Below are 112,821 nucleotides of genomic sequence, written 5' to 3' on the forward strand. Positions count from 1 at the left end.
CGGCATTTCCCGGATGGCTTCTGGCCCATCGACAACGGTGGTGAGAGCGCGGTGCTGTACTGCTTCATCTTCCTGCTGCTGGTCTTCGTCGGCCCCGGGTCGCTCGCGGTGTCCCGCCGCTAATTGACTGAAGCGCAATATCTCTGAGCGCTGGATGTAGCCACCACTTTCCGGTACACGCGTGCCAACATCTGACGCATGGCCACATCCACCATTGCCAACGTCGCACACTTCAAGGACCCGCTGACCTCCAGAGTGCCCACCGCGCTGGGCGTCTTCCGCATCCTGGTGGGCCTGATGTACGCCATGCACGGCACCGTCAAACTGTTCGGCGTTCCCAGCGGTTCGACGGTGGCGTTCGGCGCCTGGCCGGGCTGGTGGGCGGCGGTGCTGGAAGTGGTGTTCGGGCTGCTCATCGCGGCCGGTGTGCTGACCCGCGTGGCGGCGTTCATCTCCTCGGGCGTGATGGCGGTCGCCTATTTCTGGAAACACTTCCCGGACGGCTTCTGGCCCATCGACAACGGTGGAGAGACCGCGGCGCTGTACAGCTTCATCTTCGCGCTGCTGGTGTTCACCGGCCCGGGTGCGCTGGCGCTGCGCCGCTAGACCTCGATCGGCGGGTTCAACCTCTCCATCGTGTACTGCCGGTCGCGGCGCGCCGCCCACGAACTGGCGGCCAGCGCCGCGATGAGCAGCCCACCGAGTACCGCGATCGCCACCACCATCCGGGAGTCGAACCCGCCTGCGATGGTCTGCCGTAAACCGTTGACGGCGTAGGTCATCGGGTCGAACGGATGCAGTATCTGGAAGGGTTTGGCCGTGGTCTCCACCGGATAGATGCCGCCCGCCGATACCAGTTGCAGCATCAGGAACGCCAGCGTCACGACCCGTCCCACCGACACCCCGAACAACGCGTTGAACGCCTGGATGATGGCCAGGAACGTGGCACCGATCAGCAGCAGGAACGCCACCGTCGCCAGCGGGTACCTGGCCTGCAGGCCGACCCCGAAGTGCACCACCACATACATCACCGAGACCTGGCAGACGACGATCAACAGCGCGGGCCAGTAGGATGCCAGCACCACCCGCAGGGCACCGAGGCCGTGCACGATCGGTCGGGACTGCATGGGCTTCAACAACATCCAGATGATGAGCGCCCCGATGAACAATGCCAGCGGCAGGAAGAACGGGGCGAACCCGGTGCCGAAGGTGGCGGCCGGGTTGTCGGTCTGCAACTCCAGGCTGACGGGCGCGGCCAAGGTTCGGGCGACGTCGGTGCGCTGCTGCGGCGTCCAGTTCGGTACCTGCGCCGAGCCCTCCTTGAGCTTGCTGGCCAACTCGGCACTGCCGTCGGCCAGTTTCTGCGTGCCATCGGCCAGTTGCGTTGCCCCATCGGATAACTGACCGCCACCGTTGGCCAGTTGCACCAGGCCGCTGTTGAGCTGATGCGCACCGGTGTCGAGCCGGTCCACCCCGTCCTTCAGGGCGGCGACATCGCTGCGCAGGCCACCGTTGAGCGCCCGGGTGATGAACACCCGCAGCTTGCTGTTCGGGTCCCCGAGTTCCCCTTCCAGCCGGGACGCGCTGTCGCGCAGCCGGATCAGTCCGTCGTCGGTGGCCGGGTCGATACCGTTGGTCCGCAGCAGCCGCTGCGCCCCGGCCAGTACATCGCCGGCATGGCGCACCGTCGGGTCCGGGTTGGTCTGCAGCAAGCCGAGTGCCTGATCGACGATGGCCGCGGCCTGCACCTGATCGATGTTCAGCGCGGCGATCCGGTCGGTGGTGGATCGCACTGCGCCGCTGAGACGCTGCGCCAGCAGACCGACCTCGTCGGGATCGAGTTGCAGACCGCCCACCCGGTCCAGCATCTCCAACAACGGCCCGGTGGCCGAGTCCACCCGGGTGGCCAGTTGCCGGGTACCGGCCATCAGCTGAGCCGAGCCGTCGCGCGCCACAACGAGTCCGGCGGTCAACTGGTCTGCACCCGAAGCCAGCCGCTGCGCGCCGTCGTTGGCCTCGGCATTGCCGGACGCCAGTTGCTGCGCGCCGTCGGCGGCCTTCACCAGTCCGTCACCGGCGTCGGTCAGCCCGGTCAGCACCGTCTCCAGGGTGCGTTGCCCGATGCTCGCGTTGACCTGGTTGATCACCTCTCGGGCGGCGTTCTGCCCGATGATCGACCCCAGGTAGTTGTTGGCGTCGTTGAATTTGAAGTCGATGCGCGCCTGCTGCGGCGAGTCGCCGGACGGCGAGGCGACATCGGCGCTGAAGTCCTGCGGCAGCGTCACCGAGAAGTAGTACTTGCCGCTGCTCACCCCGTCGGCGGCCTCGGTGGCCGAGACCTGATGCAGTTGCAGCTGACCCGACTGCACCAGAGCGTCGGCCACCTGTGCACCGGCGTCCAGTTTCTTGCCGTCGACGACGGTGCCGGTGTCCTCGTTGACCAGCGCCACCGGCACCTTGTTCACCGCGTCGAACGGATTCCAGAACGCCCACAGATACATGGCGCCGTACAGCAGCGGCATCAGCACAACCGTGACCAGTGCGATGCGCGGCATCGCGCCACGGGAGAATCGTTTCAGGTCGGTACCCAGCGACATTCCGGCAAGCATGGCTAGTTCTCCACTCTGATGTCGGCGCGAGCTCCGGGAACGGGGTTGGCGGATGTGGTGATCACCGTCTGGTTCTCCCCCAAGGCGTTGAGCCGCTCCAGCACGACGGCGCGGTTGCCGTCATCGGTGATGCCGTCCAGGTCGCCGACCACCAGCAGCGGCGGTGTCCCGGTGTTGGCCAGCGCAATCCGCAACAACACCTGCGCGAGTTCGCCGAGCTGGTCGAAGTACGCACCCAGCTCCGGCAGCGCGACATCGCCGAAGGTGCTACCGCAGATATCGGCGAGATCGGTCTGGGAGGCCGGCCCGATGAACCGGTACCACGGTGCATCCCAACGCATCTGCTCGGTGATGAGGTCGCGGACGGTGACGGACTCGGCGATCTTGTCGAGCTGGTCGATATTGGCCAGCGCCGACACCGCGAAGATCTTGCGGGCGTCGGAACGGCCGAACACCGTCACCGTGCCCGATATCGGTCGCATCCGCCCCGCAAGGGTCAGCAGCAGTGCGGTGCGCCCGGTGCCGGCCGGATGGATCAGCGCGGTCACCCCGCCGGCGTCGACGTCCAGATCGATGGGGCCGTACACCGGGCCCCACGGCCCGCGCATGGTGATGGCGCGGGCGCTGACCGCCGGTTCGGGTTCGGGTTCAGAAACTGCGGCTGACACCGCCCAATCTCAGCACAGCTTTCAGCCGAAGTTCAGGTACCCGCCGAACTATCCCAACAGAGCGGCCGTGCGCATCCAGATGAGCGCCAGAAAGATCACGAGCACGGTGCCCGCGGTGGCCCACTGAACCAAATTTCGATGGGCGCGTGGCGCATAGACGAAGCCGGAGGCGACCAAAGCTCCTGTGATCAGACCGCCGAGGTGGCCCTGCCAGCTGATTGCGCCCGTACCCAACAACGGACCTACGAAGGTGAACGCAACGTTGAGCGCGATCAGGCCGATCATCCAGCGCACATCGAGGTTGAGCCGGCGCGACACCACGAAAATCGCACCGAACAATCCGAACACCGCCCCTGAAGCTCCGAGCGTGGGTGTGTCGATTGGGGTTAGCAGGTAGACCAGCACCGACCCGCCGAGCGCGCTGAGCCCGTACAGCGCACCGAACCGCACCCGCCCCAACAGCCGTTCCAGCGAGGGACCGATGACGTAGAGCGCATACATGTTGAACAGGATGTGCACGATGCCGCCATGTAGGAACGCCGACGTCACCAGACGGTAGTACTGGTCCCCTCCGGCTATGGCCCGCGGCCACAGAACGAATTCGTTGTAGACCCAGCCCGAGGCCATCTGCAGCACGAACATCACCACGTTGATCGCGATCAGCGTGTAGGTCACCAGCGGCTTGTCGGTGGCCGCCTTGCCACCGAAGCGGCCCTGCGTCGGCCGGACGGTGGCGGCGCCCGCCGCCACACACTCGGGGCACTGGTGGCCCACCGCGGCCGAAATCATGCAGTCCCCGCAGATGTAGCGCCCGCAGCGGGTGCACTGCACGTAGGTCTGGCGACCGGGATGGCGGTAACAGACCGGGGCGGCCTGCGGGGGCACCTGCGGCGGGTAGCTCATGCGTCCATTCTGGCCGATGCCTCAGACCAGTCCGGCCGCACGGCGTCGGGTCAGCACCCACAACACCGTGGCGGCGATGACGGCCTCGGCCAGTGAGACCGTGGTGGCCAGTCCCATCAGCGTGCTCATCGACTCGGCCGGCGGACCGGCGACGGCCGGTTGTCCGCCGTGCCGGTGACCGGGTAGCGACAGGTGCGCGGCGACCATGGCCAGGCTCATCACCCCGACCACACACCAGATCCGAAGTGAGCCGGCACGCCACAGTTCATACCCGCAGAACAGGCAGACCGATGCCATGGCCGCGATCAGCACGGCCAGCGCGGCGCTGCTCGCGTGGCCGAGCATCGTCAGGTGCAGCACGGCCGAGAGCACAGCGAGCACCGCACAGAGCCGCCGCCCGCACAGTGCCATGTATCAACTCTTCCAGCAGTGCGGCCTGCGCGCAGCGGGAACGACGGTTCACAGACCGAGGATCTGCACGCTCTCCTCACGCATCTGCACCTTGCGGATCTTGCCGGTGACGGTCATCGGGAACTCGTCGACCAGGTGCACGTACCGCGGGATCTTGTAGTGCGCGAGCCGGCCCTTCGCGAACTCGCGGACGGTCTCGACATCCAGCGGTTCGGCGCCGGGTTTCATCTTGATCCAGACGCAGATCTCTTCGCCGTACTTGGCGTCGGGCACCCCGATCACCTGGGCGTCCTCGATCCCGGGATGGCTGTACAGAAACTCCTCGACCTCACGGGGATAGACGTTCTCGCCGCCGCGGATCACCATGTCCTTGATGCGCCCGACGATGGTGCAGTAGCCGTCCTCGCGCATCACGGCGAGGTCCCCGGTGTGCATCCAGCCGTCCTCGTCGATCGCCTCGGCGGTCTTCTCGGGATCTTCCCAGTAGCCGAGCATCACCGAATAGCCCTTGGTGCAGAACTCGCCGGGCTGCCCGCGTTCCACGATCGCGCCGGTGTCGGGGTCGACGATCTTCACCTCGACGTGCGGGTGCGCGCGGCCGATGGTCGCGGTGCGCCGTTCCAGATCGTCGTCGTGCAGGGTCTGGCACGACACCGGCGAGGTCTCGGTCATGCCGTAGGCGATGGCCACCTCGGCCATGTGCATGTCGTTGATGCAGCGCTTCATCACCTCGATCGGGCAGACCGCGCCGGCCATGACGCCGGTCCGCAGACTCGACAGGTCACGCTCGGGAAAACTCGGGTGGTTCTGCATGGCGATGAACATGGTCGGCACCCCATAGACGCCGGTACAGCGTTCGGCCTCAATGGTTTCCAGCGTGACGCCGGGTTCGAAGCCGGGTGCCGGGATCACCATGGTCACACCGTGTGTGGTGCAGCCCAGGTTGCCCATCACCATGCCGAAGCAATGGTAGAACGGCACCGGGATGCACAGCCGATCGCCCGGTTTGAGGTTGATGCCCTCGGTGACGAAGAAGCCGTTGTTGAGGATGTTGCGGTGCGACAGCGTCGCGCCCTTCGGGAAACCCGTTGTGCCCGAGGTGTACTGGATATTGATCGGGTCGGTGTTGACCAGCGTGGCCTGCCGGTCCCGCAGCTCACTTTCCGGGACCGCGGCGGCCCGCAGCGCCGCCCAGTCCTCGGTACCCAGGAAGATCACCTCGGTCAGGGTGGGCGCCTCGGTGCGCACCTCGCCGACCATGGCGACATAGTCCGATGTCTTGAATTCGGTGGCCGAGATGAGCATCCGCACGCCCGACTGGTCGAGCACGTAGCCCAGTTCATGGGTGCGGTAGGCCGGGTTGATGTTGACCAGGATGGCGCCGATCTTGGCCGTCGCGTACTGCACGACGGTCCACTCGGCACGGTTGGGCGACCAGATACCCACCCGGTCACCCTTGGCGATGCCGCGGGCCAGCAATCCTCGTGCCACCACATCGATCTCGTCGTTGAGTTCGCGGTAGGTCCAGCGCAACCCCTGCGCGACATCGACGAGTGCCTCGGTGTCTGGGTGCTCGGCCGCGGTGCGCTCGAAGTTCGCACCGATGGTGTCCTCGATGATCGGGACCTCGGTGGGCCCGGCGTCATAACTCTTCATCGCTCAGTCCACCAGATCCTCGTAGCGGTGCTCGGTGTCGATCGGAGTACCCGACCGGTGCGCTTCATCCTCTCGCGTGCGCAGTTCGACGCGCCGGATCTTGCCGGAAATGGTTTTGGGCAGTTCGAAGAACTCGACACGGCGCACCTTCAGGTACGGGGCGAGGTGATCGCGGGCGTACTCCATGATGGCGCGGGCGGTCTCGGAGTCGGCGGCCCAGCCGTCAGCAAGTGCCACATAGGCTTTCGGGATCGCCAGCCGGGTGTCGTGGGGTTGCGGGACGATGGCGGCCTCCACCACCGCGGGGTGCTCGATCAGCACGCTCTCCAGCTCGAACGGCGAGACCTTGTAGTCACTCGACTTGAAGACATCGTCGGTGCGGCCGATGTAGGTGATGTACCCGTCGGCGTCCCGGCTGGCGACGTCTCCGGTGTGGTAATAGCCGCCGTGCATCACCGCGTCGTTGCGTTTCTGGTCGCCGAGGTAACCGGTCATCAGATTCACCGGGCGGGTGGCCAGGTCCAGGCAGATCTCGCCCTCGTCGGCGAGTTCCCCGGTGAGCGGGTCGACAAGCACCACCGGGACGCCGGGCATCGGGCGGCCCATCGAGCCGGCCTTGACGGGCTGGCCGGGGGTGTTGCCGACCTGCAAGGTGGTCTCGGTCTGGCCGAAGCCGTCGCGGATGGTCAGCCCCCACGCACGTTCGACGGCGGAGATGACCTCGGGGTTGAGCGGTTCACCGGCGCCCAGGATCTCCCGCAGCCCTTCGGGTTTGGCGCCCAGGTCGGACTGGATGAGCATCCGCCACACCGTCGGCGGCGCGCAGAAGGTGTTGACGCCGGCACGCCGGATCTGGTGCAGCAGTTTCTGGGCGTCGAAGCGGGCGTAGTTGTATACGAAGATCGTCGCCTCGGCGATCCACGGCGCGAAGAAGCAACTCCAGGCGTGCTTGGCCCAGCCGGGTGAGCTGATGGCCAGGTGCACATCGCCGGGAGTGACCCCGATCCAGGCCATCGTGGACATGTGGCCCACCGGGTAGGACACCTGGGAGTGCTCGACGAGTTTGGGCCGGCTGGTGGTGCCGGAGGTGAAGTACACCAGCAGCGGATCCGAGACATCGGTGACGGTCTCGAAGCGGTGCGGGGCGACGTCGTAGGCGTCGGCGTAGCGGCGCCACCCGGAATGGTCCCCCACCGCGATGCGGACGTAGTCGCCGGCCACCTCGTCGAACTTCGGGGCGTCGGCGGCGTTGGCGATGACGAACCTGGCGCCGCCGCGGTCGATGCGGTCCGCCAGATCGGCGGGCCCCAGCGCGCCGGTCGTCGGCATGACCACCGCGCCCAGTTTGGCCACCGCGAGCATGGCCTCCCACAGCTCGACCTGGTTGCCGAGCATGACCAGCACCCGGTCGCCCTTGCCGACGCCCAGACCCTGCAGCCAGGAGGCGACCCGGTCGGAACGCTGAGACATCTCGGCGAAGCTCACCGTGGTCTCGGTGCCGTCCTCCTCGACGATCCACAGCGCCGGACGGTCGTTGCCCGCGGCGATGACGTCGAACCAGTCGATGGCCCAGTTGAAGGTTCCGGTGATCTCGGGCCAGGCGAAGGTGCCGACCGCCTTGTCATAGTCGCTGATCACGGCCACAAGGTGGTCGCGGGCGGCGCGATACCGATCGGTGTTGGTGCTCATGGCGACTAGGATCTACGTCACACTCACCTGCCCGCTACCCCCGAAAGAGGGGAACCACCGTGCCAGCCCTGCTGAGGCCCCGCGATACCGACGCGGTGCGCGCCGAGTTGCGCCGGGTTGCGGTCGAGGGCGGGGTCCCGGTGCTGTTCGGCGGCGAAGTGCAGGGCGACGCGCTGCTGCTCAGCGAGTTCGTCGGGACCCGGACCGGGCTGCTGCGCGGTCTGGTGGTGCGCTCGAATTCCGGGCTCGGCGGGGCCAGCATGGTCGAGGGCCGGCCGCTGTCGGTGGCCGATTACCGCAATGCCTCGACCATCACCCACGACTACGACGCCCCGGTGCTGTCGGAGGGCATCCGTTCGGTGCTGGCGGTGCCGGTGATCGTGGACGGTGTGCCGCGGGCCATGCTGTACGGCGCCTACCGGTCCGGGGCGCCGTTCGGGGGCCGGGCCGCCGATCTGATGGTCGGCTCCAGTCGGCGGCTGGCCGACGAGCTGCGCATCCGCGACGAGGTGGACCGTCGACTGCGCCTGCGGGAGGCGCAGCAGACCGGGACGGCCAACCCGGAGACCATCCGCGAGGTGTACGCCGGGCTGCGCACGCTGGCTTCTCACGCCAATGCCGACACCGGCGCCGAACTGCACCGGCTGGCCGACCTGCTGTCCGCGCCGTCCGAGGACGTCCACCTGACGCCGCGGGAGCTCGACGTGCTGGCCCAGATCGCACTGGGCTGCACCAATGCCGAAGCCGCCGAGCGACTTTCACTCAAGACCGAGACGGTGAAGAGCTATCTGCGCAGTGCCGCAGCGAAACTGGGGACTCGGACCCGCCATGAATCGGTGTCCCGGGCCCGGCGGGCCCGGCTGATTCCGTGACCGAAACCCCTGAGTCGGAATGATGCCAGCGGCCACAGTAAGAGAGAGCATCAGCTATGTTGCCGACGCGGCCCGCGTGACACAATCGACGGCACATATGGCTGGCGACACATTGAAGCTCAGCCCCACCCAATAAGATCGCGTAATGGTATTGAGCGGTGGGCTCGCGGACAAGGTCGGGAACCGCTTTGAGGATCGCTGGACCGTACGCTGCGCATTCGATGTTCTCGAAGATCGCGCTGAAGCCATCTGCCTCGAACCATCAGGCCCAGAAAACGACAAGGTCGAGTTCTGGGTTCGATATCCCGACAAGGTCGAGTATCACCAATGCAAGCGCCAACGAACGCGCGAGGGCGTGTGGACATTGCCGCTGCTCAGCGCCGCAGGCGTGCTGTCAGCATTCCTCACTAAGCTCAAAGAACCAGAAGCACACTGCGTGTTCGCGTCTACTCACGCGACCGATGCCCTAGGTGAACTCTGCGATCGCGCACGAGGCGCACATTCACTCACCGAGTTTGTAGACGTCGCGCTGGGACCAAAAGAATGGCAGACGAAGTTCGCGAAGCTCCGCACATCTTGGGACGATCTTGATGTAGAGACTGCCTTCCAAGCGCTTCGCCGCGTGCGAGTCAACACGATCGGTGAAGATGAACTAAAGGCCATGAACCGATTATTTGCCGAGTTGACTATGGCCGGCGACATCGAGAAATCAGTGCCGACTCTGACTGACATCCTCCGTGACAAAGCAGGACAGTACCTCACCGCCAATGACCTGTGGCGCGCACTGCGTCGTGCTGGATACGAACCGAACCCGATGCGGAGCGGGCGAACGCTGGCGCCCAGAATTAATGATGCAAACAAGCGGTTCCGTCGCTCACGGGAAGATACGTTGATTAGCGGAAGTCTGATCGAACGAGCTGAAGCGCGACAGATTCGGGAGTTGATAACCGACAATTCAGTAATAGTTGTGAGCGGGGACGCCGGAACTGGGAAGAGCGACACACTCCTGCAGTTCGTTCGAGATCTCGATACCGACGGCATCGCCCACCTCGTTTTCCGACTCGATCGCCACACGCCTGCGGTCCTTCCGAACGAGCTCGGTGCCGAAATGGGTCTGCCCGCGTCCCCAGTCGCATCGCTTATGGCGCACTCGAAGCGCGAGATCGGTGTACTGGTAATCGATCAGCTCGACATCGTGAGCTCGACTTCTGGACGTAGCCCAATATTCTTCGAATGCGTCAAGGAGATGCTCGAGACTGCCTCTGCTATGCCGAACCTCAGGGTGGTGCTTTCATGTCGGACCTTCGATTCAACAAACGACCCTCGGTTGAGGCGACTCGTCTCGTCCGAGCACACGAAGTTAGTCACCATAGGGTCGCTGGCGAAAGCAGATGTCCATACCACCATCGAGGGATTCGGATTCGATGCGCAACAGCTCACCGCCGTGCAGAGTCAAATGTTCTCCGTACCTTTGCATCTCGCTCTACTAGCTGAAGTTGCGCCAGCATTGCGCGATGAGTCGGAAGTACTCAGCCTGGCTGAGCCAAAGGATCTGTTCCAAGCTTTCTGGACTCACAAACACAGAGAGATCCAACATCGTCTAGGCCGAGAACCGGCATGGACCCAAGTCTTCGATGCGCTAGTCGACTATATGAGCGACAATCAAGTCCTGCGGGCGCCAGCTGCAATCGCAGATCAATGGTCGTCAGACCTCAGCGAAATGACATCGAGCCACGTTGTTACCCGAGACGGCAACCACATCGCGTTCTTTCACGAGTCGTTCTTTGACTATGTCTTCGCACGGCGATTCACGAGCCGCCAGTACACCGTTGCCGACTTACTCACCGCCGACCAAGGCCTCTTTCGGCGCGCCCAGGTCCGCCAAATCCTCGCCTACAACCGAGGGCTCACACCGCAATATAGCGAGGACCTCAAGTACTTGCTCACTGCAGCGCCTGTGCGCTTCCACTTACGCGATGTCGTCCTAGCTTGGCTTGCGCGTGTGTCGCCAACAGCAGAGGAGTGGACTCTCGTGCGCCCGTTCCTTGAAGACGCTGGGTCGCCGCTGTTTGCGAGAGCATGGCGAACAGTAGCTACGCCAAACTGGTTCGCACATCTGGATGATTCTGGACTCCTCACGGACTGCCTACACAGCGACGACGAATCCCGAGTCAATCTTGCCCTTCGAGCGCTCGCATGTGGCGATGGCAAGTTCCTAGACCGGGCTGTCGAGTTGCTCGAACCCCTTGTCCACGAGTCGGACCTGTGGTCGACACGTCTAATCTGGCTTCTCCAGCAAGTAGACCTCACCTCCCACCGACCATCGTTCGATCTACTCCTTGAACTACTTGATTCCGGCAAGCTCGGCGCGACGGGATTTGCAGACCGCGAGTTCTGGCGCCTACACGACAAACTTCCTGTGGCTAAACCTGATTGGGCCAACCAGCTGCTCGGTCGCTATCTGGCGGAACGTATAGCTGCCGCTGGTGCGTATGGACCGCGTAGCCCTATTGACACGACTGCCGAACTAATACCCCGCCAGAACCAGCTTCGCGACTTCATCATTCTCGCTGCGACGAGGCGGCCGGATTCATTCATACGCAATGTGTGGCCTGAAATTGTGCGAATTGCAGAGTCAACCATGTTCGCTGAACGAGATGATGGTGGCCGTCTCCGCCCCGACCACATATGGCCATTCAACGGGTCGACCGACCATCGGGGCGACTTTCGACAGGAGTTGCTCGCGGGGGCTGAGATCGCTTTCGCGGAGCTAGGGCGTGAAAGCCCTGATCAGCTATTGGATCTAGCTAATTCTATGTCTGCGACGCCATCGGAGACAGTCGTCCATGTGCTCTTCGCTGGGTTTGCGGCAAACCCAGCGACGCTCGCTGACCAAGTTATTCGCTTGCTGGGCGCGCATCCGAACTGGCTGCAGGTGAGCTGGTCTACTGGACATGCTTGGGGTGCCAGAAGGCTAATCGCAGCGATCACACCCTTTGCATCGTCCGGTGCGCTCGAGCAGCTCACTGCTCAGTTGCTCGACTACTACCCTTTGCTCGAGCGTTCACCCAAAGCCTACCGTGAATTCGGATTGACACAGTTCACCCTGCTCGGCGGTATCCCGCCTGAATACCGGAGCCCTGGCGTTACGAAGCGGTTCGCCGAATGGCAGCGCAAGTTTGGCGTTCAAGACTTGCTCGAACCTACGGGAGTGCACGGCGGATTTGTTCAGTCTCCGCTCGCATCAACGGCTATTGATCGAATGTCAGACACTAATTGGCGCGGCGCAATAGCTCGCTACAACGGAGACGACACAACTTTCCAAAACAGCGAGGGAACCCTTGTCGGCGGAGCCCTCCAACTGGCCAACCAACTTGAGGCCGCCGCAAAAGCTTCGCCCCGACGATTTGCCAATCTCGCTCTCACGCTTCCCGATTCCACCGATGTCCGCTATTTTAACGCGATTCTTCGCGGCGTGGCGGGCTGCGAGACTCCGCTTCCTACGGGGCTCATTGAGGAACTCTTAACCCGATGCCACACCCTTCCCGACCGTCCCTGCGGCATGTACATCGCGACTCCACTGCTCCGATCCGAGGAACTGCAGATCTCGGAATCGATGTGCGATCTGATCATCGAGTACGCGATGAACGATCCCGATCCTGGTGATGATGGATTCAGAGTCGCGGCGGACAACATCGATGAAAACCTGCTCTACCGTGGGCTCAACTCGGTCCGCGGGGCGATCTCCGAAGTTATCGCCCGATTGATCTCTCAGGACGCTAGGAACATTGATCCTCTCATGCCAGCCGTGCTCAGCCTGGTCAGCGACAGAGACATGGGCGTGCGATCTCTCGCAGCACGTTGTGTGATATCGCTGGAGCACTGGGAATCTAGCAACGCTGTTCTGGCATTTGAGAAGCTGGTTGACGGTTGCACTGACCATCTTCTGGCGACGCGCTACGTGTACGAGATATTGCGTGCACGCATCGTCAGTAGACCTAGTTCGGCGCGAACAGTTATCGACCGAATGGCTCGATCCGAGGTCGGCGAAGTCCAGATGCACGGGGCAATGCTGAACACGTTGGCCGCCCTGTTGGATGGACGCGCAGCCGACCTCGCGACCGCGGGAGTAAGCGGTACTGAATACCAGCGCCTCGGCGCTGCAAAGGTTTACGCCGCAAATCGCATTGGGACACGGTTTGCCGAGCAGTGCGCAGAACCCCTTGTCCTGCTGCTTAATGACGGATCGCAACTGGTCCGTGATGCGGCAGCAGCAGTGATCACTGATTTCAGTGAAGTGGAGGTAGACGAGTACAGGTCAGTCGTCGAAGCCCTCATCAGTACCCGAGCTGCTGATGAACATTGGGACGATCTTATCCTCATGGTGGGTGAATCCATCGCATCTGCACCAGATCTCGCGCTCATGATCTGCGAGAAGATACTCCTCGACACGACTGACGACCTGAGATCTTTGCAGCACCCAGACCTCGTCAGCCTAATTCTGCTACGGGTGTCCATTGATTTCACTGGCGATACACGAACTCGCGCACTGGATTTGATCGATCTACTTCTGCAGTATGAGATTCGCTCAACGGAGCGTGCTCTCGTACTCCACGATCGCGGATTGGAATAGCCAGCCCCACGACTGATTTGATGGTCCGATCTGCAACACGGCTTCGACTTCGCGCGAGCTCGCCTTGGCATAGATCCTTCCATGCTGTCCGACCGGTCACGGATTGCGCCCCGGCAAACGTCAGTAACTGACTCGGTTAGGTCCGAGAGCAATTTCCGCATGATCGGCGAGATGCTGACGGAAAGTTCATCAATCACCTTATTCGCACTGGCATAGCACAAAACTCAGGACTTGATTAGCACTCGCCATTCCCTAGTACAACTCCGGGCGCCGGTCGGCGAACACATCATTGTTGGCGCCCAGGGTCTTGCTCGGGTCGATGCTCACCACCGCCGACGCGACACCATCCGAGTCGGGCGTCGCGACGATCCAGCCGTCGCGGTCGATGACCGCCGTGCCGCCGGTCCACTGCACACCACGCTCGGTGCCATGCCGGTCGGCGATCGCGGTCGGCAGGCGCGAAGCGCGCGCGGCGGCCATGGCCTGGATGGTCTCGGGCGCATGCTCGCCGGCCGGCCGCTCCGCCCGCGGCCAGTTCACCGGTAGCGCAAGCACTTCGGCGCCGGCCAGCGCCAACCGCCGTGGCACTTCCGGGAATTCGATGTCATAGCAGATCGCGACGCCGAGCCGGCCGATCGGCGTGTCCAGTACCAGCCCCGCCTCGTCACCGAGGCTGAAGAACCGGTACTCCTCGTCCCACAGATGCGCCTTGCGGTAGCAGCCCAGCGTGCCGGTGCGGTCGAACACCAACGCCGAGTTGAACAACTGCTCGCCCACCCGTTCGCAGAATCCGATCACCGCCACCGCGCCGTCGGGAACATCACCGGCCAGCGCCGTCAGCCGCGGATCGTCCACGGCCATCGACAGCGCACGGGCCTCGTCGATGTCGTGGAAGACGTACCCGCTGGTGGCCAACTCCGGCAGTACAATCAGCCCCGGCTCGGAGGCCCGTAGCGCGGCCCGCGTAGCGGCGAAATTGTGTTCCTCGTCGCCGAACTCGATCGGTAACGCGACAGATGACACCCGAAGAAGACTCACGCCAGCGACTCGACCCAGGCTCGGTGCAGCGCGGCGAACCGGCCGTCCCTGCTGATCAATTCGGCCGGCGGCCCGTCCTCGACCACCTCGCCGTGTTCGAGCACCAGCACCCGGTCGGCGATCTGCACGGTGGACAGGCGGTGCGCGATCACCACGGCGGTGCGGTCGGCAAGGACGGTGGCCAGCGCGCGCTGCACCATCCGCTCGCTCGGGACGTCCAGCGATGAGGTCGCCTCGTCGAGGATCAGCACCGCCGGGTCGGCAAGGAACGCCCGGGCGAACGCGATGAGCTGACGCTGCCCGGCCGAGAGCCGGCCGCCACGCTTGGCGACGCTGGTCAGATACCCCTCGGGCAGCGCGTCGATGAACCGGTCCGCGCCGACCGCGATCGCCGCCTCGCGGACTTCCGCGTCGGTCGCCGACGGCCTGCCGAACCGGATGTTGTCGGCGACGGTGCCCTCGAACATGAAGTTCTCCTGCGTCACCATCACCACATGCGAGCGCAGATCGGCTTGGGCCATATCGCGAAGATCGGTGCCGTCCAGCGTCACCGACCCGCTGACCGGGTCGTAGAACCGGGCCAGCAGTTTGACGATGGTGGTCTTGCCCGCGCCGGTGGTGCCGACCAGCGCCACGGTCTGCCCGGCCGGGATGTCCAGTGTGAGCGACGGCAGCACAGGACGATCCGGCACATACGAGAAGTGCACATCATCGAAGGTGATGTGGCCCTTCACGTCCTGCAGCCGCACCGGATGCGCCGGGTCCTCGATGTCGGGATCCTCGTCGAGCACACCGGCGATCTTCTCCAGCGCCGCCGACGCGGACTGGAAGGTGTTGAAGAACTGCGAGATCTCCTGCATGGGTTCGAAGAAGATGCGCAGATACAGCAGGAAAGCGGTCAGGGTGCCCAGCGTCATCTGGTCTTCGAGCACCAGGTAGCCGCCGTAGAGCAGCACCGCGCCGGTGGTGAGGTTGCCGGTCAGCCGCACCGCCGGCATGAAGACCGCCAGCAGTTTGAAGGCCCGCTCGTTGATCGACTTGTACTGGTCGGCAACGTCTTCGAAGATCTCCTGGTTGCGGGGTTCGCGGCGGTAGGCCTGCACCGCCTTGATGCCCGTCATGGTCTCGACGAACTGCACGATCACCAGCGCCGCGGCCTCACGCACCTTCAGGTAGGTGCGCGAGGACTCGCTGCGGAACCACAGCGTCAGACCCACCAGGATGGGGAACGCGCACAGGCACGCCAGCCCGAGCCGCCAGTCCAGCACGATCAGCAGCACGGCGGTGCCGAACATGGTCAGCACCGCGGTGATCAGACCGTCGAACCCGGTGGCCAGCATGTCCTGGATGGCGTCGACATCGTTGGTGGACCGGGCCACCACCCGGCCCGAGGTGTAGCGGTCGTGGAAGGCCACGTCGAGGCGCTGGAAGTGGCGGAACAGCCTGCGGCGCAGCTCGATCAGGATCTCCTGGCCGATCCGTCCGGACCGGCGCAGGAAGTACAGCCGGCTGGTGGCCTGCAGCAACACCACGCCGCACAGCACTGCCAGGATCAGGAACAGTTCCCGCGCGGTGCCGCCGGCGACGATCGGCGGGATGCCGTGGTCGATTCCGCGCTGCACCAGCAGCGGCACCGACAGCCGGGCCGCGTTCTCCAGCACGACGACCACGGCGAGCACCGCGACCACCGACTTGTAGGGCCGCAGCAGCGATCCCAGCAGGGTGCGGGCCTCCCGGCGTCGGGAGATCGACTCGTCGATGGGCAGGTTCTCGTCGTCGGCCGAGACGGCCTTGCCGCGCCAGTCCGTGGTGCTCACTGGCCTGCCTCCGCCAACTCTTCGTCGGCGGCCAGCAGATACCGGTATTCCGGCGCGTCGGCCAGCAGCTCGGCGTGCGTACCCACCCGGGTGACGGTTGCCCCAGAAGAACCAACCCTGTCGAGCAGGGCGACCCGGTCGGCGAGCAGCACCGTCGAGGCGCGGTGGGCCACCACGATGCCGGTGACATCACGCAGCACCCGGCCCAGCGCCTCGGTGACCTCGGCCTCGGTGTGCACGTCGAGCGCCGACAGGGTGTCGTCGAGCACCAGGATCCGCGGGTCGGCGATGATGGCGCGGGCCAGCGAAAGGCGTTGGCGCTGACCACCGGACAGGCTCATGCCCTGCTCGCCGATGCGGGTGTCCAGACCGAACGGCAGCTCGTAGACGAACTCGGCGGCGGCCACGCCGATGGCCTCGGCCAGTTGCTCCTCGGTCGCGTCCGGATTGCCCAGGCGCAGGTTCTCCGCGACCGACATGGAGAACAGCGTCGGGTCCTCGAAGGCGGTGGCCACGGTGTGGCGCAACGCGGGCAGCGACAGCTCACGGATGTCGGTGCCGTCGACCAGGATCGCGCCCTCGCTGACATCGTGCAGCCGGGACAGCAGCGCCGCCAGCACGGATTTGCCGGATCCGGTCGCACCGACCAGGGCGACGGTCTCCCCGGACTCCACGGCGAGGTTCACGTGCCGCAGCGCCCAGTCGTCGCTGTCCGGGAAGCGGAACCCGACGTCGACGAGTTCCAGCCGGCCGCCGCGGGGCGCCTGGCCCTCCGGTCCGTCGCTGATCGTGCGGGGCTCGTCGAAGATCTCGACGACGCGGTTGGCCGCCGTCATCGACTCCTGCGTCATCGACAGCAGGAACCCCAGTGACGCGATCGGCCACACCAGCGACAGCATCATGGTGATGAACGCGACCAGGGTGCCCATGGTGACCAGGCCGTGGCCGGCGGCATACGCACCGAATCCGAGCACGATGATCAGCGTGATGTTGGGGATGACCTCCAGCAGCGTCCAGAACTTGGCGGACACCCCGACCTTTCGGACCTCGGTGTCGAACAGGCCGGTGACCCGCTCGTCGAAGCCGCGGTAGGCATGGTCCTCGCGGCCGAAGGACTTGATGACCCGCAGCCCGAGCGCGGATTCCTCGACGTGGGTGGCGACGTTGCCCGCCTGGTCCTGGGACTGCCGGGACAGCAGGGTGAACTGCCGCTGGAAGTGCAGGATCGTCAGGGTGATCGGCACGATGGCCACCACCACGACGACGCCGAGTGGCCAGTACATCGCCAGCAGGATGGTCGTCACCACGATGATCTGCACGATGTTGAGCATCAGGAACAGCAGCCCGAAGGACAGGAACTGCCGGATGGCGCTGAGATCGTTCATCACCCGCGACAGCAGCTGCCCGGACTGCCAGTTGCCGTGGAAAGACATGGGCAGGATCTGCAGCCGCGCGTAGAGATCCTTGCGGATGTCGGCCTCGACGCCCATCGTCGCGCGCGCCACCAGCCAGCGCCGGATGAACCACAGCACCGCTTCCATGACGAGCAGCGCGGTGGCCGCCAGACCCAGCGTCCACAGGCCCGCGGAGTCCTTCTCGCGCACCGGTCCGTCGATGACGGCCTTGGTGAGCAGCGGCACCGACACGGTGGCGGCCAGGCTGACGAACGCCGCCACCACCATCGCGATCCAGCGGACCCGGTAGGGCTTCAGGTACGGCAGCAGCCGCAGGATGTCCGAGGACGACCTGATGCGCCGCGGTGGCGGCGCGATCGCCGGCACCGATCGCAGTCCAGACATGCGCAACCACCTCCCCTTGATTTCTAGCGCATCACACCGACATCCCCCGACATCAAATGTTCCCACGGGCGCCAACCGATTAACTGACCGTAGAACCTCAACAATGGATGAGGTCAAATGTTTCCCCTTCCGGCCGAGGGGCTACCTCGAAGGCGTGCAGGCCGAGGCGTTGGGAAACCTGGAAGTCTGGGAACGACGAGCCGAGTGGCCACTAGCTGCGGTGGCGCTGATCTTTCTCATCACTTACGCCGTCGACGTCCTCGCTCAGCCCAGCGGACCAGCGGCGGAGATCGTCATTTGGACGTCCTGGCTGGTGTTCGCCATCGACTACGCAGTCAGGCTGAGCCTGGCCCCCGACCGATGGCATTGGTTCCGCAGCCACCTGTTGGACCTGTCGATCGTCGCGCTGCCGCTGCTCAGGCCGCTACGGCTGGTGCGGTTGCTGATCCTGATCCAGGTGTTGCAGCGGGCTGCAGGCAGCGCGATCCGCGGCAAGGTGGTGCTCTACACGGTGTCAGGCGCCGTGTTGCTGGTGTTGGTGGCCTCGCTGGCCGTCCTGGACGCCGAACGCGCAGCGCCGGGGGCGCACGTCACCGACTTCGGCGAGGCGCTGTGGTGGTCGGTGACCACCATCACCACCGTCGGTTACGGCGATCTGACTCCGGTCACGACAACCGGCCGGGTGATAGCCGTGCTGTTGATGATCGGCGGCATCACGCTGGTCGGCTCGATCACCGCGACCCTGGCCTCCTGGATCGTCGAGCGCGTCTCCGATGACCGGGCCGCCGACCACGCAGTGACGACCGGACACATTCGTGAGGTCCTCGACGAGATCGAGAAGTTGCGGGCCGAAGTACGGCGGCTCAGTGCCGCGCCGCGCGACAACACCGACGCTTAACCCAGCATCCCCCAGCCTGCGACGGCTATCAGGCAGTATTGGCGTCATGGAAAGTGGTGCCTCGGTCTCGCCTCGGGTTCTCGTCGTCGACGACGATCCCGACGTACTCGCCTCGCTAGAACGTGGCTTGCGGCTGTCCGGGTTCGAGGTGTCCACCGCCGTCGACGGCGCCGAAGCGTTGCGCAGCGCCACCGAGACCCGCCCGGACGCGATCGTCCTGGACATCAACATGCCGGTGCTGGACGGTGTCAGCGTGGTCACCGCGCTGCGCGCCATGGACAACGACGTGCCGGTCTGCGTGCTGTCGGCACGCACCAGCGTCGACGACCGGGTCGCCGGCCTGGAGGCCGGCGCCGACGACTATCTGGTGAAGCCGTTCGTGCTGCAGGAGCTGGTGGCCCGGGTCAAGGCGCTGCTGCGGCGACGGGGTTCGACCGCGACGTTCTCCTCGGAGACCATTTCGGTGGGCCCGCTGGAGGTCGACATCCCCGGCCGTCGCGCCCGGGTCAACGGCACCGACGTCGACCTGACCAAGCGTGAGTTCGACCTGCTGGCCGTGCTGGCCGAGCACAAGACCGCGGTGCTGTCCCGGGCTCAGCTGCTCGAGCTGGTCTGGGGCTACGACTTCGCCGCCGACACCAACGTGGTCGACGTGTTCATCGGCTACCTGCGCCGCAAGCTCGAAGCCAACGGCGCACCCCGGCTGCTGCACACCGTGCGCGGTGTGGGCTTCGTGCTGCGGACCCAGTAGTCCAGACTGTCGCCGTGGACCTGAACGACCGGCTGTACCGCGCGCTCGGCCTACCCAAGCGCATCCTGTCGCTGCGCACCATCGTGGTGGCCGCGGCGCTCGGCGTGGTCGCCACCGTCATCATCATCGGCACCTGGGTGTGGATCGGCATCACCAACGAGCAGTACAGCCAGCTGGACCGCAGGCTCGATTCGATCAGCAGCCTCGGTGATGTCAGCTCGCTGCTCAGCAGCGCCATGAAAGTCGACGCCGACGCCCCGGAGGGCGATCCCGACCTGGTGCGGACCGCGCGCATCGGCGGCGCCACCGTGTCGATTCCGGCCGATGTGGTGCTGCCGGAGTTCCCGGACGGTTTCCAGACCACCACCATCAACGGCACCGAGTACCGGGTCCGGACGTTCACCGCAGGCCAGGCCTCCATTGCGCTCGGCGCGACACTCACCGACACCGAACGCCAGATCAACTCCCAGCACCGCCGGGTGCTGATCATCAGCGGCGGTGTCATCGGCGGCACCCTGGTGGTCGGCTGGGTCATCTCGGCGGTCATGATCACCCCGTTCCGCCGGCTCGCCCAGCAGGCCCGTGCCATCAACGCGCAGTCCAATCCGGACGAGGTCAATGTGCGCGGGGTGTGGGAGGCCAGCGAGATCGGCGAGGCCGTGGAAGGCATGCTGGCCCGCATCGGCGATGAGCAGCAGCGCACCAAGGCCGCGCTGGAGTCGGCACGCGATTTCGCCGCGGTCGCCTCCCATGAGCTGCGCACCCCGCTGACCGCGATGCGGACCAACCTCGAAGTGCTCGCCACCCTGGACATGCCCGACGAACAGCGCGTCGAGGTACTCGGCGATGTCATCCGCACCCAGTCCCGCATCGAGGCCACCCTCTCGGCCCTGGAACGGCTGGCCCAGGGCCAGCTGTCCACCTCCGATGACCACGCACCGGTCGATCTGACCGAACTGCTGGACCGGGCGGCCCACGACGCCATGCGGGTGTATCCGGAGCTGGACGTCTCCCTGGTGCCCGCACCGACGGTGCTGATCCTCGGCCTGGCCGCCGGCCTGCGGTTGGCGGTCGACAATGCGATCGCCAATGCGGTCAAACACGGCGATGCGAGCCGGGTTCAGCTGTCGGCGGTGAGTTCGCGCGAAGGTGTGGAGATCGCGGTCGACGACGACGGCTGCGGGATACCCGAAGAGGAACGCACCAAGGTGTTCGAGCGGTTCTCCCGCGGTTCCACGGCGTCGCATTCCGGTTCGGGCCTCGGCCTCGCCCTGGTGGCCCAGCAGGCCGAACTCCACGGTGGCACAGCCTCGTTGGAGGCCAGTCCGCTGGGCGGGACACGCCTGCTACTGAAGCTGCCGGGCCCGCATTAGGGCGTCCTGCGCAGGGTGAAGGCCAGCGTCACCACGACGCCGAGGAAGAACGACAGCGCCAGCAGGGTCAGGCTCACGACGTCTCCTCTTCAGCGGCCGGCTTGACCAGCAGCACGGTCGCTCCCCAGGCCACCGCCGATCCCAGCACGAACGCCAGCAGGTACCAGAACCACTGCATCACGAATTCCACGCAGTCCCCCTCAGCTGACCGTGATCTCGATACGCCGGTTCTGCTCCCGGCCCGACTCGCTGTCATTGCTCGCGACCGGCTCGGCCGCACCGACCCCCTCAGAAGTCACCAGTCGCGGGCGCACCCCCCGCGAAATGAGGGCGTCGGCAACAGCTTTCGCCCGGCTGGCACTGACCGAGAGATTGACGGAATCCGAGCCCGCGTCATCGGAGTGACCGGTGACCGACACCCTGGCATCCGGGCACGCCTGCAACTCGTCGGCCAGTTGGGCGAGCAGCGGTGCCGAACTGTCGGACACCCGCAATCCGTTGGCGTCGAACTGGATCGGGGTACGGAGCAGACCGGAGACGCTCTGTTGCAGATCCGCGCAGTCACCGGTCAGGCCCGGACTCGTCGGTGCCTGCGGCGGCGCGAGACCGGGCGTGATGACCGCGATGTCATCGACCACCGCCAGGTCCGGCCACGCGGACTGCACCGCGTCCTCCACACCGGTGGCGACCGCCTCCGACGGGGCGGTCCCGGTGAGGACGATATCGCCGCCCTCGATGCTGAACCCGAAGTCCGGCAGCGCCGCGGCGGCGGTCAGCACCGGATCCAGCCCCGCAAGGTCGGTGGCGGTGATACCGCCGATGACGGTCAGCAGATCGATGACATCGGTGCCCGGTAACAGCGTCCGGGTCCGGTCCAGAGCAAACGTCCGGGACAGCTCGTCGGGCACCTGACCGCTGAGCACGACGTCATCGCCGCTGCGCTGCAACGACAGCGGCGCCATCAGCACGGTGGCACGCGCACCGTCGCTGCGGGCCAGGGTGGTCTGTGTGCTGATCTCGGTGAGCGGCAGCGAATCGTCGGCCTGATTCCACCCGCCCGACCCGATCAGCGCGAGGCCCAGCGGCACCGCGATGAGCGCCGCGAGCCAACCCGCGCCCGGCGGGCGCCGGTGGAAGCGGCTCGCGCCGGGCGTGGGCATCGTCAGGGTCGCCTGGCTCAGCGAGCTGCCAGCAGGTCGATCACGAATATGAGCGTCTTACCGGACAACTGGTGTCCGCCACCGGCCGGGCCGTAGGCCAGCTCCGGCGGGATGGTGAGCTTGCGGCGGCCGCCGACACGCATACCGGGGATACCGTCCTGCCAGCCCTGGATGAGACCGCGCAGCGGGAACGAGATCGCCTCACCGCGGTTCCACGAGCTGTCGAATTCTTCACCGGTGTCGTACTCGACGCCCAGGTAATGCACCTGCACGGTGCCGCCCGGCACCGCCTCGGTGCCGTCGCCGATCGTCACGTCTTCGATGACCAGTTCGCTGGGTGCGGGGCCATCGGGAAATTCAATCTCGGGTTTCGTTGCCACGGTTTCATACCGTAGTCGGGCAAACTGGTTTTGTGGCCCCAGACCAAGACATCGTCATCGTCGGAGGTGGGCACAACGGTCTCGTCGCGGCGGCGTACCTGGCCCGAGCGGGCCGGCGGGTCACGCTGCTGGAGCGCCTGGACCATGTCGGCGGCGCCGCGGTGTCCGCGCATGCCTTCGACGGCGTGGACGCCCGGTTGTCCCGGTACTCCTACCTGGTGAGCCTGTTACCCCGCCGCATCATCGAGGATCTCGGCGCCCGGTTCCGGTTGGCCCGTCGCCGCTACTCGTCCTACACGCCGGATCCGGCCAACCGCGGCGCCACCGGTTTGTTGATCGGCCCGCGAAACACCTTCGCGGCCATCGGCGCGGCCGGTGACGAGGCACGGTTCAACGAGTTCTACCGGCGCGCCCGGGTGGTGACCGGCGCGGTGTGGCCGACGCTGATGGCGCCGCTGAGTACCCGCAACACCCTGCACAACCGGGTGCTGGCCGCCGGCGATCCGGCCGCGGCCGCCGCCTGGCAGGCGCTGATCGAGACACCCATCGGGCACACCGTGGCCGACGCGGTGCGCAGCGACCTGGTGCGCGGGGTGATGGCCACCGACGCGCTGATCGGGACCTTCGCCGCCACCGACGATCCGTCACTGGTGCAGAACATCTGCTTCCTGTATCACCTGCTGGGCGGGGGCACCGGCGACTGGGACGTGCCGGTCGGCGGGATGGGCGCGGTGACCGGTGCGTTGAGCGCGGCCGCCTGCGGTTTCGGCGCCGAGATCATCACCGGCGCCGAGGTATACGCCATCAGCCCGGACGGTGACGTCAGCTTCCGCACCCGCGACGGTGAGCACACCATCCACGGCAGGCACGTGCTGGCCGGCGTGACGCCCGCGGTGCTGGCCCGCCTGCTCGGTGAGCCGGAGCCGACGGTCGCGCCGGGCTCCCAGATCAAGGTCAACCTGATGCTGAAAAGGCTGCCCCGGCTGCGCGATCAGTGGGTCGGCGCGGAGCAGGCCTTTGCCGGGACCTTCCACATCAACGAGACGCTGCGCCAGCTGGACAGCGCCTATGCCGCCGCGGCATCGGGCGCGATTCCCGATCCGCTGCCGTGTGAGGTCTACTGCCACTCGCTGACCGATCCCAGCATCCTGTCCGAGCCGTTGCGCCGCAGTGGCGCCCATACGCTGACCGTGTTCGGGCTGCACACCCCGCATGGCCTGCTCGCGGATCTGGATCCGGACACCGCGCGCATCAAACTCGCTGCGGCGGCGCTGCATTCGCTGAACTCGGTACTGGCCGAGCCGATCCAGGATGTCGTGATGCACGATCCGGACGGCAGGCCGTGTGTGGAGGCCAAGACCACCACCGATCTGGAGAATGCCCTGGGCATGACCGCAGGCAACATCTTCCACGGTGCGCTGGGCTGGCCGTTCGCCGAAGAGGACGAAGAACTCGACACCCCGGCGCGACGCTGGGGTGTGGCCACCGACCACGACGCGATCATGTTGTGCGGTTCGGGAGCCCGCCGCGGCGGCGCGGTGTCCGGTATCGGCGGACACAATGCGGCGATGGCTGTGCTGGAGAGTTGACGGCGGGGCGGAGCGCAGCGACTCGGGGAATGTCTCAGTTCAACTTGCGCAGAAGTTCTTGCAGCGCAATCAGTTCAGCCTCGCTCAGGGCAGCGACGGCAGCCGGCGCGGGATCCTCGACCGCGTCGATTCGGGCGACGAGTTCGCGGCCCAGGTCGGTGATCGACACCGTCTTGGACCGCCGGTTGCTCGGGTCGATCTGGCGGACCACCAGACCGCGCTCCTCCAGATCGTTGACGGCGACGGTGGCGGCGGGGGCATCCATGGTGGCCGCGTCGGCCACGCCCTTGACCGTCATCGGCGCGGCCGCGAGCCGCTTCAGCACGCGGATGCGGCTGAACGGCAGACCGGACTGCTCGACAACCGCACGCTTCCAGCCGTCACGGTTGCCGTGCACCACCGAGGCCATCAGCCGCCACACCTGACCGGCGAGATCATCGGACATCGGCGGCCGCCTTCGGGCCTTCGATGAGCGGGGCGAGTCTGCGCGCGGACTCCACGGCCCGCGGTGATGTCGACACGAAGCCCAGCACCGCGATCACCACGCCGAGGACCACGCACACCAGCCACAGCGGGCGCGCCGAGGCAGCGAAGTCCCCGGTGCCGGCCAGCGCCGCGCCGGCGACCGAACCGCACAGGGCCACACCGATACTGACGCCGATCTGGCGGCTGGTGCTGGTCACCGCGGAGGCGGCGCCGGCCCGGTCCAGTGGCATCCCGCTGACCGCCGCGTTGGTGATGGGCGCATTGACCATCGAGAAGCCGATACCGAAGACGGCGAACACCGTCATCAGCGCCCACACCGGGGCGGACTCCGGCAGCAGCGCCAGCACCGTCGAGGCCACCGCGATCATCACCCCGGACACCAGCAGCGACGGCCGGGCCCCGTAGCGGCCCACGAGCCGACCCGACAGCGGCGAGAACACCAGCGCGCCGACCGCGATGGGCAGGTAGATCAGTCCGGTCTGGACGGCCGAATATCCGCGCGCACCCTGCAGATACAGCGACATCATGAACAGCAGCGCACCCCAGGAGGCGAATGCGCAGATGGCGATCACGGTCGCCGAGGCAAACGGCACGCTGCGGAAGAATCGCAGGTCGATGAACGGATCGGCGCGCCGCGACTCGTAGCGCAGGAAGGCTGCGAAGGTCAGCACCGCCACCGCGCCCGCGCCGATGACCCGCCCGTTGTCCCAGCCCAGCGCGGGGCCCTCGATGAGGGTGAAGACCGCACCGAACAGGAACACCACCGCCAGCATCTGGCCGACCGGGTCGATGTTGCGCATGGTCGCCGATCGGGTCTCCGGCACGAAGATCGCCGTCAGCACGATGGCCGCCAGGCAGATCGGGAGGTTGATCCAGAACACCGCCCGCCAGCTGATCAGGTGGATGAGCAGGCCGCCGACCGTGGGGCCGAGCGCCATGGAGATCCCGACGACCGCGCCCCAGATGCCGATGGCCCGGGCGCGTTCGACCGGTCCGGTGAACACCTGCGAGATGATGGACAGCGCCACCGGATTGAGCATCGAGCCGCCGATGGCCTGCAGGAACCGCGCCGCGATCAGGGCATCGATACCCGGGGCGAGGCTGCACAACAGCGAGCCGATCGCGAAGATCAGCAGCCCGGCCTGGAACACCCGGCGCCGGCCGAAGCGGTCGCCCATGGCGCCGGAGAGCATCAGCAGCGAGGCGAGCACCAGGGTGTAGACGTCGATGACCCATTGCAGCTGGGATGCCGTGGCACCCAGGTCGGTGCGGATCGACGGGATCGCGACGTTGACGATGGTGGCGTCCATCGAGACGATCAGCAAACTCAGACAACAGGACGCGAGGACAATCGCCTTACGCCGTGGAGTCAGCGTGCTGATGGTGTCATTCACACAACTATTGTGAAACTACAACTGTTTCACGGCAATGCCGAGGGCAGTGAGATATCTCTCTGCTCCTGCCCGCCGTACCCCAAGGAGTCAGCGGCCGCCGAGGTCGACGTAGTCGCGCTCGGTGTAGCCGGTGTAGATCTGGCGCGGACGGCCGATCTTGCCGGGCTCGGAATGCATCTCCCGCCAGTGCGCGATCCAACCGGGCAGCCGGCCGAGCGCGAACAGCACGGTGAACATGCGGGTCGGGAAGCCCATCGCCCGGTAGATGACGCCGGTGTAGTAGTCGACGTTCGGGTAGAGCTTGCGCTCCACGAAGAAGTCGTCGGTCAGCGCGATCTCTTCGAGCTGCTTGGCGATGTCGAGCAGTTCGTCCTCGACGCCCAGCTTGGCCAGGATCTTGTCGGCCTGCTCCTTGACGATGCGCGCCCGCGGGTCGTAGTTCTTGTAGACCCGGTGCCCGAAGCCCATCAGCTTCACGCCGTCCTCGCGGTTCTTGACCTTGCGGACGAACTCCTTGACGTCACCGTCGGAGTCGCGGATCTTGGCCAGCATCTCCAGCACGGCCTGGTTGGCGCCGCCGTGCAGCGGGCCCCACAGCGCGTTGATGCCACCGGAGATCGAGGTGAACAGGTTGGCCTGCGAGGACCCGACCAGCCGCACCGTCGAGGTCGAGCAGTTCTGCTCGTGATCGGCGTGCAGGATGAGCAGCATGTCCAGGGCGCGGACGATCTCGGGGTCGACCTCGTAGGGCTCGGCCGGGAAGCCGAACGTCATGCGCAGGAAGTTCTCCACCAGCGTCAGCGAGTTGTCCGGGTACAGGAAGGGCTGGCCCTCGGACTTCTTGTAGGCATACGCGGCGATGGTGGGCAGCTTGGCCAGCAGCCGGATCGTCGACAGCTCGACCTGCTTGTTGTCCAGCGGGTCCAGCGAGTCCTGGTAGTAGGCGCTCAGCGCGTTGACCGCCGAGGACAGCACCGGCATGGGGTGCGCGTTGCGCGGGAACCCGTCGAAGAAGCGCTTGAGATCCTCGTGCAGCAGGGTGTGCCGCTGGATCTGGTTGGTGAACGAGGCGAGCTCATCGGAGGTCGGCAGCTCACCGTAAATCAGCAGGTAGCTGACCTCGATGAAGGTCGACTTCTCCGCGAGCTGCTCGATCGGGATGCCGCGGTAGCGCAGGATGCCGGCGTCACCGTCGATGTAGGTGATCGCACTCTTGGTCGACGAGGTGTTGACGAAACCGCCGTCGAACGTCGTGTAACCGGTCTTGGCCAGCAGAGGGCCGAGTGCGATGCCGTCCGATCCCTCGGTGGCGTGCACGATCTCCAGATCCAGGGAGCCGCCCGGATAGGACAGGGTGGCTTTCTCGTCAGGGCTGGAGTTGTCGGCCACTGGAACCCCTTCTCTGGGCGTCGGCATGGGTGAGGCGACCGGAGGCCGTCTCTTGATACTGGACGGTAGTCGCTAACAATCCGGCGCGCTTGCGGGGGGTTCCCCGGCGGGCGGATCGGTCGCCTGCAGGGCCGAGGACCACGGCCGCCACGTCAGGGTCAACGTCTCATAGGCCGCCGAGATGCGCGCAGCAACGATCTCCGGCTCGATGGCCGGGTGGCCGGGTGTGCCCAGCCCCCGGGTGGCGGCGTTCATGAGGGAGGTCCAGACCTCCAGCACCATGTGCACCGCGTCGTGGTCGCGGGGCAGACCCATCCGCTTGGCCACCGCGATGACCGTGGGGAACTGTTCGGCCTGCTGGCGGTACGGGATGTTGGTCACCGCGAGGCTCGCCGAGGAGTTCACGATCCGGATCAGCGCGGCCATCTGGTGAAAGATCGGCGTCGGCCTGCCGTCCCGGCCGGGCTGCACGGCCTTGAGGTGGGCCCGCAGCATCGCCTCGTACTCGTTGATGTCGGTGGGCAGCCGTTCCAGCTCGTCGGCGACGAAGGCGGCGGTGCCCTCGATGATGGCGAAGATCACTGCTTCCTTGGTCGGGAAGTACCGGCTGAAGGTGCGCGGCGACACGTCCGCGGCGGCGGCGATCTGTTCGACGGTGGTGTTGTCGAACCCCTGCCGCTCGCACAGTTCGGCCGCGGTCTGGATCAGCGTGATGCGGGTCCGCAGCTTCTTGCGCTCCCGAAGGCCGCTCGGTGGGCGCTCAGACATTCGCCGGAATATCGTCGCCTGCTGTCTGTTGCCCGGGACTGGCGGCGAAGATCTGACCGGCGAAGCCGGCGACCTGTTCGCACGCTCCGTTGAGACGCTCGATCATCAACAGCGGACCCAGTGGCATCCCGTCGGAGTCCTCCACCAGATCACCGCACGCGGCGATGATGATGGCGGAGAAGACCGAAAGTCCGAGCAATAATTGACGGTCATCCTGTTCGACGCCCATCAACTCGGCCATAGCGGCCAGCACGGCGGGTGATTTGAAATCAAACGCGCTCTGCCGCAGGGCATTTGCGCCATTGATCACGCGCAGGGTGAGCACCACGCGATCACTGGTGAAGCCGCCGATCTGCCCGGCCGCGGACTTGGTGAGCACCGCGATATGGGCGGCCCGCAACGCCTCGATCGGGCCGATACCGCGCGGCAGACGAGCCACCTCGGCGGCGATCTCATGAGAGAGATCCTCCAGCAAGGTGAGGAAGACGGCCTCTTTGGTGGCGAAGTACCGGCTGTAGGTGCGCGGTGAGACTTCGGCCACCGCCGCGATCTGGTCGACGGTCGTCTGCTCGTACCCGTGACGCAGGCACAGTTCCAGCGCCGCGTCGATCAATATCGCCCGGGTGCGTAGCTTTTTTCGTTCGCGCAAACCGAGATCGGTTTCCCTGTTCGCTGCGCCCACCAAGGAATCCTAACCCGACCACCTGAGAGACCGCCGGAGGTTACGGTTGAAGACGTTCCACCGCACCGTCCGCGGGGGTGACCCGAATCCTGTTATGTACGCGGTTTTCCCGGCCCTGCCAGAATTCGACGACCTCGGGGGCGATCAGGTACCCACCCCAATTGGACGGCACCGGAACGGCTTCGACGTCGGCGAACCGGGCCGTGACGTCGGCGAGTTGGCCGAGTAGCGCGGCGCGGGACGCGATCGGCGCGGACTGCCGCGATGCCCACGCGCCAAGCTGTGACCCGCGCGGACGTTTGGACCAGTAGTCGGCGGTCGCCTCCGCCGGTACCCGGATCACCGGGCCGCGTATATGAATCTGACGGCCCAGTCCGTACCAGGGGAAGGTCGCAGAGGCATACGGCCGTATTGCCAACTGCTCCCCCTTGGCGGAGTCGTAGTTCGTATAGAAGGTGATCCCCTCCTCGCCGGCGCTCTTGCACAAGACCGTGCGCGTCACCGGCCTGCCCTGCGCGTCGACGGTGCCGACCACCATCGCGTTGGGCTCGGACAGCCCGGCCGCATGGGCCTCGCCCATCCATCGGTTGAACAACGCCAGCCATCCGTCGGCCACCCAGTCGACGTCGAGATCCGCGCTGCCGTCCTTCTCGACCGACCCGTATTCGGCTCGCATCCGCGCGAGCTGTTCCGGTTCCATTGGCAGAACGGTACGCGCGCGGCGGCGGCTGCGGACGAGTGCGAGAATCGCCATATGACGGAGCTGTCATCGGTGCCGAAGGATTTCGTTCCCGGACTCGCAGGGGTGGTGGCGTTCACCACCGAGATCGCCGAGCCGGACAAGGACGGCGGCGCGCTGCGCTACCGCGGCGTCGACATCGAGGACCTGGTGGACCGCAGAGTCACGTTCGGCGAGGTCTGGGGATTGCTGGTCGACGGCGACTTCGACCACGGGCTGCCACCGGCCGAACCGTTCCCGCTGCCGATCCACTCCGGGGATGTCCGGGTGGACGTCCAGGCCGGGCTGGCCATGCTGGCTCCCATCTGGGGGTACGCGCCGATCCTCGACATCGACGACGCGACCGCCCGCGATCAGCTCGCCCGCGCGTCGGCGATGGCGCTGTCCTATGTGGCCCAATCCGCCCGCGGGATCTATCGGCCCGCCGTCCCGCAGCGCTCCATCGATGAATGCGCCACCGTGACGGCACGTTTCATGACCCGGTGGCAGGGCGACCCGGATCCCCGGCATGTCGAGGCCATCGACGCCTACTGGGTGACCGCCGCCGAGCACGGGATGAACGCCTCGACCTTCACCGCCCGCGTCATCGCCTCCACCGGCGCCGATGTGGCGGCGGCACTGTCCGGCGCGGTCGGCGCGATGAGTGGGCCACTGCACGGTGGCGCGCCGGCCCGGGTGCTGCCGATGCTCGACGAAGCCGAACGCAGCGGTGACGCCCGGGCCGTGGTGAAGGGCATCCTCGATCGCAACGACAAGCTGATGGGCTTCGGCCACCGCGTGTACCGGTCCGAGGACCCCCGGGCCCGGGTGTTGCGCGCGACGGCGCAGCGCCTCGGGGTGCCCCGGTATGAGGTGGCGGCAGCCTTCGAGCAGGCCGCGCTCGCCGAACTGCGCGAGCGACGGCCCGACCGCGCCATCGAGACCAATGTGGAGTTCTGGGCCGCAGTCATCCTGGATTTCGCCCAGGTGCCGCCCAAGATGATGCCCGCCATGTTCACCTGCGGACGGACCGCGGGCTGGTGTGCACACATCCTGGAGCAGAAACGACTGGGCAAGCTGGTGCGCCCGTCGGCCGTGTACGTCGGGCCGGAACCGCGCTCCCCGGAGTCGGTGACCGGTTGGGACCGCATCGCGACATCATGACCGCCTCGGTATTCGCTTCGGCCGCTGCGGCTTTCGCGCGTCTGGTGCGGGCGATACCCGAAACGGCCTGGGACGGTCCGGGCTTGGGCGATTGGGATATGCGCGCGCTCGTCGGGCACACCTCACGCTCACTCATCACCGTCAGCGAGTATCTTCGCACACCGGCCGACCACGAGGACGTAGACGACGCCGTGGCCTATTACGTGTGGGTTCGTGAGTTCACCACATCCGCCGGGGCCGAGGCCATCAACGAACGCGGCCGCCAGGCCGGGCGTGATCTCGGCGACGATCCGGTTGCCACCGTGGACCGCCTCGTCGCCCGGGCACTCGCCGACGTCGAGAATGCCGGCGACCCGGTGATCAGCGTGATCGGCGGGCTGGGCATCCGGCTGTCGCACTACCTGCAGACCCGGGTCTTCGAGCTGACGGTGCACGGCCTGGACATCGCGCGGGCGGCCGGCCTCGAATTCGACCTGCCCACCGATGCCGTGGAGCAGGCCGCGGTGCTGGCCACCCGGGTCGCCGTCCAGCTGGGTCAGGGCGAAGCGGTGCTGACGGCGCTGACCGGCCGATCCGCCCTGCCGCCCGGATACTCGGTGGTCTGAGCGCGCCGCCAGGTGACCGATGCCCAGATCGGTCCGCCCGCCACCATGGTGAACGGTGTGGCCACCGGGAATTCGGGTTCTTCGGAACGTATCTCGGCTCGGCGCACGATGGTGGCCAGCGCCAGTGTGGCCTCCAGCATCGCGAAGTGGTCACCGATGCAGGACCGCGGCCCGGCACCGAAAGGCAGATACTGCCAACGGTTCAGGCGTTTGGCTGCCTCGGGCCGGAACCGGTCCGGGTCGAAGTCCAGGGGCCGGTCCCACAACTGCGGATCCCGGTGCAGCGCATAGATTCCGCACAGCAGCAGCGTGCCCGCCTTGACCCGGTGGCCGTCGACGACCATGTCGCGCATCGCGCGTCGCGCCGTTCCGGGCGCCGGTGGGCACAGCCGCAGTGACTCCTTCAACACCTGGACGGTGTAGCCCAGATCGGCGACATCGTCGGGCGTCAACTCACGGTCCTCCAGTTCGGCCACCTCGGCGCGCACCGTCTCCTGGATCTGCGGGTTGCGACCCAGCTGCCACAGGGCATACGTCAGCGTGGTGGCGGTGGTGTCATGACCGGCGGCGATGAAGACGATGAGTTCATCGCGAATCTCAGCCTCGGTCAACCCTTTTCCGGTCTCCGGGTCCTTCGCCGCCAGCAGTGCACGCACCAGCGGAGCATCCAGTCCGGGGTCGGCCCGGCAGGCGTCCAGCACGTCGGCGGCGAGCTTGCGCAGGGCCGCACTGGCGGCGCGGGCACGCGCGCGGGCCGGTGTCGGCAACCAGTGCGGGCTGCGGATCGGCGACGTCGCGCGATCGGCGACGTAGGTGAGTGCCACCCGCAGCGGTTCGTCGATGAGATCCGCCCGGTGGTCCAGGTCGATGCCCAGCACCGAACGGCCCAGCGCCCGCATCGTCAGGTGCCGGCATTCCACGTCGAGGTCGATGCGTTCGCCCTCTCGCCATGAGTCCACCACCGCATGCGCGGCCTGCGCCATGTGCCCGCCGAAGGTCTGCACATGTTTCTTGGTGAACACCGGCTGCAGGGCGCGACGGCGCGGCAGCCACTCGTCGTGCATGAGATCGAACAGGTTGCCGCCGAGGACATGCCGCATCTCGCTGTGCATCATCGTCTTGTCCACGCAGCTGTCCGGCTGACCGAGCACATCGTGTGCGCCCTGCGGTGAGGTGGCCACCACGATGTCGGGCATCAGCCAGCGCGGAGCGAGTCGCAGCCGGGTCAACGGACCGCCGGTGTCCCGGAAGACCTCGAAGCCGGTGTTGAAGGACCGCAGCGTCTTGACCTGATCGCGGTAGGACATCGGGTTGAGCGGCACCAAGGGGAGCATGTAAGTAGCGTCGCCGCCCGGCCGGACCGGCCATAGCGTAGCCGGCTACCTGCATTCGCCGGTGACGCGATGAGAACCGGAGACTCTTCCGGTCTATAGATCGTCAGTTGCCCGAGATCAGGAGAAACATCATGGCCATCGAAGTCACCCCCGCCGTCATCCCGCACCTCGTCGTCGACGACGGCGCCGGAGCCATCGATTTCTACGTCAAGGCTTTCGGCGCCACCGAACTGGGCCGGATGCCCGGGCCGGACGGCCGCCTGGTGCACGGCGCCGTGCAGATCAACGGATCCACCGTGATGCTGGCCGACGACTTCCCGGAGTACTGCGACGGGCAGTCGGAGAGCCCGAAGTCGCTCGGCGGGACGCCGGTCACCATTCACCTCGTCGTCACCGACGTCGACGCATCGTTCGCCCGAGCCGTCGAGGCCGGCGCCGAGGTGGTGATGGAGGTCGGGGACATGTTCTGGGGTGACCGCTACGGCGTCGTGCGTGACCCGTTCGGCCACAAGTGGTCACTGGGGCAGCCGGTTCGTGAGGTCAGCGACGAGGATCTGCAGAAGGCTATGCAGGAATTCCCGTGACGGCCCCCGGCACATAGAGCTCCAACAAGTCCGTCGGCAGCGCGTTCGCGCCGGTGATCTGGCTGATCGCCGAGATGCTGGCGGGCTTGGGGGTGCGCTCCAGCTCGGGGGTGCTGGGGTCGGAGCCGTACAGGCCGAACTGCAGGTGGTATCCCTCCGACCATTCCAGGTTGTCGACGAAGGACCAGTAGGTGTAGCCGCGGATGTCGGTGCCGTGCGCCAGCAGGTCCTGGACGACCGCGACGTGGTTGACGATGTAGGACGGCCGCTTGGTGTCGTCGTCGTCGGCGACGCCGTTCTCGGTGATCCACAGCGGTTTGCCGTAGGACGCAGCGACTTCCAGCACCTCGCGGAAGCCGCCCGGGTCGATGGGCTGGTTGAAATCGCTGCACGTCTGCGAGGACGGCTCGCACCGGAACGGGATCCCCTGCAGGAAATTGAAGCCCGGCAGCGGCGCGAAACCGAAGCCGCCCATGGGCTGCGTGCCGTAGTACTGCACGCCCAGGAAGTCGACCTTGTCGGCGAAGCCGGGACGGATCTCGTCGGCGGTCTTCTTGCCGTCGAAGTTCGCGTCGATCCAGCCGTCGATGACCGCGTTGGGGAACCACTGGTTGAACACCTTGTTCCAGGCGTCCGCGGCAGCCACGTCCTGCGGGTTCAGCGGATTGGCCGGCCGCGCGGGAACCATGTTGTTGGCGAACCCGACAAAGGCGTCGTCGTCCCATGTGTGGATCGCGTCGTAGGCAGCGACGTGCCCCTTGGCCTCGTTGGTGACGAAGCGGGCGGCCAGATCGGGGCGCAGCACGCCCGGCGGCCAGCTCGGCACCAGCCCGGGAATCGCCAGGAACTCCGTCATCACCGGCGGGAAGGGCTCGTTGAGCGTCACCCAGTTGTCCACCTGGTCGCCGTAGGTCCAGGCCAGGAACGCGGCGTACTTCTCGAACTCGACGGGGGTCTGCTCCGACAGCCAGCCCGCGGCGGGAGCGGGCAGCCCCAGCTGGATGAGCGGGCGTGCGGTGATCGGATCGTGCACCCACAGCGGCAGGGTGAAGTGGTTGACGGTGACCAACGGCTCCAGCCCGTGGGCGCGCAGCGCGTCGAAGACGGCACGGTAGTGCGCCACCTCGACCGGGTTCGCCAATGCCTGCAGGGCCTGCAGATCGGCCAGGCTCACCCCGCCACCCTCGTCCGTGATGTCGATGCCCGCAGTCGAATTCGGGAAGATCCGGCTCCACTCGATGGACATCCGGAAGGTGTTCATGCCGAGTTCTTCCTTGGCCAGCGCGGCGTCGGAGTCGTAGGACACGTAGGTGCCGGGTCCGTTCTCCGGGACGCCGTTGGTCAAGCCGAGCAGCTGGTTGAGCGGGTGGTGCACCCACTTGTACCAATCGGAGTTCGGGTCGATCGGCGATCCGGGACCGCCTTCGGCCTGGAATCCGGCATGCGCGACACCCCAATGGAAATCGTCGGGGAAGGACAGGTCCACACCTTCCACCGGGTCGACGTTCACGGTGATGGTGCGGGCCACCCCGTGCCCGCCGCCGGGGCGGATCAGGTCGCCCAGGATGGGAACGTGCTGCAGGAAACCGAGCGGGCCGTGCCAGTGCACGCCGGCCCGTTGGTCGTCGACCACCACGGTGAAGCTGTCGGTGCCGCCCGTCGCGGCCATGGCGTTCGTCGGCCGGTAGATGAAATCGCCTGTGCTCTGGTCGATCTGAACCACGCCGCCGTTGAGTGGGCGGCCGATCACGGTGTACTTCAGCGGGTCGCCGTCGGGATCGAAGGCGCCGACATTGCCGAGCGCCTGACCGGTGGTGGTCTGCGTCGTCTCACCGGAGTACTCGATCTTCGGTGAGCCGTTGAACAATTCGCGGCGCACCCAGGCCAGCACCGCCCACACCGAGGGCGGGCCGACGGGCCCGGCGGGCAGGCCCGCGGCGAACGGGCTCAGCACCGCGCCGACCAGACTCTTGACCACATTGGCCACGTACCGGACCGCGGTGACCGGGTTGGGCAGGGTCGATGTCCATTTCACCGGAGCGGCCGCCGTGGCCGCCACCGGGGCGACGGCCGCGGCCACCGGCGCCGCGGTCTGCACCTGAGCCCGGGCCGGGGCGCTCGGGATGTCGGACGTGCCGTTGTCCTCGGGTCCGGTGTCGTCGGCGACGTCGGCCTCTTCGTTCTCCGGTACGTCCGGTGTGACGCCGGTCAGGCGCGGCGAGGTCAGTCCGCCGCGCGCGGTGGTCTGCGCCTGCCGGACGGTGCGGGGCGCGACGCGGCGTTCGGGTTTCGTGACCTCGGGCTTCGGCTCGGTCTCCGCCTCGGGTGCGGAGGCCTGCCCCGCGCCTTGTTCAGTGCCCTGTTCGGCGCCCGGCGTCTCGGCCAACGCCAGACCCGGATATCCCAACCCGGTCGCCGACCAGATGCCGACCACCACTGCCACGCCCGCGACCCGACCACTACGCATTCATTTCGTATACACGCTGCGCTGCGGCGATATCCCGGAATTCACATCTCACGTTCCGCACCCGATCGTCGTCTACCGGGTATGACTGCAACCATCGAGACCGGGAATCTGTTGCGCGGGATGTACGCCGCCGAGCGCGACTATCTGGCCGCGGGCGGACCCGGAACGGGCAACTTCGGCATCCTGGCGCCGTTCTTCTCCCCGGACGTCGTCCTTCATCAGGCGCGGGCGCTCCCCTACGGCGGGGTGTGGCGCGGACACCGCGGTATGGAACGGTTCTTCATGGCGATGAGCCGCACCTGGTCCGATTTCGAGATGGTCGAGCAGAAGTTTCTCGCGACGACCGACACCGCCGTGGTCCTCACCCGGGTCGAGGCCCGCGCCCGATCGACCGGACGGAACGTGAGCTTCCCGATCCTGCAGACCCTGCGGATGGTTGACGGACGCATCGCCGAGGTGCGCCCGTTCTACTGGGACACCGCGGCGATCGTCGCCGTCCTGGATTAGCGGCGCAGGCCCGCCAGCAGCCGTTTGTGCGCGGGCGGTCGCGGCGCCGTCGCGGCAGCCGCGAGCATGTCCGCGATATCGACGAACTTGTCCCGCGGACGCTGTCCGCCACCGCGCGCGATCTCGGCGGCGTCGATAGCGCGCCAGCCCGCGGCGTCAACGACCGCGGGCTGGCGGCTTCGGACCAGCTTGTCCAGCGCCGCCGGCTTGTGGGCCGGGTCGCCGAGCTGTCCTCGGTTGTAGTCCTCCACCAGATTGCGCACCGTCTCGGCCGCGCACGACTTGTTGGTGCCGATGAAACCGGTCGGGCCGCGTTTGATCCAGCCCGCCACATACGCACCGGCGGCGTCGAGCACCCGGCCACCGTCATTGGGCACCACCGCCGCCACCTCGTCGAACGGCAGATCGGCAATTGCCTTGCCGCGGTAGCCGATCGAAGTGAGCACCATGCCGGCGTCCAGCGTCCCGGCGTCCGCGAACTCGATACCGGTGATCCGCTCGTCGCCGAGCAGACGCTGTGGGGTGAGCTGGTAGGCCAACCGGATGCGCGGCCGGGTGATCGGCGCGGAGGCGTCGCCCAGCTTGGTCAGGATCTCCAGCTTGTTGCGGGTGAGCCGATCCTCGACGGTGGCGAGATCGGCGACGACCCGCTGATGATCCGCGGCGTCGAGCACCACATCGCAGGTGGAGGTCAGTCCGATCAGCTCGGGCAGCGTGAACGCCGAGAACTCTGGGCCGCGCCGCGCCGCGATCACCACTTCCTGCACCTTCGAGTCCCTCAGCGCGGCAAGCGCGTGATCGGCGATATCCGTGCGCGCCAAGGTATCCGGATCCGAGGTGAGGATGCGCGCCACGTCGAAAGCGACGTTGCCGTTGCCGATGATGACGACCCGCTCGTGGCCGAGGTCCACCGGCAGATCCACGAAATCGGGGTGCCCGTTGAACCAGGCCACCACCTCGGTCGCAGTGGCGCTGCCCGGCAGACCCATGCCCGCGATGTCGAGTCGACGGTCATTGGGCGCGCCGACTGCGTAGAGCACCGCGTGGTGATGTTCCAGCAGATCGGCATGGCTCAGGTGCTTGCCCACTTCGACGTTGAGGAAGGCCGTGAACCCGTCATGCTCGGACACCCGGTCGAAGAGACGCGTGACCCGCTTGGTGCTCTGATGATCGGGCGCCACCCCGGCACGGACCAAACCGTAAGGCGTGGGCAGCTTCTCGAAGACGCTCACCCGGACCCCTCGCTGGGTGAGCAGTTCGTCGGCGGCGTACATCGCCGCGGGCCCCGAGCCGACGATCGCGACCCGCAACGGTCCACCGGGGCGCGGTGACACCATCGGGGCGGGCAGCACGGGGGCCAGTTTGGAGGTCGGCGGCAGCTTGCCTTCCCGCTTCGGATAGAACGCCGCATTGAGTTCGACGAACGGCAGCTGTTTTTCGGTCAGCTTGGTATCCGCGGAGATCGCGCCCACCGGACAGGCGCTGACGCAGGCACCGCAGTCGACGCAGGCATCGGGATCGATGAACAGCATCTCGGCGGTGGCGAAGCCCGGCTCATCCGGTGAGGGATGAATGCAGTTGACCGGACACGCATAGACACAGGACCCGTCGCTGCAACACGACTGGGTGATGACGTGTGGCATGGCCTTACGACGCGACCGACACCAGGTGCTCGCGCTGCGGCTCGCTGCGGTAGCGGGCCGGCGGGCCGTCGATCTTGCAGATCTTCCACACCAGCTTGGCGATCGGGTTCATCAGGCCGGTGTCGTAGCTCAGCATGCGCACATCGGAGAACATGTTGCGCAGGAACATCTGTGACTCGGGAGCCTTGAAGAAGATCTCCTTGCGCACCGAACGCGGGATGTCGAATTCCTTCCAGAACTCGCGCGGGGGCACCACGATCGCCGAACACAGGATGCGCATGGTCAACGGCACGAAGATCGAGAGCATCCAGCGCTGGCGACGGCGCAGGGTCGGCACCCGCTTGTGCAGGTACTGGTGCGCGAACGAGATGTGCCGCGCTTCCTCGGCGACGTGAATCGCCATGACCCGCTCCATGATCGGGTGCAGGGCCTTGCCCTCGCGGAGCACGTTCTTCTGGGTGTGGTCGATGGGCTCCTCGCCGGCGAGTACGCCGAAGAAGAACGGGATCGGGAACGGTCCGGCGGCCAGCGGGATGATCGGCTGCACCCACTTGAGCATCTTGGGCATGCCGGGGACGTCCACGCCCATCCGGTTGACCATCTCCTGGAACATCAGGGTGTGGTTGCACTCTTCGACCGACTCGTGCAGGCAGTACCGGTATTCCGGTGAGCCGTTCGGTACCCAGAACGAGTACTCCATGAGGCCGCGGATCAGGATGTTCTCGAAGTGCAGGCCCACCTTGGCGACGTTGGCCTGGCGCCACATGCCGATTTCGATCTGACGCTCGACCGGCTGCGCCTGGTACCAGGCGTGGCCACCGATCGGGTCGGTGTCCGGAAGGATCCAGCGCTCATCGTTGGGGGTCACGGCGAACTCCGGGGAATCCCACTCGATGTCCTGGTACGGGTTGAAACTGCGCCGCACGGACCCCTCCGACAGCGTTGTCAGCATGTCTGTGTACTGAGCGTCGTCGCGAACTTCCATATTGCGACGCCAACGTCGGATCACACGTGTCTTGGCTTCTTTGACAGCCATTCGGGGGGCCTCCATGCCTACCGTGAGATTTACATTCGGTTGCTCGATGTCTAAGGACAGTACCCGCGGTACCAGATTCTAACCAGGGCCTTTTCCGAGGTGTGGCCCAGCGGCGTTATCCAGGTCACATGTGACTCAGGTCACGCAAGAATGTGGCTCAGTCGGCAAAAGTGACATCTATCTGGCTAAAATCTGGCCGTCACTGTCAGCGACGTCATCGCTGACAGCTCGGAGGCGGGGAGCCATGAACATAAAGAAGCGGTTCGACGCAGGCGCCACCGTCAACAAGACCGGCGGCGGCAAGCGGAAGTTCGTGGTGATCGGACTCGGGATCATCGCCGCCGTGGTCGGTGGCGTGATCCTCTCCAGCTGTGCCACTCAGATAGGCCCGGGTCAGACAGCGATCAAGGTCGACGACTACTTCCTGATCCCCGCCGATCCCAAGGTCGACGGCTGCATCGAGCCGGAGACGTCGGCCTTCAATCCGCCGGGCGGCTTCAAGGCCTACCGCTACCCGTCACGCCAGATCAGCTGGGACGCGACCGGCAGCCCCGATTCCGAAGCAGAACCCACCATCGTGGTCTCCAACGCCTCGGCACCCGCCGAGCTACGGGTGCCCCTCGTCATCACCTTCGACCTGACCAGTGACTGCGACATGCTGATGGACTTCCATCGCGACTTCGGCACCAAGTACCAGGGCTGGCTGGACAACGACGGCCTGGTCACCACCGGCTGGGTGAACCTGCTGCGCTACGTGATCGGCCAGCCCGCCGAGCAGGTGCTGATCAGCGTGGCGCAGAAGTACACCTGGCGCGAGATCTGGAATGACGAGAAGGTCCGCATCGAATTCCAGAACGCCCTGCGCGATGCGCTGCCCGGTGCGTCGCGGGCCCGCACCGACGGCCGGGAGTTCTTCACCAATTTCCAGGTGACGGTCATGAAGCCGGATCCGGTGGACGAGGGCCTCAAGGACGCCATCATCGCCGAGCAGAAGGCCATCGCCGATGCACGCGCAGCCGAGGCCAAGGGCGTGGCCGATGCGAACGCGGCGCGCGCCAAGGCCGAGGCCGACAAGGTCACCGCGCAGGCCCAGACCGAACTGGCCCGCCAGGTCGCGCTGCAGAAACAGGCCGAGATCGCGGGCTATCCCAATGTGGAGGCGTATCTGCGGGCGCTGGCGATCGAGAGCGGGCAGAACCCGTACCAGCCGACCTACGTGGTGCCCCAGGCCGGATGACATCAGCTCGGCCGATAATCTGAACGCCATGGCCGAACTGACGATCCCCGCCGATATCAAGCCCAAAGACGGACGTTTCGGCTGCGGGCCGTCCAAGGTGCGTCCCGAGCAGCTTGCCGCCCTGGCCGCCGCGGGTGACCTGTTCGGCACCTCGCACCGGCAGGCGCCGGTGAAGAACCTGGTCGGCCGGGTGCGCGACGGGCTGCGCCAGCTGTTCGCACTGCCCGATGGCTACGAGGTGATCCTGGGCAACGGTGGATCGACCGCGTTCTGGGATGCCGCGGCGTTCGGGCTGGTGGACAAGAAGTCGCTGCACCTGACCTACGGCGAGTTCAGCTCCAAGTTCGCGTCCTGCGTGGCGAAGAACCCGTTCGTCGGCGATCCGATCATCGTGAAGGCCGACGCCGGCAGTGCCCCCGAACCGGTGTCGGATCCGTCGGTCGACGTGGTCGCGTGGGCCCACAACGAGACGTCCACCGGTGTGGCCGTGCCGGTGCAGCGCCCCGAGGGCGACGCCCTCGTGCTCATCGATGCCACCTCGGCGGCCGGCGGCCTGCCGGTCGACATCCGCGACACCGATGCCTACTACTTCGCGCCGCAGAAGAACTTCGCCAGCGACGGCGGCCTGTGGTTCGCCGCGGTGTCCCCGGCTGCGCTGGCCCGGATCGAGGCCATCGCGGCCACCGATCGCTGGGTGCCCGACTTCCTGTCGCTGCCCATCGCGGTGGAGAACAGCCTGAAGAACCAGACCTACAACACCCCGGCGATCGGCACGCTCATCCTGATGGCCGAGCAGATCGACTGGCTGCTGGCCAACGGCGGGCTGGACTGGGCCGTGAAGCGCACTGCCGATTCCTCGGCGCGGCTGTACTCGTGGGCCGAAACCTCTTCTTTCGCAACGCCGTTCGTGACCGACCCGAAGCTGCGGTCCCAGGTGGTCGGCACCATCGATTTCGCCGAATCGGTGGACGCCGCGGCGGTCGCCAAGGCGCTGCGGGCCAACGGCATCGTCGACACCGAGCCGTACCGGAAGCTGGGCCGCAACCAGCTTCGGGTCGCAATGTTCCCGGCGGTCGATCCCGAGGATGTCAGCGCGTTGACGGCGTGCGTGGATTGGGTTGTCGAACGCCTCTGAGTCCTGCGTGTCTGCACGGTAACGGGCGGATAACAAAGTAGGGTGCGCGGTGGAGGTGCACTATGCGGGAACTCAAGGTCGTCGGGCTCGACGTGGACGGCAAGCGGCTCATCTGCGAGGCCCCCGACTCCGGTGACAATTTCGCCATTCGTGTCGACAACCGTCTGCGGGCCGCCGTGCGCGGCGACAAGGCCACCTCCAATCAAACCGAGATCGAGGTCGAGGTGAGCTCAGGCTTGCGTCCCAAGGAGATCCAGTCCCGCATTCGTGCGGGCGCTTCGGTGGAGCAGGTCGCCGCACTGGCCGGTGAGGACATCGACCGGATCCGGCGGTTCGCCAGCCCGGTGCTGCTGGAGCGTTCCCGCGCGGCCGAGCTGGCCACCGCGGCGCATCCGGTGCTTGCCGACGGCCCGTCGGTACTGACGCTGCTGGAGACGATCACCACCGCCCTGATCTCCCGCGGCCTGGACCCGAGCGCGACCAACTGGGATGCCTGGCGCAATGAGGATGGCCGCTGGACGGTCCAGCTGGCCTGGAAGGCCGGCAAGTCCGATCTGCAGGCCCACTTCCGGTTCACGCCCGGCTCGCATGGCGGCACGGTCGTCGCGTTCGATGACAGTGCGTCCGAGCTGATCGACCCGAGCTTCGCCCGGCCGCTGCGCCCGGTGGCCGCGGTCGCTCAACTCGACTTCGAAGTGGCGCCGGTCGCCGTTCATGCCCCCGTTTACCCGTCCCAGGTCCCGGTCCACCCGTCCCAGGTGGTGCTGCCGCCGCAGGCCCCTGCGCCGGTGGCCGCCGCACCGGTAACCGCCCCGGTCGCTCCCCCGGCCCCGCCATCTCCCGCGCCCGCACCTCAGGCCACTCCCGCTCCGGCTACCGCCGGCGCCGAAGCCGAGGCGGACGAGGAGCCGGCACCGAAGCCGCGCCGCGCCCGTAAGGCCAAGCCGTCTGTCCCCGCGTGGGAAGACGTCCTGCTGGGCGTGCGTTCCGGCACCCAGCGCTGAGCCGCTCTTAGCGCCGCCCTTCAAAAGGGCGGGTCGCTGTTGTTCTCAATGAGTTCTGCTGCGTTGCGCTGCCGCTCGGCTTTGATCCTTTGTGCACGATCCTGCGCGCGGGTGCGTTTTCTGACCGGCATCCTGCTATCGCGGTTGGTGTCGTTGATGAGGGTGATGGCGCGTTTTCGTGGGATGGGGGTCTCGATGTTCCAGTGCGGGAACATGATTGCTGCGCCGGGGGCCTTGGTGTAGGTGTGCCCGGTGGGTGCTGACCATTGGATGCGGCCATCGGGTTTCGCTGCCGGTTCCCAACCACAGAACGTCTTGATCAGATGGTGCAGACGGCACAGTGGTGCCAGGTTGCCCGGGTGGGTGGCCCCGGCGGGCCACGGAGTCAGATGGTCGAGGTCACAGCGGTGCGCGGCCCGGTTGCAGCCCGGGAAGCTGCACGTCATGGCGCGCATCCGGACGAACGCGGTCAGTGCGGTCGAGGGCCGGTATTGGCGTTCGGCCGGCAGATCCGCGCACTCGGAGAGCGGCTTCACTTTGGCGCCGGTCGCGACGAGTTCGGCCAGCATGGCGGCGGGGATGATGGCGCCGTCGAGCATCACCCCGGGGCTGGGATTGCAGGCCGCGGGTGGGGTGTTGGCCGCGGGTTCGGCGCGGGCCGCAGGTTCGGCGGGCTCGTCGGGTTCGGATTCGGCTGCCGGAGTCTGCTGCTCTTTCTCCGGCGCAGTCTCGGTCTCGGCGGGCGCCGTTTCCGGGGTGGCCGCGGTGCCCGGGCTGGTGTGCCGCGGAGACTCTTGACCGGCGGAGGGCACCTGGTCGGTCAGCACATAGATGGTCACTGCGCCCGAGCGCGGATCTTTCCCGCCGCCCTCACAACCAGCACCCCCACACGCGCACGCCAGCCGCTCCAGTTGCGGACCCACCGCACCCAACGCGGCCAACGCCGCAGCACGCAGCTCGCCCCGCGCACGGGGATCATTCGGGCAGACGGTGTCGGCCAGGTCGTTGAGGCGCTGTTCGAGGATCTTCTTGTCGGTGACACGCAGCCGACCCCAGAACGAGGACACCCCATTGGGGTCGTCCTTGTCGTCGAACTCCACGTGAAGATCTTTCGCGTTGCGCTTGGAGCGCACGACGGCTTCGGGGTCGAATTTCTCCACCCACAGATCGATCGCGCCGATCAACTGTTTCTCCGAATGCGCCCCGTACTCGCCCGCTTCGCCGGCGATGGCGGTATCGATCAGCACGAGCGCGTCGTCGTCGACGACCTGGTGGGTGCGCCAGGTGATCGCATCGATCACCGCCATCGAGATCGCACCCTTCCCAAATAGTGCGGCGGTGCGGGGCAGCCGGTCGCGTAGGGCCTGGGCGATGCGCATCTGCTTGGACGCCGCGTGGGTGTTCAGATTGCAAGCCGCCGCCACCGCGGCCTGAGCCCACGCCCAACCATCGATGACCTGATGGGCGATCACGTCGTCCTCGTCATCGCACTGGCGGGCCACCACCTCACCGATGAACGCCAACCGCGCCGCGGCAGCCATCGCCTCCAGCAGTCACCGCCGAGATGAGCGCCTCATCGCTCAACCCGGCGAGTGCGGCCCGATCCAAGACTTCGAACATACGTGCGAGTGTAATGAAGGGGTACGACAAGTCCCCCGAACCGACATCCGGGCACGAAAAAGGGAAGGCCTTCGCCTTCCCACTCTCAATTTATAGCGCACCCCGGGGCTTGCGGCAAGACCCGGGTCATGCCGCAAAATCGCTCGCCTGAAAGAAAATTCACCACACCAGGGGGCCACACAATGCGAGTTCTGCTGTACACGTTCGGGTCGCGCGGGGACGTCGAGCCACTGCTGGCGCTGGCGCTCGAACTGCACAAGCACGGCGCCGACGCCCTTATCTGCGCGCCGCCGGACTTCACCGATCTGCTCGAGGCGGCGGGGGTGCCGATGGTGCCGACCGGACCCTCGGTGCGCGAGCTGGTGCACGTCCAGAAGGCCACCCATAAGGACGCGCCTGCACTCGCCGCAGCATTGGTGGCCGGCCAGTTCGAGTTGCTCGATACCGCCACGGAATGCGACGCCATCGTCGCGACCGGTTTGATGCCTGCCGGGATGCGCTCCATCGCCGAACTGCTCCACGTGCCCTACCGATGCGTCATGTTCACCCCGCAGGTGCTGCCGTCTCCGGACTACCGCCCGCTGCCGCGGCCGGGGAAACCGTTTCCCGATGGTGAGACCGACAACCGGGTGCTGTGGGATCTGGACGCCGAGAAGATCCAGGTGCTCTACGGCCCCGCGCTGAACGACAATCGGACAGCGAGAGGCCTGGAACCGGTGGACAACGTCCGAGACCACACGTTCACCGAATCCCCCTGGCTCGCGTCCGACCCGGTGCTGAGCCCGCTACACGCCCACCCCGGCTTCGACGTCGTGCAGACCGGCGCCTGGATCGTGCCCGATGAGCGCCCGCTACCACCCGATCTGCAGGCGTTCCTCGACGCCGGCCCGCCGCCGGTGTTCGTCGGCTTCGGCAGCGTGACCGCACCCGAGGAGGCCGCCCAGGTGGCCATCGAGGCGATCCGGGCCCATGGCCACCGGGTGCTGATCGGCAGCGGATGGGCGGGCCTGAGCACGGCCGATCCCGACAGTTTCGTCATTGGCGAGGTCAACCAGCAGGCACTTTTCCCGCGGGTGGCGGCGGTGATACACCACGGCGGCGCGGGCACCACGACAACCGCGGCGCGGGCCGGAGCACCGCAGGTGGTGGTTCCGCAGATCGTCGATCAGCCCTACTGGGCGGGCCGGGTCGCCGACCTGGGCATCGGGGTGGCGCACTACGACCCGACGCCGACCGTCCATTCACTCGCGGAGGCGCTTAGGCTGGTACTGACCCCCGAGACCCACACCAGAGCGATCGCCGTGGCCGGCACCATTCGCACCGACGGGGCGGCAAGGGCCGCAAAGATGCTGCTGAACGCGTGAACCAGAACTTACGAAACAACAAGGGGCACATGACAACCCAGGACTACCAGGCAGAACTAGAGGCCGAGCGCGGGTACGTGGCCGCGCTGTATGACCGGCTGGATGGCGAACGGGCGCGCGCCAAGGACCGCTATTCCGCGGCGCTCAAGGGCGATATCGACAAACAGGACGGGTCCACCCTGGTCAACCGCGACGCCGACGTGCGTGCGCTGGGCAAAGAGGTCAGCAGGCTCGACGTGGCCGACAGTGGACTGTGCTTCGGCCAACTCGAGAGCATCGAAGGTGAGCGGTCCTACATCGGGCGGCTCGGGTTGTTCGACAACGAGAACGACTACGAGCCGCTGCTACTGGACTGGCGGGCACCGGCGGCCCGGGCGTTCTATGTGGCCACCGCCGCCAGCCCGGAGAACATGCGGCGCAGGCGCCAGTTCCACACCCGCGGGCGCAAGGTCCTCGACTTCACTGATGAGGTGCTGGGCCGTCCCGACGCCGGTGAGCGCGGCGACGCCGCCCTGCTGGCGGCCGTCAACGCACCGCGCACCGAGGGCATGAGCGATATCGTCGCGACGATCCAGGCCGAGCAGGACGAGATCATCCGGCTCGATCAATCCGGGGTGCTCGTCATCGAGGGCGGCCCGGGCACCGGCAAGACAGTGGTGGCGCTGCACCGGGTGGCCTACCTGCTGTACACCCAGCGCGAGCGGATGGAGCGGCACGGCGTGCTGGTCATCGGCCCCAGCCCGGCGTTTCTCAACCACGTCGGCCGGGTGCTGCCCTCACTCGGTGAGACCAATGTCGTGTTCATGACCACCGGCGACCTCGTGCCGGGGCTGCACACCACCGCCGAGGATGCCCCGGATGCCGCGCGGGCCAAGGGTTCCCTGAAGATGCTCGACGTCCTCAAGGCCGCCGTCGCCGACCGTCAGCGCACCCCGGAGGATCCGCTGCCGATCAAGCTGGCCGACGTCACCGTGGAGATCAACGCCGAGGCCGCCGCCTGGGCGATCCAGGAGGCACGCGAGGCGGGGCTGCCGCACAACGACGCCCGGGCGGTGTTCACCGATGTCATCACCTGGGTGCTCACCGAACGCGCGATCGCGCGAATCGGCAAGGGCTGGTTGACCCGTGACGACAAGCAGGCCTGGGAGCATCTGCGCGCCGAACTGCTCGATGAGCTCGAAGATCACGATGCCTTCAAGGCTGCGCTGGACGAACTGTGGCCGGAACTGACACCGGAATCGCTGCTGGGTGCCCTCTACGAATCCCCCGAACGACTCAAGGCCGCCGGTGCCGACGAGTCGTTGTGGCGACAGGACGGGCGGGCCTGGACGGTGTCGGACGTCCCGCTGCTCGACGAGCTGGTGGATCTGCTCGGCGGGATCAAACCCGATGCGAACGCCGAGAAGGAACGCCAGGAGGAAGCCGCGTACGCCGCGGGCGTGCTGGATCTGATGGTGGCCCGCGAGGACCTGATGGACGATGAGGACCATCTGATCGCCGCGGATCTCATCGACGCCGAGGAGCTGGCCGACAGGTTCATCGAGCAGGACAACCGCGAACTGGCCGAACGCGCAGCCGCGGACCGGGATTGGACCTACCGCCACGTGGTGGTCGACGAGGCCCAGGAACTCTCGGAGATGGATTGGCGGGTGTTGATGCGGCGCTGCCCTGCGCGATCCTTCACCATCGTCGGCGACCTGGCGCAACGTCGTTCCGAAGCGGGTGCACGGTCCTGGGACACCATGCTGGCGCCGTATGTGAAGAAGCGCTGGGTGTATCGGCCGCTGACGGTGAACTACCGCACCCCGGCGGAGATCATGGCCGTCGCCGCCGCGGTGCTCGCCGAGTTCGCGCCAGGTATCCAGCCACCGGAATCGGTACGCTCGTGCGGCGTGCAGCCGTGGTCGAGGAAGGTGAGCGAAGACGAACTCGACACGGCGATCAAGGAATTCGTCGAGGACGAGGCGACCCGCGAGGGCACCAGCGTGGTGATCGGCCCGCCCGGGGTGCCCGGCACGGTGCCGGCCGCACTGACCAAGGGACTGGAGTTCGACGCCGTGCTGGTGGTTGCCCCGGAGCGGATCATCGCCGACGGCCCACGCGGGGCGGCCGAACTCTATGTCGCCCTGACCCGCGCCACCCAGCGTCTGGGCGTGTTGCACCACGGTGATCTGCCGCCGTCACTGAAAGGGCTTGACCTGAATGAAGGTTGAGGTTCTACCGTCCGACCCATGAGTGCGATCGGGCTGGCCAGCAGCAATCCGTACACCGATGACGCGGCCGTCGTCGCCGAGGAGGCGCGGCAGGCGCAGGACCTCGGGTACGCCACCTTGTGGCGGTCCGGCGACCTGCCGATGATCGCGGCGGCGGTGCGCGCCACCAGCACCATTCCGGTTGCCACCGGGATCATCTCGGTATCGCGGGTGCCGGCCGCCGACGTCATCGCCCTGCACGGCGACCTGGAACCGGGCCGGTTCGTGGTGGGAATCGGTGGTGCGCACGGTCCGCGGCCACTGGAGACCATCGGCGGTTATCTGGACGAACTGGATGCGGCCGGCATCCGCGCCGGAGTACTGGCCGCGCTCGGGCCGAACATGCTGGCGCTGGCACGTGAGCGTGCCGGCGGCGCGTACCCCTACTTGGTGACGCCCGAGTATGTGGCGCAGGCCCGAGAACAACTCGGGGCAGACCGCACCCTGGCGGTGCTGCAGATGGTGATCCCGCTGACCGATCGCGACGATGTGCGCCGGGCGGCATCCGGGCCACTGGAGTTCCTGGCCTGGAAACCGGGCGGGTACCGCCGAAACCTGTTGCGCCAGGGCTTCACCGAGGCCGATATCGATCAGGTGAGTGACCGGCTGCTCGACGGCATCACCGCCTGGGGTGAACCGCAGCGCATCGCCGAACGTGTCGCCGAATACCACGCGGCCGGTGCCGATCAGGTCGTGCTGCGCATCGTCGGTGCGGACGATATCGCCTTGTGGCGGACGAAAATCGCTGCGATGCTGCTGAATTAAGAAAAAGCGAGGGCCAGCGCGACCACCCAGCCGACCGCCACACCGACCCCGGATCCCCACACGAACCACCGCCAGACCGGTAACTTGCGCCAGCCCCACACTGTGGGCGCCAGCCCTCCGACGGCGACCAGGTTCAGGCCCACCGCCAGCAGCGGGTGGATACTGATCAACCCGCGGCTGAGCACCACGATCGCCACGCCCACCACCGCGGCCACGAAGGCCGCGACCGTCAGGCCGGTGCCCCAGGGTGTGTCGGCTTCGGTCACGGGTCCAACCTAGCGCGCTCATAGAACGCGAGTGCGGCGGCGGTCGCGACGTTCAGCGAATCGGTGCCCCGCGACATCGGGATGCGCACCCGCACATCGGCGGACCGCATGGTGTGCTCCTTCAGGCCCGGCCCCTCGGCACCGACCATCATCGCCACCTTGTCCCCCGCCAGGTCGGCCATCGCCGACGCCAGCGTCGGCGCCTCCGGATTGGGCGTCATCGCCAACACCCGGAAGCCCTTGCCGCGCAACACCACAAGATCCTCGGGCCAGGATGTCGCCCACGCGTAGGGCACCAGCAGGGCGTGCCCCATCGAGACCCGCACCGCGCGCCGGTACAGCGGGTCCGCGCAACCGACACCGAACAGCACGCCGTCCACGCCCAGCCCGGCGGCATTGCGGAAGATCGACCCGAGGTTCTCGTGGTCGTTGACGCCCTCGAGCACCGCGACGGTGCGCGCATCCGCAATCACCTCGTCGACGGTCAACTCGCCCGGTCGCGGCGCGGCCGCCAGCACGCCGCGGTTGAGGTGAAATCCCACCGCGGCGGCCATCACCTCCGCAGTGGCCCGGTAGAACGAGACGTCGACGCCGGCCAGGTCCTCGGTCAGCTCCGCCAGCCTGCGGTCGGTGCCCAGCAGTGCGCGCGGACGGAACCGGGAGGCCAGCATGCGCTGCACCACCAGCACCCCCTCGGCGATCACCAGGCCCTTGCCGCTCGGCAGATCGGGACGTCGGTCGACGCTGTTGAGATCGCGGAAATCGTCGAGGCGCGGGTCGGCGGGATCCTCGATATCGACTATGTGGGCCAGTTCAGGCGCCTTCGTCCACGATGGCCAGCATCAGGTCCGCGGCGGCAACCAGGGTGGCTCGCTCCTCGGCGGTCAGCTGGGCCAGCCGCTGGGACAGCCACTCCCGGCTGGCCCGGCGCTCGGCCTCGATCAGATCGACGCCGGCAGCAGACACCGACACCAGCACCTGCCGGCCGTCATCGGGATGCGCGGTGCGGTCGACGAACCCGAGATCCACCAGCGAGGCGATCACCCTGGTCATCGACGGCGGACGCACCCGCTCGCGCGCGGCCAGCGCGCCGGGGGTCATCGGACCCTCCTTGAACACCGTGGCCAGCGCCGACAGCTGGGTCAGCGAGACGGGCGAATCGGGGCGACGGAACCGCAGCTGACGGGCCAGCCGCACCACGGCCAACGACAGATCGCTCGGTAACCGGGCATCCACGTCGTCAGTCACAGGTCCGAACAATACCCAGCGGCCATCGGCTAGGTTGACATGCGATGACCGCGAACCCGTCGCCCGAGCCGCCTGCGCTGCCCGCGCGGCTGCTCGAACCGGCACCGGTGATCGTCGTGATCGCCATCGGCTGGCTGATCGCCGTGGTGCTGGCGTTCACCGTTCCCGGCCTGCACGACTGGCGGCCGATCACGCTGGCCGGACTGGGCGTCGGGCTGCTCGGCACCTCCATTTTCCTGCTGCAGCGCCGCTCCGCCCGTCGCGGTGATCGCGGTGCCCAGCAGGGTCTGACCTGAAGACCTGAGGAGAACCATGGGAGCCCCGCTACTGCAGGCGAAGATCGATATCGCCGCCCCGCCCGCCGAAGTCTGGGCGCTGATCTCGGATCTGACGAAGATGCCGCAGTGGAGCCCGCAGTGCCGGTCCATGAAGGTGCTCGGCCCGATGCGGGTGGGCGCCAAGACACTGAACTTCAACCGGCGCGGCCGGATGTTCTGGCCGACGACGTCCACCGTCACCGAGATCGATCCGGAGCGCGCGCTCACCTTCCGGGTGGCGGCCAACGGCACCGAATGGAGCTTCGAACTGGAGCCGATCGAGGGTGGCACCCGGGTGGTGGAGAGCCGCCGCGCCCCCAACGGGGTCAAGAAGATGTCCAGCGCGGTGGTGAACGTGGCGTTCGGCGGGGTGCCCAGCTTCGAGGACGAACTCGTCGACGGCATGAACGAGACGCTCAGCCGTATCAAGGCCGCCGCTGAGCGCGGCTAGGTGTTCAGGTCGAGCACGCCGTCGTCATACGGCACGTAGAGCGGCGAACCGGTGCCCGCGGGCACCGGGGTGTCCGAATGGGCGCCACAACCGTAATCGCATTCCACGACGTGCCCGTCGGCGGACAATTCGTTGCAGCAGACCCCGAACAGGGTGCCCAGCGATCCGGACAGCGGAACGTAGAAACCGCAATCGCGGCACGTCCGGCGGGTGGCACGGGCCATGGCCGAGGCCGGACCGAACTCACTCTCGTGCCAGCGTTCGGCGGCGTCGAGGCGGCCTTCCAGACTGAGCACCCGGCGGCGGCCCAGCCCGACCTCACCGGCCAGCTCGTCGAGTTCGGGATCGCCGCTGGACATGTGACCCGGCACCAGGCGCGGGTCATCCGGCGGGGTGGCCAGCAGGTCACCGGGGCCGAGGTCACCCGGCTGGACACGCTCATCCCAGGGCACCCACTGCGGCGCCAGCAGCGCCGTCGGGCCCGGGACCAGCACTGCTTCGCTGACGGTCACATGGTCGGTACCTGGATAGCCGGCCACCACGACCGCCCACTGCCAGCCTTGATAACCGGGCAGCACGGCCAGGAAGCGGTGGGTGGCCGCGGTCTGATCGTCGAACACCGCACCGAGGTACTCGCCGACGCTGTCGGGGCCGCTGAGTTCCTCGACAGCGCTGCGGGCGGTATCGACGGCGCCCATCAACAGGGCCTCCAGTGCCGGCGGCCGCTCTTGCGGCAGCTCGATATCCGGGGCCTGCTCGGTCACTTCCGTCATGCTGTCCATCGGTGTCCATATTGCCTGACCATGCGCGCCAGAGCCACACCGGAGGCCTGCACACCGTGGCCGCCGGTTTGAGGGACAATCGACAACGTGTCTTCCCGGGATCCCCGCTACTACCCGCCGCGGCCTCCGTCCGGCGATGAGCACCCCGGCATGGCCAACTATCCGAGCGACGGTGAGATGCCCCGACGGGGGCCGCACCGGGAGCAGACCCCGAGCGCGAACCGCTGGTTGCCGCCCCTGGACGACAACGACGCGAACCGGCGCCGCACCGATCCCCCACCCCGGGCCGGCGCGGCCGCGGGTGAGCGTGTCACCGTCACCCGCGCGGCTGCCCAGCGCAGCCGGGAGATGGGTTCCAAGATGTACGGGCTGGTGCACCGGGCGGCCACGGCCGACGGTGCCGACAAGTCCGGGCTCACCGCGCTGACGTGGCCGGTGGTCGCGAACTTCGCGGTCGACGCCGCCATGGCGGTCGCACTGGCCAACACCTTGTTCTTCGCGGCGGCCTCCGGGGAGAGCAAGAGCAAGGTCGCGCTGTATCTGCTCATCACCATCGCCCCGTTCGCGGTGATCGCGCCGCTGATCGGTCCCGCGCTGGACCGGCTGCAGCACGGTCGGCGCATCGCGCTGGCGATGTCCTTCGTGGCGCGCACGGTGCTGGCGGTGGTGCTGATCGCCAACTACGACGGCGCGAACGGTAGCTTCCCGTCCTGGGTGCTCTACCCGTGTGCGCTCGGAATGATGGTGCTGTCCAAGTCATTCAGCGTGCTGCGCAGTGCGGTGACGCCGCGGGTGCTGCCACCGACCATCGATCTGGTGCGGGTGAATTCGCGGTTGACGACGTTCGGCCTGCTGTTCGGGACGGTGGTCGGCGGCGGCCTCGCGGCGGGCGCGGAGTACCTGTTCAACATGTTCGAGCTGCCCGGGGCGCTCTATGTGCTGGTGGCCGCGACCGTCGGTGGCGCCGTGCTGGCGATGCGCATCCCGAAGTGGGTCGAGGTGACCACCGGCGAGGTGCCGACCACCCTGAGCTATCACGGCGGCACCGACCAACTGCGCCGTCATCCGGAGCGTTCGGCGGCGCGGCAGCCGATGGGCCGCAACATCATCACCTCGCTCTGGGGTAACTGCACCATCAAGGTGATGGTCGGATTCCTGTTCCTCTATCCGGCGTTCGTCGCGAAGGCCCATGGCGACGGCGGCTGGGAACAGCTGCGCATCCTGGGGCTGATCGGTGCTGCCGCGGCGATCGGCAACTTCACCGGCAACTTCACCGCGGCGCGGCTGAAACTGGGCCGCCCGGCGCTGCTGGTGGTCCGCGCGGCGATCGCGGTGGCGCTGGCGGCGCTGGCCGCCGCGCTCACCGGCAACCTGATCGTCGTCGCGGTGGCCACGCTCATCACCTCCGGCGCCAGTGCCATCGCGAAGGCATCCCTGGATGCCTCACTGCAGGATGACCTTCCCGAGGAGTCGCGGGCCTCGGCGTTCGGCCGTTCCGAGTCGGTGTTGCAGCTGGCCTGGGTGATCGGCGGGGCGACCGGAGTGCTGATCTACACCGAGCTGTGGTCGGGATTCACCGTCATCACGGCGATCCTCATCCTGGGGCTGGCGCAGACACTGGTCAGCTACAACGGCGCATCACTCATCCCGGGATTCGGCGGTAACCGCCCGGTCCTGGCCGAAACCGAAGGCGGACCCCTGAACTCCTCCGAAAGCACCGCGGCGGGCCGACGATGAAGCGGGCGGTGGCACTGCTCGCGGTGGTCGTCCTGCTCTCCACTGCGGGAACCGGCGTGCTGGTGTGGCAGCTGAGCAAGGACCACGGCCCGCGTTATCCGGAGATCAGCGCCTTCTCGCACGGCAAGACGGTGCGGGTGGGGCCGTACTTCTACTGCGATGTGGTGAACCTCGACGCCTGTGAAAACCCGGAAACCACCGGCGAACTCAGGATCACGTCGCGGGGCCCGGTGCAGCTGGCGGTGGATCCGCCGATCGCCGACGCCCCCTGGCTGCTGTTGCGCACCTATGAGGACGCCGATGCTCCCGTCGCACAGGAATTCCGGCCCGGCGCCGCGCAGGCCATCACCGTGCCCAGCGTCGACGCGCTGTACGGCAAGCTGACCGGCATCGTGGTGCAGCTGCCGACGCTGGTGCGCGATGAGGCCGGCAACGAGTTTCCGCTGCCGCACGCCGAGTGGTCGGTGCGCACGGTCTGGGAACCGTCCGAGGAGTACTCGGAGTCGGTTTCGGATTACCCCGCGGAGTGACCCGCCGGGACCTCCTCGCCGGCTTTCGTCGGACCGGGCGGGGTGCCGTCACCGAATGGTCTGCCGCCCAACGCTTCCCGGCCGTGCGGGGTCAGCCAGTTGGACAGGTCGGGACCCTTCGGTACGACCTGGGTGGGATTGATGTCGGCGTGCACGATGTAGTAGTGCTGCTTGATCTGCACGAAGTCGGTGGTGTCCCCGAAACCCGGAGTCTGGAACAGGTCGCGGGCGTAGGCCCACAGCACGGGTAGCTCGGCAAGCTTGGACCGGTTGCATTTGAAGTGCCCGTGGTAGACCGGATCGAACCGGGCCAGCGTGGTGAACAACCGGACATCGGCCTCGGTGATGGTGTCACCCACGAGATACCGCTGGGTGGACAGTCTTTCGGTCAGCCAGTCCAGCGCGGTGAACAGCCGGTCGTAGGCCTTGTCGTAGGCGTCCTGCGAGCCGGCGAACCCGCACCGGTACACGCCGTTGTTCACCTCGGTGTAGATGCGCTTGGCGACCTCGTCGATCTCGTCGCGCAGATTCTCCGGATAGAGCTGAGGTGCGCCCTCGCGGTGGTACTGGGTCCACTCGGCGGAGAAGTCCAGGGTGATCTGTGCGAAATCATTGGTGACGACCTTGCCGGTGAGCACGTCCACGATCGCGGGCACGGTGATGCCCTTCGGGTAGTCCGGGTCACGCTTGAAGTAGGCATCCTGGATGCGTGGGATCTTCAGCACCGGGTCGACGCCACCGGGGTCGAGGTCGAAGGTCCAGCTGCGCTCGTCATGGGTGGGTCCGCAAAAACCGATGGACAGCACGTCTTCCAGGCCGAGCAGACGCCGGACGATGATGGTCCGGTTGGCCCACGGGCAGGCTCGCGCGACGACGAGCCGGTAGCGACCGGACTCGACCGGATAGCCGTCGCGACCGTCGGCGGTGATGCGGGTGGTGATGTAGTTGGTGTCCCGATTGAACTCGCCCTGCTTGTTGACGTAGGTCATGGGGACCAGTGTTCCCGCCGAACGTCGAGTTGTCGTCGAGAAGTCAGCCGGACGCCGACGAAAAGTCGACGCTGGGCGAAACGTGGAACGCCCCGAGGCCGCGCGGAGTCCAACTACACATGGGCAATCCCAGGTGGCCGTTCCTCGGGACGGAGGCACGCGCCCAAGGACTCGTCACCGATCACCGTCTGCGCACCGCCTACGTTGCGGTGCACCGCAACGTCTACGTGCCGCGCGGAGTAGAACTCGACGCCACGGACAAGGCGGTGGCTGCGTGGTTGCGATCGGGACGTCGCGGGGTGTTGGCCGGGCTTTCGGCCGGCGCGCTCCACAACATGCGCTGGATCGACGCGAACCTGCCTGCGGAGCTGAACCGACAGTCCCGAGACAAGGTCAGCGGCATCGTGCTGCACAGCGATGTTCTCGCGGCAGACGAGATCTGTCAGCGGCGCGGCATGCCCACCACCACCGCCGCGCGCACCGCGTTCGACATCGGCCGCATCCGCGACGTGCAGACCGCCGTCATCCGCCTCGACGCCCTCCGTAACGCCACCCGCGTCAGCGTGGATCAGATCGACGGCATCGTTGCGCGCTACCCGGGTGCGCGAAGGATCCGCGTACTCCGAGAAGCCGTCGCCCTCTCCGACAGCGGCGCCGAGTCCCCGCAGGAAACACGAACGCGCCTGCTTCTCCTCAAGGACAAGCTCCCCACACCACGAACTCAGATCGAGGTCTACGACGACGACGCCTTCGTCGCCCGGCTCGATATGGGTTGGCCCGAATACAAGGTGGCGGTGGAATTCGACGGCGCCCAGCACTGGACCGACGCACGGCAACGCAGCCGCGATATCGACCGCATCGCCGAACTCGAACGGTTGGGCTGGATCGTCATCAGGGTCAGTGCCGAAATGCTGCGCGCACGGCCGCACGTCATCCTGCGACGGGTACGACAAGCACTCATCCAACGTGGACTTGTCGTCGAGAAATCAGCCTGACGCCGACGAAAAGTCGACGCTCGGCGAAGAGAGCCCTAGGCGTCGAGTTCGGCGGCGACGGCCTTGACGACCTCGGACACCCGGCGGGCGACCTTGCGGTCGGGGTACTTGCCCTTGCGCAGATCGGGCTGGATGGTGTTCTCCAGCAGGGTGATCAGATCGCCGACCATGCCGTGCAGCTCGTCGGGGGTGTGCTTGTGCTCGACGGTCACCGCTTCGCGGCGCGTCTTGGCCAGGCTGGGCGGCGGGTCGATCAGCTTGACCTGCAGCGCCTGCGGACCGCGCCGCCCGGCAGCCAGTCCGAACTCGACCTTCTGTCCGGCCTTGAGTCCTTCAACACCCGAGGGCAGCGCCGACGAACGCACGTAGACGTCCTCGCCTTCCTCCTGAGAGAGGAAGCCGAAGCCCTTCTCGGAGTCGTACCACTTCACCTTGCCGGTCGGCACTGCTGTCACCCGTTCGTCTCTTTGATAGAACACATAAGTAATGCGTCCCGCCTGCGCAGGACGCAATGGGAGGCATCTTACTAGCCTCTCGGTAGGCTGGGAGCGACAGCCTCGGAGGAGACCATGCGCCTGATCCTGAACATCATCTGGTTGATCTTCGGTGGCCTGTGGCTGGCGCTCGGATATTTCCTGGCCGGAATCATCTGCTTCATCCTCATCATCACGATCCCGTTCGGGTTCGCGGCGTTCCGGATCGGCGTCTACGCGCTCTGGCCGTTCGGCTACACCGTCGTCGACAAACCCGGCCCACGGCCCGGCGCCGCCGTCGGCAACGTCATCTGGCTCATCGTCGCCGGTATCTGGCTGGCCATCGGGCATGTGCTGACGGCCATCGCCATGGCCGTCACCATCATCGGTATCCCGCTGGCCATCGCGAACATCAAGCTCATCCCGGTGTCGTTGCTGCCGCTCGGCAAGGAGATCGTCCCCTCGGACCAGCCGTTTGCCGGGGTGTCGCGGTGACCTTGACCGATCTCGGGTTGCCGATGCCGGCCCGCCCGGTGGTCGCGGGCATGCCGGCCAGCGGCCCGCTGCTGGACACCTACGGCCGTGCCGCCACCGATCTGCGGGTGTCGCTGACCGACCGGTGCAATCTGCGCTGCACCTATTGCATGCCGGCCGAGGGCCTGGACTGGTTGCCCGACAGCCAGCTGCTCAGCGCCGACGAGCTGGCCCGGCTGCTGCGCATCGCGGTCACCCGGCTCGGCATCACCAGCGTGCGGTTCACCGGCGGTGAGCCACTGGTCTCCCCGCACCTGGAGCAGACCATCGCCGCGGCGGCCGCGCTGCGGCCCCGCCCGGAGATCGCGGTGACCACCAACGGGCTGGGCCTGGCCAAGCGTGCCGCGAGGCTCAAGGCGGCCGGGCTGAACCGGGTCAACGTCTCCCTGGACACCGTGAACGCCGAGCACTTCGCGCAGATCACCCGCCGCGACCGGTTGGCCGACGTGCTGGCCGGCCTCGCCGCAGCGGCCGATGCCGGGCTGGGCCCGATCAAGGTCAATGCCGTGCTGGACCCGCGCACCGGGCTCGACGATGCCGTGCCGCTGCTGCGGTTCTGCCTGGAGCACGGCTATCAGCTGCGCATCATCGAGCAGATGCCGCTGGACGCCGGGCACGAGTGGACCCGCGACAAGACGATCGACGCCGATATCGTGCTGACCACGCTGCGCAGGCATTTCGATCTGCGTCCCGATTCGGCTCCGCGCGGATCGGCCCCGGCGCAGTTGTGGCGGGTCGACGGCGGCGAGGGCACCGTCGGCGTCATCGCGTCGGTCTCCGAGTCGTTCTGCGGGGCGTGTGACCGCACCCGCCTGACCGCCGACGGTCAGATCCGCAGCTGCCTGTTCTCCTCGACCGAGACCGACCTGCGGGCGCTGCTGCGCGACGGTGCCGACGATGACGCGCTCGAGGCGGCCTGGCGGACGGCCATGTGGGCCAAACCGGCCGGGCACGGCATCAACGATCCGAGCTTCATCCAGCCGGACCGGCCGATGAGCGCCATCGGCGGCTGAGCATGTCCGAAGTACAGATCACCGTCCGATATTTCGCCGCCGCACGGGCTGCTGCCGGAATCGAGACCGAAACGTTGTCGGTCCCGGCGGGCACCACCGTCGACGGGCTGGTCACCGGTCTGGCGGGTCGTGGACCCGAGCTGAAGAAAGTGCTCGCACGCTGCTCGTACCTGCGCGACGGCGTCGCGGTGCGAGATAAAAACGTCGTGCTTCAAACGCGCGAAACCGTCGATGTGTTACCCCCGTTCGCCGGCGGATAGTCGTGATTTGTGTCACATAACGAAATGGTCACAATGCGGCCACCTGCGGTTTGAGTCGTGAAAACACCTGCGGAAACGCCCGGATTGCCTGCGCCTTTAATGTCCTCTCATAGTTCTTAAGCACGGGAAACGCCGGAGCCCGACCGAGATGACGCCCGGTGGGAGAACGGTTACCGTCTTGCCAAGCCGTTCGACCCACATTGATCGGCCCGCCTTCCCCGATTGCGCCGAGCTCCATCCATCGGGACAAGGACAACCACGAACCACTGGATGGAGGCGGGGGACCCAACCGGTCCGCCGACAAGCAGACCAGGAACGCCACCACCGGTTCCTTGGGGTGAAGCCAGAAATCGTCTCCGACGATCAAGGCCGGGCTACCTCTCCTGCCCGAACCCGACAGCTGACCTCGCGGGCGCTGACGAGAGGAATTTCCAGTTCTATGAGTGGTCGGCACCGTAAGCCCACAACTTCTTCAATAAGCGTCGCCAAGATCGCCTTCACCGGTGCGGTCATCGGCGGCGGCAGCCTCGCCCTCGCCGGTCAGGCCGGCGCCGCGACCGACGGCGAATGGGACACCGTCGCCAGCTGCGAGTCCGGCGGCAACTGGGCCATCAACACCGGCAACGGCTACCACGGCGGCCTGCAGTTCTCGCCGAGCACCTGGTCGGGTCACGGTGGCGGCGAATTCGCCCCGTCGGCATTCCTGGCCACCAAGGAAGAACAGATCGCTGTCGCCGAGCGCGTGCTCGCCAGCCAGGGCAAGGGCGCATGGCCCACCTGCGGACGCGGTCTGTCCGGCTCCACCCCGCGCAACGTCGTCGCCGAGCCTGCACCACAGCCGCTCGACAACCCCCTGATCAACGGCGAGCTGCCGCCGCCGCCCCCGCCGGCACCCGAGGTGCTGCCGCCCGCACCCATCGACGCGCTCGCCGCACCGGCCCCGCTGCCCGTCGACGCACCGCTGCCGCCGCCGGCACCCGAGGTCGCCCCCGTGGCCCTGGACGCCCCGCTGCCGCCCGCGCCGCCCGTTGATGCCCCGCTCCCCCCGGCACCCGAGTTCGTCGCCGTGGCGCTCGATGCCCCGCTGCCGCCCGCGCCGCCCGTTGACGTCCCGCCGCCGCCCGCTCCCGTCGAGACCGTCGCCTCGCTGACCCACGATCAGCTGGCCGCCCTGCCGGCCATCCAGGTTGCCGACTGGGATGTCGCCGCCCCGGCACCCGAAGGCCAGCCGCAGCTGTGGTCGCTGGACGCCCCGATGCCGCTGGAGCCGGTCCTGCCGGTGCCGCCCGCCCCGGCGCCTGTCCCGGCCCCCGCACCCGCAGCACTCGTGGCCGCCCCCGGCGCTCCCGCCGTGGTCGCCGCACCCGCAGTCGATCCGTTGGCGCCCGTCCCGGCCGAGGGTGTCCCGCACCTGATCAGCCCGGAGAGCCTGCCGCCGGGCACCACGCTGGACCCGAACACGCTGCCCAACGAGAGCCCCAACGTCAGCTACCTGCGCCAGATCTGGAATGCCGTGCAGGACCAGCAGATCACCGGCAAGGACGCACTCATCGCTGTCACCACCCAGCGCTCGCTGACCGGAGCCCCCGCGGGTGCCCAGCAGACCCCGCTGCCCCCGCCGAATGCACCGGTTCTGCCGGCTCCGGATGCACCGGTTCCGCCGCCGCCCGCGCCCGGCGCACCGGTACTGCCGCCCGCGCCGCTGCCGGCCCCGTAAGACCGCAGATAACCGAAGCCGCATTCCCGGTGGGAGTGCGGCTTCGGTGCTTGCTAGGCGGAGTTGACCCATTCGTCGGAGCCATCGCCGAAGTGCTGGTGCTTCCACACCGGCAGCCGGTCCTTGACGGTGTCGACGAGCAGCGCGCAGGTCTCGAAGGCCGCGCGCCGGTGATCGGCGGCCACCGCGACGACGAGGGCGGCGTCACCGATGTGCAGGTCGCCGATGCGGTGGCTGACGGCGACGGCACGCACGCCCTGACTGTTCCGGGCCACCTCGTGCACCACCTCGGTCAGTGTCTGCAGCGCCGACGGATGCGCGGAGTACTCCAGCCGCGTCACCGCACGGCCGCCGTCGTGGTCGCGGACGACCCCGGAGAAGCCGACGACCGCGCCGGCCGCCTCGTGGGCCACGAGGTCTTCGTGCTCGGTCAGTGAGATCGGTTCCGCGCAGAGGCCGACGCGGAGGACTTCAGCGCCGCTCATGATCGCCTCCGGCCAGTTGGTCCAGCGCGTGCTCCAGCACGTCGGCGAGCACGCCCAGTCCGTCTTTGACGCCGCCGGTGGACCCCGGCAGGTTGATGATCAGCACCCCGTCGCGCACCCCGCACACCCCGCGGGACAGCACCGAGGTGGGCACATGGGGCAGGCCGGAACGGCGGATCGCGTCGGCCAGGCCCGGAATCTGATAGTCGACGATGTCCGCGGTGGCGTCGGCGGTCCGGTCGGTGGGCGATATCCCGGTGCCCCCGGAGGTGATGACGACGTTCACGCGGGCGTCGACGGCGGCGAACAGTGCCCGGCTGACCTCGGCGCCGTCGGCCACCACCACGGGCGCTCCGACATCGAACCCGCGCCCGGTCAGCCACTCCACGATGACGGGGCCGGTGCGGTCCTCGTAGACGCCCGCGGCCGCGCGGGTGGAGGCGATGATGACGCGCGCCGAGCGCATCAGGCGGGCGTCCAGGTCCCGGTCTTGCCGCCCTCTTTGCGCACCACGTGCACGTCCTCGATGTGGGCGGCCGGATCGACGGCCTTGATCATGTCGTAGACCGTCAGCGCCGCCACGCTCACGGCGGTCAGCGCCTCCATCTCGACGCCGGTGCGGTCGGTGGTGCGCACCGTGGCGGTGATGGTGACTTCGGTTGTGCCGATGGCGAATTCGACGTCGACACCGGTGAGCGCCAACTGGTGGCACAGCGGGATCAGATCGCTGGTGCGCTTGGCCGCCATGATCCCGGCGACGCGGGCAGTGGGCAGTGCGTCACCCTTGGGCAGCCCGCCGCCGGCGATCAGTTCGATGACATCGGCGCGGGTGTGCACCGCACCTTGGGCGACCGCGGTCCGTTTGGTGGCGGTCTTGGCCGTGACGTCGACCATGTGGGCCGCGCCCGATTCGTCGAGGTGCGAGAGCCCGCTCACCGGTTACTTGTTGACGACGGTGACCGGGTGGATGTAGGGCAGTTCCTCTGCGGGCAACGGGAAGCTCACGTCACCGAACGGGGACAACGAGCCGGTGCGATCGCTGACGAGCTCGCTCACCGCGTGATCACCGTCGGCCACCTCGGGCCAGCCATTATCGACGTACTGCTTCTTGTCTGCCACACCCACATTGTGGCAGGTACCGCGAGCGGTGGCGAGGGCGGGACGCTGGCTTAGGCTGGTCGGCAATGACCAAAACAGGTGGGGCCGGCGTGCCGCTCGGCGTCTGGCTGGCCGACCTGCCCGACGAGAGCCTGGTCCGGCTGCTCGAATGCAGGCCCGACCTCACCCAACCGCCGCCCGGGACGATCGCCGCGCTGGCGGCCCGGGCGCAGGCCCGGCAGTCGGTCAAGGCCGCCACCGACGGCCTGAACTTCCTGCACCTGGCGGTGCTGGACGCCCTGCTCGTGCTGCACGCCGACACCGCGCCGGTACCCCGGGACATGCTGCTGGAGTACCTCGGCAGCCGCGCCGACAGCGCCCAGCTGAAGGCGGCGCTCGACGAGTTGGCCGAACGCGCCCTGGTCTGGGGCGAGGATGCGCTGCGGGTGGTGGCCGAGACGGCGGCGGGGCTGCCCTGGTACCCGGGACAGGCCGTGCCCGACGTGCCCGATCTGCCCGCCGACCAGATCCCGGCCCTGCTGGAGGATCTCGACGAGCCCTCGCGCGAACTGCTGACCCGGCTGGTCGAGGGCTCGCCGGTCGGCCGCACCCGCGACGCGCTGCCCGGCACGCCCGCCGACCGGCCGGTGCAGCGGCTGCTGGCCACCGGGCTGCTGCACCACATCGGCAGTGACACCGGGGACACCGTGATCCTGCCTCGCGTCGTCGCCCAGGTGATGCGCGGTGACCTGCCCGGACCGACCGGGCTGCGGACACCGGACCCGACGATGCACACCACGACCCAGGCCGATGTGGACTCGGTCGCCGCGGGCGCCGCCATCGATCTGCTGCGCGAGTTCGACGTGCTGATCCAGACGTTGTCGTCGACGCCGGTGCCCGAACTGCGCAGCGGCGGGCTCGGCGTCCGCGAGGTCAAGAAGCTGACCAAGCTGACCGGCATCGACGAGCAGCGGCTCGGCCTGATCCTGGAGGTGGCCGCGGCGGCGGGACTGATCGCGCCGGGCCAACCGGACCCCGAACCTGCCGACGGCACCGCCCCCTACTGGGCGCCGACGGTCGCCGCGGACCGGTTCATCGAGATCTCGACCGCCGCGCGCTGGCACCAGGTGGCCTGGACCTGGCTGAACCTGCCCGCACGGCCGAGCCTGGTGGGCAGCCGCGGTCCTGACGGCAAGCCGTTCGGCGTGCTGTCGGATGCGCTGTACTCGACGGCCGCCCCGCTGGACCGCCGCCTGCTGCTGACGGTGCTCGACGATCTGCCCGCCGGCGCGGGTGTGGAACCCGAATCGGCGGCGCAGGCGATGGTGTGGCAGCGGCCGCGCTGGGCGGCCCGGCTGCAGCTCGACCCGGTGACCAACCTGCTGCGCGAGGCGCATGCGGTCGGACTGGTCGGGCGTGGCGCGATCGCCGGCCCGGCCCGGCTGCTGCTTGCCCAGCGCAGCGAGGACGACGCCGAGGCCGTGATCAATGCGATGGCCAAGGTGCTGCCCGCGCCGCTGGACCATTTCCTGCTGCAGGCCGATCTCACCGTGGTGGTGCCCGGCCCGCTGCTGCGTGAGCTCGCCGAACAGCTGGACGCGGTGGCCACCGTGGAATCGGCCGGCGCCGCGATGGTCTACCGGATCAGCGAACCGTCGATCCGCCGGGCGCTCGACGCCGGGCACACCGCGGGCGGCCTGCACGCCTTCTTCGAGAAGCACTCGAAAACTCCTGTGCCGCAAGGCTTGACGTATCTGATCGACGATGTCGCACGCAGGCACGGGCAGCTGCGGGTCGGCATGGCGGCATCGTTCGTGCGCTGCGAGGACCCCGCATTGCTGGCCCAGGCGGTGTCCACACCGGCCGCCGAACCCCTGGAATTGCGCATCCTGGCACCCACCGTCGCGGTGTCGCAGGCCTCCATCGGCGATGTGCTGGCCGCGCTGCGTGCCGGCGGGTTCGTGCCCGCGGCCGAGGACTCCACCGGTGCCGTCGTCGATATCCGCGCCCGCGGCGCCCGGGTGCCGGCACCGGGTCGGCGCCGGGTGTTCCGGCCGCTGACCGCTCCCCCGGCCCAGACCCTGGGCGCGATCGTCGCGGTGATGCGCAGCGTGGCGGCCTCACCGCGCTCCGGTGAGCGTCTGGACCCGGCGGTGCTCATCGCGTTGCTGCAGCAGGCGGCCATGGAGCAGACCTCGGTGGTCATGGGTTACGTCGACCCGGCGGGGGTGGCCACCCAGCGCGTGGTGGCGCCGATCAACATCCGCGGCGGACAGTTGACGGCCTTCGACCCGGCCTCGGGGCGGGTCCGGGAGTTTGCCATCCACCGCGTGACGTCCGTGGTGTCGGCCGACTCTGGATAATGGACGGAATGACCGACGGCCCCCTGATCGTGCAGTCCGATAAAACCGTGCTGCTCGAAGTCGACCACGAACTCGCCGGTGCGGCGCGGGCGGCGATCGCCCCGTTCGCCGAGCTCGAGCGTGCCCCCGAACACATCCACACCTACCGCATCACGCCACTGGCCCTGTGGAACGCCCGCGCCGCCGGCCACGACGCCGAGCAGGTGGTGGACGCCCTGGTGAGCTTCTCCCGGTACGCGGTGCCGCAGCCGTTGCTGGTCGACATCGTGGACACCATGGCCCGCTACGGCCGGCTGCAACTGGTCAAGAGCCCGGTGCACGGGCTGGTGCTGGTGAGCCTGGATCGCGCGGTCCTCGAAGAGGTGCTGCGCAACAAGAAGATCGCCCCGATGCTGGGCGCCCGCATCGACGACGACACGGTGATCGTGCACGCCAGCGAGCGTGGGCGCATCAAGCAGATGTTGCTGAAGATCGGCTGGCCCGCCGAGGACCTGGCCGGTTACGTCAACGGTGAGGCGCACCCGATCACCCTCGCCCAGGACGGCTGGGTGCTGCGCGACTACCAGGAGATGGCCGCCGACTCGTTCTGGGCCGGTGGGTCCGGGGTCGTGGTGCTGCCCTGCGGTGCGGGCAAGACCCTGGTCGGTGCGGCCGCGATGGCCAAGGCCGGGGCGACCACGCTGATCCTGGTCACCAACACCGTCGCCGGCAGGCAGTGGAAGCGTGAGCTGATCGCCCGGACCTCGCTGACCGAGGAGGAGATCGGCGAGTACTCCGGTGAACGCAAGGAGATCCGCCCGGTCACCATCGCGACATATCAGGTGATCACCCGCCGCACCAAGGGCGAGTACAAGCATCTGGAGCTGTTCGACAGCCGCGACTGGGGCCTGATCATCTACGACGAGGTGCATCTGCTGCCCGCCCCGGTGTTCCGGATGACCGCGGATCTGCAGTCGCGGCGCCGGCTCGGGCTGACCGCGACGCTGATCCGCGAGGACGGCCGCGAAGGTGACGTGTTCTCCCTCATCGGCCCGAAGCGTTACGACGCGCCGTGGAAGGACATCGAGGCGCAGGGCTGGATCGCGCCGGCCGAGTGCATCGAGGTCCGGGTGACCATGACCGACAACGAGCGGATGCTCTACGCGGTCGCCGAACCCGAGGAGCGCTACAAGTTGTGCTCCACCGCGCATTCCAAGATCGCGGTGGTGAAGTCGATCCTGGAGCGCCACCCCAAGGAGCCGACGCTGGTGATCGGCGCCTACCTCGATCAGCTCGACGAGCTGGGCCAGGAGCTGGACGCCCCGGTGATCCAGGGGTCGACGAAGAACGCCGAACGCGAGCTGCTCTTCGATCAGTTCCGCCGCGGTGAGATCCGCACCCTGGTGGTGTCCAAGGTGGCGAACTTCTCCATTGACCTTCCAGAAGCTTCTGTGGCCGTTCAGGTTTCGGGTACTTTCGGGTCACGCCAGGAAGAAGCGCAGCGGCTGGGCCGGCTGTTGCGGCCCAAGGCCGACGGCGGCGGTGCGGTGTTCTATTCGGTGGTCTCCCGCGACAGCCTGGACGCCGAGTACGCCGCGCACCGGCAGCGTTTCCTGGCCGAACAGGGCTACGGATACATCATCAAGGATGCGGACGACCTGCTCGGTCCGGCGATATGACCGTCGAGCGGGTGGTGCCGATCCTCACCGTCACCGACATCGAAGCCACTCGCGACGCCTACGTCGCCACGCTCGGCCTGGCGGAGGTGATGAACCACGGGTGGATCGTCACCCTCGCCGACGCCGGGCACCGGCACCAGCTCAGCCTGATGACAAAGGACCAGAGCGCACCGGTCAATCCGACAGTCTCGATCGAGGTCGACGATGTCGACGCCGCGTACGCCGCCGCCGTCGCGGCCGGCTTGCAGATCGTGCACCCACTGTCCGACGAGGAATGGGGCGTGCGGCGGTTCTTCTTCGCCGATGGTTCGGGCAACGTCGTCAACGTGCTGTCGCACCGCTGATCCTTGACACCGCATCGTCACGCAAAGATGCGGTCAAGCCACTGCGGCCCTCGTCTTAGACTGAAAGGACCCTTACGCAAGGAGTTCGACGGTGACGAGTAACGACGGGGGCTACTACCCGCCACCAGGTGGGCAGCCATGGGGCGGACCGCAGGGACCGCCGCCCGGCTACCCCGTCCATCCCGGGTATCCGCAACAGCCGCCGCCCAAGGGAAAGAGCCGGTGGCCGTGGATCATCGGAATCGGGGCCGCCCTGGTAGTTGTCGCTGTCGTGGTCGCCGTGGGATTTGTCGTGATCGGTTCCGGCGGCGATGACGGTCGCTACGATTCCCACCGAACCGTGGTGACCTATTCGGTGACCGGTGCTGCAGAGTCGGTGGAACTCATCTATCAGAGTGCTGAAGGTGAGGTCCATGTGGAAACCGTCCCTCTCCCGTGGGGTGAGACCGTGACACTTGAGGGTGAGGACGCCTACTTCGAGGTCTCGGCGCAGACGATGGATGGGTCCGACCAAGAACTTGCGTGCCGGGTGATCACCTACGGGACAACGCTTGTCGAGGATCGAACCGTCGGCGGGTCCGTAAGCTGCGACGGCCGCGTGAACGGGCAGTGACCCGTACCGAAATCTCAGTGCGCATCCTCGCCGTACCTGGCGGCGAAGACCTCGGCCAGATTCTCAGCGGCCTGCTCCGGTGACGGCAACTGGATGGCGGTGCTCAGGATGGAACTCCATTCAGCGCGGTCATTCCCCATCCGGGCCAACCCCTCAAGCAGGAACCCATGCATCACGGACCGTGCCTTGAGCTGCGCCAGCTCAGCAATCACCCGGATCTCCTCCGCCAGTTCACGTTCGGTCATCTTCACCACACTCGGATCCAGGTCCACGCGCTGAACCGGTCCGGTGAGATACGCCGAAACCGACACGGTGCCCGCCGGATTCGTCACGGTGAAGACGGGAACCTCCGATTCGTCGTCTTGGCTCGGCCCCGCGGACGGGGTCTCTCGCGACTCGTCGTCCTCATGCGGGGAGAAACCCGAAAAATCCAGGGCCGCGAGTTCCCCACCTTGCTGCTCGGCGTCGTAGTCGTCCTCGGTGTCGTCGTCCCACCCAACGCCACTCACCGGCGGGCTACCTTCGGTTCAGCCACCGGGCTGCATCTGTCCATCGATGTTGCTCTTTTCCTGAGCGTCGATGGCGTCGTATCTCTCGGCCGCGTGCTCGAGCTTGACGGCGAGATCGTCGGACTGCGCTCGCACCATGTTGGTTGCTTGCTTGCGTACTTCCTCCGCCCGCTTGAGCGCCTTGGCAGTGTCATCGCAGACGGTTCCGTGCGTCTTCTCCACCCCCGTGTGGACGTCGACGGCCTTGAGTCGCGCGTCCCATATCGCCCGTGAAGCCTGGTTCTGTTGGTCGGCCAGCACGCGAATGTGGCCGGCGGTGATCTGCAGTGGGCTCAAAGGTGCGCTCATCGTCATCTCCCTGCCGGCGGGGGCATCCGCGGATCGTAGTCATTGGCGGAATCCGAGATGGTGACGCCGTCCGCGATATTCTGGTACTCGTCACCCACCTTGGCGACGGACCGAGCGATCGCATCCGCTTCGTCCTGCATGCTTTCGTACTCCGGAATGGCCTGGGCCAGGGTGGTAGCGACCATCGCAACCTCCATCGCGTACTGCGCCGCCTTGCCGTACGCCCCCATCCTTCCGACGTACTGGGTGAAATTGCCGAAGTCGGCGAGGTCGTTGTGGTGGATCTCCAGGGACCTGCGAACCGGCGGGAGCAGGTCCGCCTCGTTACTGATCAATCGGTGGATCTCGCGGTCCAGATCGGCAAGGGTCACCACGCGATTGTGTTGCTCTCTGTTCCGCTCCGAGTAGCGGTCGGCCGCGGTGCCACCGGACCATTGATCGCTGGGATACGCGCCGGCCAGCGGGAGCTCAGCGGCATCGAAAGCCTGGGCGGAATCCGTGAATTCGTTGGCATGGTCCGGGTCGCCCTCACCGCAGGACTTCAGCATCCGGTCGATCTGCTTCTGCCCCTCCTGAAGCACGACCGTCGGGGCGATGATGAGTTTACCGGCCTGATGCTCGATCGTCCTTGCCGTCTCGCCCAGGCTGGGCATGCCGAGTTTCTCCGCGGTTTCGGCGACCCATTCGGCGGCCTTCTTGGCCTTTTCTGCCACCTCGGACACACCATCGACCACGTCGTCGACAAAGCCCCAGAATCCCACGCTGCCATCACCTCCGCCGAAATCGAGGCTAACATCGCCCCAACAGGCTCAGGCGCACCAAATTCGCGCGGCTTCGGGGTTAGACGTCCAGTGCCCCGGCGGCCACCGCGGCCGCATTGATCCGGGTCAGTACCGAGTGCAGATTCTCCAGTTCGGCGAGGTCCACGCCGAGGCGGGCCACCACGGTGGGCGGGATGTCCAGCGCCTTGCGACGCAGCGCCGCACCCCCGGCGGTCAGGGAGATGTGGGTGGTGCGCTCGTCGGCCGCGCTGCGGGTGCGGGTGATGAAACCGAGCGTCTCCAGCCGCTTGAGCATGGGTGAGGTGGTGGCCGGGTCCAGCTGCAGCAGCGTGGCAATCTGCTTGACGGATAAGGGTTCTCCGTCGGCGTTGGCGTTGTCCCACAGCGCCAGCATCACCAGGTACTGCGGGTGGGTGAGCCCGAGCGGCTCCAGCAGCGGCCGGTACACCGCCAGCACGGCGCGGTTGGTCACCGCGAGCGCGAAACACACCTGCCGCTCCAGTGCGAGCGGATCGACTTCGTGGGACACCGTGGTCATGCTCACAATGGTAGCCCACTAATAGTTAGGGTACTATCTAAATCATGGCCGACACTCCCACCTTCGTTCAGCGGGTTCTCTACGCGTACGGGCGGCGTCTGCCCGATTCCATGCGGGACTGGGTCGCCGCAGACCTTTCCGGCCCGGGCGCGATCCGCCGGCACATGATCCGCTACGCGATCCCGCCGGCGCTGATCCTGGCCCCGTTGTGGCTGCTGCCGGCCTCGCTGTACGTGCACCTGGAGATGACGGTGCCGATCTACACCTGGGCGCTGGTGATGGGTTACGTGCTGAACAAGGTGTGGCGACGGCATCGCCTGGCCCAGCACGGCCTGGACCCCAACCTCGTCGACGCCATCAACCGTGAGAAGAACGCCCGCCTGCACGAGGACTATGCCCGGCGCTACGGCGACCGCCCGGAAGAGGCGCGCTGGCAGTCCAACTCAAGCCCCTTCTGAAGCGGAAGCCCGTCCTAGACGTGCGGGCCGACCTGTTTGGCCACGGTCAGTAGCACCACCGAATCCTCGATCGCGGCCAGCGCGTGCCGGGTGCGCGGCAGCACCAGGTGATCACCGGCGGAACCTTCCCAGCCGGCGTCGGCGGTGCTCACCCGGACCCGGCCGTGCAGCACCTGCACCGTCGCCTCCCCCGGACTCTCGTGATCGTCGAGACCGTTGCCCGCGGTCAGCGCCATCAGGGTCTGCCGCAGGCTGTGCTCATGGCCGCCGTACACCGTGTGCGCACTGCGACCGCTGGTGGCGGCGCGGGCGGTTTCCAGATGCTCACGCGCGAGGGCAGTGAGCGAGATCTTTTCCATGACCTCAACTATCGCACCTCTGACAAGGCCGCCTTCGCCCGTCGCGCCCAGTCGTCGGCCAGGATCTCGGTGGCCCCGCTGAGCACACCGTCGACGGCCAGCCGGGCCACCACGGCGGGATCCGTTTTCTGTTCCGCCGGAATGTAACTGACCATATCGGTGTCCATGTACCCGACGTGCAGTGCCGAAACCCCGATCCCGCGCGGGGCGAGTTCATCGCGCACCGCATCGGTGAGCGCCCAGGCGGCCGCCTTCGCCGAGGCGTAGGCGCCCGAGGTGGCCGGATGCATCCAGGACAGCACCGACAGCACATTCAGGATGGCTCCCCCGCCGTTGCGCTCGATGACGGGAGCGAACTCCCGGATGACGTTGAGGGTGCCGAAGTAATGCGTCTCCATCTCGGCGCGCACATCCTCGATCGGCCCGGTCAACAGCCCGGCGCGGGTCGAGATACCGGCGTTGTTCACCAGAACGGTGACGTCGGAGGCGATCTCGGCGGCCCGGCGCACCGACTCGGGATCGGTGATGTCCAGCTGTACCGGGATGACACCGGCGGTGTCGACGGTCTCGGGGCGCCGCGCGGCCGCATAGACCTTGGCGCCGCGCGCGACGAACTCTTCGGCGATCTTCTTGCCCAGCCCGCGGTTGCCACCGGTGACCAGTACGGTGATGTTCTCGTTCATGATCCGCTCCTTGTCGTGTCTTGCCTGTTCGGTCTCAACGGGTTTCGCTGCGGGCGCCATCCCCGGCACTGATAGGTTCCGGCTCGTAGCTGAGAGCGTCCGGGTCGTGGTGCGACCGACCGGGTGTTCGCATCCTGGAGCAATGCAGCACCACACGTATGGACCCGTCATCCGGACCACGGCGGCGCTGGCCGCCGCGATGGGGATCGGCCGTTTCGTCTACACCCCGATCCTGCCGTTGATGACGGCCCAGGCCGGACTGGGACCGCACGCCGCCGGACACATCGCGACCGCCAATTACGCCGGGTATCTGGCCGGCGCGGTGGCAGCCGCACTGTCCCCGCGGATCGCCCGCTCGCACAAAGTGTTTCAGGCATGCCTCGTCGCGGTCACACTCAGCCTGCTGTGCATGCCACTGACCGTCGCGGTGCCGGGCTGGCTGCTGCTGCGCGCGGTGGCCGGGGTGGGCAGCGCGCTGGCCTTCGTCATCGCGGTCAATGCCCTGCTGGACTCGTCCCCGCGGCACTCCGGATGGGGTTTCAGCGGTGTCGGCATCGGGATCGCGCTGTCCGCCGCGCTGGTGCTCGCGCTGCCCATCGGCACCGACTGGCGGGTGTCCTGGTGGGCGGCCGGCGGGCTGGCCGGTGCGCTCACGGTGCTGGCATGGCGGCTACCGTCGCCGTCCGCACCTGCACCGGCCGCGGCCCCGGCCGGGAAGGCGGGCCGCGGACAGTTCGGGCTGCTGTTCGCGGGTTACACACTGGAAGGTGTGGGCTACATCGTCGCCGGAACCTTCCTGGTGGCCGCGGTGGCGCAGCACTCCCCCGGACGCCTCGGCGGGGCGGCCTGGCTGGTGGTGGGCCTGGCGGTGATTCCCTCGGCCATGCTGTGGGACCGGCTCAGCGAACGCTTCAGCAGGCCCGCGCTGCTCACCGTGGCCCTGATGCTGCAGGCCGGCGGGATCGCGCTGGCCTGCGCGAGCGGCGCCGTCGCCGCGCTGGTGGGTGCGGTCCTGTTCGGCGGCACGTTCATCGGGGTGAGCACGCTGGCGCTCGCCGAGGGCCGGGTGCTGGGTGTGCCCGCTGCGGTCGCGTTGCTGACGGCGGGCTACTCGGCGGGCCAGATCGCCGGGCCGCTGCTGGTGACCCCGTTGCTGGACAACGGTTTTCACCACGCCCTGATGGCGGGCGCGATCGTGGTGTCAGTGGCTGGGCTGGTCTGCGCGGCGATATGGGTCATCGGCAGGCAGCCAGACACCGGGGGTGTCGACACCGAGGTCACCGATGTCGCGGGTGAAGGCGTCGACGACGGAGAGCACCGACGCACGGTCCTCATCCCGCCGCCACACCAGTGACCACGTCCACAACGGCACCGGGCCGGTCACCGGGCGGCGCACCAGATCGCTGGACTCGGTGTCGTTCTGCCCCTTCGGATTGTTGAGGACGGGCCGGCCGAGCCGGCGCACGTGCTCGAAGAATGTCGGGCCGGTGACCCCGCCGTCATCGGTGCGCATGACCCGCGCGCCGGTATCGGCGGCGAACTGCTCGGCGTAGCGGTTCCACGACGACCAGCTCGCGGTGTCGGTATCGACCAACACCACGGTGTCTTTCGCGGGCACCGGCGCGTCATCGGTGCCCGGACAGACGGCATAGAGCCGGTCCACCCCGACCAGACGCGCCTCGAGCTCCAGTTCGTGCAGGTCCTCGTTCTGCACCCAGCAGATCGCCAGATCGAGGCTGCCGTCGGCGACCCGGGCGGCCTGCGCGTGCGAGGGCATCACCCAGGTGTCCACCCGCAGGGTGGCGACGCCGGCGGCCCGCTCGGACCAGTCGACCGGGCACCAGTTCACACAGCCGATTCGCACCGGATCGTCGGTCGCCAGATTCATTGCCCGCCTGCGTAACTCGTCGGCGTGGCGGACCAGCGAGCGGGCATCGGGCAGCAGCGCGGTGCCGGCCGGGGTGAGCGCGACCGATCGGCGGTCCCGGTCGAACAGCTGGACCTTCAGGTCGCGTTCCAGCGCCTTGATCTGCTGGGACAGCGACGGTCCCGCGATGCGCAGCCGCTCGGCCGCCCTGCCGAAGTTCAGTTCCTCGGCGACCGTCACGAAATACCGCAGCTGCCGCAGTTCCACCCGGTGCAGCCTAATAGGCCCGCCCTATCACCAGCGAGTTTTCCGGTCCTATCGACCAGGCATGGGCCCCGCCTTGAATGCGGTTGAGGCGAACAGATCACCCCTAGAAAGGCTCAGCTCATGAACAACACCACCCGCGTCGCGATCATCACCGGCGCATCCCAGGGAATCGGCGCGGCACTGGTCGAGGGCTACCGCAAGCTCGGTTACGCCGTCGTCGCCAACTCACGCACCATCGCCGCGAGCGATGACCCGATGGTGCTCGCGGTACCCGGCGATATCGGCGAACCCGGTGTCGGCCAGCGCATCATCGATGCCGCACTGGAGCACTTCGGCCGCGTCGACACCGTCGTCAACAACGCAGGCATCTTCATCGCCAAACCGTTCACCGAGTACACCGACGCCGACTACGACGCCATCACCGGGGTGAACCTGCGCGGCTTCTTCGAGGTGTCCCGCGCCGCGGTCGCCGCGATGCAGGACCACGGCGGCCACCTGATCAACGTGTCGACCAGCCTGGTCGATCAGGCCACCACCGCGGCACCATCGGTGCTCGCCTCGCTGACCAAGGGCGGTCTGAACGCGGCCACCAAATCGCTGGCCGTCGAGTACGCCACCCGCGGTATTCGAGTCAACGCGGTGGCGCTCGGCATCATCCGCACCCCGATGCACTCCGACGAGGAGTACGCGGGCCTGGCCCAGCTGAACCCGCAGAAGCGCATCGGTGAGCAGTCCGATGTGGTGGACGCGGTGCTCTACCTGGAGAACGCCGGCTTCGTCACCGGTGAGATCCTGCACGTCGACGGCGGCCAGGCAGCGGGGTACTGAAAATGAGCGACGACGTGATTCGCGAGGTCCTGGACATCTGGCAGGCGGGCATCGACGCCCACGAACCCGACCGGGTGGCGCAGGTGTTCACCACCGACGCGATCTTCCAGGGGCTGCGGCCCTACAGCGTGGGCCGCGCGGGCGTCCGCGACTACTACGCGTCACAGCCGCTCGGGCTGACGGTGCGGTACCGGATCCTGCAGACCCGCACTCCCGCCGACGGTGTGGTGCTCGGCTACACGCAGGCCGATTTCACCTTCGCCGACGGGACCGGTGTCAGCCTGAACCTGAGCGTGCTCGTCACCCGCACACCGGACGGCTGGCAGATCGCGCACTACCAGGTGTCGCCGCTCCCTAACTGAGGGCGGGGATGACCTCACGCTCGAACAATTCGATACCGGAGCGGTCGTACGCGGCCTCGGGGAAGTACAGGATGGCGTACTCACACCCGAGGTCGCGTAGCCGTGTCAGCCGTTCGACGACCTGTTCCGGGGTGCCGGTGGCGGAGTCCGGTGAGGCGACATTGGACAGCATGGCGTCGACCGCGTCCTCGCCGGACTTGGGGACCTGCCGGTCCCGGATGGCCTTCAGCCGGTCCTTGACCTCGGACTCGGAGCCGGCGATGACGGAGTTGAAGTTCGCCGACCGGACGATCGCGTCGTAGTCGGTGCCGACCTCACCGCAGTGCCCGGCCAGGATCTGCGATTTACGCTCGAACTCCTCGGGCGCGCTGCTGAAGTTGGTGTACTGCGCGTACTTGGCGGCGATGCGCAGGGTGACCTTCTCGCCGCCGCCGGCGATCCACAGCGGCAGCCCACCCTCCTGTGGCGGTGTGGGGGCGACGATGGCGCCGTCCACCTGGTAGTACTTGCCGTCGAAGGTGACCCGGCCGTCGCGCCAGGCGTCCCGCATGATCTGCACGCCCTCGTCGAGGCGGCCCAGTCGCTCACCCGCGGAGGGGAAGCCGTACCCGTATGCGCGCCACTCGTGCTCGTACCAGCCGCCGCCGATACCCATCTGGGTGCGGCCGCCGGAGATGACGTCGACGGTTGCTGCGACTTTTGCCAGGTAAGCCGGATTCCGGTAACTCATGGCGGTACACATCTGGCCGAGTTTGACTCGCTCGGTGGTTGCTGCGAAGGCCGACATCAGGGTCCAGGCCTCGTGGGTTGCCTCGTCGGTGGGCACCGGGACGGTGTGGAAGTGGTCATAGACCCACACCGAGTCCCACGTGCTGTTATCGGCGTAGGTAGCCAGGTCACGCATCACTGACCAGTGCTTATCGGTGGGAATGTCGACGAGGTCGAGTCGCCAACCCTGCGGGATGAAGAGTCCGAAGCGCATAACCTCAAACTCTAGGCCCATACGTTCCGTTGTTGAATCGTCTACACTCTGTAACAATCGTTCGCTGGAACAGATATACCAGTCGTTCGCGCACCCGATCCCGAGGACTGATCATGACTGCCAAACCACGCCGTATCGCGGCCGCATCGCTGGCAGCCTTCATGCCGTTGGCCGCGGTAGCGATTGCCGCCGCAACTCCCAGCGCGGCCCAGAGCTGCTCACGCGGCCAAGTCTCGTACAACGGCAACTGCGTCGACACCTGCAACGATTCGCAGGTCCGCAACGCGCAAAGTGGCGAATGCCAGTCACTGCTGTCCGCTGCGCTTCAAAAGGCTCAGACCCCCGCGGTTGCCAAGCTCACGCCGGATCAGTTGGGCGGCGTGGTGGAGCTGGCGCGAAGCGTCAACGCCCTGCCGGAGATCAATGCGACGATCGGTACCACCTTCGGCATCGCCAATACCGTCATTGGCTGGCCTGCCGTAATTGCCGCAGCGAGCGCTGACACCGCCGCCACACTTGCTTTCCTAGGACTGCTACCCGGCGCCGCCGGTAGCCCGTTAGCAGCGACAGGCCAAACGTTCGCGGCGGCATCAAACGTCGCGAGTCTCATGCCAGCTGTGGGCCTGCCGCAGCTTCCCCCGCCGCCCCCGCTSGGCCTGCCGCAGCTTCCCCCGCCGCCCCCGCTCGGCCTGCCGCAGCTTCCCCCGCCGCCCACGATCGGCCTGCCGCAGCTTCCCCCGCCGCCCACGATCGGCCTGCCCAGGTTCGGCAACACGAACATCTGCGGACCGCAATTGCTGTTCTTCCGGCCCTGCCTCTGAGCCATGCCGCTCTCTCGGGAAGAACGCGAACAGTTTCTTGCTGAGCCCCACGTGGCCGCTCTGTCGGTGAGTGCCGGGAAAGATCGCGGCCCGTTGACCGTGCCGATCTGGTACCAGTACACGCCGGGCGGTCAGCCCTGGTTCATCACCGGCACCGGATCGCGCAAGCACCGCCTCATCGAGGCCGCCGGCTATCTGTCGCTGATGGTCGACCGGGTCGAACCCACCGTGCGTTATGTGGCGGTGGACGGTGCGGTCGACCGGATCGAAGAGGGCACCGACGAGCAGCTCGTCGAGATGACCAAGCGCTACCTGCCGCCTGAGGCGGTCGAACCGTATCTGGAGATGGCCCGCCGCGAGCACGGCCCCAGCGTGGCGGTGTATCTGAAACCGCAGCACTGGTTGTCGGCCGATATGGGCGGCTTCTAACTCAGCCCCAGCGCGGCCAGCGCCCCGGTGATACCGGCGGCCCGCAGTTCCTCGGCGGGCGCATCCGCAAACTGCATGCAGCAGTCCTGCAGTCCGCCCAGCGCGATGACGGCGCGCACCGCTTGCTCCAGGGTCTGATCCGGCCCGAAGATCACCCGGCCGAGTCGCTCACGCCAGGCCAGCATGCTGTCGATCAGCCCGAGATCGGCGATGGTGCTCAGTTCGGACACCACGGTCACCAGGTCGACCCGGTGGGCGTAGAAGTAGTCGAAGTAGCCCTCCAGCAGCCGGGTGGGCGTCAGGCCAGGGGTCTGCTCGCACTCCACCACGAACTGTTCGCCGCCGTCGATCAGCGGCGCGACGATGCTGCGCACCAGGTCTTCCCGCGACGAAAAGTGGTAGTACAGCGCCGGTTTGGTGATGCCCAGCCTGGCCGCGATGTCCTGCAGGCTGGTGCGCTGCACGCCCTTTTCCGCGAAGAGTTCGCGGGCCACATTCTGGATCCGTTGGCGGGTGTCCGACCGTGGCGCGCTCACGTACCCACCCTAACTGACCGATCGTTAAGTAAGGTGGGGTACAGTCACTTACCGACCGTTAAGTAAGGAGCGTGACATGCGGGTTCTCATTTCCGGAGCGAGCATTGCCGGACCGGTGCTGGCCTACTGGCTGAACCGTCGTGGTTTCGAGGTCACCGTGGTCGAGCGCGCACCGCACCTGCGCAAGACCGGCGGGCACGCGATCGACCTGTTCGGGCCGGCCATGGAGATCGCCGAGAAGATGGGTGTGCTCGACGCCGTGATGGCCCACGCCACCGGCACCGAGCGGATCTACTTCCACCGCCGCGGCGCCCGGCGTCCGGCGTATATCGACTACGGAAAGTTGTCGTCCGCGCTGTCGGACCGTCACGTCGAGATCATGCGTGACGATTTGAGCGAGATCTTCTACGACGCCGGCCGCGAAGCGGTCGAGTACCTGTTCGGCGATCACATCACCGGCATCGGCGAGGACGGCGAGGTGACGTTCGCCCACCATGCGCCGCGACGGTTCGATCTGGTGATCGGCGCCGACGGGCTGCACTCCGGGGTGCGGCAGCTGGTCTTCGGACCGGACTCGGGACACACCGAGTTCCTGGGCGCCTACCTCTCGGTGGTTTCGGTGCCGAAATCGCTTGCCCGCGATGGGGACATGACGGGATACATCGACGTGGACCGCACTGCGATGATCTACACCGCCGATCATCTCGATGACGGGCGGGCGGTCTTTCTCTTCCGGCCGGCGAACGACTTCCGCTACGACCACCGCGATACGGCGAGCCAGCAGCGCCAGCTGCACGACCGGTTCGCCGGGATGAGCACCGAGGTGGACCGCTGGCTCGACGAGCTCGGGCGCACACCGGCGTTCTATTTCAATGCCATCACCCAGCTGCAGCTGACCAGCTGGTCGCGAGGCCGGGTGACCCTGGTCGGCGACGCCGGCTACTGCCCGGGCCCCGCGGTCGGCGGCAGCACCAGCCTCGCGGTGATCGGTGCCTACGTGCTGGCCGGCGAGCTGCAACGGGCCGGGGGCGATCCGGCCGTCGGGTACGCCGCCTACGAGCGGGTGATGCGCGAGCCGGTGATCGGCGCCCGGGCGCTGGCCAAATCCATGGCCAAGAGCATTCTGCCGTCCTCACCGCTCGGGGTCCGGGCGCTGATCGGTGCGGGTCGGCTGATCTCGGTGTTGCCGGAGCCGCTGACCGCCGCGCTGGCGGGGTTGAACAGCAAGGGCATCCGGCTCTACGACTCGATCGAGGTGCCGCAGTACGCGTCAACCGGCGTCTGAGCCGCCGCGGCGCGCACTGTCGCGTCCCCGGTACAGCTCGGTGTCGGCCTGCGCGTACAGATCGGCGATGTCGACCGGTCCCGACGTCCGGGTGGCGGTGCCGATGCTGACCCGCGGTGTCCTCGACCGCACGTCAGCCAGGAACCCCTCCACGTTGTCCCCGGCGATACAGGCTGCGAACTCGTCACCGCCGAGCCGCGCGAGCACGGCGCCCTTCGGCGCCGCGCGTGCCCAGTGCCGGGCGTACTCGACGATCAGACGGTCCCCCGCGGGGTGGCCCTGGGTGTCGTTGAGCCCCTTCAGATCATCGATGTCGAGCGCGACGATGGTGAGCGCCGACGGTCCGCGGCCCGCGGCGAGCAGGTCGGTGGTCGCGATCTCCCACCCGGCCCGGTTCAGCAGCCCGGTGAGCGGATCGGTGCAGGCCGCGGTGAACATCGCCCGCATCAGCAACCCGAAGGATTCGGCCGCACCGGCGACCGCCACCACGATGATCAGGAAGGTGATGACTCCCACGTGCGGCGCCGGCGCGACGGCGACCGCCACCACACAGGCCAGGATCAGGAAGCCGATGAGCACCCACGCCTGCCGGGGCGGATGAAAGGCCCGGATGTACATCGCCAGAAACATCGGCGCGATCAGGCAGACGTACTCAGCGGTGATGCTGATGTGAAACGCCATCACGATGGGGGTGGCGATGACGGCCACCGCGGTGGCGAACATGGCCCGGTTCGGCCTGACGGCCAGCTGCGCGAGGCCCAGCACACCCAGCACGATGGCGATGATGCCGCCGACGGGGTTGCCGTAGGTCAGATCGGTGCGGACCGGGAAGAGGGTGAAGACCACACCGTAGGTGTAGAGAAATGTCGTCGCGCCAAGGTAGATGCGCAGCAGTATGACACGTTGCTCGACGACGAAATGACTTCTCGCCCCGGCGAGCGAGGTGATGCGGGACATGACCGACAGCCTGCTCTACGTCGCGGGCCGATACAAAGCGACCACACCGGGCGCGCTCACCTTGAGCGACGGGGTGCGCGGCAGCTCGTCGACGAAGGTGACCGACACCGGGACATGATGGGCCGGTAGCGCTTCGCGCACCGCCGCCAGCAGATCGTCTTCGGTCACGGTGGCGCCGGGAACGGTCTCGACGGCCGCGAAGGGCACCTCGCCGAGCCGGGCATCGGGCACCCCGACCACGCCGGCGTCGCGCACCTCGGGGTGCGAGATGAGCACGCCCCGAACGGTTTCCGGTATGATCTTGAAGCCGCCCCGGTTGATCGCGCCATCCGCGCGGCCGTGCAGGGTGATGAACCCGTCCTCGTCGACCGATGCGATATCGGTGGTGCGCACCCAGTCCGGGCCCAACAGGGGCACCTTCGCGGTGAGGATGCCCTGCTCACCGGTCGGCACCGCGGCACCGGTATCGCCGTCGATGATGCGGACCTCGACACCGGGCAGTGCGCGCCCGGAACTGGCGCGTTTGCGCGCGCCGAACTCGCGGTAGAGATCCGGTGTCCAGGTGCACACCGATCCGGCGAACTCCGTTGCACCGTAGGCGGTGAGCACCGGGATGCCGTAGCGCTGCTCGAAGGCGTCGCGGGTGGGTACATCGAGCGGACCCGACGCGCTCATCACGTACTGCAGCGAGGACAGGTCGGCGGCGGGCAGCTCGGCCTCCAGCAACATGCGCACCACCGCGGGTTGCACCCCGACGCGTTGCAGGCCATGGGTTTTGACCACGTCCACCCAGGCAGGCACGCTGAAGCGCTCCATCAGCACCATGCGCTTACCGACGTAAACCCCGGTGACCAGCTGACAGACCCCGCCGATCCCGCCGAGCGGCCAGTAGACCAGTTCCGGGGGTTCGTCGGGCGCGGCCTGTCCCCCGGTCACGCTGAACACGGTGTGCTCCAGCACCGCGGCGCGGACCACGAAACGCTTTGGCGGGCCGGTGGTTCCGCTGGTGAGGATGGCCAGGGCGCCATCCAGCCGCGGACGCTGCCGGGTGGTGCCGGCTGCGGTGAGGGCGGTCACTTCGGCACCCAGCGAGACGCCGGCCGCGCCGATGCGGTGGATCGCGGTCGTGACGGCGTCGGTCCAGTCCTGCGGGTCGGCCAGTACCGCGGCGACATCGAGGCGTTCGATGTCGGCGGCGATCGCCTCGGGTGACTGGAAGGAGTAGATCATCGCCACCGGTCGTCCGGTCGCCAGCGCCGCGATGGTCGCAGCGGCGTGCGGATAGCGGTTGCGCACCACCAGGCCGACGGGTGCGTCCGGGGCGAGGCCGGCGGCGTCGAGCAGCGCGGTGACGGCGGCGCCGTACGCGGCGACCTCGTCACCGGAATACCAGCGGCCCCCGAACTCGATGCAGGGCCGGTCACCGTAGCTCGTCAGCCCTGCCGCAAACCTTTCGGTAAAGCTTTCGGTCACCGGCCCATTGTGCACCCGGTGCTACCCGGTGAAGCAACTGCGGTAATCGCTGGGCGTGGTGTGCATCTGCTTGACGAAGTGGTGACGGAAGGTCACCGGGGACTCGAACCCGACCCGCGCCGAGATCTGTTCGACCGAGAGGTGGGAGGACTCCAGCAGCGCGAGGCTGGCCTGGATGCGCTGCTCGATGAGCCATTTGATCGGCGTGGTCCCGGTGGCCTTGGCGAACTGGCGCAGATAGCTGCGCCGCGACATCGCCGACTGGGCAGCCAGCTCGTCGAGGGCGATCGGCTTGTCGAGATGCTCGATGGCCCAAGCCATTCCGGCGGCGATCCGGCCATCGGCGGTGGGCTCGGGAACGGGCGTGTCGATGTACTGCGCCTGCCCGCCGGCACGGTGCGGTGAGATCACCAGGCGCCGCGCGACGTCATTGGCCGCCCGCATCCCGTGATCGGTGCGCACGATGTGCAGGCAGAGGTCCAGGCCCGCGGCACAGCCCGCGCTGGTGAGTACCCGCCCGTTGTCGACGTACAGCGGCGCCGGGTCGACGTCGATCTCGGGGTACCGCCGGGCCAGCAGGTCGGCATAGATCCAGTGGGTGGTGGCCGTGCGGCCGTCCAGCACACCGGCGGCGGCCAGTGCGAAGGCTCCGGAGCAGATCGAGACCAGCCGGGCGCCGCGGCCGTCGGCGGCCCGGATCGCCTCGACGAGTCCACCCGAGGGCGGTTGATCCACATCGCGCACGCTGGGAATCAGCACGGTATCCGCGGCGGCCAGGTCCTCGATGCCGTAGGACGTGCGCACCACCGCCCCGCCGAGCATCCGGATCTCGGGCTGTTCCGAGCACAATTTCACCGCGTATCCGGTGGGCGCGACGCCGGCGGAGAATCGGCCGGCCAGTTCGGCCATGCCGAAGATCTCCGCGGCCAGCCCGGACTCGAAGCCCGTCATGCCGTCGTAGGCCAGGATCGCGACCGTGTGCATGTCACTATCTTAACGAACAGAGGCCTCAGTGCCACTGTTCGACCCGGTGCCCTTCCGGCATCGTCGAGAACATGACGAAGCAACGCAAGCCTTTCCGCACTCTCGCGGCCTTCGCCGCCGGCCTGCACACCGCCCACGGCCTGGCTCACGGGGTGCGCCCCGCCAAGGCCTCGAACGCAAGAAACCCCCGGGCTCGCCGCTTCGAGGACGGTGAGGCCGGGGGTTCTTGGGTCTAGCTGGTTACGCCTCCAGCGAGGCGGGCGGGTTGAACCGGTCGCCGTAGCGGGCGGCCAGTTCCTTGGCCCGGGCCACGAACGCGGCCTTGCCGACACCGAGGGGTCCCTCGTAGCCGACGATGAACTGCGCGGAGCCACCGGTGTACGGCGGGAAGCCGATACCCATGATGGAGCCGATGTTCGCGTCGGCGGTCGTGGTGAGCACGCCCTCGTCGATGCACTTCTGGGTTTCCAGCGCCTCGGCGAAGAGCATGCGGTCGATCGCGTCCTGCAGCGGGATCTCGGTGGTACCCGAGTTGAAGGTCTCCTTCAGTCCCGGCCACAGCCCGGTGCGCTTGCCGTCGACGTACTCGTAGAAACCGGCGCCCTTGAGCCGCGAGGGGCGCCCGATCTCGATCATCTTCTCCACGACGGCCTCGGCCGGGTGCGGCACGTGGGTGCCACCGGCCTCTTCGACGCCCTGGCGGGTCGCGACGGCGATCTTGTGCATGAGCTCCAGGTTGAGCTCATCGGAGAGCTGCAGCGGTGCCGCCGGGTAACCGGCCTGCGCGCCCGCCTGCTCGATGCTGGCGGGCTCGACGCCCTCACCCAGCATCGCCAGTGCCTCGTTGACGAAGGTGCCGATGACCCGGCTGGTGAAGAAGCCGCGGCTGTCGTTGACCACGATCGGGGTCTTCTTGATCGCCAGGGTGTAGTCGAACACCCGGGCCAGCGCCTCGTCGGAGGTCTTCTCGCCCTTGATGATCTCCACCAGCGGCATCTTGTCGACCGGCGAGAAGAAGTGGATACCGATGAAGTCCTCCTGGCGCTTCACCCCACTGGCCAGGCCGGTGATGGGCAGCGTGGAGGTGTTGGAGCCGAGGAGGGCGTTGGGCTCGACGATGTCCTCGATCTCCTGGAACACCTTGTGCTTGAGTTCCTGGCTCTCGAAGACGGCCTCGATCACGAAGTCGACACCGGCGAAGTCCGCCGCGTCGGCCGTCGGGGTGATCTTCGAAAGCAACGCAGCAGATCGTTCTTCGGTGGTCTTGCCACGCTTGAGCGCCTTGGCCTCGATGGCCTCGGAGTAGGCCTTGCCCTTCTGGGCGGCTTCGATGGTGACGTCCTTGAGCACGACGTCATAGCCGGCCTTGGCCGAGACGTAGGCGATACCGGCGCCCATCATGCCCGCGCCCAGCACGCCGATCTTGCGGATCTCGACCGGCGCGATGCCCTCGGGCCGCGAGGCACCGCCGTTGATGGCCTGCAGATCCAGGAAGAACGCCTGGATCATGTTCTTGGCGACCTGGCCGGTGACCAGCTGGGTGAAGTAACGGCTCTCGATGCGGGTGGCGGTGTCGAAGTCGACCTGCGCGCCCTCGACGGCCGCGTTCAGGATCGCTCGCGGCGCCGGCATCGGTGCACCCTTGAGCTGCTTCTTCAGCAGCGCCGGGAAGGACGGCAGGATGCCGGCCAGGCCGGGGCTGGACGGGGTGCCACCGGGCATCTTGTAGCCCTTGACATCCCACGGCTGCACGCCACCCTCGGGGTTGTCCTTGATCCACTTCTTCGCGGCCGGAACCAGCTCGTCGACACTCTTGACGAGCTCGTCGACCAGCCCGATCTCCTTGGCCTTGGCCGGGCTGAACCGCGTGCCCTGGCTCAGGACCTCCATGAACGCCTTCTGGATGCCGAACAGCCGCACGGTGCGGGCCACGCCGCCACCGCCGGGCAGCAGGCCCAGGGTCACCTCGGGCAGGCCGATGACGACGCCCTTGACGTCGGCGGCGATGCGGTGGTGGGTGGCCAGCGCGATCTCCAGGCCACCACCGAGCGCGGCGCCGTTGATGGCGGTGACGACGGGCTTGCCGAGGGTCTCCAGCTTGCGCAGGTCGGCCTTGATGAACTCGACCTCGTCGAACGCCTGCTGGGCGTCATCGGGACCGATGTTGATCATGCCCTTGAGGTCGCCGCCGGCGAAGAAGGTCTTCTTCGCGCTGGCGATGACCACGCCGGTGATCGAATCCTTCTCGGCCACAAGGCGTTCCACCGCATTGTGCATGGATTCCTTGTAGTGCTCGTTCATCACGTTGGCCGAGCCGGTGGGGTCGTCCAGCGTCAGCGTGACGATGCCGTCGGCATCCTGGTCCCACTGAATGGTGTTCTCTGCCATGACTTTTCCTTAGACCCTCTCGATGATGGTGGCCACGCCCATGCCGCCGCCGACACACAGCGTGATCAGGGCGCGCTTGAGGCCGCGGCGCTCCAGCTCGTCGACCATGGTTCCGGTGATCATGGCGCCGGTAGCGCCGAGCGGGTGGCCGAAGGCGATGGCGCCACCATTGACGTTGAGCTTCTCGTCCGGGATGTTGAGGTCCTTCTGGAACTTCAGCACCACCGAGGCGAAGGCCTCGTTCAGCTCGAACAGATCGATGTCATCGACGGTCAGCCCGGCGCGGTCGAGCACCTTCTTGGTGGCCGGGGTCGGTCCGGTCAGCATGATGACCGGGTCGGCACCACTGGTGGCGGTGGCCACGATGCGGGCGCGCGGGGTCAGGCCCTGCGACTTGCCTGCGGCCTCGTTGCCGATGAGCAGCAGGGCGGCGCCGTCGACGATGCCCGAGCTGTTGCCGCCGGTGTGCACGTGGTTGATCTTCTCGACGTAGTGGTACTTCTGCAGCGCCACATCGTCGAAGCCGCCCATTGCGCCGATACCGTCGAACGCGGTCTTCAGTTTGCCCAGGCTCTCCACGGTCGACGACGGACGCATGTGCTCGTCGTGGTCCAGCACGACGAGGCCGTTCTGGTCCTTGACCGGGATGACCGACTTGGCGAAGTAGCCGCCCGACCATGCGGCCGCGGCGCGCTCCTGCGAGCGTGCGGCGTAGGCGTCGACGTCCTCGCGGGAGAAGCCCTCGATGGTGGCGATCAGGTCGGCGCCGATACCCTGCGGGACGAAGCCGATGCGGTAGTTGGTGTCGGGGTCAGATGCCCAGGCACCACCGTCGGCGCCCATCGGGACGCGGCTCATCGACTCGACGCCGCCGGCGAGCACCAGGTCGTCCCAACCGGAGGCGACCTTCTGGGCGCCCAGGTTGACGGCCTCCAGGCCGGAGGCGCAGAAGCGGTTCAGCTGGAAACCACCGGTGGTCTCCGGCAGGCCGGCCACCAGGCCGGCGGTGCGGGCGATATCGCCGCCCTGGTCACCGACCGGGGAGACGACACCCAGGATCAGGTCGCTGATCAGGTTCTCGTCCAGGTCGGGGTAGCGGGCGCGGATCTCGTCGATCAGGCCGACGACCAGGTTGACGGGCTTGATCTCGTTGAGGGCGCCGCCGCGCTGCTTGCCGCGCGGCGTGCGGATCGCCTCATAGATGAAGGCATCGGACATGTGTTGTTCCCTTTCGGGTGGGTGACAGGGGACGTCCATCGGACGGTGGTCCACTGATCGCGCAGCTTAACAAAACCGCAAACCAACCTGTTGGTTGGGCGTCCTTTCCGCTATACGCGAATGGCCACTTATCGCACGCCTCCGGGGAGAGAACGTGCCACAAGTGGCCATTGAGCGCCGGAAATCAGGCGGTGCGGGCTTCTTCCAGCTCGTCAAGCGTCAGGTAATCGATGTAACCCGCGGGGCCGGACGCGTAGAAGGTGCCGGCGTCCGGTTCGTTGAGCTCTGCCCCGAGCACCAGCCGGTCGATGAGGTCGGGGTTGGCCAGCCAGGTGCGCCCGACGGCGACGGCGCTGGCGGCGCCCCAGTCGGCCAGGCTTTCCAGCTGGCAGAAGTCGGTGCCGGTGTCGCGGCCGGTGTTGAGCACCAGGGTGTCGCTCCACAGCGCCCGCAGCGCCCCGAACGTCTGGGTCGACGGATCGATCAGCACGTGCAGGTAGGCGATGCCCAGACCCGTGATGCGGCCGAAGAGGGCCTCGTAGGTGCCGACGGTGTCGTTCTCGCGCATGTCCCCGGCAGTTCCCCCGGGTGAGATCCGCAGCCCGACCCGCTCGGCGCCGATCTCGTCGGCGACGGCCTCGACGACCTCGGCGGTGAACCGGGCCCGGTTCTCCGGGGAACCGCCGTAGGCGTCGGTGCGGACGTTGACGACATCGGAGAGGAATTCGTGCAGCAGGTAGCCATTGGCGGAGTGGATTTCCACCCCGTCCATCCCGGCGTCGACGGCACGGCGCGCGGCCGAACGGAACTGCCCGACGATGGACTCGATCTCGTCCACCCGCAGCGCCCGCGGGACCGTCAGCTGCTGCTTGCCCGACGGGGTGTGGGTCACGGCGTTCGCGGCGATGGCCGACGGGGCGACGACGTCGAAGCCGCTGATCTCGGGATGGGCCATCCGGCCGACGTGCCAGAGCTGGACGAACATCTTGCCGCCCTTGGCGTGCACCGCCGAAGCGATCTCGGCCCACACGGCCTGGTGGCGGTCGGTGTAGATGCCCGGGGTGTTCATGTAGGCACCGTTGGCCTGCTCGCACACCGCGGTGGCCTCACTGATGATGATGCCGGCGCCGGCCCGCTGCGAGTAGTACTCGGCGGCCAGATCCGATGGGGTGCCGTCGGATTGGGCACGCGAGCGGGTCAGCGGCGCCATGAAGATCCGGTTGGCGGCTTCGGTCGCGCCGACGCGCAGCGGCTTGAGCAGGGTGGCATCGGGGGCGAGCGTGAACGTCATGCTGGTCTCAGCGCCGCCACCGGGGCGTTCATTCCCGGCGTAGACAACGTCACATTTCTCAGATCAGGATGGTCAGCGGATTCTCCATCCTGCGGGTGAAGGCCGCCATCCACTGCGCGGCCACTGCGCCGTCGATGGCCCGGTGATCGGCCGACAGGGTCACGGACATGACCGTGCCGACGGCCAACTCACCGTCGATGACCACGGGCCGCTGGGAAGCGCCGCCGACGGCGAGGATGCCCGAGTGCGGCGGGTTGAGAATGGCCGAGAATGCGTCGACGCCGTACATACCGAGATTCGACACCGAGAAACTGCCGCCTTCGAGTTCCTGCTGCTTGATCCTGCCCGCACGGGCACGAGCGGCCAGGTCGGCCACCTGGGCCGCGACCGAGGAGATCGGTAGCCGGTCCACGCCACGCAGAACCGGGGTGAGCAGTCCACCGTCGACGGCGACGGCCACCGCGATGTCCGCGCCGTCGAACCGGCGGATCGAATCGCCGTGCCAGATCGAATTCGCCTCGGGCACTTCGACAAGGGCTGCCGCCACCGCCTTGAGGACGAAGTCATTCACCGACACCTTGGCGGGGGCGGCTGCATTGACGTTCCTGCGCAGTTCCAGCAGGGCGTCGACCCGGCAGTCGGCACTGACATAGAAGTGCGGCACCGTGGTCTTGCTCTCGGTGAGCCGCCGCGCGATCGCCTTGCGCATGCCGGTCAGCGGAATGTCGATGTAGCCGGTCTGCCCCTGATCAGCCGCCGTCACGGCCGGAGCCGGAACCGGGACGGGTTCGGGGGCGGGCAACCGGTCCAGATCACGGCGGACGATGCGGCCCGACGGCCCGGTGCCTGTCACCGTCGTCAGGTCGATCCCCTTCTCACGGGCGATCTTTCGAACCAGTGGAGTGGCAAAGAGGCGGTGGCCGTTTGCCTGTGGCGCCGACTCGGCGATTTCGGCGATCTTCTCGATCACCGGCGCCGCCGACTCCGGGTCCCGTGCGCTGGTGTCGACCGCGTCGGCCGTCTCGCCCGGCGCCGTCACCACGGCGATGGGTTCACCTACCGCGATGGTTGCGCCCTGCTCGGCCACCAGCTGGGCGATGATGCCCTCGACTTCGGCCGCGTACTCGACGACCGCCTTTTCCGTTTCGATTTCGGCGATCGGGTCGCCGATGGCGATCTCCTGACCGACCGATACCAGCCAGGTCTGAATGATGGCCTCGCCGGAGTTGGCGAGCACCTCGGGCATCCGTACCACGGTGGCCATCAGGACCGTCCCATCGCGACGCGCATCTTCTCCAGGCCGACCACGATCTCCTCGGTGCCGGCGATGGCCGCCCGCTCCAGTACCCGAGAGATGCTGGGCGAGGCTTCCTCCCCCGACACCCGTTCGATGGGCTGATCGAGCCAGTCGAAGAGCCGCCGTTGGATCTCGTCGGCGAGCCACCCGCCGTAGGAGCTGCCCCGTGCCCCCTGTTCGACGATCAGCACCGCATTCGTTTTCTTCACACTCGCTTCGATGGTGCGCCAGTCGATCGACGCCCGGTCCAGCCAGCGCAGGTCGATCAACTCGGCGTCGATGCCGGTCTGTTCGATGGCCTCGGCGCAGCGCGCCACCATCGACAGGTAGCTGATGACAGTGACTTCGTTGCCGGTGCGGCGAATGGCGGCGGTTCCTGGCGCGATGATGTAGTCGAGCTCGCCGTCGGGAATCCTGTCAGCGGTGCCGTACAGGTCGACGTGCTCGATGACCAGAACTGGATCTTGCAGCGCCAGAGCCGCATTCATCAGACCCACATAGTCGGCGGCCGTCGACGGCGCGACGATCCGCCACCCAGGGCTGGTGGCGAAGATCCCGGCGGGGTCCATCAGGTGCTGAGAGCCGTAGCCCGAGCCCATGGCCACCTTGGTCCGCAGCACCAGCGGCACCGCGTTGTCGCCGCCGAACATGTGGCGCGCCTTGCCGATCTGATTGAACACCTGATCAGCTGCCACCCACATGAAGTCCGGATACATGAACTCCACCACCGGCCGGAAGCGGCCGTCGAGTGCGAGGCCGCCGGCCAGGCCGGTGAAGGCGTTCTCGCTGATGGGCGTGCCCACCAGGCGTTGCCCGCCGTACTTGGCCAGGCCCTTGGTGGCGCCGTTGGTGCCGCCGTTGAGGCGGTGGACGTCCTCACCGAAGATCACGATGCGCTCGTCGGTGGCCATCCGCCGGTCCATCACGCCGGCGACGGCTTCGATGAACTTCACTTCGCGCCATGGCCCTTGGTGCGCCGTGGGTTCCAGCACCTCGAGTGCGGTCAGCTCGCCGGCGTCGCCACGAACGCCGACGTTGACGAAGCTCGGGTCGGGCCACAGTTCGGGCCGGATGCGCCGCTTGCCCGGCGACTCCGGATCGGTCTCCAGCAGCTCGGCCACTGCGGCGGTCATCGCCTGCTGGGCCTGCCTGCGCAGTTCGGTCACGCCGGCCTGATCGATAAGCCCCCGCCTGACCATCTGGGTGGCCATCTTGTCCAGCGGGTCACGCGCTCGCCACTGCGACTCTTCGTCCTTGTTGCGGTACCCGAACGCACTACCGGGGTACGAGCCGTTCTGGTGGAAGAAGCGGTACACCTCGACCTCGATGACAGCAGGTCCCTCGCCCCCGCGCATCCGTTCGGCCGCCTGCATCGTCGCCAGGTGGACCGCGAGTGGATCCATTCCGTCGACCCGCCAGCCCGGGATGCCGAACCCCTGACCCCGGACCGACAGCCGTGGATCCGCGGTGATCTCGTCGACCCGCGTCGAGACGGCGTACAGGTTGTTCTCGATGAAGAAGCAGAACGGGAGCTTCCAGGCTGCGGCCAGGTTCATCGACTCCAGTACCGAACCGATCTGGCTGGATCCGTCTCCGAAGTAGCTGATCGTCAGATCGGTGGTGCCGCTGTGCTTTTGCGCCCAGGCGTTCCCGGCGCCCATCGGTACGCCGCCGCCGACGATGGCATTGGTGCCCAGCGCTCCGGCCTCGAACCATTGCAGGTGCATGGATCCACCACGCCCTCGGCAGTAGCCCTGCGCCAGCCCGAGGATCTCGGCCAGGGTGCGTTGCAGCACCCGCTGAACCTTCGGGGTGACGGCGGCTGCGGGATCGATGACCCCACCGGACACATGGGTGAGCGCCTTGGCCAGGAACTGGTGATGACCGCGATGGGAACCGTTGACCGCGTCGGTGGACCGCAGCCCGACGATGGATCCGACCGCCCCGCCCTCCTGCCCGATGCTGGAGTGGGCGGGCCCGTGTACCAAGCCTTCCCCTGCCAATTCGAGGACGGTTTCCTCGAAGGCCCGGATGAGGTGCAGTTGGCCCAGCATGGTGCCGAGCAGTACCGGGTCGGCGGCGTCGTAGTCCGCGTCGGTGGTGCCGAGTTCGATCCACGGAGAGCCCGTCTCCAGGCGGGTTTCGGTTGGCATTGCCCTCAATCTCCATCGGCCGGACGTCCGGGTGGCGGTGTGTGATGCACATCCCACGGTAGCCCAATTGGATCCACTTTGGCCATATCTACTCCAAAATCGTGAACTTGGGCGCTACTATTGCCAACTATTGGATCCATTTGGGAAGGTTCATTGCATGCCGCTGCCCGGCCTGGTCGGTACTGACCACATCGGATTCACCGTGCCCGACCTGGACGAGGCGCACGACTTCTTCGTCCGCGTACTCGGGTGCGCACACGTCTACACGCTGGGCCCCTATGCCCATGGCGACGACTGGATGGCCGAGCACCTCAACGTCCATCCCCGTACGGTCATGCGCGAGTTGCGGTTCTACCGGTGCGGCACCGGCGCCAACTTCGAGGTGTTCCAGTACGAGGCCGCCGACGGCCAAGCGGCGCAACCCCGCAACAGCGATATCGGCGGGCACCACCTGGCCTTCTACGTCGACGATATCGACGCCGCTGTCGCGTACCTTCGTGCCGAGGGGATCCGCGTGCAGGGCGCCCCGACCGCCAGCAGAAACGCCAGCGAGGGGCAGCGCTGGGTGTACTTTTTGAGCCCGTGGGGCATGCAATTCGAACTGGTCAGTTTCCCGAGCGGCAAAGCCTACGAGGCCAATGCACCGGTGTTGCTGTGGAATCCGAATCACCCGGCGAGCTGACATGACTCAACCTCCGCCGGTGCGCGACGGGATCACCGGGGCCCGAGTCGCCGACGAACTGCGCGAAGCGATCCTGACCGGCGGCTACCCGCCGGGCACCCGGCTGCGACAGGAGGCGCTGGCCGAACGGTACGGCGCCAGCCGGGTGCCGGTTCGGGAAGCGCTGCGCATCCTGGAAGCCGACGGCCTGGTGACGACGGTGGCCAACGCCGGCGCGTGGATCGCCTCACTCAGCCTCGACGAATGCGTGGAGCTCTACCAGGTCCGCGAGCGCATCGAGCCGCTGCTGCTGCGGTACAGCCTGCCGCACCTCGATGACCCGAGCGTCGAGCGGTTGGCCGAACTCGCCGAGCAGATGCGCCGCACCAGCGACGTCGAGCAGTTCCTGGCACTGGACCGCGAGTTCCACCTGGGCAGCTATGCCGGTGCCGGAACCTCTTTCCTGGGGCCCACCGTGGAGCGGCTGTGGAACACCACTCAGCACTACCGTCGCGCGTTCACCCGGCTGCTCGACGATGACAGCCACCGCATCGTGCACGACGAACATCACATGCTGGTCGCGGCGATCCGCGATCAGGACTCCGAGGAGGCCGAACGTGTACTGCTCGGCCATATCCGGCGTACTCGGCGCCAACTCGCGCGCCACCCAGAAGTTTTCGACTGAGCCGTCCCCCGAGAGAAGGAATTCATGGCAATCGCAACGATCAATCCGGCGACCGGTGAGACGGTCGAGACCTTCGAGGCACATTCCGCGGACGAGGTGCAGCGACGAATCGCGCAAGCCTTCGACGCGAGTCAGAAGCTGCGCAGCACCAGCTATGCGCAGCGCGCCCGCTGGATGCACGCGACCGCGGACCTGCTGGAGGCCGACGTCGACAAGGCCGCGGAGATGATCACCGTCGAGATGGGCAAACCCATCGCCCAGTCGCGGGCCGAGGTGCTCAAGTGCGCCAAGAACATCCGCTACTACGCCGACAACGCCGAGTCCTTCCTGGCCGCAGAGGAACTGGCCGATCCGTCGTCGGTGGCGGCGTCGGCCGCGGGCACGGTGTGGCAGCCGCTGGGCGTGGTGCTGGCGGTGATGCCGTGGAATTACCCACTGTGGCAGGTGATCCGCTTCGCCGCCCCGGCACTGATGGCGGGCAACACCGGGCTGCTCAAACACGCATCGAACGTCCCGCGGTCTGCGCTCTATCTCGACGACCTCTTCGAGCGGGGTGGTTTTCCGGCCGGCTCGTTCCGCACCCTGCTGATCGGCGCGGGTGACGTCGCGGCCGTGATCGAGGACAGCCGGGTCACCGCCGTCACGCTCACCGGCTCCGAACCCGCTGGGCGTTCGGTGGCTGGTATCGCCGGGCAGCAGATCAAGAAGGCTGTCCTCGAACTCGGCGGCTCCGACCCGTTCGTCGTGATGCCCAGCGCCGACATCGAAGCAGCGGCCACCACCGCAGTGAAGGCCCGCATCTCCAACAACGGTCAATCCTGCATCGCGGGAAAGCGTTTCATCGTCCACGCGGACGTCTACGACGAGTTCGCCCGACTGTTCGTCGCCAAGATGAATGCGCTCAAGGTCGGTGACCCGCTCGACGAGTCCACCGATGTCGGCCCGCTGGCCACCGAGTCAGGCCGTGTCGACGTCGCCGAAATCGTGGACGATGCGGTTCTGAAAGGCGCCGAGGTGCTCGCCGGTGGCAGCGCACCCGAGCGGGCGGGTTGGTACTACAACCCGACCGTATTGGCCGGGCTGACCGACGATATGCGGATTGTGTTGGAGGAGACATTCGGACCGGTCGCGTCGGTGTACAAGGTGGCCGATCGCGAAGAGGCCGTCAGGATCGCCAACCAGACCACCTTTGGGCTGAGTTCGGCGGTGTGGAGCAACGACCCGGAGGAACAGGATTGGTTCGTCGCCAACCTCGATGCCGGTGCGGTGTTCCTCAACGGCATGACGGTGTCCTACCCCGAGCTGCCGTTCGGCGGCATCAAGGACTCCGGCTACGGCCGCGAACTCGCCGCGGCCGGCATCCGCGAGTTCTGCAACCTCAAGACGGTCTGGAAGGCGTAAAGATGGCACGTATCAGCTATGTCCGGCCGGAGAGCGTCACCGAGCCCGATCTGGTCGACATCCTGGCGCAGTCCCGCACCTTCGGCACGCCCCGGCTGGAAAGTCAGGCCATCCGCGCACATGTGCCCGCTGTGCTGCGCACCTTCACCGCGTCGTGGCAGCAGACGTTCCGCGACGGTGTGCTCGACCATTCGATCAAGGAACTCGCGCGCGTGTTCATCGCCAAGAGTCTGGACTGCGGCTACTGCGCGGGGCAGCGGTCACACCTGGGCGCCGAGGCGGGCCTGACCGAGCGGGAGTTCGACGAGGTGATCGAGTTCCGTGATTCGACCGTGCTCGGTGACCGGGAGAAATCGGCGCTGATGTGGGCCGAGGCCATCGCGTGGGATCCCAACCTGGCCGACGACGCGCTGTGGGCGGAACTGCACGCCCACTTCACCGAACCCGAACTGGTCGAACTCGGCTATTTCATTGCGCTGACCATGGGCCAGCAGAAGTTCCTCAAGACCCTGGACCTGCGCCACGGGGACCTCGGGGTCGAGAGCCTCGCCGGACTGTCCCCCGAGGTCGCCGAGCGGCTGCGGGGCTAGTACTCGTTGGCCACGAACAGCTCCTGGGCCGGGAACTTGGTGAGGATCACCGGACCGTCGTCGGTGACCACCACTTCCTCCTCGATCCGGGCCGCCGACGTCCCGTCCGAAGCCGGGCAGTACGTTTCCATCGCGAACACCATGCCGGCCTGCAACTCGACCGGATTCTCCAGCGAGTTCAGCCGCGAGATGATAGGCCGCTCGTGCAATCCCAACCCCAGACCGTGGGCGAACTGCAGACCGAAGGCCGCCATCTCGTTCTCGAATCCGAAGTCCTCGGCCTTGGGCAGCAGCCGGGCGATGTGATCCGACCCCACACCGGGGCGGATCGCTTCGATCGAGCGGTCCATCCACTCCCGCGCGGTCTTGTAGGCATCCCGTTGACTCTGGGTCGCCGAACCGACGCCGAAGGTACGGTAGTAACAGGTCCGATACCCGTTGTAGGAGTGGATGATATCGAAGAACGCCTGATCTCCCGGACGGATGATCCGATCGGTGAAGTTGTGCGGATGCGGATTACACCGCTCTCCGGAGATCGCGTTGACGGCCTCCACCTGGTCGGATCCGAGCTCGTAGAGCCGCTTGTTGGCCAGCGCGACGATCTCGTTCTCGCGCACACCGGGTTTGAGCACGTCGACGATGTCCTGGTACACACCGTCGACCATGGCCGCGGCCTGATTGAGCAGCATGATCTCGTCGGAGGACTTGATCACCCGGGCATCGAGCATGCTCTGCTGCGCGTCCACCACGGTCAGACCCTGGCGCTGCATCTCGAACAGGAAAGGTGGCTCGACGATGTCCATGCCCACCGGGGCGTCGGCGACCCCGGCTTCGACCAGGATGGACTTGATCTCGGTGACCGCGTCGCGCATCAGACCCGCGTCCGGGGCCACCGCTCCGCGGAAGCCGAGGAACCCGGCCCGCCAGTTCTCCTGCGGCAGCCACGGGCTGTAGAGCTTGTGGTGGCGCACCGCCGAACCGAAGTCCCACAGGATCGGATCCCGGTCGCGGGTCAACAAACAGTAGCGAATCATCTTGTCGCCCAACGCTCCGCCGATCCACGTCTGCGTGGTGTAACGGATGTTGTAGAAATCGAACAGCAGGAAGGCGCCACAGCCACTGGCTTCCAGCGCCGCCTTCGCCCTCGAGATCCGGTAGTCCCGGAGTCGGGCGAAGTCGACGCGCTCCTCGTAGTCGACGCCCATGTGGCCGGGCGCCCCGAGTTGCCGCGTGCTCACGTGTGCACCGGCGGGGTCAGGCCGTCGTCGACGGCGACGTTCTCGGCCGCAAGCTCGAGGCCCGCGCCGCGGGCCACCTCGAGCAGCAGTGTCGCGAAGTCCTCCTCGACACCCACACCGGCGCCGGCGGCCTGAGCCACGATCTGCCGGGTGGCCGACGCGATGGGCATGGGCGACTTGAGCTGGTAGGCGGCTTCGAGTCCGAGGTCGAAGTCCTTCTGCAGCAGCCCCATGGTGAACGTCGGCGTGAAGTCGAGGTTGACGAAGGCCGGCGATTTGTACTGTGTGAAAGTCGATCCCATCACCGAGTCGTTGAGGAATGCCAAGAAGTCGGCGCGGCTCACACCGCCCTTCTCGACCAGTACGGTGATTTCGGCCAGGCACTGGGTCACCACGCCGAGCATCAGGTTGTGGGCGATCTTGACCAACCGCGCCACCTCCCCTTCGCCCACGTAGGTGACGCTGCGGCCGAACACCTGCAGCACCGGTTCCACGGTCTCGAAGACCTCACGCGGGCCCGACACCGCGACGGTGAGTTTGCCCGCCGCAATGACTTTCGGGTTTCCACTGACCGGAGTGGCCAGGAAATCGCACCCACGGGAGTTGGCCGCTTCCCGGATCTTGGCGCTGGCCTCGGCGGAGACCGTCGACGAGTCGGCGATGACCCGCGGCGAGGCGCTACCGGTCAGCAGACCACCTTCCCCCAGCATCACCTGCTCGAGGTCGGCCGACGTGGACACCATCGCGAACACCAGGTCCCGGTCGGCCAGGTCCACCGGCTTGGTGACGACCTTGGCGCCCTTCTCGACCAGTGCGGCGGCCTTGGCGGCGGTGCGGTTGTACACGGTGACGTCATAGCCCGCGTCCAACAGTCGGGTGACGAGCTGGGCACCCATCCGGCCTGCGCCGATCCAGCCGATCTTCAGATTCGAGGTAGACATGTTCAGGTTCCTATTCTTTGTCAGGCTGTCGGTTGTGTTGCCGGGATGTCGGATGTGCTGGGTGCATGCACCGCACCACCGAAGTAGAGGTCGGCGATCTCAGGGTTTTCCAGGACCGATCGCGCGGGGCCGGTGAGGAGCACCCGGCCGCTTTCCATCACAATGCCGGTCGATGCCATCCGAAGTCCGAAACGGACGTTCTGTTCCACCATCAGGATGGCCTTGCCCTGCGACCGCATGATCGCGACGGCCTCGTCGATCACCGTAAGCGACTTGGGATCCAGTCCGAGCGACGGTTCGTCGAGCAGCACCAGTTTCGGGTCCAGCATCAGCGAACGCGCGAATTCGACCATCCGGCGCTGGCCACCGGAGAGGTTGCCGCAGCGGATCCCCGTCTTGTCTTTCACCAGCGGGAACATGCCGAGCACCTCGTCGTAGCGCTGCTTGACCAGGGCCCGTTGCCGGCGGATGACGTAGGCGCCCATCAGGATGTTCTCTTTGACGGTCAGCGTCGGAAACAACCCGTTGCTCTGCGGCACCTGCGTGACGCCGCACCCGAGCACCTCATCTGGGGCGAGACCGGTGATGTCTTTGCCGTCCAGCAGAATCCGGCCCGCACTGGGCTTAAGGATGCCACTGACGGCGCGCAGCACCGTGGATTTTCCTGCGCCGTTGGGACCGACGATGCAGCCGAGTTCGCCCGGGCCCACCTCGAGATCGACACCTTGCAGGACATTGCCGCCGCCGTAGCCGGCAACCACCCCTTCCAGTTTGATCATGCTGGGTTTCCTTCCCGGATTCTTTGAGCAACAGGTGCTTTCGAGCCCTTCGATGGCGCTTCGAGCAGGTAGTCGTCGCCGAGGTAGGCGTCGAGCACCAGCGGGTCCTTCTGGATCTGCTCCGGGCTGCCCTGCGCGATCACCGCTCCGCGGGCGAGCACCCGGATCGGATCGCACAGGCCGACCACGAACGGCATGTTGTGCTCGACCAGCAGGAAGGTCTTTCCGCCCGCGTTGAGTTCGCGGATCAGATCGCCCATCCGCTCGATCAGCGTTGGGTTGATGCCGCCTGCGGGTTCGTCGAGCAGGATCAACTTCGGATCGAGCATCAGGACCTGGGCGAGTTCGACGAGCTTCTGCTGGCCATAGGACAGTGCCCCGGCTTGCGCATCGCGGTAGGCGGCCATCCCGACGAACTCCAGGAGTTCCTCGGCCCGAGCAGCCTCGGTGCCGCTGACCGCGCCGAGCCCCAGCTGGGACACCGAGAAGTCCCGTAGCGGTGCGACGACGTTCTCCAGCACCGTCATCTCGCGGAACAGGCGGGTGATCTGGAACGTCCTGCCCAGTCCCCGGTGTGCCCGCGACCACGGTGAGAGCGCCTCCATGTGCTCTCCACCCAACAGGATCTCGCCCTTGTCCGGGGCCATGGTGCCCGAGATCAGATTGAACACCGTCGTCTTTCCCGACCCGTTGGGTCCGATCAGTGCGGTGATGGATCCTTCGGGAACGGTGAAGCTGCAATCGTTGACGGCGTGGTTGCCACCGAAACTCTTGAACAGCCCGCGCACCTCCAGGATCGTCTTGCCGGTCGGCTCGGGTCTGCGCAGCTCGGTGCGGACCAGTGGGCGGTCGAGAGGATTGAGACGTGCACCGGAAAGTCCCACTGTACCTTTGGTTCTGGCCTTCTCGATCAGTGCGGCCGCCGTCGGCAGGATCCCCTTCGGCAGCAGGATCACCAGCAGCACCAGCAGACCGCCGAAGAGCACCAGTCGCGCGTTGCCACCACCGAACGCCTGGTTGGCGTAGATGTTGACCGGCTGAATGATGAAGGCGCCCAGGACCGGACCCCACAACGTGCCACGGCCGCCCAGAATCACCGCCAGCACGATCAGCGCGCTGGTGATGATCGAGAACATGCCGATCGGGTCGACGAAGGACAGGTAGTACCCGTACACCGAGCCTGCCATCCCGACGAACAGCGCGGACAGACCGAAGGCCAGCAGCTTGTAGACGGGTGCGTTCACACCGATGGTGCCGGCCTTGCCCTCGTCCTCACGGATGGCGATCAGGCCCATACCGAACTTTGTGCGCCGGATCCACCACGTCATCGACACGGAGGCGGCCAGCAGCGCGACCAGGATCAGATGGAAGGGCCAGTTACCCCACGCCTCTGGCCAATCCGGCAGCGGCAGCGTCAGACCCGAACTGCCGTTGGTGACCGAAACCCATTCGATGGCGACGAACTGGATGAGGAACAGGAACGCCACGGTGATGATGACGAACGCCGGGCCGCGGGACCGGTAGGTGACGAGTCCGAGAAGCATCGCGATGAGCGCGGCGATCACGCCGGCCACCGGCACCCACACCAGGGGTTCGATATCGGGGAACCGGTTGGCCATGATGGCGCCGACATACGCGCCGATGCCGATGAACGCGCCCTGACTCAGGGACAGGTATCCGGTGAATCCGGTGATGATGTTCAGCCCGCTGGCCCCGATTGCCAACACCAACGACAGGATCACTATGTTCTGTGCGGACATGCTGGGCGACAAGGGAAACAGCAGGATCACGAGGGCCGCGACGGTGAGCACACCGCGGCTCACCCTCGTGTGCAGTCTGGGATCGAGCAGCCGTGAACCGGTATCGGAGGTACTCATGCGACCGCGTCCTCTCGGAGCCGGGTGCCCATCAGGCCCTGTGGCCGGGTGATCAGCACGACGATGATGACGAGGAAGGGCACCGCGACGGGCCAGGCCGCTCCGATGTAGGCGGTGGCCGCCATCTCACCGATGCCGATCACCAGCGCGCCGAGCACCGCGCCCGGCAGGCTGCCGAGGCCACCGAGGACGACGATCGCGAGCAGTCGGGCGATCCACTGGTAGTGGGTGCCGGGCAGGAATGGATAGATGGTGGACAGCATCGCGCCGCCGGCGCCGAGGGTGGCCACGCCGATGGCGAAGGTGAGTGCGGCGATGGTCGCGACGCTCACCCCCACCAGCAGCGCGCCACTCTCGTTGGAGGACGCCGCGCGAATCGCCCGGCCCGCCCAGGTATGATTGAGCAGGAGGTAGAGCCCGCCCATCACCGCGGCCGCGATGACCGCGGCGATGAGCATGGCCTGCGGAATATAGATCGACCCGAGCGTCAGCGACGCGTCGGTGTAGGACACCACCACCGTGGTCGAGGTGTTGCCCCAGATGAAGCCCATGATGCCCTCGAGCATCAGCGCGATTCCGAAGGTGGCCAGCACCGTCATCGTCACGTGGGCACCGCGGACGTGCCGGATGACCAGCACGTACACCAGCCAGCCGAACCCGAACATCACCACCATGACGATGGGGATGGACAGCAGCGGGTCAAGGCCGAGGCTGCGCCACAGCGTGAAGGTGAGGAACGCCGCGAGGACCGCAAACGCGCCGTGGGCCAGATTGATCACCCGCATGACCCCGAAGATCAGTGTCAGTCCGGATGCCATCAGCGCGTACAGCGCGCCGACGAGCACTCCGAGGATGAGCGTTTGCACAAGGGATGTCATGAGAGAGGCTCCTAGTCAGGTGTGCCGGAATCAGATATCCCCGCCGCGCCAGCGGAAGATCTGATCTGAGGTCGCCACCTCGGTGGGAAGGACGACTTGGGAGACACCGGCCTGCCACTGGCCGACCAGGAAGTCGCCCTTGGGGCTGCCGTCCTCGTTCCAGCTGAGGGTGCCCAACAGGGTGTCGACACTGTTGCTGCGCAACCAGTCTGCGAGGGCTGCCTGGTCGTCGATGGAGCCGACTGCGGTGACCGCTGCGGCGAGCACCTGCCCGGCGGCGAACCCGTCAGCGGCGTCCTCGGGCGGGCTCTGGCCGAACTTCTCCTCGAAGCGCTCGACGAACTCGGCGTTGTCGGTGGTGTCGGACAGCGGGCTGTAGCTCGAGGAGAAGAACACACCTTCGGCGTTGTCGGCACCGACGGCGTCGAGGTACTGCTGGCCGTAGGTGGGTGAGCTGCTCTGGTACAGAATTTCCGGCTGGTAGTTGGCACGGTTCATCGACCGGATCATGTTGACCCCGTCCTCGAATTGCGCGCCCTGCACCACGATTTCGGCGCCGGCATCACGCATGGCGTTGACCACCGAGTCGAAATTCTTGGTGGTGGCAGGGTATTTGTCCTTGTAGACGGTCCGGATGCCTGCTGCGGACAGGATCTTCTCGGCGCCGTCGACCACCGGGCCGGCGAAGGGGTCGTCCAGCGTCGGGTAGGCGGCGGTCGTCGGGCGCTGCTCCGGTGGCAGCGCGGCGACCCAGTTGGCGAATACCTTGGCTTGGTCGGTGGCGATGGCCTGCTGGGAGAAGAAGATGTAGGAGAAACCGCGGCTGAACATGTCCGGCGAACCGCAGGACGGGCAGACGAAGAGCTTCTTGTTCTTCTCCGCGATGGCCGAGGCCGGGATGTTCAGCAGCGACGACTGACTGCCCAGCAACAGGTCTACCCTGTCCTGCGAGATCAGGTTGTTGTAGTTGCTGACCGCTGTTTCCTGCTGGGTGGCATCGTCTTTGACGATGATCCCGACCTGCTTGCCGAGCAGTCCGCCCTTGTCGTTGGTCATCTCGACCCAGGTCTCATAGCCCCGCTGGGTGTCCAGGCCACCCTGGCTGAACTCGCCGGTCAGCGGCAGCGAGGCGCCGATCCGGAGGGTATCGCCGGCACCGCCCCCGTCCGCAGAACACGCCGACACAGTCAACGCGATCGCCGCAGTCGCGGCGATCGCGCCAAATACTTTGGTAAAGCGCATGTCCAACCTCTCTGTCAGACCGATTGCCCCGATGGCGGTGGCCGAGTGTTGCCCACATCACTTGCAATCGATTGCAGTGAATCGTCACACAGTGACGATGTGTAGTCAACAGCTTCCAGGGAGTCTGTTACCGCAACCGCATACTCCCAACGGCACATACGCCACGACAGCCCGGCGATCTGCCACAAGCGCTTCCCCGGAGGTGCGGCCAGGTCTATAGTCGACCGCAATCGATTGCAGCATCCCTGACTCGCGATGGAGCGTCCATGACCCAGGCCGACACCAGGACCACCCGGCCCGCGCCGCTGCGGCGCTCTGAATGGGGCGCCTTCATCGACGGCGGCTTCGTCCCGGTCGGCGACCTGCCGACATTCGAGGTGGTCGAGCCGTCGACTGCCACGGCCCTCGCCACCGTCGTCTGCGCGGATGACGCCCTGGTCGACCGCGCGGTGCGGTCGGCCCGCGCGGCGCTGCCCGCCTGGCGCGACCTGTCGGGCCGGCAGCGCGGCGCCTACCTCAAGCAGGTCGCCGAGCGCATCCGCGCGCACGCCGACGAACTGGGCGAGTTGGTGTCCCGGGAGAACGGCAAGCCGAAACGGGATGCGCTGGCCAACGACGTGGCCTTCAGCTCCAACTGTTTCGAGTTCTTCGCCGGCCTCGGCGACAGCCTGCCCGGTGAGATCATCGACCAGGGCCCGATCGAGACCCGGGTGGTCTACGAACCTTACGGTGTCGTCGCCTGCATCCTGCCGTTCAACTGGCCGCCCATCCATTTCGCCAAGAAGGGCGCACCCGCGCTGATCACGGGCAACACCGTGGTCATCAAGCCGGGCGAGCAAGCCCCGCTGACGGTGCTGCGGCTCGTCGAGATCGCCAACGAGGTCCTGCCCCCGGGTGTGCTGAACGCCGTGCCCGGATTGACCGCCGGGGCCGCGCTGGCCGGCCACCCCGGCGTCGAGCGCATCAGCTTTACCGGTGCCACCGCCACCGGCAGGCGCGTGCTGGAGACGGCCGCACAAAATCTGACCTATGCGACCATGGAACTCGGTGGCAAGAACGCCCTGATGGTCTTTCCCGACGCCGACCTCGAGCTGGCGGTCACGGTGTCGATCGAGGCGATGTTCTACAACCAGGGCGAGGCCTGCACATCGACGGCACGGATCCTCGTGCAAGACGCCGTGTATGACACCTTCCTGGAGAAGTTCACCGCCGCGGCAACAGCGCTCGTGGTGGGTGACGGTTTGGACGCGCACACCGATATCGGTCCGATGGTCGATGCCAGACACCGCGACCGGGTACTGGATTACCTTCAGACCGCCCTCGACGAGGGCGCCCGCATCGTCGGGCAGGGTGCGGTGCCCACCGAGGCGCCCTATGCCGACGGTTACTGGGTGCCCCCGACGGTGCTCGCCGACGTGGCCCCCGATTCGACTGCCGGACAGGAGGAGATCTTCGGCCCGATCGCGCTGCTGATGCGATATCACACCCTGGACGAGGCGGTCGAGATCGCCAACGGCACGGCCTACGGCCTCACCGCCGCCATGATCACCCGCGACGAGGCGGCGGCCTGGCACATTGCGCAACGCCTGGAGGCCGGCATGGTGTTCGTGAACAACTACATGCGCCGTTCCTTCCTCGGGTCGCCGTTCGGCGGCCAGAAGGGCAGCGGGTTCGGCCGGGAGAACGCTCCGGAGACGCTGCACGAGTTCGTCCGGTCGAAGGCCGTCCGGTTTCGGTCCGGTCGTGGAGAGGTGCCGGTGTGGCCGCCTAGATGATCCTGATCATCGGCGCCTTCGTCTCCCTGATCGACCGTTCGGTGATGCCGCCACTCGTCCCCGTCATCGCGGCGGACTTCGGTACCCCGATCGAGGCGATCGGCCACTCGCTGACGGTCTACGCGGTGGTCTACGCGGCGTCCCAACTGATCTGGAGCACGCTGGCCGCGCGCTACGGCCGGATCCGCATCCTGGTCATCTCGACCATGCTCGGCGGATTGGCCAATCTGGCAACGGCATTCACCCAGGACGCAGCGTCCTACAACATCGCCCGCGCCGTATCGGCGGCCGCGTTCGCGGCGACCATCACCACGGTGTTGATCTACTACGGTGAGACCCTGACGGTCAGACAGCGTGCGGTCGCCACCGCCAACCTCGCCGCCGCTATCGCGATCGGCCTGTCCGCGGGCACGGTGGGGGCCGGCGTCATCGCCCAATGGCTGGGCTGGCGCTGGGTTTACGTGGTGATCTCCGCGATGTCACTGGTTCTGGCGCTGGGCTTCACACGACTCAAGGGGTCGGCGAACGACGTGCCGGAGCGTCTGGTCCCCTCGCTGCGCCGACTGGCGGGCAATGGGTGGGCCCTGGCGATCTTGGCGTTCACGGTCGCCGAAGGTGCATTGTTGGTCGGGGTGTTCAATTACCTGGCGGTGGCGCTGCAGACGACAGGCGCCTCGGTGCTGGTGGCCGGGGTGGCGACCGCCATGTTCGGCGCCGCGGTCGTGATCGTCAGCCAGTCGATGAAGCTCATCCTGGACCGCTGGCCCAGCTGGGTGTTGATGCTGTTGGCCGGGTTGAGCACGGTGACCGCGTATGTGGCGGTGGCGCTTCAGATCTCGCTGGGCACCGTGTCTGCCGCCGCGATCCTGCTCGGAGTGGCCTGGGCCTGCGGGCACACCACGATGCAGACCTGGATGACCGACGCTGCGGCCGACAGTCGTGCCATCGGGATGTCGTTCTTCTCGATCGCATTGTTCGTTGGCGCATCCGCCGGCGCCGCGGCAGGCAACATCGCGACGGGCGCCGACCGCTTCGGGACACTGTTCGCACTCGCCGCGGTCGCGTCGGTGGTCTACGCAGGCGTCACCACTGCGGCCCGCGGGCGCTATGTCGTCCGAGAGTGACTCATTCAGCCCGCCAGCACGCCCGGACGTACCACCTCACCGAACCGCGCGGCGAGACCGTCGAGCTCCGGCATCGGCAGGAACTGCCTGCGCAACCCGACCAGGGTGCCCAGCGCAGCCACCTCGACCGCGCCATTGCCGATCAGTCCCCTCAGCGGATCCTTCAGCACACCAACATGTTCGGCGGCCAGCTCCGGACCGAGATCGAGCAACCTGGCGGCGGACTCACCGGCCGGACCGTCCAGCGCCCCGGAACGGATGGATCGTGCCGTCTCACCCAGTACCTCGACCAGCCGGTCGACCGCGCCCGCGCCGGCGCCGTCACGCAGCCGGGCCACGACGGTACCCAGGTAGGGACCCAACCGCGTCACCTCGGCGAGCAGCAGACAGCCGTGCGCGCGCGCCGTCAGCTCGTTACCGGCGTTGAGCACCGTCAGATCGCAGCCGCCGCCGTGTAAGGCGTTGGCCCGCTTGGGTGTGGAACCCAGCGCGAGGACCTCCAGGTTGTCCCGCGAGATCCCCAGCTCGGCGAGCAGCGCGTAGGCGACGAAGGCGAATCCCGAGTTCGCGACATCGACGCCCAGGCGTCCGCCGGCGACCTCACTGAGTCCTGTCACGCCCGGCCGCGCCGCCAGACACAGCCGCAGCCCGCGGTCGATGCCGGCGACGATCTCGACGTCGAGCAGCTCCCCCAGCGGGTTTCTCGGCAAGAACCGGTAGGCGAGAACGTTGTCGGGACTGGTGAATACGGCGTCGAACTCGCCCGCGCGCAGGGAGGCGAACTGGGCGGGCGAGGAGGGCACCGGCACATCGCGCACCTGGAGTCCGGCGTCGGAGAGCCGACCGGTTTTGCGGGCGACGTCGAGCAGCACCGACGGGCTGAACACTCCGAGCGTGATCTGATCCATGACTCTGCAATCGATTGTAGGAATGCTCCACCGGAGCTTAGCGCGACCCGGCCGCACACCGGTCAGTTCTTCGCCGGCCCCGTGGAACCCCGCGCCACCAGCGATACCGGCAGCGTCAGGGTCGCCGCCTCCTGCTCGCCCGCCTCGATTCCACGTAGCAACAGGCGGGCGGCCTCGGCGCCGATCTCGCGCAGCGGCATCCGCACCGTGGTCAGGGGCGGCCAGAAGTCGCCGGCGAACGGCATGTCGTTGAACCCGACCACCGAAACGTCCTCCGGGCAGTGCAGGCCCTCGGCACGCAGCCGGCGGATCAGGCCCAGCGCCACCAGATCATTGCCCGCGACCAGAGCCGTGGGATTGATCGTGTTGTGGGCCAGAAGTTGGTCAGCGGCAGCCACCCCGGCCTCGATGGTCAGTGCCGATGCGTAGATCGTCTGATGTTGCACACCGGCCCTGGTGGCCGCGGCCTCGAACGCCTCGGCCCGTGAACGCGTCGTGGAGAAATTCGTCGGCCCCGCGGCGTGGATGATCCGGCGGTGCCCCAGTTCGACCAGATGCTCCAGAGCCAACTCGATACCGCGGGCATTGTCACCGGTCACCAGGGGGAAGTCGCCGAGTCCGGCATCGCGGTTGACCAGCACCACCGGCACGGCCGCGGCCGCTGCCTCCTCGACCACAGATTGGTCATCGAGCCGGCCGGTGGCCAGCAGGAAACCGTCGACCCGGCGTTGCAGCAGCGACTCGAAGACCGAGATCTCGACGTCATCGTGGGAATCGGTGTTGGCGATGAGCACGGTGTAGCCCTGCGCCTGCAGCACATGCTCGATCCCCCGGATGATCGGCGGGAAGATCGGATTCATCAGATCCGGGATGATCACACCGATGGTCATCGACCTGCTGGTCCGCAGGCTGCGAGCCATGGCGTTGGGGACGTATCCCAGTTGTCGGGCAGCCCGTTTGACCCGCTTGAGTGTCTCGGCGTTGACCTGATCGCGCGTGCGGGCGTTGAGCGCCCTCGACACCGTGGCCTTGTGCACCTCCGCGAGGCGCGCCACATCGTCGATGGTCACTCGTCGCGGCATACCCGGCGTTCCCCCACCCCTGCTCACAGCCCCGGCTGTCGGGCTCAGAGGTCAGATTACCGCGCCACATCCACCGTTCCCGGCAGGCGGTGCAATCGATCGCATCCGGGGCTAAGCGCTGCGGGCGGCCGATTCATTCCCGGCCAGCAACCGGCCCGACACCAAACCCCACGAGACCGCCTGCGACACACAGGACGCCCGGTTTCCGGCACCGAGCTTGGCCATCGCGCTTTCCAGGTGGTGACCTGCGGTGCGGACACTGATGAACAGCCGCGCGGCGATCTGGTTGTTCGTCAGACCCTGGGTCGCCAGGGTCAGCGCGTCCAGTTCGCGCGGGGTGATCGCGAACGGCAACGGGTCGGCGGTGATCAGTATCACCGCGTCCAGGCTGTCCTGGTGGTAGCGCGGAGCGGTGGCGATGTGGCGGACGTGCAGCCAGCCGGTGCCATCGTTCCAGCGGGTGGTCTCGGGGCGGAAGCCCAGCCCGGGGGTGTGCGCCGCCAGCGCCATATCGGCCACCAGGTCGCGGTCGATCGGCCGGTCGAAGGTGTCACCGAGGCTCAGCAGATGGGCACGGCCGGCGGCATCCACCGCCCATGCCTGGGCCTGGGGTGCCAGCAGTTCGGCCACCATCCGGGGCCGCACCGAGAAGTCCAGATGCTCGGCCATCTGTGCGCGCAGCGAATTGATCTCGCCCACATCGTTATCGCTGGGGTAACGGGCGTCGTCACAGTTGACGTGGATGGTGCCGGCGTAGGTGCCGTCGGCGGTGATCAGTCGCGCGGACAGGCCCTCGTCGAAGCCGGCGGGCGCGAAAACACCCTGTACCGAATAGGTGTCGCGGTACTCGGGGAAGTCCCGCCAGCGCAGCGCGCCGAGACCACGGGCCCGCATGGTCTCGAAGAGCGGATCGTGATCGATGAACCAGGTGTTCAGGTGATCCATCACCGCGTCGGGATATCCGTGGTTGGCCACCGCGACATGGCAGCGCCGGATGGGATCCCACAGGCTGATCGCCGACGCCGAGGACGCCGCTTTGGCGCCGAGCGCGTCCAGCATCTCGTGCGCCCGGGTCTCGATACTGGACGTGCTGCCCAGCACCTCGCCGTATGCTCCCATCGGTCATCCTTCGCGTGGTTCTGCCCCTCGAAAGCATCATGTGCAGGCCATGTTTCGAGGATGTTTCCGGGCTGCGGCGGACACGAAACGGTGGCGGCACAAATGGGAGATTCCTCCCATAGCCCCCGGCCACCTGGCATTCCTACGCTGGGCGCCAACGATCCCTGACCTCGAAGGCGGCTCCTCATGAAACGACTGCGCGTCGGCGTGGCACTGCTCGCGGCGACCACCATGCTCACCGCCGGATGCGGCAGCCGGGCCGGTGACACCGACACCGCGGCCGCACAGGACTGCGTGGACACCTCGGGCCCCAGCGTGAAGGTCGGGGCGGTCAACTCGCTGTCCGGCGGTCTCGCGGTCAGCGAATCAGTGATCCACGACGCCATCGTGATGGCCGTCGAGCAGATCAACGCCGAGGGCGGGGTCATGGGCAAGCAACTCGACCTGCTCTCCGAGGATGGCGCCTCAGAGCCGACCACGTTCGCCGAGAAGGCGCAGAAGCTCGTCAACAGCGACTGTGTCGCAGCGGTTTTCGGTGGATACACCTCGGCCAGCCGCAAGGCGATGCTGCCAGTCTTCGAAGGTTCGGACGCGCTGCTGTACTACGGCCAGCAGTACGAGGGCCTGGAATCCTCGCCCAACATCTACTATTCGGGCGCCACCACCAACCAGCAGATCATTCCCTCCCTGGACTATCTCAAGGAGCAGGGCTTGAAGTCGCTGTACCTGGTGGGCAGCGACTACGTGTTCCCGCGCACCTCCAATGCCATCGTCAAGGCCTACGCCGCGGCCAACGGCATCGAGATCAAGGGCGAGGACTACGTGCCGCTGGACAGCACCAACTTCTCCACCATCGTCAACAAGATCCGCTCCGCCGATGCGGACGCCGTGTTCAACGTCGTCGTCGGCGGGTCCCTCACCTCCTTCTTCCGCGAATACAACAGCGCCGGGCTGACTCCCGAGATGATGCCGGTCATGTCCATGTGCGTCGGCGAGGAAGAGGTGAAGAGCATCGGCGCCACCTCCCTCGTGGGGCAGCTGTCCTCGTGGAACTACTACCAGACCCTGGACACCCCCGCGAACGCCGCGTTCGTCGCGGACTTCAAGCAACGCTTCGGTGCCGACCGGGTGACCTCCGATCCGATGGAATCCGCTTACACCGCAGTGAAACTGTGGCAGGCCAGCGTCGAGAAGGCGCAGTCGTTCGCGGTTCCCGACATCCAGGGCGCGGCCGGCGGCGTCAGCGTCGACGCACCGGAGGGCACCGTCACCATCGACGGCGAGAACCATCACGTCACCAAGACCGCACGCATCGGGAAGGTCGCGCCGGACGGCCTGATCCAGCAGGTGTGGGAATCCCCGCAGCCGATCACCCCGGACCCCTACCTCAAGGAATACCCCTGGGCCGAAGGCATCACGGGCTGACACCATGCATCTGACCCCCAAGGACGAAGACCGGCTACTGCTCTTCCTGGCCGCGGAACTGGCCCGCAAGCACCGCGCCGCCGGGCTGGCACTCAGCTACGCCGAGGCCCGTGCGCTGATCGCCGACGAGGTCGTGGAGGCCGCCCGCGCCGGTGCGAACGTCGCCGACGCGGCGGCGCACGGGGCGCGGGTGCTCACCGATGACGATGTGCTGCCCGGTGTGCGCACCCTGCTGGGTTCGGTTCAGGTGGAGGCGTTCTTCGCCGACGGCCAGAAACTGGTCACCGTGCACGACGCCATCGGACCCGGGAACCGCAGCGCCGAGGAACTGGCCGTCATCCCCGGGGAGGTGTTTCCGGCCGAGGGCGATCTGGAACTCAACGACGGGCGGCCGACCGCCACGGTCACGGTGGAGAACACCGGCGACCGCCCCATCCAGGTCGGGTCGCACTTCCATTTCTTCGAGACCAACCGGGCACTGCGGTTCGACCGGCGATCGGCCTTCGGCATGCGCCTGGACATTCCGTCCGGCACCGCGGTGCGCTTCGAACCGGGTGAAGCACAGGATGTTTCGCTGACCAGCTACGGCGGCGAACGGTTGGTGATCGGCCAGAACGATGTCACCAACGCACCCACCGACACGACCCCGAGCGAGGAGCTCATGACCGACATGCGCGCCCTAGGCTTCCTGGACACGGGCTCCTGAGATGGCCTATCGCATCAGCCGGGCCCGCTACGCCGAGCTGTACGGACCGACCACCGGCGACCGGGTGCGCCTGGCCGACACCGAACTGCTGGCCAAGGTCGAGGCCGACGCGACGGTCTACGGTGACGAGGCCGTCTTCGGCGGCGGCAAGACCATGCGCGAGGGTATGGCGGTGCACGGCGATCTCACCAATGCCGCAGGCGCACTCGACTTCGTGATCACCAACGCGCTGATCATCGACGCGGTGCTCGGCATCCGCAAGGCCGATATCGGGATCCGCGACGGGCGCATCGTCGGGGTCGGCAAGGCCGGCAATCCGCGCACCATGGACGGGGTGGATCCGGAACTGATCATCGGTGCGGGCACCGACATCCGCTCCGGTGAGGGCATGATCGCCACCGCCGGCGCCATCGATGTGCACGTGCATTTCGACAGCGCCGGACTGGTCGAGGAGGCCATCTCCAGCGGGATCACCACCATGATCGGTGGCGGCCTCGGGCCGGTCACCGTCGGCATCACCTCCTCGGGACCGAACAACCTGGCCCGCATGCTCGGTGCCGCCGAGGCCTTCCCGATGAACTTCGGTTTCATCGGGAACGGCAGCGCCTCCAGCACCGCACCGCTGATCGAACAGGGTTTGGCAGGCGCCATCGGGTACAAGATCCACGAGGACTGGGGCGCCACCCCGGCCGCGATCCGGGCCTCCCTGGACGCCGGTGACGAACTCGACCTGCAGGTGCAGATCCACACCGACACCCTCAACGAGTCCGGGTTCTACGAGGACACCATGGCCGCGATCGGCGGCCGGCCCATCCACACCTACCATGCCGAGGGCGCCGGCGGCGGTCATGCACCCGACATCATGCGGGTGGTGGGTGAGCCGTATTGCCTTCCGTCCTCCACTAATCCGACCAACCCGTACACGCTGAACACCTTCGACGAGCACCTGGACATGGTGATGGTGTGCCATCACCTCAACCCGCGAATTCCTGAGGATGTGGCGTTCGCCGAATCGCGGATCCGGCGCGAGACCATCGCCGCCGAAGACGTGCTGCATGATCTGGGCGCCATCTCGGCGATGGGCTCGGATTCCCAGGGCATGGGCCGCATCGGCGAAACCATCGCGCGCACCTGGCAACTGGCGTCCCACATGCGGGCCACCCGCGGGCCGCTGCCCGCCGATGAGGGCACCGGCGCCGACAATGCCCGGATCCTGCGCTATGTCGCCAAGCTGACCATCAACCCGGCCAAGCTCTTCGGCATCGATCACGCGGTCGGTTCGCTGGAACCGGGCAAGCTCGCCGATATCGTGTTGTGGGAGCCCAAGTTCTTCGGCATCCGCCCCGAAGTGGTGTTCAAGGGCGGGTTCCCGGCCTGGTCGGTGATGGGCGAGGCGAACGCCTCCCTGATGACCTGCGAGCCGCTGAAGTACCGGCCGCAGTGGGCCGCCTACGGCCGCACCCCGGCCGATGTGTCGGTCAACTTCGTCGCCGCGGCGGCCATCGAGGCGGGCCTCGGCAACCGGCTGGGACTGAACACTCCGCTGGTGGCGTGCCGGGGGGCCCGCGCGCTCACCAAGGCCGATCTGCTGCACAACGACTACCTGCCCGAGATCAGCATCGAACCGGACACCTACCGGGTCATGGTCGACGGTCAGGTGTGTACCAGCACACCGATGACGACGGTGCCGCTGGGCCGCCGCTACACACTGAAATAGCGAGGAGATCACCATGTCTGAGGTACTCCGGGTCGGCATCGGCGGACCCGTCGGGTCGGGAAAGACCCGGCTGGTGGAGATGCTGGTACCCCAGCTCATCGGCAAGGGCCTCGGCGTCGCCGTCATCACCAACGACCTGGTCACCGACGAGGATGCCCAGCGGGTCCGCCGCAGCGGCGTCATCGACCCGAACCGGGTACTCGCCGTCGAGACCGGGGCCTGCCCGCACACCGCCATCCGCGAGGACCCGTCCGCCAACCTGGCCGCGGCACGGCGGCTGTGCGCCGAGTTCGACGACCTCGACATCATCCTCATCGAGTCCGGCGGGGACAATCTCGCCGCCACCTTCACCTCCGACCTGGTGGACTACTGGATCTTCGTCATCGACACCGCGGGCGGTGACGACATCCCCCGCAAGAAGGGCATCGGCCTGTTGCAGGCGGATCTGTTGGTGGTCAACAAGATCGACCTGGCCGAGCTGGTGGGTGCCGATCTGGACGGCATGCGCCGCGACTGCGCCATTGCCCGCCCGGTGAAACCCACGGTGTTCACCGACCTGCGCACCGGTACCGGCCTGGACGCGCTGACCGACGAACTGTTGCGCGGTGTGATGCTCACGGCCAGAGCATGATCGCGCCCGGAGAATTGACCGTGCACACCCTGGCCGATGCCACCGGCACCACCCGGATCGCGCAGTTGCGGCAACGCTATCCGCAACGGGTGACCACCGCGCTGCACACCGACGCCGATTACCCGCGCGCGGCGGTGCTGTGCGTGCAGAGCCCCAGCGGTGGCACGTTCTCCGATGACGACCTGCAGACCACCGTCCATTGCGCGGGCGGCACCCATCTCTACCTGACCAGCCAGGCGGCCACCCAGGTGTTCGCCGGGACAGGACCGGGCGCCCGGCACCGATTGCGTTTCGCCGTCGACGCCGGTGCCGTGCTGGAGTACCTTCCCAAAACCATCATCCCGCAGTCGGATTCGACGTTCACCCAAAGCATCGAACTCGACGTCGACGAGGGCGGAACCTATATCGGCTGGGACGCGATCGCCGCCGGGCGGATCGCGCACGGTGAGCGTTTCCGGTACGCGGGCGTCGACAACTCCTTCACCGTGCGGGTGGGTGGCCGGGTGATCGCGCGGGACCGTCAACTGATCACCGCCGAGGCCGGTCTGGACAGCGACTATCTGGCCACCCTGCTCATCGTCACCCCCGGTCGCTCGCCCGCACCCGCACTGTCCACGGTCCGCGCCACCCTCGGTCGTTTTCCGGGCGTACTCGGCGGGGCAGGTGAACTTCCGCACCGGGCCGGTGTTTTCGCGAGGCTGACGGCCCGCCGCGCACCCGAACTGAACAAGGTGTGTCGCGCGCTGCACGCCGCGGCCCGCCACAGCGTGTTGTCCCCGCCGATCGCAAGGAGCGCCTGACGTGATAGCCGATGCCGTTCTCGGAACCGCCGATGACCCGGCCTTCGCCGGGCGCCGCCGCCACCATGTCGACATCGGCTGGGGCGATGCCGGCAAGCACCGCCAGCTCGTCACCACCGACATTGGACTCGAGGTGCGGATCATGTTGCCGCGCGGCACCTTCCTGCGCCACGGCATGGTGATCGCCGATGACGGCCACGATGCCGTGGTGGTGCGGCGCCCGCACGAACCGGCCATCCGGGTCCGCTTCGCCGACAACACCGCCCGCGCCATGCTGCTGCTGGGCCACACGCTGGGCAACCAGCACGCACCCATCGACGTCGACCATGACACGCTGACCGCGCCGCTGTTCACCAGCGCTGCCGCCGCCCGGGAGATGCTCGCCGGGCTCGGCGTGATCGGTGAGGTCACCGAGATGGTAATGGCCGCCGACGGGTGGTCTGCCACGTCAGCCGACCGCCATGCCGGCCATCACCACTGACCCGGCCACCGCGATCGCACTGTGGGTGCAGTTGCACGACAGCGCGTTTCCGGCCGGGCGGATGGTGCACAGCCACGGCCTGGAAGAGTGGCTGGCTCAGCGGCCGGACGCCGACGCGGAGGCGATCGAGACGGCGGTGTGTGGTTACCTCCTCCACGGGTACGCGACGCTGGATGCCACCGTCACCGCCGCAGCGTGGCGGGACTGGCAGTCGGCGCAAAGCCTGGGCGAGCTCGACGAGCTGATGGCGTCCTACAAGTTGTTCGACAATGCCCGCACGGCGTCGGTGTCGGCGGGCAGGCAGCTGAGTGCCACCGCCTGCGATATCGGCATCGCGGCGCAGCACCCGTACCTGCGAGCCGTGCTGGCCGGCAGCACCCCCGGTCATGCCGCCGTCGTCGACGGCGTGTTGCAGGCCTATCTGGGCGTCAGCGAACAGCTCGCGGTCCTCGGATCACTGCGGTCGCTGATGGCCTCGATGCTCAGTGCCGCGGTACGGCTGGGCCGGCTCGGCCCGCTGCAGAGCCAGCGTATCCAGTTGCGTACTGCCGCAACGATGACGCAGGCGGCGGCATCGGCGTGCGAGCGCCCGTTGTCGGAGCTGAGCAGCCTGTCCCCCACCCTCGAGATCAGCGGGATGTGTCACGAAGAGCACACGTCGCGGCTGTTCGCCACCTGAATCACCACGCGAGAGCGCGGGGCGGACCGGTCAGTGACTCCTTGGCGGCGACGGCGAGCTGGTCCAGGATCTCGATGTCCCCGGCTTCCAGGCCGTCGAGAGCCAGCCGGACCAGATCAGCGGGGTCGGTCACCACCTCACCGGGCAGGTCCACGCCGGTTTTCTCGGCGTAGTCGAGCAGGGTCTGGGTGCCCACCAGTCCGGGGACGAGTGCGGCGACCAGGGTGCCCTGCCCGGCGAGCTCGACACGCACTCCGTTGGTCAGGCCCCACTGCGCCGACTTGGCTGCGGCGTATGCGGTGTTGCCGTCCACGGTGTTCCACGCGACGACGGACAACACGTTGAGGATCGCACCTCCGCCATTGCGCGCAAGGATGGGCGCAAAGGCCCGGATCATCGCGAGGGTGCCGTAGTAGTTCGAATCCATCGTCGATCGGATGGCGGTCAGATCTCCGGTGACGAGATTGCCACCGGCCGTATCGGCGGCATTGTTGATCAGGACGTCGACATCCTGGGCCAGTGCGGCGGCCGCCTCCACGGACGACTGATCGGTGATGTCGAGGTGCAGCACGTCGGCACCCGGGATGTCGACCAGTTCGGGCCGCCGCGCGGTGGCGTAGACCTTGGCCCCCCGACGCAGAAGTTCGATGGCGAAATGCCGACCGATTCCCCGGTTCGTGCCCGTGACCAGGACCGTGGCGCCGCGTAACTGCATATGTCCTCCGAGAGTTTGACCGAAGCTCAAAGTGACCGATCGGTCACCTTCGTGCCGTCACCGTAACGCCAAGGTGACCGATCGGTCAACTTGATACGCTGAGGTGTGTCCACGCCAGATCGCACGCTCCGTGCGGATGCGGCTCGCAACCGCGAGTCGCTTTTGGCTGCCGCGGAAGCCGAGTTCGCCGATCGGGGACCGTCCGCCTCGATCGCCGACATCGCCCGTCGGGCGGGTGTCGCCAAGGGCACCGTTTTTCGGCACTTCGCCTCGAAGGAG

Annotated in this window: 112 protein-coding genes, 1 pseudogene and 1 riboswitch (2 of these 114 cut by a window edge); of the genes and pseudogenes, 53 read left to right on the top strand and 60 right to left on the bottom strand. The window is 67.2% G+C overall.

The window, feature by feature from the left end:
- Both ASE48_RS17920 and ASE48_RS17925 read left to right on the top strand, forming a co-directional pair.
- Window positions 1–123, top strand: partial view of a DoxX family protein gene (locus ASE48_RS17920; protein WP_057168437.1) — the final stretch only. The gene continues 288 nt to the left of window position 1, outside the view; only the last 123 of its 411 coding nucleotides appear in the window; the start codon falls outside the window, past its left edge; its stop codon occupies window positions 121–123.
- 75 nt (window positions 124–198) lie between these two features.
- Window positions 199–606 carry a DoxX family protein gene (locus ASE48_RS17925; RefSeq protein WP_057168438.1) on the top strand — a complete coding sequence of 136 codons (408 nt, stop codon included), beginning with the start codon at window positions 199–201 and terminating at the stop codon, window positions 604–606.
- Here ASE48_RS17925 and ASE48_RS17930 read toward each other — a convergent pair.
- Genes ASE48_RS17930 through ASE48_RS17955 form a run of 6 tightly spaced genes read right to left on the bottom strand, consistent with a single transcriptional unit; the run spans window position 603 to window position 7,936 of the window.
- Window positions 603–2,597 carry a YhgE/Pip domain-containing protein gene (locus ASE48_RS17930; protein ID WP_200962198.1) on the bottom strand — a complete coding sequence of 665 codons (1,995 nt, stop codon included), beginning with the start codon at window positions 2,595–2,597 and terminating at the stop codon, window positions 603–605. The two genes, ASE48_RS17925 and ASE48_RS17930, sit on opposite strands and share 4 nt — an antisense overlap.
- Window positions 2,598–2,611: 14 nt before the next feature.
- Entirely contained in the window at window positions 2,612–3,277 is a 666-nt protein-coding gene (locus tag ASE48_RS17935) for an ATP-binding cassette domain-containing protein (RefSeq protein ID WP_442928730.1), read from the bottom strand.
- A 48-nt stretch (window positions 3,278–3,325) separates the two neighbouring features.
- Window positions 3,326–4,180, bottom strand: coding sequence for a rhomboid family intramembrane serine protease (locus ASE48_RS17940; protein WP_057168440.1), 855 nt, complete (start codon window positions 4,178–4,180; stop codon window positions 3,326–3,328).
- A gap of 21 nt (window positions 4,181–4,201) precedes the next feature.
- Entirely contained in the window at window positions 4,202–4,591 is a 390-nt protein-coding gene (locus tag ASE48_RS17945) for a hypothetical protein (RefSeq protein WP_057168441.1), read from the bottom strand.
- A 48-nt stretch (window positions 4,592–4,639) separates the two neighbouring features.
- A complete protein-coding gene (locus ASE48_RS17950) occupies window positions 4,640–6,247 on the bottom strand; it encodes an AMP-binding protein (RefSeq protein WP_057168442.1) in 1,608 nt (535 codons plus the stop codon).
- Window positions 6,248–6,250: 3 nt separating this feature from the next.
- On the bottom strand, window positions 6,251–7,936 hold the full coding sequence (locus ASE48_RS17955) for an AMP-binding protein (RefSeq protein ID WP_057168443.1): 1,686 nt from the start codon (window positions 7,934–7,936) through the stop codon (window positions 6,251–6,253).
- Between the two features lie 59 nt (window positions 7,937–7,995).
- On the opposite strand from ASE48_RS17955, the gene ASE48_RS17960 reads away from it, so the two are divergent.
- Both ASE48_RS17960 and ASE48_RS17970 read left to right on the top strand, forming a co-directional pair.
- Window positions 7,996–8,808, top strand: a complete 813-nt coding sequence (locus ASE48_RS17960; protein ID WP_057168444.1) for a helix-turn-helix transcriptional regulator — start codon at window positions 7,996–7,998, stop codon at window positions 8,806–8,808.
- 145 nt (window positions 8,809–8,953) lie between these two features.
- Window positions 8,954–13,441 carry a hypothetical protein gene (locus ASE48_RS17970; RefSeq protein ID WP_156409256.1) on the top strand — a complete coding sequence of 1,496 codons (4,488 nt, stop codon included), beginning with the start codon at window positions 8,954–8,956 and terminating at the stop codon, window positions 13,439–13,441.
- A 252-nt stretch (window positions 13,442–13,693) separates the two neighbouring features.
- On the opposite strand, the gene ASE48_RS17975 is transcribed toward ASE48_RS17970, so the two are convergent.
- The 3 genes from ASE48_RS17975 to ASE48_RS17985 are packed head-to-tail and all read right to left on the bottom strand — an operon-like array spanning window position 13,694 to window position 18,095.
- A complete protein-coding gene (locus tag ASE48_RS17975; RefSeq protein WP_235571297.1) occupies window positions 13,694–14,464 on the bottom strand; it encodes a nitrilase-related carbon-nitrogen hydrolase in 771 nt (256 codons plus the stop codon).
- Window positions 14,465–14,475: 11 nt separating this feature from the next.
- Complete coding sequence (locus tag ASE48_RS17980; protein WP_057168448.1) at window positions 14,476–16,296, bottom strand: ABC transporter ATP-binding protein; 1,821 nt, start codon at window positions 16,294–16,296, stop codon at window positions 14,476–14,478.
- A complete protein-coding gene (locus ASE48_RS17985) occupies window positions 16,293–18,095 on the bottom strand; it encodes an ABC transporter ATP-binding protein (RefSeq protein WP_057168449.1) in 1,803 nt (600 codons plus the stop codon). The genes ASE48_RS17980 and ASE48_RS17985 overlap by 4 nt, the downstream gene beginning before the upstream one ends.
- A 103-nt stretch (window positions 18,096–18,198) precedes the next feature.
- On the opposite strand from ASE48_RS17985, the gene ASE48_RS17990 reads away from it, so the two are divergent.
- The 3 genes from ASE48_RS17990 to ASE48_RS18000 are packed head-to-tail and all read left to right on the top strand — an operon-like array spanning window position 18,199 to window position 21,117.
- On the top strand, window positions 18,199–18,993 hold the full coding sequence (locus tag ASE48_RS17990) for a potassium channel family protein (RefSeq protein ID WP_082614260.1): 795 nt from the start codon (window positions 18,199–18,201) through the stop codon (window positions 18,991–18,993).
- A gap of 46 nt (window positions 18,994–19,039) precedes the next feature.
- Entirely contained in the window at window positions 19,040–19,744 is a 705-nt protein-coding gene (locus ASE48_RS17995; protein WP_057168450.1) for a response regulator transcription factor, read from the top strand.
- A 14-nt stretch (window positions 19,745–19,758) separates the two neighbouring features.
- Window positions 19,759–21,117, top strand: a complete 1,359-nt coding sequence (locus ASE48_RS18000) for a sensor histidine kinase (RefSeq protein ID WP_057168451.1) — start codon at window positions 19,759–19,761, stop codon at window positions 21,115–21,117.
- Window positions 21,118–21,190: 73 nt separating this feature from the next.
- On the opposite strand, the gene arfB is transcribed toward ASE48_RS18000, so the two are convergent.
- Genes arfB through ASE48_RS18010 form a run of 3 tightly spaced genes read right to left on the bottom strand, consistent with a single transcriptional unit; the run spans window position 21,191 to window position 22,657 of the window.
- On the bottom strand, window positions 21,191–21,307 hold the full coding sequence (arfB, locus tag ASE48_RS33825; protein WP_442928731.1) for a channel accessory protein ArfB: 117 nt from the start codon (window positions 21,305–21,307) through the stop codon (window positions 21,191–21,193).
- A gap of 10 nt (window positions 21,308–21,317) precedes the next feature.
- On the bottom strand, window positions 21,318–22,277 hold the full coding sequence (arfA, locus tag ASE48_RS18005; protein ID WP_057168452.1) for a channel-forming protein ArfA/OmpATb: 960 nt from the start codon (window positions 22,275–22,277) through the stop codon (window positions 21,318–21,320).
- A 17-nt stretch (window positions 22,278–22,294) separates the two neighbouring features.
- Window positions 22,295–22,657, bottom strand: a complete 363-nt coding sequence (locus ASE48_RS18010; protein WP_057168453.1) for an FKBP-type peptidyl-prolyl cis-trans isomerase — start codon at window positions 22,655–22,657, stop codon at window positions 22,295–22,297.
- A gap of 32 nt (window positions 22,658–22,689) precedes the next feature.
- Between ASE48_RS18010 and ASE48_RS18015 the strand changes: the two genes are divergently transcribed.
- Window positions 22,690–24,246 carry a phytoene desaturase family protein gene (locus ASE48_RS18015; RefSeq protein WP_057168454.1) on the top strand — a complete coding sequence of 519 codons (1,557 nt, stop codon included), beginning with the start codon at window positions 22,690–22,692 and terminating at the stop codon, window positions 24,244–24,246.
- 34 nt (window positions 24,247–24,280) lie between these two features.
- Here ASE48_RS18015 and ASE48_RS18020 read toward each other — a convergent pair whose 3' ends face one another.
- The 6 genes from ASE48_RS18020 to pdxH all read right to left on the bottom strand — a co-directional run bounded on the left by ASE48_RS18020 (window position 24,281) and on the right by pdxH (window position 29,665).
- Entirely contained in the window at window positions 24,281–24,691 is a 411-nt protein-coding gene (locus tag ASE48_RS18020; protein ID WP_057168455.1) for a MarR family winged helix-turn-helix transcriptional regulator, read from the bottom strand.
- Window positions 24,681–26,105 (bottom strand): DHA2 family efflux MFS transporter permease subunit, encoded by a 1,425-nt coding sequence (locus tag ASE48_RS18025; RefSeq protein WP_057168620.1) that lies wholly within the window; start codon window positions 26,103–26,105, stop codon window positions 24,681–24,683. Before ASE48_RS18025 ends, ASE48_RS18020 begins: the two co-directional genes overlap by 11 nt.
- A gap of 108 nt (window positions 26,106–26,213) precedes the next feature.
- On the bottom strand, window positions 26,214–27,515 hold the full coding sequence (locus tag ASE48_RS18030; protein ID WP_082614261.1) for a citrate synthase: 1,302 nt from the start codon (window positions 27,513–27,515) through the stop codon (window positions 26,214–26,216).
- 72 nt (window positions 27,516–27,587) lie between these two features.
- The gene (locus tag ASE48_RS18035; RefSeq protein WP_057168456.1) at window positions 27,588–28,283 is read right to left on the bottom strand and encodes a TetR/AcrR family transcriptional regulator; all 696 of its coding nucleotides are present in this window, start codon (window positions 28,281–28,283) and stop codon (window positions 27,588–27,590) included.
- Window positions 28,276–28,965, bottom strand: coding sequence for a TetR/AcrR family transcriptional regulator (locus ASE48_RS18040; protein ID WP_162264243.1), 690 nt, complete (start codon window positions 28,963–28,965; stop codon window positions 28,276–28,278). The genes ASE48_RS18035 and ASE48_RS18040 overlap by 8 nt, the downstream gene beginning before the upstream one ends.
- Before the next feature lie 40 nt (window positions 28,966–29,005).
- Window positions 29,006–29,665, bottom strand: a complete 660-nt coding sequence (pdxH, locus tag ASE48_RS18045) for a pyridoxamine 5'-phosphate oxidase (protein ID WP_057168622.1) — start codon at window positions 29,663–29,665, stop codon at window positions 29,006–29,008.
- Window positions 29,666–29,719: 54 nt separating this feature from the next.
- Between pdxH and ASE48_RS18050 the strand changes: the two genes are divergently transcribed.
- The gene (locus ASE48_RS18050) at window positions 29,720–30,847 is read left to right on the top strand and encodes a citrate synthase 2 (protein WP_057168458.1); all 1,128 of its coding nucleotides are present in this window, start codon (window positions 29,720–29,722) and stop codon (window positions 30,845–30,847) included.
- Window positions 30,844–31,452, top strand: a complete 609-nt coding sequence (locus ASE48_RS18055; RefSeq protein ID WP_057168459.1) for a maleylpyruvate isomerase N-terminal domain-containing protein — start codon at window positions 30,844–30,846, stop codon at window positions 31,450–31,452. The genes ASE48_RS18050 and ASE48_RS18055 overlap by 4 nt, the downstream gene beginning before the upstream one ends.
- Here ASE48_RS18055 and ASE48_RS18060 read toward each other — a convergent pair.
- Window positions 31,383–32,786: a cytochrome P450 gene (locus tag ASE48_RS18060; protein ID WP_082614263.1), complete on the bottom strand. Its 1,404-nt coding sequence runs from the start codon at window positions 32,784–32,786 to the stop codon at window positions 31,383–31,385. The genes ASE48_RS18055 and ASE48_RS18060 overlap by 70 nt on opposite strands.
- Window positions 32,787–32,917: 131 nt before the next feature.
- On the opposite strand from ASE48_RS18060, the gene ASE48_RS18065 reads away from it, so the two are divergent.
- The gene (locus ASE48_RS18065; protein ID WP_057168460.1) at window positions 32,918–33,370 is read left to right on the top strand and encodes a VOC family protein; all 453 of its coding nucleotides are present in this window, start codon (window positions 32,918–32,920) and stop codon (window positions 33,368–33,370) included.
- Here the strand turns inward: ASE48_RS18065 and ASE48_RS18070 are convergent.
- Window positions 33,351–35,837, bottom strand: a complete 2,487-nt coding sequence (locus ASE48_RS18070) for a family 1 glycosylhydrolase (RefSeq protein WP_057168461.1) — start codon at window positions 35,835–35,837, stop codon at window positions 33,351–33,353. The genes ASE48_RS18065 and ASE48_RS18070 overlap by 20 nt on opposite strands.
- 81 nt (window positions 35,838–35,918) lie before the next feature.
- On the opposite strand from ASE48_RS18070, the gene ASE48_RS18075 reads away from it, so the two are divergent.
- Window positions 35,919–36,344 carry a nuclear transport factor 2 family protein gene (locus ASE48_RS18075; protein WP_057168462.1) on the top strand — a complete coding sequence of 142 codons (426 nt, stop codon included), beginning with the start codon at window positions 35,919–35,921 and terminating at the stop codon, window positions 36,342–36,344.
- On the opposite strand, the gene ASE48_RS18080 is transcribed toward ASE48_RS18075, so the two are convergent.
- Window positions 36,341–37,987, bottom strand: coding sequence for a 4Fe-4S binding protein (locus ASE48_RS18080; protein WP_057168463.1), 1,647 nt, complete (start codon window positions 37,985–37,987; stop codon window positions 36,341–36,343). The two genes, ASE48_RS18075 and ASE48_RS18080, sit on opposite strands and share 4 nt — an antisense overlap.
- 4 nt (window positions 37,988–37,991) lie before the next feature.
- Window positions 37,992–39,023: an AurF N-oxygenase family protein gene (locus ASE48_RS18085; RefSeq protein ID WP_057168464.1), complete on the bottom strand. Its 1,032-nt coding sequence runs from the start codon at window positions 39,021–39,023 to the stop codon at window positions 37,992–37,994.
- 244 nt (window positions 39,024–39,267) lie between these two features.
- Between ASE48_RS18085 and ASE48_RS18090 the strand changes: the two genes are divergently transcribed.
- The 3 genes from ASE48_RS18090 (at window position 39,268) to sepH (ending at window position 42,399) form a co-directional block, all read left to right on the top strand.
- Entirely contained in the window at window positions 39,268–40,260 is a 993-nt protein-coding gene (locus ASE48_RS18090; RefSeq protein WP_082614264.1) for an SPFH domain-containing protein, read from the top strand.
- Window positions 40,261–40,288: 28 nt separating this feature from the next.
- Window positions 40,289–41,395: a phosphoserine transaminase gene (serC, locus tag ASE48_RS18095; RefSeq protein WP_057168465.1), complete on the top strand. Its 1,107-nt coding sequence runs from the start codon at window positions 40,289–40,291 to the stop codon at window positions 41,393–41,395.
- Between the two features lie 62 nt (window positions 41,396–41,457).
- Window positions 41,458–42,399 (top strand): septation protein SepH, encoded by a 942-nt coding sequence (gene sepH, locus ASE48_RS18100; protein WP_057168466.1) that lies wholly within the window; start codon window positions 41,458–41,460, stop codon window positions 42,397–42,399.
- Window positions 42,400–42,419: 20 nt separating this feature from the next.
- Here the strand turns inward: sepH and ASE48_RS18105 are convergent, their stop codons facing one another.
- A complete protein-coding gene (locus tag ASE48_RS18105) occupies window positions 42,420–43,940 on the bottom strand; it encodes an HNH endonuclease signature motif containing protein (protein ID WP_057168467.1) in 1,521 nt (506 codons plus the stop codon).
- Window positions 43,941–44,201: 261 nt separating this feature from the next.
- Between ASE48_RS18105 and ASE48_RS18110 the strand changes: the two genes are divergently transcribed.
- The 3 genes from ASE48_RS18110 to ASE48_RS18120 are packed head-to-tail and all read left to right on the top strand — an operon-like array spanning window position 44,202 to window position 48,400.
- Entirely contained in the window at window positions 44,202–45,383 is a 1,182-nt protein-coding gene (locus ASE48_RS18110) for a glycosyltransferase (protein WP_057168468.1), read from the top strand.
- A 29-nt stretch (window positions 45,384–45,412) separates the two neighbouring features.
- A complete protein-coding gene (helR, locus tag ASE48_RS18115) occupies window positions 45,413–47,596 on the top strand; it encodes an RNA polymerase recycling motor ATPase HelR (protein WP_057168469.1) in 2,184 nt (727 codons plus the stop codon).
- An 18-nt stretch (window positions 47,597–47,614) separates the two neighbouring features.
- Window positions 47,615–48,400 (top strand): TIGR03620 family F420-dependent LLM class oxidoreductase, encoded by a 786-nt coding sequence (locus tag ASE48_RS18120; protein WP_057168470.1) that lies wholly within the window; start codon window positions 47,615–47,617, stop codon window positions 48,398–48,400.
- On the opposite strand, the gene ASE48_RS18125 is transcribed toward ASE48_RS18120, so the two are convergent.
- The 3 genes from ASE48_RS18125 to ASE48_RS18135 form a co-directional block, all read right to left on the bottom strand.
- The gene (locus ASE48_RS18125) at window positions 48,397–48,666 is read right to left on the bottom strand and encodes a DUF2537 domain-containing protein (protein ID WP_057168471.1); all 270 of its coding nucleotides are present in this window, start codon (window positions 48,664–48,666) and stop codon (window positions 48,397–48,399) included. The genes ASE48_RS18120 and ASE48_RS18125 overlap by 4 nt on opposite strands.
- Entirely contained in the window at window positions 48,663–49,370 is a 708-nt protein-coding gene (locus ASE48_RS18130) for a TrmH family RNA methyltransferase (protein ID WP_327049653.1), read from the bottom strand. The genes ASE48_RS18125 and ASE48_RS18130 overlap by 4 nt, the downstream gene beginning before the upstream one ends.
- Window positions 49,371–49,479: 109 nt before the next feature.
- Window positions 49,480–49,914: a MarR family winged helix-turn-helix transcriptional regulator gene (locus ASE48_RS18135; protein WP_057168473.1), complete on the bottom strand. Its 435-nt coding sequence runs from the start codon at window positions 49,912–49,914 to the stop codon at window positions 49,480–49,482.
- A gap of 44 nt (window positions 49,915–49,958) precedes the next feature.
- Here ASE48_RS18135 and ASE48_RS18140 point away from each other — a divergent pair, with 44 nt between their 5' ends.
- Both ASE48_RS18140 and ASE48_RS18145 read left to right on the top strand, forming a co-directional pair.
- Window positions 49,959–50,210: a DUF2530 domain-containing protein gene (locus ASE48_RS18140; RefSeq protein WP_057168474.1), complete on the top strand. Its 252-nt coding sequence runs from the start codon at window positions 49,959–49,961 to the stop codon at window positions 50,208–50,210.
- 16 nt (window positions 50,211–50,226) lie between these two features.
- The gene (locus tag ASE48_RS18145) at window positions 50,227–50,682 is read left to right on the top strand and encodes an SRPBCC family protein (RefSeq protein ID WP_057168475.1); all 456 of its coding nucleotides are present in this window, start codon (window positions 50,227–50,229) and stop codon (window positions 50,680–50,682) included.
- On the opposite strand, the gene ASE48_RS18150 is transcribed toward ASE48_RS18145, so the two are convergent.
- Window positions 50,679–51,464 (bottom strand): DUF3027 domain-containing protein, encoded by a 786-nt coding sequence (locus ASE48_RS18150; protein ID WP_442928732.1) that lies wholly within the window; start codon window positions 51,462–51,464, stop codon window positions 50,679–50,681. The genes ASE48_RS18145 and ASE48_RS18150 overlap by 4 nt on opposite strands.
- Window positions 51,465–51,614: 150 nt before the next feature.
- Between ASE48_RS18150 and ASE48_RS18155 the strand changes: the two genes are divergently transcribed.
- Together ASE48_RS18155 and ASE48_RS18160 are read left to right on the top strand one after the other, a co-directional pair.
- Window positions 51,615–53,201: an MFS transporter gene (locus tag ASE48_RS18155; RefSeq protein ID WP_057168477.1), complete on the top strand. Its 1,587-nt coding sequence runs from the start codon at window positions 51,615–51,617 to the stop codon at window positions 53,199–53,201.
- Window positions 53,198–53,731, top strand: coding sequence for a DUF2771 domain-containing protein (locus ASE48_RS18160; RefSeq protein WP_057168478.1), 534 nt, complete (start codon window positions 53,198–53,200; stop codon window positions 53,729–53,731). The genes ASE48_RS18155 and ASE48_RS18160 overlap by 4 nt, the downstream gene beginning before the upstream one ends.
- Here ASE48_RS18160 and ASE48_RS18165 read toward each other — a convergent pair.
- Entirely contained in the window at window positions 53,716–54,720 is a 1,005-nt protein-coding gene (locus tag ASE48_RS18165; protein WP_057168479.1) for a glutathione S-transferase family protein, read from the bottom strand. The genes ASE48_RS18160 and ASE48_RS18165 overlap by 16 nt on opposite strands.
- 119 nt (window positions 54,721–54,839) lie before the next feature.
- On the opposite strand from ASE48_RS18165, the gene ASE48_RS18170 reads away from it, so the two are divergent.
- Window positions 54,840–55,715, top strand: coding sequence for an endonuclease domain-containing protein (locus tag ASE48_RS18170; RefSeq protein ID WP_057168480.1), 876 nt, complete (start codon window positions 54,840–54,842; stop codon window positions 55,713–55,715).
- A gap of 35 nt (window positions 55,716–55,750) precedes the next feature.
- Here ASE48_RS18170 and ASE48_RS18175 read toward each other — a convergent pair whose 3' ends face one another.
- A complete protein-coding gene (locus ASE48_RS18175) occupies window positions 55,751–56,161 on the bottom strand; it encodes a cold-shock protein (protein ID WP_057168481.1) in 411 nt (136 codons plus the stop codon).
- A 123-nt stretch (window positions 56,162–56,284) separates the two neighbouring features.
- Between ASE48_RS18175 and ASE48_RS18180 the strand changes: the two genes are divergently transcribed.
- The 4 genes from ASE48_RS18180 (at window position 56,285) to ASE48_RS18195 (ending at window position 59,712) form a co-directional block, all read left to right on the top strand.
- Entirely contained in the window at window positions 56,285–56,683 is a 399-nt protein-coding gene (locus ASE48_RS18180; protein WP_057168482.1) for a YccF domain-containing protein, read from the top strand.
- On the top strand, window positions 56,680–57,735 hold the full coding sequence (moaA, locus tag ASE48_RS18185) for a GTP 3',8-cyclase MoaA (RefSeq protein WP_057168483.1): 1,056 nt from the start codon (window positions 56,680–56,682) through the stop codon (window positions 57,733–57,735). The genes ASE48_RS18180 and moaA overlap by 4 nt, the downstream gene beginning before the upstream one ends.
- A 2-nt stretch (window positions 57,736–57,737) precedes the next feature.
- Window positions 57,738–57,995 (top strand): MoaD/ThiS family protein, encoded by a 258-nt coding sequence (locus ASE48_RS18190; protein ID WP_057168484.1) that lies wholly within the window; start codon window positions 57,738–57,740, stop codon window positions 57,993–57,995.
- Window positions 57,996–58,242: 247 nt separating this feature from the next.
- Window positions 58,243–58,425, top strand: a riboswitch (cyclic di-AMP (ydaO/yuaA leader).
- A gap of 9 nt (window positions 58,426–58,434) precedes the next feature.
- Window positions 58,435–59,712: a transglycosylase family protein gene (locus tag ASE48_RS18195; protein WP_057168485.1), complete on the top strand. Its 1,278-nt coding sequence runs from the start codon at window positions 58,435–58,437 to the stop codon at window positions 59,710–59,712.
- A gap of 53 nt (window positions 59,713–59,765) precedes the next feature.
- On the opposite strand, the gene ASE48_RS18200 is transcribed toward ASE48_RS18195, so the two are convergent.
- From ASE48_RS18200 to ASE48_RS18215, 4 genes are read right to left on the bottom strand one after another with little or no spacing between them, the layout of a single operon-like run.
- Window positions 59,766–60,197, bottom strand: a complete 432-nt coding sequence (locus ASE48_RS18200; protein WP_057168486.1) for a molybdenum cofactor biosynthesis protein MoaE — start codon at window positions 60,195–60,197, stop codon at window positions 59,766–59,768.
- The gene (locus tag ASE48_RS18205; protein WP_057168487.1) at window positions 60,184–60,663 is read right to left on the bottom strand and encodes a MogA/MoaB family molybdenum cofactor biosynthesis protein; all 480 of its coding nucleotides are present in this window, start codon (window positions 60,661–60,663) and stop codon (window positions 60,184–60,186) included. The genes ASE48_RS18200 and ASE48_RS18205 overlap by 14 nt, the downstream gene beginning before the upstream one ends.
- The gene (gene moaC, locus ASE48_RS18210) at window positions 60,663–61,133 is read right to left on the bottom strand and encodes a cyclic pyranopterin monophosphate synthase MoaC (RefSeq protein ID WP_082614266.1); all 471 of its coding nucleotides are present in this window, start codon (window positions 61,131–61,133) and stop codon (window positions 60,663–60,665) included. The genes ASE48_RS18205 and moaC overlap by 1 nt, the downstream gene beginning before the upstream one ends.
- 3 nt (window positions 61,134–61,136) lie before the next feature.
- Window positions 61,137–61,316 carry a hypothetical protein gene (locus ASE48_RS18215; protein ID WP_200962200.1) on the bottom strand — a complete coding sequence of 60 codons (180 nt, stop codon included), beginning with the start codon at window positions 61,314–61,316 and terminating at the stop codon, window positions 61,137–61,139.
- A 65-nt stretch (window positions 61,317–61,381) separates the two neighbouring features.
- Between ASE48_RS18215 and ASE48_RS18220 the strand changes: the two genes are divergently transcribed.
- The 4 genes from ASE48_RS18220 (at window position 61,382) to ASE48_RS18235 (ending at window position 66,273) form a co-directional block, all read left to right on the top strand.
- A complete protein-coding gene (locus tag ASE48_RS18220; RefSeq protein WP_057168489.1) occupies window positions 61,382–63,658 on the top strand; it encodes a helicase-associated domain-containing protein in 2,277 nt (758 codons plus the stop codon).
- An 8-nt stretch (window positions 63,659–63,666) separates the two neighbouring features.
- Entirely contained in the window at window positions 63,667–65,316 is a 1,650-nt protein-coding gene (locus ASE48_RS18225) for a DNA repair helicase XPB (RefSeq protein WP_057168625.1), read from the top strand.
- Entirely contained in the window at window positions 65,313–65,660 is a 348-nt protein-coding gene (locus ASE48_RS18230; protein ID WP_057168490.1) for a VOC family protein, read from the top strand. Before ASE48_RS18225 ends, ASE48_RS18230 begins: the two co-directional genes overlap by 4 nt.
- Window positions 65,661–65,751: 91 nt before the next feature.
- Window positions 65,752–66,273 (top strand): hypothetical protein, encoded by a 522-nt coding sequence (locus ASE48_RS18235; protein WP_156409259.1) that lies wholly within the window; start codon window positions 65,752–65,754, stop codon window positions 66,271–66,273.
- Window positions 66,274–66,287: 14 nt separating this feature from the next.
- On the opposite strand, the gene ASE48_RS18240 is transcribed toward ASE48_RS18235, so the two are convergent.
- The 4 genes from ASE48_RS18240 to ASE48_RS18255 form a co-directional block, all read right to left on the bottom strand.
- Entirely contained in the window at window positions 66,288–66,782 is a 495-nt protein-coding gene (locus ASE48_RS18240) for a hypothetical protein (RefSeq protein ID WP_057168492.1), read from the bottom strand.
- 18 nt (window positions 66,783–66,800) lie between these two features.
- Window positions 66,801–67,130, bottom strand: coding sequence for a type VII secretion target (locus ASE48_RS18245; RefSeq protein ID WP_057168493.1), 330 nt, complete (start codon window positions 67,128–67,130; stop codon window positions 66,801–66,803).
- A gap of 2 nt (window positions 67,131–67,132) precedes the next feature.
- Window positions 67,133–67,891: an EspA/EspE family type VII secretion system effector gene (locus ASE48_RS18250; protein WP_057168494.1), complete on the bottom strand. Its 759-nt coding sequence runs from the start codon at window positions 67,889–67,891 to the stop codon at window positions 67,133–67,135.
- Between the two features lie 79 nt (window positions 67,892–67,970).
- Window positions 67,971–68,450, bottom strand: a complete 480-nt coding sequence (locus ASE48_RS18255) for a MarR family winged helix-turn-helix transcriptional regulator (RefSeq protein WP_057168495.1) — start codon at window positions 68,448–68,450, stop codon at window positions 67,971–67,973.
- 44 nt (window positions 68,451–68,494) lie between these two features.
- On the opposite strand from ASE48_RS18255, the gene ASE48_RS18260 reads away from it, so the two are divergent.
- A complete protein-coding gene (locus ASE48_RS18260) occupies window positions 68,495–68,908 on the top strand; it encodes a DUF5313 domain-containing protein (protein ID WP_057168496.1) in 414 nt (137 codons plus the stop codon).
- Window positions 68,909–68,922: 14 nt separating this feature from the next.
- On the opposite strand, the gene ASE48_RS18265 is transcribed toward ASE48_RS18260, so the two are convergent.
- Window positions 68,923–69,267, bottom strand: coding sequence for a cupin domain-containing protein (locus ASE48_RS18265; RefSeq protein ID WP_057168497.1), 345 nt, complete (start codon window positions 69,265–69,267; stop codon window positions 68,923–68,925).
- Between the two features lie 8 nt (window positions 69,268–69,275).
- A complete protein-coding gene (locus ASE48_RS18270; protein ID WP_057168498.1) occupies window positions 69,276–69,950 on the bottom strand; it encodes an SDR family oxidoreductase in 675 nt (224 codons plus the stop codon).
- A gap of 241 nt (window positions 69,951–70,191) precedes the next feature.
- On the opposite strand from ASE48_RS18270, the pseudogene ASE48_RS18275 reads away from it, so the two are divergent.
- Window positions 70,192–71,109, top strand: a pseudogene (locus ASE48_RS18275) (YbfB/YjiJ family MFS transporter); the annotation flags it as partial.
- Between the two features lie 42 nt (window positions 71,110–71,151).
- Here ASE48_RS18275 and ASE48_RS33475 read toward each other — a convergent pair.
- Entirely contained in the window at window positions 71,152–72,084 is a 933-nt protein-coding gene (locus ASE48_RS33475) for a LysR family transcriptional regulator (protein ID WP_082614268.1), read from the bottom strand.
- A gap of 120 nt (window positions 72,085–72,204) precedes the next feature.
- Here ASE48_RS33475 and ASE48_RS18285 point away from each other — a divergent pair, with 120 nt between their 5' ends.
- Both ASE48_RS18285 and ASE48_RS18290 read left to right on the top strand, forming a co-directional pair.
- Complete coding sequence (locus ASE48_RS18285) at window positions 72,205–72,912, top strand: SDR family NAD(P)-dependent oxidoreductase (protein ID WP_057168501.1); 708 nt, start codon at window positions 72,205–72,207, stop codon at window positions 72,910–72,912.
- Window positions 72,913–72,914: 2 nt separating this feature from the next.
- Window positions 72,915–73,274, top strand: coding sequence for a YybH family protein (locus ASE48_RS18290; protein ID WP_057168502.1), 360 nt, complete (start codon window positions 72,915–72,917; stop codon window positions 73,272–73,274).
- Here the strand turns inward: ASE48_RS18290 and ASE48_RS18295 are convergent.
- Window positions 73,267–74,256, bottom strand: a complete 990-nt coding sequence (locus ASE48_RS18295) for an LLM class F420-dependent oxidoreductase (protein ID WP_057168503.1) — start codon at window positions 74,254–74,256, stop codon at window positions 73,267–73,269. The genes ASE48_RS18290 and ASE48_RS18295 overlap by 8 nt on opposite strands.
- A 113-nt stretch (window positions 74,257–74,369) precedes the next feature.
- On the opposite strand from ASE48_RS18295, the gene ASE48_RS18300 reads away from it, so the two are divergent.
- Both ASE48_RS18300 and ASE48_RS18305 read left to right on the top strand, forming a co-directional pair.
- Window positions 74,370–75,077 (top strand): furin-like repeat-containing protein, encoded by a 708-nt coding sequence (locus tag ASE48_RS18300; protein ID WP_156409260.1) that lies wholly within the window; start codon window positions 74,370–74,372, stop codon window positions 75,075–75,077.
- A 3-nt stretch (window positions 75,078–75,080) separates the two neighbouring features.
- On the top strand, window positions 75,081–75,506 hold the full coding sequence (locus ASE48_RS18305; protein WP_057168505.1) for a pyridoxamine 5'-phosphate oxidase family protein: 426 nt from the start codon (window positions 75,081–75,083) through the stop codon (window positions 75,504–75,506).
- Here ASE48_RS18305 and ASE48_RS18310 read toward each other — a convergent pair.
- On the bottom strand, window positions 75,503–76,042 hold the full coding sequence (locus ASE48_RS18310; RefSeq protein ID WP_057168506.1) for a TetR/AcrR family transcriptional regulator: 540 nt from the start codon (window positions 76,040–76,042) through the stop codon (window positions 75,503–75,505). The two genes, ASE48_RS18305 and ASE48_RS18310, sit on opposite strands and share 4 nt — an antisense overlap.
- Before the next feature lie 76 nt (window positions 76,043–76,118).
- On the opposite strand from ASE48_RS18310, the gene ASE48_RS18315 reads away from it, so the two are divergent.
- Window positions 76,119–77,327: an FAD-dependent monooxygenase gene (locus ASE48_RS18315; protein WP_057168507.1), complete on the top strand. Its 1,209-nt coding sequence runs from the start codon at window positions 76,119–76,121 to the stop codon at window positions 77,325–77,327.
- On the opposite strand, the gene ASE48_RS18320 is transcribed toward ASE48_RS18315, so the two are convergent.
- From ASE48_RS18320 to ASE48_RS18330, 3 genes are read right to left on the bottom strand one after another with little or no spacing between them, the layout of a single operon-like run.
- Window positions 77,313–78,284 carry a GGDEF domain-containing protein gene (locus ASE48_RS18320; protein ID WP_057168508.1) on the bottom strand — a complete coding sequence of 324 codons (972 nt, stop codon included), beginning with the start codon at window positions 78,282–78,284 and terminating at the stop codon, window positions 77,313–77,315. The genes ASE48_RS18315 and ASE48_RS18320 overlap by 15 nt on opposite strands.
- Before the next feature lie 15 nt (window positions 78,285–78,299).
- Complete coding sequence (locus ASE48_RS18325) at window positions 78,300–79,757, bottom strand: class I adenylate-forming enzyme family protein (RefSeq protein WP_082614269.1); 1,458 nt, start codon at window positions 79,755–79,757, stop codon at window positions 78,300–78,302.
- A gap of 21 nt (window positions 79,758–79,778) precedes the next feature.
- Window positions 79,779–80,741, bottom strand: coding sequence for a helix-turn-helix domain-containing protein (locus tag ASE48_RS18330; RefSeq protein WP_057168510.1), 963 nt, complete (start codon window positions 80,739–80,741; stop codon window positions 79,779–79,781).
- Between the two features lie 71 nt (window positions 80,742–80,812).
- Here ASE48_RS18330 and ASE48_RS32740 point away from each other — a divergent pair, with 71 nt between their 5' ends.
- Complete coding sequence (locus tag ASE48_RS32740) at window positions 80,813–80,977, top strand: hypothetical protein (protein ID WP_156409261.1); 165 nt, start codon at window positions 80,813–80,815, stop codon at window positions 80,975–80,977.
- Between the two features lie 4 nt (window positions 80,978–80,981).
- On the opposite strand, the gene ASE48_RS18335 is transcribed toward ASE48_RS32740, so the two are convergent.
- The 5 genes from ASE48_RS18335 to ASE48_RS18355 all read right to left on the bottom strand — a co-directional run bounded on the left by ASE48_RS18335 (window position 80,982) and on the right by ASE48_RS18355 (window position 89,088).
- On the bottom strand, window positions 80,982–83,129 hold the full coding sequence (locus ASE48_RS18335) for a 3-hydroxyacyl-CoA dehydrogenase NAD-binding domain-containing protein (RefSeq protein WP_057168511.1): 2,148 nt from the start codon (window positions 83,127–83,129) through the stop codon (window positions 80,982–80,984).
- A 9-nt stretch (window positions 83,130–83,138) separates the two neighbouring features.
- The gene (locus tag ASE48_RS18340) at window positions 83,139–84,347 is read right to left on the bottom strand and encodes an acetyl-CoA C-acetyltransferase (protein WP_057168512.1); all 1,209 of its coding nucleotides are present in this window, start codon (window positions 84,345–84,347) and stop codon (window positions 83,139–83,141) included.
- Window positions 84,348–84,531: 184 nt separating this feature from the next.
- Entirely contained in the window at window positions 84,532–85,638 is a 1,107-nt protein-coding gene (locus ASE48_RS18345) for an alkene reductase (protein ID WP_057168514.1), read from the bottom strand.
- Window positions 85,639–85,696: 58 nt separating this feature from the next.
- Complete coding sequence (locus ASE48_RS18350; protein ID WP_057168516.1) at window positions 85,697–86,902, bottom strand: dihydrolipoamide acetyltransferase family protein; 1,206 nt, start codon at window positions 86,900–86,902, stop codon at window positions 85,697–85,699.
- Window positions 86,902–89,088, bottom strand: coding sequence for an alpha-ketoacid dehydrogenase subunit alpha/beta (locus tag ASE48_RS18355; protein ID WP_057168518.1), 2,187 nt, complete (start codon window positions 89,086–89,088; stop codon window positions 86,902–86,904). The genes ASE48_RS18350 and ASE48_RS18355 overlap by 1 nt, the downstream gene beginning before the upstream one ends.
- A gap of 157 nt (window positions 89,089–89,245) precedes the next feature.
- On the opposite strand from ASE48_RS18355, the gene ASE48_RS18360 reads away from it, so the two are divergent.
- From ASE48_RS18360 to ASE48_RS18375, 4 genes are read left to right on the top strand one after another with little or no spacing between them, the layout of a single operon-like run.
- A complete protein-coding gene (locus ASE48_RS18360; protein WP_057168520.1) occupies window positions 89,246–89,770 on the top strand; it encodes a VOC family protein in 525 nt (174 codons plus the stop codon).
- Between the two features lies 1 nt (window position 89,771).
- On the top strand, window positions 89,772–90,434 hold the full coding sequence (locus tag ASE48_RS18365; RefSeq protein ID WP_057168522.1) for a GntR family transcriptional regulator: 663 nt from the start codon (window positions 89,772–89,774) through the stop codon (window positions 90,432–90,434).
- A 24-nt stretch (window positions 90,435–90,458) separates the two neighbouring features.
- Entirely contained in the window at window positions 90,459–91,835 is a 1,377-nt protein-coding gene (locus tag ASE48_RS18370) for an NADP-dependent succinic semialdehyde dehydrogenase (protein ID WP_057168523.1), read from the top strand.
- A gap of 2 nt (window positions 91,836–91,837) precedes the next feature.
- Window positions 91,838–92,425, top strand: a complete 588-nt coding sequence (locus ASE48_RS18375; RefSeq protein WP_057168525.1) for a carboxymuconolactone decarboxylase family protein — start codon at window positions 91,838–91,840, stop codon at window positions 92,423–92,425.
- Here ASE48_RS18375 and ASE48_RS18380 read toward each other — a convergent pair.
- From ASE48_RS18380 to ASE48_RS18405, 6 genes are read right to left on the bottom strand one after another with little or no spacing between them, the layout of a single operon-like run.
- Entirely contained in the window at window positions 92,422–93,663 is a 1,242-nt protein-coding gene (locus ASE48_RS18380) for a M24 family metallopeptidase (protein WP_057168527.1), read from the bottom strand. The two genes, ASE48_RS18375 and ASE48_RS18380, sit on opposite strands and share 4 nt — an antisense overlap.
- A complete protein-coding gene (locus ASE48_RS18385) occupies window positions 93,660–94,604 on the bottom strand; it encodes an NAD(P)-dependent oxidoreductase (RefSeq protein WP_057168529.1) in 945 nt (314 codons plus the stop codon). The genes ASE48_RS18380 and ASE48_RS18385 overlap by 4 nt, the downstream gene beginning before the upstream one ends.
- 20 nt (window positions 94,605–94,624) lie before the next feature.
- A complete protein-coding gene (locus ASE48_RS18390; protein ID WP_057168530.1) occupies window positions 94,625–95,383 on the bottom strand; it encodes an ABC transporter ATP-binding protein in 759 nt (252 codons plus the stop codon).
- Window positions 95,380–97,260: a branched-chain amino acid ABC transporter ATP-binding protein/permease gene (locus tag ASE48_RS18395; protein ID WP_082614270.1), complete on the bottom strand. Its 1,881-nt coding sequence runs from the start codon at window positions 97,258–97,260 to the stop codon at window positions 95,380–95,382. Before ASE48_RS18395 ends, ASE48_RS18390 begins: the two co-directional genes overlap by 4 nt.
- Window positions 97,257–98,138 carry a branched-chain amino acid ABC transporter permease gene (locus tag ASE48_RS18400; RefSeq protein ID WP_057168532.1) on the bottom strand — a complete coding sequence of 294 codons (882 nt, stop codon included), beginning with the start codon at window positions 98,136–98,138 and terminating at the stop codon, window positions 97,257–97,259. Before ASE48_RS18400 ends, ASE48_RS18395 begins: the two co-directional genes overlap by 4 nt.
- Before the next feature lie 30 nt (window positions 98,139–98,168).
- Complete coding sequence (locus tag ASE48_RS18405) at window positions 98,169–99,380, bottom strand: amino acid ABC transporter substrate-binding protein (RefSeq protein WP_057168533.1); 1,212 nt, start codon at window positions 99,378–99,380, stop codon at window positions 98,169–98,171.
- A 266-nt stretch (window positions 99,381–99,646) separates the two neighbouring features.
- Here ASE48_RS18405 and ASE48_RS18410 point away from each other — a divergent pair, with 266 nt between their 5' ends.
- Together ASE48_RS18410 and ASE48_RS18415 are read left to right on the top strand one after the other, a co-directional pair.
- On the top strand, window positions 99,647–101,155 hold the full coding sequence (locus ASE48_RS18410) for an aldehyde dehydrogenase family protein (protein WP_057168535.1): 1,509 nt from the start codon (window positions 99,647–99,649) through the stop codon (window positions 101,153–101,155).
- Window positions 101,152–102,279 carry an MFS transporter gene (locus ASE48_RS18415; RefSeq protein WP_057168537.1) on the top strand — a complete coding sequence of 376 codons (1,128 nt, stop codon included), beginning with the start codon at window positions 101,152–101,154 and terminating at the stop codon, window positions 102,277–102,279. The genes ASE48_RS18410 and ASE48_RS18415 overlap by 4 nt, the downstream gene beginning before the upstream one ends.
- Window positions 102,280–102,284: 5 nt before the next feature.
- Here the strand turns inward: ASE48_RS18415 and ASE48_RS18420 are convergent, their stop codons facing one another.
- From ASE48_RS18420 to ASE48_RS18430, 3 genes are all read right to left on the bottom strand, one after another.
- Window positions 102,285–103,187, bottom strand: coding sequence for a hypothetical protein (locus ASE48_RS18420; protein WP_057168539.1), 903 nt, complete (start codon window positions 103,185–103,187; stop codon window positions 102,285–102,287).
- Between the two features lie 62 nt (window positions 103,188–103,249).
- Window positions 103,250–104,269 (bottom strand): LacI family DNA-binding transcriptional regulator, encoded by a 1,020-nt coding sequence (locus ASE48_RS18425; protein ID WP_082614271.1) that lies wholly within the window; start codon window positions 104,267–104,269, stop codon window positions 103,250–103,252.
- Between the two features lie 111 nt (window positions 104,270–104,380).
- Window positions 104,381–105,388 (bottom strand): helix-turn-helix transcriptional regulator, encoded by a 1,008-nt coding sequence (locus tag ASE48_RS18430; protein ID WP_057168542.1) that lies wholly within the window; start codon window positions 105,386–105,388, stop codon window positions 104,381–104,383.
- A gap of 186 nt (window positions 105,389–105,574) precedes the next feature.
- Between ASE48_RS18430 and urtA the strand changes: the two genes are divergently transcribed.
- Genes urtA through ASE48_RS18465 form a run of 7 tightly spaced genes read left to right on the top strand, consistent with a single transcriptional unit; the run spans window position 105,575 to window position 111,827 of the window.
- Window positions 105,575–106,813 (top strand): urea ABC transporter substrate-binding protein, encoded by a 1,239-nt coding sequence (gene urtA, locus ASE48_RS18435; protein ID WP_057168544.1) that lies wholly within the window; start codon window positions 105,575–105,577, stop codon window positions 106,811–106,813.
- Window positions 106,814–106,817: 4 nt separating this feature from the next.
- Entirely contained in the window at window positions 106,818–107,519 is a 702-nt protein-coding gene (locus ASE48_RS18440) for an urease subunit beta (RefSeq protein WP_057168545.1), read from the top strand.
- A 1-nt stretch (window position 107,520) separates the two neighbouring features.
- A complete protein-coding gene (gene ureC / locus ASE48_RS18445) occupies window positions 107,521–109,236 on the top strand; it encodes an urease subunit alpha (protein ID WP_057168547.1) in 1,716 nt (571 codons plus the stop codon).
- Window positions 109,237–109,249: 13 nt separating this feature from the next.
- Window positions 109,250–109,867: an urease accessory protein UreG gene (gene ureG, locus ASE48_RS18450; RefSeq protein ID WP_057168548.1), complete on the top strand. Its 618-nt coding sequence runs from the start codon at window positions 109,250–109,252 to the stop codon at window positions 109,865–109,867.
- Complete coding sequence (locus ASE48_RS18455) at window positions 109,864–110,667, top strand: urease accessory protein UreD (protein ID WP_057168550.1); 804 nt, start codon at window positions 109,864–109,866, stop codon at window positions 110,665–110,667. Before ureG ends, ASE48_RS18455 begins: the two co-directional genes overlap by 4 nt.
- Window position 110,668: 1 nt before the next feature.
- Entirely contained in the window at window positions 110,669–111,148 is a 480-nt protein-coding gene (locus ASE48_RS18460) for an urease accessory protein UreE (RefSeq protein WP_057168552.1), read from the top strand.
- On the top strand, window positions 111,129–111,827 hold the full coding sequence (locus ASE48_RS18465) for an urease accessory protein UreF (RefSeq protein ID WP_057168554.1): 699 nt from the start codon (window positions 111,129–111,131) through the stop codon (window positions 111,825–111,827). The genes ASE48_RS18460 and ASE48_RS18465 overlap by 20 nt, the downstream gene beginning before the upstream one ends.
- A 1-nt stretch (window position 111,828) precedes the next feature.
- Here the strand turns inward: ASE48_RS18465 and ASE48_RS18470 are convergent, their stop codons facing one another.
- Entirely contained in the window at window positions 111,829–112,542 is a 714-nt protein-coding gene (locus ASE48_RS18470; RefSeq protein ID WP_057168555.1) for an SDR family NAD(P)-dependent oxidoreductase, read from the bottom strand.
- A gap of 105 nt (window positions 112,543–112,647) precedes the next feature.
- On the opposite strand from ASE48_RS18470, the gene ASE48_RS18475 reads away from it, so the two are divergent.
- Window positions 112,648–112,821: the start of a TetR/AcrR family transcriptional regulator gene (locus ASE48_RS18475; RefSeq protein ID WP_057168557.1), read on the top strand. It continues 429 nt past the right edge of the window; only the first 174 of its 603 coding nucleotides appear in the window; its start codon is at window positions 112,648–112,650; the stop codon falls past the right edge of the window.

The sequence above is a fragment of the Mycobacterium sp. Root265 genome (genome assembly GCF_001428895.1).
Classification (GTDB): Bacteria; Actinomycetota; Actinomycetes; order Mycobacteriales; family Mycobacteriaceae; genus Mycobacterium.

Bases quoted from the DNA above. Each gene is read 5' to 3' on its own strand.
- ASE48_RS17925 (WP_057168438.1), top strand. From the start codon at position 199: ATGGCCACATCCACCATTGCCAACGTCGCACACTTCAAGGACCCGCTG.
- ASE48_RS17930 (WP_200962198.1), bottom strand. From the start codon at position 2,597: ATGTCGCTGGGTACCGACCTGAAACGATTCTCCCGTGGCGCGATGCCG.
- ASE48_RS17940 (WP_057168440.1), bottom strand. From the start codon at position 4,180: ATGAGCTACCCGCCGCAGGTGCCCCCGCAGGCCGCCCCGGTCTGTTAC.
- ASE48_RS17945 (WP_057168441.1), bottom strand. From the start codon at position 4,591: ATGGCACTGTGCGGGCGGCGGCTCTGTGCGGTGCTCGCTGTGCTCTCG.
- ASE48_RS17950 (WP_057168442.1), bottom strand. From the start codon at position 6,247: ATGAAGAGTTATGACGCCGGGCCCACCGAGGTCCCGATCATCGAGGAC.
- ASE48_RS17955 (WP_057168443.1), bottom strand. From the start codon at position 7,936: ATGAGCACCAACACCGATCGGTATCGCGCCGCCCGCGACCACCTTGTG.
- ASE48_RS17970 (WP_156409256.1), top strand. From the start codon at position 8,954: ATGGTATTGAGCGGTGGGCTCGCGGACAAGGTCGGGAACCGCTTTGAG.
- ASE48_RS17985 (WP_057168449.1), bottom strand. From the start codon at position 18,095: ATGTCTGGACTGCGATCGGTGCCGGCGATCGCGCCGCCACCGCGGCGC.
- ASE48_RS17990 (WP_082614260.1), top strand. From the start codon at position 18,199: ATGGATGAGGTCAAATGTTTCCCCTTCCGGCCGAGGGGCTACCTCGAA.
- ASE48_RS17995 (WP_057168450.1), top strand. From the start codon at position 19,040: ATGGAAAGTGGTGCCTCGGTCTCGCCTCGGGTTCTCGTCGTCGACGAC.
- arfA (WP_057168452.1), bottom strand. From the start codon at position 22,277: ATGCCCACGCCCGGCGCGAGCCGCTTCCACCGGCGCCCGCCGGGCGCG.
- ASE48_RS18020 (WP_057168455.1), bottom strand. From the start codon at position 24,691: ATGTCCGATGATCTCGCCGGTCAGGTGTGGCGGCTGATGGCCTCGGTG.
- ASE48_RS18035 (WP_057168456.1), bottom strand. From the start codon at position 28,283: ATGTCTGAGCGCCCACCGAGCGGCCTTCGGGAGCGCAAGAAGCTGCGG.
- pdxH (WP_057168622.1), bottom strand. From the start codon at position 29,665: ATGGAACCGGAACAGCTCGCGCGGATGCGAGCCGAATACGGGTCGGTC.
- ASE48_RS18050 (WP_057168458.1), top strand. From the start codon at position 29,720: ATGACGGAGCTGTCATCGGTGCCGAAGGATTTCGTTCCCGGACTCGCA.
- ASE48_RS18055 (WP_057168459.1), top strand. From the start codon at position 30,844: ATGACCGCCTCGGTATTCGCTTCGGCCGCTGCGGCTTTCGCGCGTCTG.
- ASE48_RS18060 (WP_082614263.1), bottom strand. From the start codon at position 32,786: ATGCTCCCCTTGGTGCCGCTCAACCCGATGTCCTACCGCGATCAGGTC.
- ASE48_RS18065 (WP_057168460.1), top strand. From the start codon at position 32,918: ATGGCCATCGAAGTCACCCCCGCCGTCATCCCGCACCTCGTCGTCGAC.
- ASE48_RS18070 (WP_057168461.1), bottom strand. From the start codon at position 35,837: ATGCGTAGTGGTCGGGTCGCGGGCGTGGCAGTGGTGGTCGGCATCTGG.
- ASE48_RS18075 (WP_057168462.1), top strand. From the start codon at position 35,919: ATGACTGCAACCATCGAGACCGGGAATCTGTTGCGCGGGATGTACGCC.
- ASE48_RS18080 (WP_057168463.1), bottom strand. From the start codon at position 37,987: ATGCCACACGTCATCACCCAGTCGTGTTGCAGCGACGGGTCCTGTGTC.
- ASE48_RS18085 (WP_057168464.1), bottom strand. From the start codon at position 39,023: ATGGCTGTCAAAGAAGCCAAGACACGTGTGATCCGACGTTGGCGTCGC.
- ASE48_RS18090 (WP_082614264.1), top strand. From the start codon at position 39,268: ATGAACATAAAGAAGCGGTTCGACGCAGGCGCCACCGTCAACAAGACC.
- serC (WP_057168465.1), top strand. From the start codon at position 40,289: ATGGCCGAACTGACGATCCCCGCCGATATCAAGCCCAAAGACGGACGT.
- sepH (WP_057168466.1), top strand. From the start codon at position 41,458: ATGCGGGAACTCAAGGTCGTCGGGCTCGACGTGGACGGCAAGCGGCTC.
- ASE48_RS18105 (WP_057168467.1), bottom strand. From the start codon at position 43,940: ATGGCTGCCGCGGCGCGGTTGGCGTTCATCGGTGAGGTGGTGGCCCGC.
- ASE48_RS18110 (WP_057168468.1), top strand. From the start codon at position 44,202: ATGCGAGTTCTGCTGTACACGTTCGGGTCGCGCGGGGACGTCGAGCCA.
- helR (WP_057168469.1), top strand. From the start codon at position 45,413: ATGACAACCCAGGACTACCAGGCAGAACTAGAGGCCGAGCGCGGGTAC.
- ASE48_RS18120 (WP_057168470.1), top strand. From the start codon at position 47,615: ATGAGTGCGATCGGGCTGGCCAGCAGCAATCCGTACACCGATGACGCG.
- ASE48_RS18140 (WP_057168474.1), top strand. From the start codon at position 49,959: ATGACCGCGAACCCGTCGCCCGAGCCGCCTGCGCTGCCCGCGCGGCTG.
- ASE48_RS18145 (WP_057168475.1), top strand. From the start codon at position 50,227: ATGGGAGCCCCGCTACTGCAGGCGAAGATCGATATCGCCGCCCCGCCC.
- ASE48_RS18150 (WP_442928732.1), bottom strand. From the start codon at position 51,464: ATGGACAGCATGACGGAAGTGACCGAGCAGGCCCCGGATATCGAGCTG.
- ASE48_RS18155 (WP_057168477.1), top strand. From the start codon at position 51,615: ATGGCCAACTATCCGAGCGACGGTGAGATGCCCCGACGGGGGCCGCAC.
- ASE48_RS18160 (WP_057168478.1), top strand. From the start codon at position 53,198: ATGAAGCGGGCGGTGGCACTGCTCGCGGTGGTCGTCCTGCTCTCCACT.
- ASE48_RS18165 (WP_057168479.1), bottom strand. From the start codon at position 54,720: ATGACCTACGTCAACAAGCAGGGCGAGTTCAATCGGGACACCAACTAC.
- ASE48_RS18170 (WP_057168480.1), top strand. From the start codon at position 54,840: ATGGGCAATCCCAGGTGGCCGTTCCTCGGGACGGAGGCACGCGCCCAA.
- ASE48_RS18180 (WP_057168482.1), top strand. From the start codon at position 56,285: ATGCGCCTGATCCTGAACATCATCTGGTTGATCTTCGGTGGCCTGTGG.
- ASE48_RS18190 (WP_057168484.1), top strand. From the start codon at position 57,738: ATGTCCGAAGTACAGATCACCGTCCGATATTTCGCCGCCGCACGGGCT.
- ASE48_RS18195 (WP_057168485.1), top strand. From the start codon at position 58,435: ATGAGTGGTCGGCACCGTAAGCCCACAACTTCTTCAATAAGCGTCGCC.
- ASE48_RS18200 (WP_057168486.1), bottom strand. From the start codon at position 60,197: ATGAGCGGCGCTGAAGTCCTCCGCGTCGGCCTCTGCGCGGAACCGATC.
- ASE48_RS18205 (WP_057168487.1), bottom strand. From the start codon at position 60,663: ATGCGCTCGGCGCGCGTCATCATCGCCTCCACCCGCGCGGCCGCGGGC.
- ASE48_RS18220 (WP_057168489.1), top strand. From the start codon at position 61,382: ATGACCAAAACAGGTGGGGCCGGCGTGCCGCTCGGCGTCTGGCTGGCC.
- ASE48_RS18225 (WP_057168625.1), top strand. From the start codon at position 63,667: ATGACCGACGGCCCCCTGATCGTGCAGTCCGATAAAACCGTGCTGCTC.
- ASE48_RS18230 (WP_057168490.1), top strand. From the start codon at position 65,313: ATGACCGTCGAGCGGGTGGTGCCGATCCTCACCGTCACCGACATCGAA.
- ASE48_RS18245 (WP_057168493.1), bottom strand. From the start codon at position 67,130: ATGAGCGCACCTTTGAGCCCACTGCAGATCACCGCCGGCCACATTCGC.
- ASE48_RS18255 (WP_057168495.1), bottom strand. From the start codon at position 68,450: ATGACCACGGTGTCCCACGAAGTCGATCCGCTCGCACTGGAGCGGCAG.
- ASE48_RS18260 (WP_057168496.1), top strand. From the start codon at position 68,495: ATGGCCGACACTCCCACCTTCGTTCAGCGGGTTCTCTACGCGTACGGG.
- ASE48_RS18265 (WP_057168497.1), bottom strand. From the start codon at position 69,267: ATGGAAAAGATCTCGCTCACTGCCCTCGCGCGTGAGCATCTGGAAACC.
- ASE48_RS18270 (WP_057168498.1), bottom strand. From the start codon at position 69,950: ATGAACGAGAACATCACCGTACTGGTCACCGGTGGCAACCGCGGGCTG.
- ASE48_RS18285 (WP_057168501.1), top strand. From the start codon at position 72,205: ATGAACAACACCACCCGCGTCGCGATCATCACCGGCGCATCCCAGGGA.
- ASE48_RS18290 (WP_057168502.1), top strand. From the start codon at position 72,915: ATGAGCGACGACGTGATTCGCGAGGTCCTGGACATCTGGCAGGCGGGC.
- ASE48_RS18295 (WP_057168503.1), bottom strand. From the start codon at position 74,256: ATGCGCTTCGGACTCTTCATCCCGCAGGGTTGGCGACTCGACCTCGTC.
- ASE48_RS18305 (WP_057168505.1), top strand. From the start codon at position 75,081: ATGCCGCTCTCTCGGGAAGAACGCGAACAGTTTCTTGCTGAGCCCCAC.
- ASE48_RS18315 (WP_057168507.1), top strand. From the start codon at position 76,119: ATGCGGGTTCTCATTTCCGGAGCGAGCATTGCCGGACCGGTGCTGGCC.
- ASE48_RS18320 (WP_057168508.1), bottom strand. From the start codon at position 78,284: ATGTCCCGCATCACCTCGCTCGCCGGGGCGAGAAGTCATTTCGTCGTC.
- ASE48_RS18330 (WP_057168510.1), bottom strand. From the start codon at position 80,741: ATGCACACGGTCGCGATCCTGGCCTACGACGGCATGACGGGCTTCGAG.
- ASE48_RS32740 (WP_156409261.1), top strand. From the start codon at position 80,813: ATGACGAAGCAACGCAAGCCTTTCCGCACTCTCGCGGCCTTCGCCGCC.
- ASE48_RS18335 (WP_057168511.1), bottom strand. From the start codon at position 83,129: ATGGCAGAGAACACCATTCAGTGGGACCAGGATGCCGACGGCATCGTC.
- ASE48_RS18340 (WP_057168512.1), bottom strand. From the start codon at position 84,347: ATGTCCGATGCCTTCATCTATGAGGCGATCCGCACGCCGCGCGGCAAG.
- ASE48_RS18345 (WP_057168514.1), bottom strand. From the start codon at position 85,638: ATGACGTTCACGCTCGCCCCCGATGCCACCCTGCTCAAGCCGCTGCGC.
- ASE48_RS18350 (WP_057168516.1), bottom strand. From the start codon at position 86,902: ATGGCCACCGTGGTACGGATGCCCGAGGTGCTCGCCAACTCCGGCGAG.
- ASE48_RS18355 (WP_057168518.1), bottom strand. From the start codon at position 89,088: ATGCCAACCGAAACCCGCCTGGAGACGGGCTCTCCGTGGATCGAACTC.
- ASE48_RS18360 (WP_057168520.1), top strand. From the start codon at position 89,246: ATGCCGCTGCCCGGCCTGGTCGGTACTGACCACATCGGATTCACCGTG.
- ASE48_RS18365 (WP_057168522.1), top strand. From the start codon at position 89,772: ATGACTCAACCTCCGCCGGTGCGCGACGGGATCACCGGGGCCCGAGTC.
- ASE48_RS18370 (WP_057168523.1), top strand. From the start codon at position 90,459: ATGGCAATCGCAACGATCAATCCGGCGACCGGTGAGACGGTCGAGACC.
- ASE48_RS18375 (WP_057168525.1), top strand. From the start codon at position 91,838: ATGGCACGTATCAGCTATGTCCGGCCGGAGAGCGTCACCGAGCCCGAT.
- ASE48_RS18385 (WP_057168529.1), bottom strand. From the start codon at position 94,604: ATGTCTACCTCGAATCTGAAGATCGGCTGGATCGGCGCAGGCCGGATG.
- ASE48_RS18390 (WP_057168530.1), bottom strand. From the start codon at position 95,383: ATGATCAAACTGGAAGGGGTGGTTGCCGGCTACGGCGGCGGCAATGTC.
- ASE48_RS18395 (WP_082614270.1), bottom strand. From the start codon at position 97,260: ATGAGTACCTCCGATACCGGTTCACGGCTGCTCGATCCCAGACTGCAC.
- ASE48_RS18400 (WP_057168532.1), bottom strand. From the start codon at position 98,138: ATGACATCCCTTGTGCAAACGCTCATCCTCGGAGTGCTCGTCGGCGCG.
- ASE48_RS18405 (WP_057168533.1), bottom strand. From the start codon at position 99,380: ATGCGCTTTACCAAAGTATTTGGCGCGATCGCCGCGACTGCGGCGATC.
- ASE48_RS18410 (WP_057168535.1), top strand. From the start codon at position 99,647: ATGACCCAGGCCGACACCAGGACCACCCGGCCCGCGCCGCTGCGGCGC.
- ASE48_RS18415 (WP_057168537.1), top strand. From the start codon at position 101,152: ATGATCCTGATCATCGGCGCCTTCGTCTCCCTGATCGACCGTTCGGTG.
- ASE48_RS18420 (WP_057168539.1), bottom strand. From the start codon at position 103,187: ATGGATCAGATCACGCTCGGAGTGTTCAGCCCGTCGGTGCTGCTCGAC.
- ASE48_RS18425 (WP_082614271.1), bottom strand. From the start codon at position 104,269: ATGCCGCGACGAGTGACCATCGACGATGTGGCGCGCCTCGCGGAGGTG.
- ASE48_RS18430 (WP_057168542.1), bottom strand. From the start codon at position 105,388: ATGGGAGCATACGGCGAGGTGCTGGGCAGCACGTCCAGTATCGAGACC.
- urtA (WP_057168544.1), top strand. From the start codon at position 105,575: ATGAAACGACTGCGCGTCGGCGTGGCACTGCTCGCGGCGACCACCATG.
- ASE48_RS18440 (WP_057168545.1), top strand. From the start codon at position 106,818: ATGCATCTGACCCCCAAGGACGAAGACCGGCTACTGCTCTTCCTGGCC.
- ureC (WP_057168547.1), top strand. From the start codon at position 107,521: ATGGCCTATCGCATCAGCCGGGCCCGCTACGCCGAGCTGTACGGACCG.
- ureG (WP_057168548.1), top strand. From the start codon at position 109,250: ATGTCTGAGGTACTCCGGGTCGGCATCGGCGGACCCGTCGGGTCGGGA.
- ASE48_RS18455 (WP_057168550.1), top strand. From the start codon at position 109,864: ATGATCGCGCCCGGAGAATTGACCGTGCACACCCTGGCCGATGCCACC.
- ASE48_RS18465 (WP_057168554.1), top strand. From the start codon at position 111,129: ATGCCGGCCATCACCACTGACCCGGCCACCGCGATCGCACTGTGGGTG.
- ASE48_RS18470 (WP_057168555.1), bottom strand. From the start codon at position 112,542: ATGCAGTTACGCGGCGCCACGGTCCTGGTCACGGGCACGAACCGGGGA.